Origin of the sequence: Streptomyces sp. NPDC057474 (assembly GCF_042802555.1) — a bacterium.
Lineage (GTDB): Bacteria > Actinomycetota > Actinomycetes > Streptomycetales > Streptomycetaceae > Streptomyces.
This window is the reverse complement of sequence record NZ_JBHVDX010000005.1, coordinates 1-110,073: the sequence shown is the minus strand read 5'-3', so window position 1 is coordinate 110,073 and position 110,073 is coordinate 1. Positions and strand designations below refer to the sequence as shown.

At 67.7% G+C, this 110,073-nt stretch carries 91 protein-coding genes and 4 pseudogenes; 40 read left to right on the top strand and 55 right to left on the bottom strand.

Annotated elements, in window-relative coordinates:
* Together ACFU53_RS02605 and ACFU53_RS02600 are read left to right on the top strand one after the other, a co-directional pair.
* The coding region (locus ACFU53_RS02605; RefSeq protein WP_383985281.1) for a hypothetical protein at positions 1–482 on the top strand (482 nt) is incomplete at its 5' end.
* Positions 483–679: 197 nt separating this feature from the next.
* Positions 680–1,453 (top strand): hypothetical protein, encoded by a 774-nt coding sequence (locus ACFU53_RS02600; protein ID WP_193382799.1) that lies wholly within the window; start codon positions 680–682, stop codon positions 1,451–1,453.
* 145 nt (positions 1,454–1,598) lie between these two features.
* Here the strand turns inward: ACFU53_RS02600 and ACFU53_RS02595 are convergent, their stop codons facing one another.
* The 6 genes from ACFU53_RS02595 to ACFU53_RS02570 form a co-directional block, all read right to left on the bottom strand.
* Positions 1,599–2,801 carry a PD-(D/E)XK nuclease family protein gene (locus tag ACFU53_RS02595; protein WP_383985278.1) on the bottom strand — a complete coding sequence of 401 codons (1,203 nt, stop codon included), beginning with the start codon at positions 2,799–2,801 and terminating at the stop codon, positions 1,599–1,601.
* A gap of 16 nt (positions 2,802–2,817) precedes the next feature.
* A complete protein-coding gene (locus tag ACFU53_RS02590; RefSeq protein WP_099964086.1) occupies positions 2,818–3,051 on the bottom strand; it encodes a hypothetical protein in 234 nt (77 codons plus the stop codon).
* 32 nt (positions 3,052–3,083) lie between these two features.
* A complete protein-coding gene (locus ACFU53_RS02585; RefSeq protein WP_381323807.1) occupies positions 3,084–3,317 on the bottom strand; it encodes a MarR family transcriptional regulator in 234 nt (77 codons plus the stop codon).
* Positions 3,318–3,409: 92 nt separating this feature from the next.
* On the bottom strand, positions 3,410–3,739 hold the full coding sequence (locus ACFU53_RS02580; protein WP_237310516.1) for an esterase: 330 nt from the start codon (positions 3,737–3,739) through the stop codon (positions 3,410–3,412).
* Between the two features lie 91 nt (positions 3,740–3,830).
* Entirely contained in the window at positions 3,831–4,043 is a 213-nt protein-coding gene (locus ACFU53_RS02575) for a hypothetical protein (protein WP_319263171.1), read from the bottom strand.
* Positions 4,044–4,139: 96 nt separating this feature from the next.
* Positions 4,140–4,481, bottom strand: a complete 342-nt coding sequence (locus tag ACFU53_RS02570) for a DUF317 domain-containing protein (RefSeq protein ID WP_046915964.1) — start codon at positions 4,479–4,481, stop codon at positions 4,140–4,142.
* 219 nt (positions 4,482–4,700) lie between these two features.
* On the opposite strand from ACFU53_RS02570, the gene ACFU53_RS02565 reads away from it, so the two are divergent.
* Positions 4,701–4,967, top strand: a complete 267-nt coding sequence (locus tag ACFU53_RS02565) for a hypothetical protein (protein WP_383985273.1) — start codon at positions 4,701–4,703, stop codon at positions 4,965–4,967.
* A gap of 4 nt (positions 4,968–4,971) precedes the next feature.
* Here ACFU53_RS02565 and ACFU53_RS02560 read toward each other — a convergent pair whose 3' ends face one another.
* The 18 genes and pseudogenes from ACFU53_RS02560 to ACFU53_RS02475 all read right to left on the bottom strand — a co-directional run bounded on the left by ACFU53_RS02560 (position 4,972) and on the right by ACFU53_RS02475 (position 20,586).
* Positions 4,972–5,460, bottom strand: a complete 489-nt coding sequence (locus ACFU53_RS02560; RefSeq protein ID WP_319263166.1) for a hypothetical protein — start codon at positions 5,458–5,460, stop codon at positions 4,972–4,974.
* Positions 5,461–5,531: 71 nt separating this feature from the next.
* On the bottom strand, positions 5,532–6,422 hold the full coding sequence (locus tag ACFU53_RS02555; RefSeq protein ID WP_383985287.1) for a DUF317 domain-containing protein: 891 nt from the start codon (positions 6,420–6,422) through the stop codon (positions 5,532–5,534).
* Between the two features lie 174 nt (positions 6,423–6,596).
* Positions 6,597–7,433 carry a winged helix-turn-helix transcriptional regulator gene (locus ACFU53_RS02550; protein ID WP_383985270.1) on the bottom strand — a complete coding sequence of 279 codons (837 nt, stop codon included), beginning with the start codon at positions 7,431–7,433 and terminating at the stop codon, positions 6,597–6,599.
* Positions 7,434–7,481: 48 nt separating this feature from the next.
* On the bottom strand, positions 7,482–8,027 hold the full coding sequence (locus tag ACFU53_RS02545) for a hypothetical protein (protein WP_046915967.1): 546 nt from the start codon (positions 8,025–8,027) through the stop codon (positions 7,482–7,484).
* Between the two features lie 170 nt (positions 8,028–8,197).
* A complete protein-coding gene (locus ACFU53_RS02540; protein WP_383985266.1) occupies positions 8,198–8,866 on the bottom strand; it encodes a hypothetical protein in 669 nt (222 codons plus the stop codon).
* Complete coding sequence (locus ACFU53_RS02535) at positions 8,863–9,351, bottom strand: hypothetical protein (RefSeq protein ID WP_383985263.1); 489 nt, start codon at positions 9,349–9,351, stop codon at positions 8,863–8,865. The genes ACFU53_RS02540 and ACFU53_RS02535 overlap by 4 nt, the downstream gene beginning before the upstream one ends.
* A complete protein-coding gene (locus ACFU53_RS02530) occupies positions 9,348–10,115 on the bottom strand; it encodes a glycosyl hydrolase (RefSeq protein ID WP_383985261.1) in 768 nt (255 codons plus the stop codon). The genes ACFU53_RS02535 and ACFU53_RS02530 overlap by 4 nt, the downstream gene beginning before the upstream one ends.
* Positions 10,112–10,708, bottom strand: coding sequence for a DUF4913 domain-containing protein (locus ACFU53_RS02525; RefSeq protein ID WP_383985258.1), 597 nt, complete (start codon positions 10,706–10,708; stop codon positions 10,112–10,114). The genes ACFU53_RS02530 and ACFU53_RS02525 overlap by 4 nt, the downstream gene beginning before the upstream one ends.
* A 153-nt stretch (positions 10,709–10,861) precedes the next feature.
* Positions 10,862–11,764 (bottom strand): annotated as a pseudogene (locus ACFU53_RS02520) (DNA cytosine methyltransferase); the annotation flags it as partial.
* 121 nt (positions 11,765–11,885) lie between these two features.
* Positions 11,886–12,038: pseudogene (locus tag ACFU53_RS02515) on the bottom strand (DNA methyltransferase); the annotation flags it as partial.
* Positions 12,039–12,060: 22 nt separating this feature from the next.
* Entirely contained in the window at positions 12,061–12,657 is a 597-nt protein-coding gene (locus ACFU53_RS02510) for a hypothetical protein (protein ID WP_383985255.1), read from the bottom strand.
* A 47-nt stretch (positions 12,658–12,704) separates the two neighbouring features.
* Positions 12,705–13,874, bottom strand: a complete 1,170-nt coding sequence (locus ACFU53_RS02505; RefSeq protein WP_383985252.1) for a DnaB-like helicase N-terminal domain-containing protein — start codon at positions 13,872–13,874, stop codon at positions 12,705–12,707.
* Positions 13,871–14,116 carry a hypothetical protein gene (locus ACFU53_RS02500; protein ID WP_383985249.1) on the bottom strand — a complete coding sequence of 82 codons (246 nt, stop codon included), beginning with the start codon at positions 14,114–14,116 and terminating at the stop codon, positions 13,871–13,873. The genes ACFU53_RS02505 and ACFU53_RS02500 overlap by 4 nt, the downstream gene beginning before the upstream one ends.
* Before the next feature lie 259 nt (positions 14,117–14,375).
* Positions 14,376–14,882, bottom strand: coding sequence for a hypothetical protein (locus tag ACFU53_RS02495; RefSeq protein ID WP_383985247.1), 507 nt, complete (start codon positions 14,880–14,882; stop codon positions 14,376–14,378).
* 495 nt (positions 14,883–15,377) lie between these two features.
* Complete coding sequence (locus ACFU53_RS02490; RefSeq protein ID WP_383985244.1) at positions 15,378–17,162, bottom strand: type IV secretory system conjugative DNA transfer family protein; 1,785 nt, start codon at positions 17,160–17,162, stop codon at positions 15,378–15,380.
* A gap of 115 nt (positions 17,163–17,277) precedes the next feature.
* Positions 17,278–17,949 carry a hypothetical protein gene (locus tag ACFU53_RS02485; protein ID WP_383985241.1) on the bottom strand — a complete coding sequence of 224 codons (672 nt, stop codon included), beginning with the start codon at positions 17,947–17,949 and terminating at the stop codon, positions 17,278–17,280.
* Between the two features lie 168 nt (positions 17,950–18,117).
* Positions 18,118–19,395: a hypothetical protein gene (locus tag ACFU53_RS02480; protein WP_383985239.1), complete on the bottom strand. Its 1,278-nt coding sequence runs from the start codon at positions 19,393–19,395 to the stop codon at positions 18,118–18,120.
* A gap of 870 nt (positions 19,396–20,265) precedes the next feature.
* Positions 20,266–20,586 (bottom strand): hypothetical protein, encoded by a 321-nt coding sequence (locus ACFU53_RS02475; RefSeq protein ID WP_383985236.1) that lies wholly within the window; start codon positions 20,584–20,586, stop codon positions 20,266–20,268.
* Between the two features lie 279 nt (positions 20,587–20,865).
* Between ACFU53_RS02475 and ACFU53_RS02470 the strand changes: the two genes are divergently transcribed.
* Positions 20,866–21,876, top strand: a complete 1,011-nt coding sequence (locus ACFU53_RS02470) for a ParB/RepB/Spo0J family partition protein (protein WP_383985233.1) — start codon at positions 20,866–20,868, stop codon at positions 21,874–21,876.
* Positions 21,877–22,154: 278 nt separating this feature from the next.
* Here ACFU53_RS02470 and ACFU53_RS02465 read toward each other — a convergent pair whose 3' ends face one another.
* The 6 genes from ACFU53_RS02465 to ACFU53_RS02440 all read right to left on the bottom strand — a co-directional run bounded on the left by ACFU53_RS02465 (position 22,155) and on the right by ACFU53_RS02440 (position 27,956).
* Positions 22,155–23,039, bottom strand: a complete 885-nt coding sequence (locus tag ACFU53_RS02465) for a DUF4931 domain-containing protein (protein ID WP_383985231.1) — start codon at positions 23,037–23,039, stop codon at positions 22,155–22,157.
* Positions 23,040–23,171: 132 nt separating this feature from the next.
* Entirely contained in the window at positions 23,172–24,185 is a 1,014-nt protein-coding gene (locus ACFU53_RS02460) for a hypothetical protein (RefSeq protein WP_383985229.1), read from the bottom strand.
* A 187-nt stretch (positions 24,186–24,372) separates the two neighbouring features.
* Positions 24,373–25,347 carry an NAD-dependent epimerase/dehydratase family protein gene (locus ACFU53_RS02455; RefSeq protein WP_383985226.1) on the bottom strand — a complete coding sequence of 325 codons (975 nt, stop codon included), beginning with the start codon at positions 25,345–25,347 and terminating at the stop codon, positions 24,373–24,375.
* A complete protein-coding gene (locus tag ACFU53_RS02450; RefSeq protein ID WP_383985223.1) occupies positions 25,344–26,021 on the bottom strand; it encodes a D-glycero-alpha-D-manno-heptose-1,7-bisphosphate 7-phosphatase in 678 nt (225 codons plus the stop codon). The genes ACFU53_RS02455 and ACFU53_RS02450 overlap by 4 nt, the downstream gene beginning before the upstream one ends.
* A 164-nt stretch (positions 26,022–26,185) precedes the next feature.
* Positions 26,186–27,187 carry a glycosyltransferase family 2 protein gene (locus ACFU53_RS02445; protein WP_383985221.1) on the bottom strand — a complete coding sequence of 334 codons (1,002 nt, stop codon included), beginning with the start codon at positions 27,185–27,187 and terminating at the stop codon, positions 26,186–26,188.
* Positions 27,188–27,212: 25 nt separating this feature from the next.
* Positions 27,213–27,956 carry an SIS domain-containing protein gene (locus tag ACFU53_RS02440; protein WP_383985218.1) on the bottom strand — a complete coding sequence of 248 codons (744 nt, stop codon included), beginning with the start codon at positions 27,954–27,956 and terminating at the stop codon, positions 27,213–27,215.
* Positions 27,957–28,547: 591 nt separating this feature from the next.
* Between ACFU53_RS02440 and ACFU53_RS02435 the strand changes: the two genes are divergently transcribed.
* The 12 genes from ACFU53_RS02435 (at position 28,548) to ACFU53_RS02380 (ending at position 43,113) form a co-directional block, all read left to right on the top strand.
* On the top strand, positions 28,548–29,918 hold the full coding sequence (locus tag ACFU53_RS02435; protein ID WP_383985215.1) for a condensation domain-containing protein: 1,371 nt from the start codon (positions 28,548–28,550) through the stop codon (positions 29,916–29,918).
* Between the two features lie 768 nt (positions 29,919–30,686).
* The gene (locus tag ACFU53_RS02430) at positions 30,687–32,033 is read left to right on the top strand and encodes an SUMF1/EgtB/PvdO family nonheme iron enzyme (RefSeq protein WP_383985212.1); all 1,347 of its coding nucleotides are present in this window, start codon (positions 30,687–30,689) and stop codon (positions 32,031–32,033) included.
* Between the two features lie 13 nt (positions 32,034–32,046).
* A complete protein-coding gene (locus ACFU53_RS02425) occupies positions 32,047–32,796 on the top strand; it encodes a class II aldolase/adducin family protein (RefSeq protein ID WP_383985209.1) in 750 nt (249 codons plus the stop codon).
* Positions 32,797–32,827: 31 nt separating this feature from the next.
* The gene (locus ACFU53_RS02420) at positions 32,828–33,913 is read left to right on the top strand and encodes an LLM class flavin-dependent oxidoreductase (protein WP_383985206.1); all 1,086 of its coding nucleotides are present in this window, start codon (positions 32,828–32,830) and stop codon (positions 33,911–33,913) included.
* A 42-nt stretch (positions 33,914–33,955) separates the two neighbouring features.
* Positions 33,956–35,800 carry a non-ribosomal peptide synthetase gene (locus tag ACFU53_RS02415; RefSeq protein WP_383985203.1) on the top strand — a complete coding sequence of 615 codons (1,845 nt, stop codon included), beginning with the start codon at positions 33,956–33,958 and terminating at the stop codon, positions 35,798–35,800.
* On the top strand, positions 35,797–37,518 hold the full coding sequence (locus ACFU53_RS02410; protein ID WP_383985200.1) for a condensation domain-containing protein: 1,722 nt from the start codon (positions 35,797–35,799) through the stop codon (positions 37,516–37,518). Before ACFU53_RS02415 ends, ACFU53_RS02410 begins: the two co-directional genes overlap by 4 nt.
* Entirely contained in the window at positions 37,515–38,738 is a 1,224-nt protein-coding gene (locus ACFU53_RS02405) for a PLP-dependent aminotransferase family protein (protein ID WP_383985198.1), read from the top strand. Before ACFU53_RS02410 ends, ACFU53_RS02405 begins: the two co-directional genes overlap by 4 nt.
* Positions 38,735–39,244, top strand: a complete 510-nt coding sequence (locus ACFU53_RS02400; protein WP_383985195.1) for a pyridoxamine 5'-phosphate oxidase family protein — start codon at positions 38,735–38,737, stop codon at positions 39,242–39,244. The genes ACFU53_RS02405 and ACFU53_RS02400 overlap by 4 nt, the downstream gene beginning before the upstream one ends.
* The gene (locus ACFU53_RS02395; protein ID WP_383985192.1) at positions 39,237–40,517 is read left to right on the top strand and encodes an MFS transporter; all 1,281 of its coding nucleotides are present in this window, start codon (positions 39,237–39,239) and stop codon (positions 40,515–40,517) included. Before ACFU53_RS02400 ends, ACFU53_RS02395 begins: the two co-directional genes overlap by 8 nt.
* On the top strand, positions 40,486–40,701 hold the full coding sequence (locus ACFU53_RS02390; RefSeq protein ID WP_383985190.1) for an MbtH family NRPS accessory protein: 216 nt from the start codon (positions 40,486–40,488) through the stop codon (positions 40,699–40,701). Before ACFU53_RS02395 ends, ACFU53_RS02390 begins: the two co-directional genes overlap by 32 nt.
* Complete coding sequence (locus tag ACFU53_RS02385; RefSeq protein WP_383985187.1) at positions 40,698–41,432, top strand: class I SAM-dependent methyltransferase; 735 nt, start codon at positions 40,698–40,700, stop codon at positions 41,430–41,432. Before ACFU53_RS02390 ends, ACFU53_RS02385 begins: the two co-directional genes overlap by 4 nt.
* Positions 41,433–41,607: 175 nt before the next feature.
* Entirely contained in the window at positions 41,608–43,113 is a 1,506-nt protein-coding gene (locus ACFU53_RS02380; protein ID WP_383985184.1) for an AMP-binding protein, read from the top strand.
* Between the two features lie 34 nt (positions 43,114–43,147).
* On the opposite strand, the gene ACFU53_RS02375 is transcribed toward ACFU53_RS02380, so the two are convergent.
* From ACFU53_RS02375 to ACFU53_RS02325, 11 genes are all read right to left on the bottom strand, one after another.
* Complete coding sequence (locus tag ACFU53_RS02375; protein WP_383985181.1) at positions 43,148–43,444, bottom strand: hypothetical protein; 297 nt, start codon at positions 43,442–43,444, stop codon at positions 43,148–43,150.
* 439 nt (positions 43,445–43,883) lie between these two features.
* Positions 43,884–45,029, bottom strand: a complete 1,146-nt coding sequence (locus ACFU53_RS02370) for a hypothetical protein (protein ID WP_383985178.1) — start codon at positions 45,027–45,029, stop codon at positions 43,884–43,886.
* A gap of 143 nt (positions 45,030–45,172) precedes the next feature.
* A complete protein-coding gene (locus tag ACFU53_RS02365) occupies positions 45,173–45,871 on the bottom strand; it encodes a hypothetical protein (protein ID WP_383985175.1) in 699 nt (232 codons plus the stop codon).
* Between the two features lie 28 nt (positions 45,872–45,899).
* Positions 45,900–46,421 (bottom strand): hypothetical protein, encoded by a 522-nt coding sequence (locus ACFU53_RS02360; RefSeq protein ID WP_383985172.1) that lies wholly within the window; start codon positions 46,419–46,421, stop codon positions 45,900–45,902.
* Positions 46,418–47,989: an ATP-binding protein gene (locus tag ACFU53_RS02355; RefSeq protein WP_383985169.1), complete on the bottom strand. Its 1,572-nt coding sequence runs from the start codon at positions 47,987–47,989 to the stop codon at positions 46,418–46,420. Before ACFU53_RS02355 ends, ACFU53_RS02360 begins: the two co-directional genes overlap by 4 nt.
* Before the next feature lie 27 nt (positions 47,990–48,016).
* Positions 48,017–48,469, bottom strand: coding sequence for a DUF6238 family protein (locus ACFU53_RS02350; protein WP_099964064.1), 453 nt, complete (start codon positions 48,467–48,469; stop codon positions 48,017–48,019).
* 34 nt (positions 48,470–48,503) lie between these two features.
* Positions 48,504–49,976, bottom strand: coding sequence for an SCO6880 family protein (locus ACFU53_RS02345; protein WP_383985164.1), 1,473 nt, complete (start codon positions 49,974–49,976; stop codon positions 48,504–48,506).
* Between the two features lie 145 nt (positions 49,977–50,121).
* Positions 50,122–51,513: an ATP-binding protein gene (locus ACFU53_RS02340; protein ID WP_383985161.1), complete on the bottom strand. Its 1,392-nt coding sequence runs from the start codon at positions 51,511–51,513 to the stop codon at positions 50,122–50,124.
* A gap of 27 nt (positions 51,514–51,540) precedes the next feature.
* Positions 51,541–52,230, bottom strand: coding sequence for a hypothetical protein (locus ACFU53_RS02335; protein ID WP_383985158.1), 690 nt, complete (start codon positions 52,228–52,230; stop codon positions 51,541–51,543).
* Positions 52,230–52,538, bottom strand: coding sequence for a DUF6112 family protein (locus tag ACFU53_RS02330; RefSeq protein ID WP_383985155.1), 309 nt, complete (start codon positions 52,536–52,538; stop codon positions 52,230–52,232). Before ACFU53_RS02330 ends, ACFU53_RS02335 begins: the two co-directional genes overlap by 1 nt.
* An 88-nt stretch (positions 52,539–52,626) precedes the next feature.
* Entirely contained in the window at positions 52,627–53,772 is a 1,146-nt protein-coding gene (locus tag ACFU53_RS02325) for a C40 family peptidase (protein WP_383985152.1), read from the bottom strand.
* 577 nt (positions 53,773–54,349) lie between these two features.
* Here ACFU53_RS02325 and ACFU53_RS02320 point away from each other — a divergent pair.
* The 4 genes from ACFU53_RS02320 to ACFU53_RS02305 all read left to right on the top strand — a co-directional run bounded on the left by ACFU53_RS02320 (position 54,350) and on the right by ACFU53_RS02305 (position 58,690).
* Complete coding sequence (locus ACFU53_RS02320) at positions 54,350–55,108, top strand: DNA-methyltransferase (RefSeq protein ID WP_383985149.1); 759 nt, start codon at positions 54,350–54,352, stop codon at positions 55,106–55,108.
* 110 nt (positions 55,109–55,218) lie between these two features.
* A complete protein-coding gene (locus ACFU53_RS02315) occupies positions 55,219–56,334 on the top strand; it encodes a tyrosine-type recombinase/integrase (protein ID WP_383985146.1) in 1,116 nt (371 codons plus the stop codon).
* Positions 56,331–56,654, top strand: a complete 324-nt coding sequence (locus tag ACFU53_RS02310; RefSeq protein WP_383985143.1) for a helix-turn-helix domain-containing protein — start codon at positions 56,331–56,333, stop codon at positions 56,652–56,654. Before ACFU53_RS02315 ends, ACFU53_RS02310 begins: the two co-directional genes overlap by 4 nt.
* A gap of 773 nt (positions 56,655–57,427) precedes the next feature.
* On the top strand, positions 57,428–58,690 hold the full coding sequence (locus ACFU53_RS02305) for a hypothetical protein (RefSeq protein WP_383985140.1): 1,263 nt from the start codon (positions 57,428–57,430) through the stop codon (positions 58,688–58,690).
* Positions 58,691–58,813: 123 nt separating this feature from the next.
* On the opposite strand, the gene ACFU53_RS02300 is transcribed toward ACFU53_RS02305, so the two are convergent.
* Positions 58,814–59,362, bottom strand: coding sequence for a hypothetical protein (locus tag ACFU53_RS02300; protein WP_383985138.1), 549 nt, complete (start codon positions 59,360–59,362; stop codon positions 58,814–58,816).
* A 174-nt stretch (positions 59,363–59,536) separates the two neighbouring features.
* Positions 59,537–62,863 carry a hypothetical protein gene (locus ACFU53_RS02295; RefSeq protein WP_383985135.1) on the bottom strand — a complete coding sequence of 1,109 codons (3,327 nt, stop codon included), beginning with the start codon at positions 62,861–62,863 and terminating at the stop codon, positions 59,537–59,539.
* A 392-nt stretch (positions 62,864–63,255) separates the two neighbouring features.
* Between ACFU53_RS02295 and ACFU53_RS02290 the strand changes: the two genes are divergently transcribed.
* A complete protein-coding gene (locus ACFU53_RS02290; protein WP_383985132.1) occupies positions 63,256–63,582 on the top strand; it encodes a hypothetical protein in 327 nt (108 codons plus the stop codon).
* 159 nt (positions 63,583–63,741) lie between these two features.
* Here ACFU53_RS02290 and ACFU53_RS02285 read toward each other — a convergent pair whose 3' ends face one another.
* The gene (locus tag ACFU53_RS02285; protein WP_383985290.1) at positions 63,742–63,870 is read right to left on the bottom strand and encodes a hypothetical protein; all 129 of its coding nucleotides are present in this window, start codon (positions 63,868–63,870) and stop codon (positions 63,742–63,744) included.
* Between ACFU53_RS02285 and ACFU53_RS02280 the strand changes: the two are divergent.
* A pseudogene (locus ACFU53_RS02280) lies at positions 63,835–64,752 on the top strand (ISAs1 family transposase); the annotation flags it as partial. The gene ACFU53_RS02285 and the pseudogene ACFU53_RS02280 overlap by 36 nt on opposite strands.
* A gap of 957 nt (positions 64,753–65,709) precedes the next feature.
* On the opposite strand, the gene ACFU53_RS02275 reads toward ACFU53_RS02280, so the two are convergent.
* Positions 65,710–66,642, bottom strand: coding sequence for a DUF5655 domain-containing protein (locus ACFU53_RS02275; RefSeq protein WP_383985129.1), 933 nt, complete (start codon positions 66,640–66,642; stop codon positions 65,710–65,712).
* Between the two features lie 241 nt (positions 66,643–66,883).
* Here ACFU53_RS02275 and ACFU53_RS02270 point away from each other — a divergent pair, with 241 nt between their 5' ends.
* The 10 genes from ACFU53_RS02270 to ACFU53_RS02225 all read left to right on the top strand — a co-directional run bounded on the left by ACFU53_RS02270 (position 66,884) and on the right by ACFU53_RS02225 (position 85,376).
* A complete protein-coding gene (locus ACFU53_RS02270; protein ID WP_383985127.1) occupies positions 66,884–68,143 on the top strand; it encodes a helix-turn-helix domain-containing protein in 1,260 nt (419 codons plus the stop codon).
* Between the two features lie 60 nt (positions 68,144–68,203).
* A complete protein-coding gene (locus ACFU53_RS02265) occupies positions 68,204–68,920 on the top strand; it encodes a hypothetical protein (protein ID WP_383985124.1) in 717 nt (238 codons plus the stop codon).
* Positions 68,921–69,001: 81 nt separating this feature from the next.
* Entirely contained in the window at positions 69,002–69,448 is a 447-nt protein-coding gene (locus tag ACFU53_RS02260) for a hypothetical protein (protein ID WP_383985121.1), read from the top strand.
* Positions 69,445–72,774, top strand: a complete 3,330-nt coding sequence (locus tag ACFU53_RS02255) for a hypothetical protein (RefSeq protein WP_383985118.1) — start codon at positions 69,445–69,447, stop codon at positions 72,772–72,774. Before ACFU53_RS02260 ends, ACFU53_RS02255 begins: the two co-directional genes overlap by 4 nt.
* A 23-nt stretch (positions 72,775–72,797) precedes the next feature.
* Positions 72,798–75,602: an RNaseH domain-containing protein gene (locus ACFU53_RS02250; RefSeq protein ID WP_383985115.1), complete on the top strand. Its 2,805-nt coding sequence runs from the start codon at positions 72,798–72,800 to the stop codon at positions 75,600–75,602.
* A 466-nt stretch (positions 75,603–76,068) separates the two neighbouring features.
* Positions 76,069–79,665 carry a DEAD/DEAH box helicase family protein gene (locus ACFU53_RS02245; RefSeq protein ID WP_383985112.1) on the top strand — a complete coding sequence of 1,199 codons (3,597 nt, stop codon included), beginning with the start codon at positions 76,069–76,071 and terminating at the stop codon, positions 79,663–79,665.
* Positions 79,662–81,107: a restriction endonuclease subunit S gene (locus ACFU53_RS02240; protein ID WP_383985109.1), complete on the top strand. Its 1,446-nt coding sequence runs from the start codon at positions 79,662–79,664 to the stop codon at positions 81,105–81,107. The genes ACFU53_RS02245 and ACFU53_RS02240 overlap by 4 nt, the downstream gene beginning before the upstream one ends.
* Entirely contained in the window at positions 81,104–82,636 is a 1,533-nt protein-coding gene (locus tag ACFU53_RS02235; protein ID WP_383985106.1) for an N-6 DNA methylase, read from the top strand. Before ACFU53_RS02240 ends, ACFU53_RS02235 begins: the two co-directional genes overlap by 4 nt.
* 312 nt (positions 82,637–82,948) lie before the next feature.
* Positions 82,949–84,238 carry an AAA family ATPase gene (locus ACFU53_RS02230; RefSeq protein WP_383985103.1) on the top strand — a complete coding sequence of 430 codons (1,290 nt, stop codon included), beginning with the start codon at positions 82,949–82,951 and terminating at the stop codon, positions 84,236–84,238.
* A gap of 256 nt (positions 84,239–84,494) precedes the next feature.
* Entirely contained in the window at positions 84,495–85,376 is an 882-nt protein-coding gene (locus tag ACFU53_RS02225) for a hypothetical protein (protein ID WP_383985100.1), read from the top strand.
* Between the two features lie 131 nt (positions 85,377–85,507).
* Here the strand turns inward: ACFU53_RS02225 and ACFU53_RS02220 are convergent, their stop codons facing one another.
* Together ACFU53_RS02220 and ACFU53_RS02215 are read right to left on the bottom strand one after the other, a co-directional pair.
* Entirely contained in the window at positions 85,508–85,909 is a 402-nt protein-coding gene (locus ACFU53_RS02220; RefSeq protein ID WP_383985284.1) for a transposase family protein, read from the bottom strand.
* 471 nt (positions 85,910–86,380) lie between these two features.
* Positions 86,381–88,459, bottom strand: a complete 2,079-nt coding sequence (locus tag ACFU53_RS02215; RefSeq protein WP_383985097.1) for an AIPR family protein — start codon at positions 88,457–88,459, stop codon at positions 86,381–86,383.
* Positions 88,460–89,205: 746 nt separating this feature from the next.
* On the opposite strand from ACFU53_RS02215, the gene ACFU53_RS02210 reads away from it, so the two are divergent.
* The gene (locus tag ACFU53_RS02210) at positions 89,206–89,388 is read left to right on the top strand and encodes a hypothetical protein (RefSeq protein WP_383985094.1); all 183 of its coding nucleotides are present in this window, start codon (positions 89,206–89,208) and stop codon (positions 89,386–89,388) included.
* A 321-nt stretch (positions 89,389–89,709) separates the two neighbouring features.
* Here the strand turns inward: ACFU53_RS02210 and ACFU53_RS02205 are convergent, their stop codons facing one another.
* From ACFU53_RS02205 to ACFU53_RS02180, 6 genes and pseudogenes are all read right to left on the bottom strand, one after another.
* Positions 89,710–91,086 carry a hypothetical protein gene (locus ACFU53_RS02205; protein WP_383985091.1) on the bottom strand — a complete coding sequence of 459 codons (1,377 nt, stop codon included), beginning with the start codon at positions 91,084–91,086 and terminating at the stop codon, positions 89,710–89,712.
* Between the two features lie 207 nt (positions 91,087–91,293).
* Complete coding sequence (locus ACFU53_RS02200) at positions 91,294–92,595, bottom strand: hypothetical protein (RefSeq protein ID WP_383985088.1); 1,302 nt, start codon at positions 92,593–92,595, stop codon at positions 91,294–91,296.
* Positions 92,596–93,063: 468 nt separating this feature from the next.
* Positions 93,064–93,204 (bottom strand): annotated as a pseudogene (locus tag ACFU53_RS02195) (L-serine ammonia-lyase); the annotation flags it as partial.
* Between the two features lie 471 nt (positions 93,205–93,675).
* Positions 93,676–95,205: a helix-turn-helix domain-containing protein gene (locus ACFU53_RS02190; protein WP_383985085.1), complete on the bottom strand. Its 1,530-nt coding sequence runs from the start codon at positions 95,203–95,205 to the stop codon at positions 93,676–93,678.
* Between the two features lie 161 nt (positions 95,206–95,366).
* Positions 95,367–95,564, bottom strand: a complete 198-nt coding sequence (locus ACFU53_RS02185; RefSeq protein ID WP_020114176.1) for a DUF4236 domain-containing protein — start codon at positions 95,562–95,564, stop codon at positions 95,367–95,369.
* Between the two features lie 143 nt (positions 95,565–95,707).
* The gene (locus ACFU53_RS02180; protein WP_383985082.1) at positions 95,708–96,430 is read right to left on the bottom strand and encodes a VOC family protein; all 723 of its coding nucleotides are present in this window, start codon (positions 96,428–96,430) and stop codon (positions 95,708–95,710) included.
* Between the two features lie 390 nt (positions 96,431–96,820).
* On the opposite strand from ACFU53_RS02180, the gene acnA reads away from it, so the two are divergent.
* Complete coding sequence (gene acnA, locus ACFU53_RS02175) at positions 96,821–99,538, top strand: aconitate hydratase AcnA (RefSeq protein ID WP_383985079.1); 2,718 nt, start codon at positions 96,821–96,823, stop codon at positions 99,536–99,538.
* A gap of 128 nt (positions 99,539–99,666) precedes the next feature.
* Here acnA and ACFU53_RS02170 read toward each other — a convergent pair whose 3' ends face one another.
* Both ACFU53_RS02170 and ACFU53_RS02165 read right to left on the bottom strand, forming a co-directional pair.
* A complete protein-coding gene (locus ACFU53_RS02170; RefSeq protein ID WP_383985076.1) occupies positions 99,667–100,683 on the bottom strand; it encodes a response regulator transcription factor in 1,017 nt (338 codons plus the stop codon).
* A 59-nt stretch (positions 100,684–100,742) separates the two neighbouring features.
* The gene (locus tag ACFU53_RS02165) at positions 100,743–104,441 is read right to left on the bottom strand and encodes a S8 family serine peptidase (protein ID WP_383985073.1); all 3,699 of its coding nucleotides are present in this window, start codon (positions 104,439–104,441) and stop codon (positions 100,743–100,745) included.
* A gap of 258 nt (positions 104,442–104,699) precedes the next feature.
* Here ACFU53_RS02165 and ACFU53_RS02160 point away from each other — a divergent pair, with 258 nt between their 5' ends.
* The 6 genes from ACFU53_RS02160 to ACFU53_RS02135 all read left to right on the top strand — a co-directional run bounded on the left by ACFU53_RS02160 (position 104,700) and on the right by ACFU53_RS02135 (position 109,965).
* A complete protein-coding gene (locus ACFU53_RS02160; protein WP_383985070.1) occupies positions 104,700–105,428 on the top strand; it encodes a response regulator transcription factor in 729 nt (242 codons plus the stop codon).
* Complete coding sequence (locus tag ACFU53_RS02155) at positions 105,425–106,948, top strand: sensor histidine kinase (protein ID WP_383985067.1); 1,524 nt, start codon at positions 105,425–105,427, stop codon at positions 106,946–106,948. The genes ACFU53_RS02160 and ACFU53_RS02155 overlap by 4 nt, the downstream gene beginning before the upstream one ends.
* 449 nt (positions 106,949–107,397) lie before the next feature.
* On the top strand, positions 107,398–107,736 hold the full coding sequence (locus ACFU53_RS02150) for a hypothetical protein (protein ID WP_383985065.1): 339 nt from the start codon (positions 107,398–107,400) through the stop codon (positions 107,734–107,736).
* A gap of 83 nt (positions 107,737–107,819) precedes the next feature.
* Positions 107,820–108,311 (top strand): hypothetical protein, encoded by a 492-nt coding sequence (locus ACFU53_RS02145; protein ID WP_383985063.1) that lies wholly within the window; start codon positions 107,820–107,822, stop codon positions 108,309–108,311.
* Entirely contained in the window at positions 108,308–108,592 is a 285-nt protein-coding gene (locus ACFU53_RS02140; protein ID WP_383985060.1) for a hypothetical protein, read from the top strand. The genes ACFU53_RS02145 and ACFU53_RS02140 overlap by 4 nt, the downstream gene beginning before the upstream one ends.
* Positions 108,593–108,891: 299 nt before the next feature.
* Positions 108,892–109,965: a lytic polysaccharide monooxygenase gene (locus ACFU53_RS02135; protein ID WP_383985057.1), complete on the top strand. Its 1,074-nt coding sequence runs from the start codon at positions 108,892–108,894 to the stop codon at positions 109,963–109,965.
* Positions 109,966–110,073 lie beyond the last annotated feature (108 nt).

Below are 110,073 nucleotides of genomic sequence, written 5' to 3'. Positions count from 1 at the left end.
CCTGCCGACTGCGCGAAACCCCTGGACAACCGATTCCACCGGCTGTTACGGATGAAGAGAAGGCCCTCGACCGGGAGATGACGCTCGTGCTCAGAACGACCGACCACCACGTAGAGCCGACCCCCGTCCTGCCCGCCGCGCCCGCCGGAAGTGATCCGCTGCTGCAGCAGCAGTACGAGACGCAGCCGCCCAGCGGCCCCGGAGCGACGCGATGCCTCAGCCATCCGCCGGAGCTGTCCCTGCGCGGCATCCCCGTGCTGTGCTCGGCCTGCCGGGCCCGGCGCGACTGGCTGCTCATCAACCACGGCCGCAATGTCTGGGTCCGCTGCCGTTGCGGCAACCAGTGGCTCGAGCCCGAGATCAGCCGCGCCGATTTCGACGCCATGATCGCCATCCCGGACGGGACGACCTACCCCAGCGTCGAGCAGGGCCTGATCGCACTCGGCTTCGACGGCGCCTTCGCAGGCACCTACCTGGCCTAACGCGCCGAACTGCATCCGTCGCAACAGTTCTCGAAATCCCGAAATCAACTGCTGTGACCTGTATGGATGTTGGTTCCGAAAGCTCAGCAGTGCTGACGTTCGTCCCTGAGGAGGGCAGCGCGAGCCGCTTCCCGCCGGAGGGGGCGGCTCGGCGAATCCGGGCTCGCTGTCACTGGCGGGTGGCATTCTCCGTAGCCATGAGCAGAGAAGACAGCGACGAGGCGTACGTACTCGGCATGTGTGACGAGGTTCTCGGGGAAGTCGGCCGACAGGGGCATCGGTTCGATTGGCTGCTTGGAGATCCCGGAGCCACCGGACGGCGAGTGAAGCTGCCAGTCGATTCGTACTGGCCCTGCCACCAACTGGTAGTTGAGTACCGCGAACTCCAGCACGACCAGCCGGTGCCGATCTTCGACAAGCCGGAGATACTGACCATCAGCGGTGTGCACCGCGGCGAACAGCGCGCGTTGTACGACGCCCGTCGAGACACCGAGATTCCCGCGCACGGCCTACGACTCGTGGTGATCCGTCCGGCTGACCTCAATGCTGACGGCAGAGGCCGGTTGCGCAGGACCCGAGTATCTGACCTGGAGGCAGTGCGGAACCTCCTGGCGCGGACCAGCGACGAAGACCGCGTGATCGATGTGTTCAGGTGCTGGCTGATCGCCGAAGGCTGGACCCCAGTCACTCCCACCGACAAGTGGACCGACATCGAAGCCCTGCGTGGTGATGAGCGCTTGATCGGGGAGGCCAAGGGGCGCACGAAGGAGAAGGGCATAGACGTCGACATCGTGTACGGGCAGCTCCTGCGTCGGATGACGGACGGGTCCCCGAACACCCGCTACGCCCTGATCGTGCCGACCTCATCCGTAAAGGCTGCCGAGCGGGTTCCGGCCGCTGTTCGACAACTACTCAGGGTTGATCTGTACGAGGTGGCGGACGACGACACCGTGAGCCACCGGGCCTTGTAGGGCACGGAGGCTCGGGACGGCACACGGAGCGCACGAGGAAACCGCGTTCGGCAGACATGCGGTAGACCGAGAGGGATGTGTCCCGGGCCTCGTGCTTGTGGTCTGCTGACCGGCGAGAGTCCGCCACTGCAGGTGAGCTGCTCCATCAGCCGCTGGCCTCACTGAGAGCCACAGCCTGGTCGATCAGGGTGTGATTACGCTCCCACAGCGCCGTGATTCGCGCGGCTGCTCGATCTGAGTACGCCGCAACGAGATCGTCTTCCTCGCCAGGGGGAGTCAAGTCGAGCTCTTCCCAACGCGGCCACTGATCCCAGAACGGCCGATCTTGCGGGTCGCAGGCGGCTGAGAGGTACTCGTTAACCCTTAGATCCTCGGCACGGATCCCCAGGAAGGGACGCAGATCTCCACCGAAGTCGAAAGGGTCAGGCTCGGCGCGGGTCCCGTAGCCAACGCCGGCCCGAGGGCTGCCGTCGGCAGTACACCATCCTGGCTTGACCAGGAGCACCGCCAACTCGGGGTACGTCCCGAAGTCTCCGCGTATCTTCTTGTGTCCAACTGCCTGGTAGGGAAACGGGCCGACAACCTTCACGGGCTCACTCAGGTCAAGTCGGTTCAGCACCGCCGCGACAGCCGTTGGCAGTTGCTTGAGCACGTCGCGTGCTGCGGCCTTGGCACTGGGCAAGTGCTCGCCGTAGGTGAGCCAGATCCGCGCCGCAGCCTGGTCTGTTGGGGCCATGCCGGTCATCCTTTCCAAGGTGTCCAGAAGATCCCCTGCCGTTTCCCTGCCACGGCGCGTATGGGGGGTGAGCGGGGCAGGGGCCTGTTCAAGAGCGCTCCGGAGCAGGCCAGCGAAGGTGCGCAGACTCATCGGTGTAAAGCGTTCGTCCGCCGGGTCGTCACCGTGGAGCGTGAGGAACACCAGCAGGAGTTCCTGCTGCTGAGCGTGGTCGTCGGCAAGGCGTTTCGTCTGCTCACGGCCTTCGTCCGCGTGCACCTTCAGCTCGACTACGAGCTTGAACGCTGAGGTGGAGATGACGATGTCCGCGCGTGAGCCCGGTTTGACGACCTCCAGGTCCACCCGGACCCGAGCGAGTCCCTCGGCTTCGACGAGGTGCGCCTTGCCCAGCACCCTCAGCATTCCGGTGAGGACGGCGGTTCCGAGGTCGTGCGGCTGGCGGGGGTCGAGCAGCCAGCCGATCAAGAGTTGGTGAGCTCTCTCTTTCCTGCTGGTTTGCAGGACATCCATCACAGTCGAGGGACCAGGCATCCAAGAACGAGCCCTACGCTGCCTTTCCAGGTCTGCCCAGACGGCGGACCACCACTGCTCGTTCAGCCGTTCGTCTCCCACGCGAGTGGCTCCCTGCTCAGCCGCGGTTGCTGTGCTTGGGCAGCTCGCCCCGGAAGTCGCAGCCGGGGCACTCGTCCTCGCCCTGGACATGGCCCTCGTACCAGCCGTGGACGGCTGCGTGGAGGATCGCCTCCTCCACCGAGGCTTCGCCGCTGCGGACCGACGCGATGGCGTTGCCGACAATCAGCCGGAGCACGGCGCTGTCGGGCGAGGGGAACGGCGGTGACGGCATCGGCGAGTCGGTCGTCATGGCCGCAGCCTACGGGCGGGAACGACTGACGGTCAGCCGGATGCGGTGCCGTCGGGAGAGGCGGTGCCGTGCAGGTCGCTGCGGAACCCTCGGCCGACCGGCTGCCAGCCCTGCAACGTGGCGGGCCTCCAGGGCTGGTCCTGCACCCTGATGTCGTCGGGCTCCGGCAGAGTGTCCCGGCTCTTGCGGCTGCGGGCGGCCCGGACGCTGATGCCCACGTGGGCGGCGACCTCCGGATACCTCCAGAGCTGCTGCTCGTCGGCCATCGTGTCCTCATCGTTCGTCGGTGATGAGCGTGGGCGGGCGTACGGCAAGGCCGCCCCTGCCGGTTCGGCGAGGGGCGGCCTTGCGGTTGCGGTCAGACTTCGGCGAGGCGGTTGGAGAGGTCCAGGGCGACGGTGGCGACCGCGAGGGCGGCGCACAGGCCGGTCACCTCGTGGATGGTGGGGCGGACCAGGCGCGGCCAGTCGTCGGGGGCGGCGGGCCAGGAGGCGAGGAGGACCTCGGTGGTGGCCAGGCCGAGGTGGGCGGTGACGTCCCAGCCCGCGTGCGAGGCGGGCTCCCAGTGCAGGCAGATACGGCCGAGCGGGAGTTCAGGGGTGCCCGCCGGGAGCCAGGAGATGTCGAGCGGTCCCTCCGGGAGGGCGGAGACGCGCTGGACCAGTGCGCCGCGCACTCCCGGCGGCATGGGCCGCACGGCGAGGGCGTGCAGCGGGTGGGTGGTGGAAGGGTGGGGTCGCGGTGAGATCGGGGCCTCCTGGACAGGTCCGTACGGAGGGTCAGGCCCAGGCGAGAGCGTTGCGGACCGATGCCGGGAGGTAGCCCTCTTGGCCGTTTTCGGCGATGAACGCCATGCCGTCGCCCACGACGACGTCGGTGCCGACGTAGTGGGCGAAGGGCCAGTCGGGGTTGACGGCCAGGCGGATCGGCAGGTCGGGGTCGAGGTTGTGAAGTTGGCGGAGCAGGTGGCCGACGGTCAGGTGCTGGGGCAACGGGGAGCCTCCGGGATCGAGGGTGAAGCAGTGTGGTGATAGAGCGTCAGGGACGTCGAGGCAGAGTTGGTCGCGCAAGACCGTCTGCTGGGTGGTTCAGCGGCTTGCGATGAGCGCTGCGAGGAACCCGGCCACGGCCTCGGAGGGGGTGTCGGGGCCGAACTCCTCGATCCAGGGCTCGGCGTCGGAGGGGTGGACCCGGACCTGCCAGACGATGCCGCGCTTCCAGGCGGTGGTGTCCTCGGGCAGCCAGCCGACGTAGACGCGGCCGTCCGGGCTGGTGCAGTGCACATTGGCCTCCGGGGTATCGACTATCGCCCAACCGAGCCCGCCGAGCAGTTCGAGTACCGGGCTCGCACAGTGGTCGCTGGAGAGCCAGGCGCGTTCCTCCACGGCGGGGCGGACGACGGCTGGCAGGAGGGTGCTGGAGGCGTTCACGAGTGGGCGTCCCTTCGTTGACCTGCGGGTTTTCCCGACGTCCGTACGTTGACATGCGGTGTGCCGAAGTACGTAGTCGTTTCCGGGAAGGTGGGGTCTGCCGTGGGCGAACTGGCCGCCGAGGGGGGAAGAGGCCTGCGGGCCGGGGAATGGATCGGCGCGACCGGTTGTAGTAACCGGATTGCGGCGCGGGGCCGTACAGAACAGAAGGGGCAGGCCATGGCGGAGTCGAGCAGACACTGGGACGGTGCCGGGCTGGAGCGCAAGATCCGTGGCGCCGGGCGGCCGTGGACGGTGGGCGACATAGCGATGGTGGCCGACGGGCAGTGGGCCGTGGGCATCCAGGCGCGGAGGCAGCGTGGCGGGGAAGCCGTGGTGGAGTGTCGGATCGCGGACGGGCGGCGCGTCGAGCTGACGTTGGTGGAGCTGGCCCGCGCGATGGACTCCCGGTTCGGCGTGGCCCATCGCGACGAAGACTCCCGCTGACCGGTTACCTTCCGGGCCTGGTCGTGGCCACCGTGGGGCGGACAGCGGCCGACGGGGCGGGCTGGTCCGGTGGTTGGCCCAGGGCACGCGGCGCGTGCGCGGAGCGGGCGACAGCGGCCTGGGCCAGGCTGAGCGACGGTGCCCGGTCCGTGGTCACGGCGGCTTCGCGGGCCTCGATCACGTGGCTGATCGCCTGCAGGGCTATGCGGCTCTCGGCCTGCGCGACGCGCAGGTCCACCGCCGAGCTGGTGATCCGCTCCAGGTCGTGGAAGGCCGACACATGACCGGGCTGGGTGAGGGCGTGCAGGCGGTCCTGGTGGACGGCGACCGCGTTGTTCGAGACGACGAGGCTCGAACGGATATGCATCGCCGAGCGCAGGAGCGGATCCTCGACGGGGCGGCGGACCGCGAGGGTTTCCAGCGCCTCGATGGGGCGGCCCCAGGCTTTCTCGATCATCGCGTCGGCCTGGTCGAGTGCGGTGGCGTCGGGCATGGCGGAACTCCCGGTATTCGGAGGTGATGCTTCGGGCAGAGGCGACGTCTCGGAGGGGCTGGGGGCGGGAGTCAGCGGCTGTGCCGGGGGGCCGACGGGCTGGCCGGCGGCCTGGCCGCGGCTGCGTGTGCGAGGTTGCCCGACAGATTCTGTGTCGAAGTCGCGGTGCGACTGCGAGCGGCCACGACGCGGAGGTCGGCTGCTGTCTGCGGGGCGCGTGCGGCGCGGTGTACGGCCTGGGCGACAGCGGTGCGGCGCACGTCGAGTGGGGTCGGAGCACGAAAGATCTGAGGATCGGCGGCTTGGCCGACCGGGGTCAGTGTGACCAGGTGCTCCACCTTGCGGTTGATCTGGTGCCGCTCACGAATCGCCGGGGCTGAGTCCGACATGGCGGCTGCGGTCGCCGCGATCAGGTGGGTCGGGGTGCGGGCTGTGAAGACCGCTTCCGCGCGCGTGCCCCAACCCGGAGGACCGGCCCACAGCCTGACGGTTTCGTCGTCCCAGTCAGAGAGGCGGTTGTCGATCAGAACGCCCGCTTGTCCGTCGGGGGCGATGATCTCGACAGTGCCGCGCTCGGCCGCCCCGTCGCGGGTCCAGCCGACAGTGGTCAGCGGCCGGACGGCACCAGCCCAGTACAACGACGGGCTCGTCAAGAAGCGCGCGTTGCCTTCGGTGGCCTCGGCTTCGGCGTAGTCGCGGGCCAGAGCGCTGGTGAGCCCGGCGACGATCTCGGCCGGGGTGACGTGGTTGAAGGTTGCCGTCCAGCGGGGTGCGGAGACGGCGTCCTCGGCGGCGTTGATCTTCCACAGTTCGAAGTCGTCGCCGAACCAGCCGATCCGTATTCGCTGGTCGGGCGAGGTGACGAGGAGCTGGCAGGGGCCCTCGTCGAGATAGTGGTGCGGCCAGTGACTGACAGGGGCGAAGCCAGCGTCCCCGGTCCCGTTGGAGCCGGCCAGGTACATGGGGCTGACCAGTACCTCTTGATAGGGATGCTGGTCGTAGGGCTGGGTGTTCACGGTCGAGACTCCGAGGTGTAGGAGGGGAACGCGCCCGCGTGCGCAGAGGAACGAACGGCTGGACTGCACGGGGGCGCCGTGGCAACGGCGTGAAGCGGCTGGCTCTCAGTGCCACCCGGATCACCGGCCCCGGGAGGAGGCCGACTGAGCGGCCACGGCCACCGGTACCCGCGGTTGTGGCTGCGGGGCGTGGCTGAACAGGGAGCTGGGCGCGGCGGTGCTCCGCCGCAGGGCCGCTGAGGTACGGATGCCGTCCGCCCCTGGCGGGATGCCCGTGTGGGTGCGCGTGGCCGCCGCGACCCGGACAGGGGCGGGACGTGGTGCGGCGACGGGGTTGCTCCAGTGCTCGATGGCTGCGTAGACCGGGCCGAGTGCCCGTCCGGCGGCGGTCAGGACGTACGGATCGCCGTGGCGCGGTCCGGTGCGGGTGACCAGGCCGTCGAGCTGAAGCCGGATCAGGCGCTGCCGGGTGAAGCTGTTGTCCAGTCCTGCCTGTTCGGCGATGTGGACGAACCGCATGGGGCCGCCCGCGTCGAGGGCCTGGATCACGGCGGTCGAGTTGCGAAGGTGCAGCCGGCGCACGGCGTCCTCGACGCGCTCGGCACCGGCCACCTTGCCGAGCGGCAGGTGCGCGTGGGACCAGTCGGACAGTGCCCGGTGTACTGAGGACAGTGCGTTGCCGAACCCACTGAGCTGGTACGGGGCACCTTGGCGATCACCGGCTTGGGTCACCAGCCCGGCATCGTGTATCTGGGCCAGCCGGTTGCCGACGAACTGCTCGCTGACGAAGGGGAGGCGGGCGGCGACATCACGCACACGCATGGGGCCGCCCTGCTGGGCCAGGGTCTGTGCCGACCAGGTGGTCCACTTCGGCGCTATCAGGGACAGTGCCTTCTCGACGCGTTGGGCGTCGACGAAGCCGATCTGGGAGGTTGCGGGTCGTGCGGGGGCGGACATGGCGGTAACTCCATTATGGCGAAGGGGAATCGGGCGGCGGGGTGCGGATCAGTGGAGGTCGCGCTCGGCACGGAGACGCTGGAGTACCGTGCCGAGGCGGCGGTTGCTGACGTGGATGCCGCGGGCGCGTAGGCCCTGGCGCAGGGCTTCGCGGTTGAGCCGGGGGAGACGGGCGGCGACCTGGCGGGCTACGGCTATGAGGTCCTCATCGCCCGGAGCTGGGCCGGTTCGCCGGGCGGTCGAAGGCCGACGGGCGGCAGGCTGGTCCAGGAGGAGGCGGACGTCCAGCAAGTCCCAGACTGCCTCGGCTTCCGACTGCTCCCGGCGTTCGAGGTCCACGACTTCGGCCGCGTACCGCAGCACCAGTTCGTCGAGGGTGAGTCCGCCGGAGCGGCAGCGCTGCCAGGCCGCGTCGAGATTGCGGCGCGCGGCGCGGGCATGAGCGTTCGTCGTGGCCAGGCCGTCGAGCCGCCGCAGCACGATGGGCAGAACGGGATCTCCCGAACCGCCATGCGCGCTGTGGCGCTGGAGGTCCTCCAATGGGCGGCCGTACCGGTGCTCGACCAGGTGGCGGGTGTAGATCACGGTGGACATGGGGGTCTTCCTTCTGAGGATTTCAGCGGGAGCGGGAGGGCTTGGCGGTCGGGCCGGCGGGGGAACGCGGGTCGCGGGGTGGTCGGTCGTCGCTCAGCGCCAAGGGGCCTCGACGCGGAACTTCTCGGCGACCAGGTGCGCGCCGGGCCGCTTCGCCCTGTCGTGGGGGTTCATTCGGCAGCGTCCATTCGGGCGAGCAGAGAGCGCACCAGAGTGGGCAGGCTGTCGGGGCCCTCGCCGATTCGGACGTGATCGGTTGCCTCGCCGAGGACGTACGCGGCGTCTTCGAGCAGGCCGCTGGAGATCTCCATGCAGGCGTCGGTGATCCGGGAGGCGGCGAGCAGGGACCGCGAGAGCACCTCGACGTAGTCGCCGGGGCTGAGGTCGGCAGCCTCGGCGGCTGTGCGGATGGCGGCCAACTCCAGCGCGCTGAACGCGAAGTCGAACTCGTCGTTCTGGTCCGTTGGCGAGGGCGCGACGAAGGCCGGGTCCGGCGGCTCGGCCGGGATGCCGACGCGCGTGCAGATCTGGTCCACGGAGGCGGTCAGCTCGGCGAGGGACTCGGTGAGCCAGCCGAGCGCGGAAGCGTAGGACGCCAGGGTGAACAGACCGGCGGGGGTGGAAGGCAGCGGCTCTTCGACGACGAACTCTTCGAGCCGGTCGTTCAGTTCGCGGACCACCCGGGGACCGGCGGACAGCGCGCCGAGGACGGGATGCAGGTAGGAGCGGCCGGCGGAGGTGGGGTACTCGGTCGTGAGGACCTCCGAGACGCTCCGCGCGGCGTCGGTGAGTAGCCCGGCCAGTTCGGTGCGGTCGAGGGACGCACGGTTGGCGGTCATCGGATGGAGGCCTTTCGGGAGGCGGCCGGGGCGGCGGGGCTGGCTGCCGCCGGTGTGGTGGCCGGGAGGGACGTGGTCGGGTCGATCGCGTGGGGGGATCGGGACCGGGCCGCCTGGACTCGGGCCTCGGCCGCCGCGTCGGTGCCCTCGTGCCGGTTGGGGCCGGTGCGGTTGGTGCGGAGCTGGGCCGTGCGGTAGACCGCGTAGTCCTCCCGGGCACCGGCCGCGACGAGGTAGATCTCGCGTTTGTGGGTCGAGGTGGGTGGGGCCGGGCGGAACTGGATGACCATCCGGTAGGAGACGGCCGGGTCGACGTAGACCTTGTGGAAGCCCGCGAGGCGGCCGGTCAGCGGCAGGCAGTCGTCGCTGCCGTGGACCAGGTTCTGCAGTTCCAGCAGTGCCAGGTCGCGGACTTCGTCGGGGAGTTGTCGCAGGTCCGCGATGGCGTCCGGGTGGGCGGCGAAGGCGAAGCGGGCGCGGCTCACATCGGCCTCCGGGGGGTCGGGCGCTGACCCGTTCCTGCCGACGGCGCGTTGCCCGTGTCGAGGCCGGCTTTCGGGATCGCGGAGGCACCCGATGATCGGGTGAGGGCGGCGCGGGTCAGCCGGGCGGCGGCCTCACCGCGGTAGTCCGGGGGCTGCGGCAGCGGACTGCTGCGGTCTTCCAGCCAGTGGCGGGCGGCGGCCTCGTCGGCGAAGGCGCCCTCGCGCATCGTGTACGTGTGGGCGTCGGGGTTCCCCTCTTCGAGGAAGACACGAATCGGTGCCTGAGCGGCGCTGGAGTCACGGGTCAGCGTCCAGGTCTCGGACGGGGCGTAGTCCGAGGTCCAGCTGTCGAGGACCTTGTAACGAGTGCCTGACTCCCGGATCTGCTGCTCGATCCAGAGGGTGAGATCGTCGGCGGGCTTCAGGGAGTCCCCCTTGGCCTGGGCGATCTGCTCGGGCGGGCAGCCATGCTCGATCAGCCAGTTCTGGGCGAACGCCAGGCTGGCGTGGTTCGCGGTCTCGAAGGTGAACGTGCGCTCGCGCAGGTCCCGCGTGATCTTGATGGCAACGAGCGCCGGATCACCGGGGACGCCCCAGGTCATCGACCTGTCGTGGGCGACGAGGTAGCTGTGCGTCCCCTCCGGGGTGGTGTGGTGCTCGGCCAGCACGGTCAGGTCTCCGGCCCAGACGCTGCTCTCGGCGAGTTCGGAGGCGGCGTCGGCAGGCTCGAAGTCGGCGAGGTGGAAGTCGGGTTCGGCTATCACCGGGTGGCTCCCGTCAGCTCGGGCGCCGGGGTGGCCAGCACGCGGTGGTTGGGCCGGGTCGGGCTCGTCGTGCATGCGGCGAAGGGGCCGTCGGGGGCACGGAGATGAACCAGGGCCTGGTCGAGGTGGTCGCGGTGCCACGTCGAGGGACCGGTGAGGCCGGCCTCGGCGTCGGTGAGCTGCTGCCACGCGAGCCAGAGCGCGTGCAGCCGGGCGACGGCCTCGGGGTGCTCGTGCCACTGGTCGCACCACGGCCGGGTGGTGCTGATCTCCCGTCCGTAGACGGGCAGGAACAGGTGGTTCACCCAGTCGCTGAGTGCGGCCAGCTCGACGGCGTACGCCTTGCCGCCCAGGGCGAGGATGAACACCGAGGCCGGGACGTTGGCCTTGTCGGCACCGGCAGCGCCTGCGGTGGAGGTGTCCGCGGTGGGCTGAGGGGTGGAGACGGGCTCGGAGCCGAGGCGGTCGAGGATGACGCCGTGCTGGCGTACCTCCGCCATGGTCTTGGCGAGGGTGCTGGCGAGATCGTCGAGGTCGCCGTCGGGAACGCGGAACGGCTCGAGCTCGGGGGTGGCCTTGCTGGGGTCTGACATAGCGGATCCAAGGGAGTGAGCGAGCAGGGCAGGGGCGACGTGCGGCGCGCTCGTCTGGAGGTCACGGCGGTGCTCCCTTCGCAGGTCGGCATGGGCAGGAGGATGCGGAGATTCCGCGATTTGGCGCGGCCGGGGAAACCGGGTAGTGGGGCGCTACGACGCGGTGCAGCGGGGGCAGCCTGGGAAGGGCGGTGCCAGCAACCGCACGGCTCGGGTGGCCTGTTGGGGGACCACGCCGTTGCCGAGTGCGGTGAGCTGAGCCGGTCGGCCGAGTCCCGGAGTGGCGGTCACCCAGCCGGGAGCCAGGCCCTGCATCCACTCCACGAAGTCGGCGCGCAGGCGTCCGGCAGCGTCGGTGGGCGCCGGCGCGGGGCGGGTGAGGTTCTCCCACCGGGCGATGGCGGAGGCGTACGCTCCCCATCGCCCGTCGGTCCCTCCGCTTCCGGGGCTGCCTCCGCCCACAGCGGCAGGACCACCGCCGACAGGGGCGGGCGCCAGCCCTTGCCCGGACGGCGGCCCGGGGTGCCTGTGTCGCTCGCCCTCGGGGTAGGCAGCAGCGACGCTGCCGCGCTCGGCAGCGTCATGTCCCCGTTGCCGTGCCGCTGGTTCGGCGAGCCCTTGATCCCGTCCGACGCCTTCGGCGTGGGCAGCAGCCACTCCACCTCGTCGGCCAGGTTCGGGCCGTGGCCGCCGCTCTTCCTCTTCGACGGGTGCTGGGAGCCGCCGTTCTTGCCGATGTTGCTCGTCGGGGTCTTGAGCAGGGTGCTCGGCGGGCCAGGCGGCGAGGAAGGTGCGCTCGCGACGATGGGGGGCTCCGACGTCGGAGGCACGAAGCACGAGCCACCTCGCGTCGTACCGGAGATCGGCCAGGGAGCCGAGTACGGCACCAAGTGCCCGCACAGGAGGCTGGGTTGGGTCGTCTCCCAGACACCACGGGCAGAATTCCACGTCGCCAGGGGAACCGGCGGGCGAGGTGAGGAGACCTCGGACATTCTCGATTACCACCAAGCATGGGCGGAGGGCTTCGACCGCACGGGCGACGTGCAGCCACAGCCCCGAGCGAGTGTGGGGGTTGAGTCCGGCCCGGCGGCCGGCGACGGAGACGTCTTTGACAGGGGAAGCCGGCTGTCAGGACACACACCCGAGGCACATCGGCCCAGTTGACGGCGGTGATGTCCTGCAGATTGGGCACGTCGGGCCAGTGCCGGGCCAGGATGCGCGCGGCGTCGGGGTTGATCTCGGCGTGCCAGGCCACGGTGCCGCCGAGCGCGGTCTGGACCCCGAGGTCCAGACCGCCGTAACCCGAGCAGAGCGAGCCGATCAACGGCATTCGTGCGGTGGTGGGTTCCATGTCACCGGCCGCGTGCGATTCGGTCCGAGGGGGCTGCCACCGCCGTGGCGACGTTGGGCGGCGGCGAACCCGGAGAACGCGCGGTGGTCGCGGACCGGCTGCGGGCAGCCTGGAGCCGCGCGGACGGGGGAGAGACCGTTGCCGATGCGGCGTACAGGGAATTGGCCCCGTCGTGTAGTGCCGCGCTGGCGGTGGCGAGTGCTTCCTCCATCACCCGTACTGCTGCCTCCCGGGCATCCCTGGCGTCGGGCTGGTCGCGCAAACTTTCGGTCTGGTTCAGGAAGGCGAGCTGGTGGGCCACCGCTCCCAGGGCGGAAGCCGCTTCGCCCGCAGGCTCGACGGCGGCGGCGAAGTTAGTGATCACGCGAGCGGTGTGGGGCGCCTGGTCCTGGTCGACGGCGCGGAAGAGGACCTCGTCGCCCAGAGCGGTCACCAGCTTTCCTAGTTCGGAGATCTGGCGGGCGACGGCGACGACATCGGGTGAGCGGTGGGTGTCTCCCGGCACCGGCAGCTTGCCGCGCTGGGCGTCGAATGCGGAGGCCGTGGCGCGCAGGGCCAGGGCGTCGGAGAGTGGGGTGTTGTCCACGGGGCGTTCCAAGGTGGGGACGGTCGGATGGGCTGGGTTGGTGGGTGGGTGAGGACGGCTCAGCCGTGGGCACGCGAGGGCGGTCGTGCGGCTGATGAAGTGGAGGCAGGGCCTGGGCATTCCGAGGGCCGTGCGGCCGGTTGCGCCGTGCTGCGGGCGAGCGCGGCGTGGACCTGCGCCGTCGGGGGCCCGTCGGTCGGCGGCGCGGGGGGCGGCGCCGGAGCGTGGTGGCCGTTCGCGGTCTGCCAGCGGGCGCGCACGTTGTCGAGCGGCCCGAGCGCGTGCAGGGCGTGGCTGATGAGCCGTCCGGGGGCCAGGGTCTCGTTCTCGGCCAGGGCGCGGATGGCACGGGCGGAGGCAGCAGCCGTACTGGCGACGGAGGAGCGCATGATCTGCTCGCCGAGCCACTCGGCGCTGCCGGCGCCGACGCCGTCGCAGAGGGCTGTTAGCTGTTCGGCGGTCAGCGTGCCGTCGGCGAGCAGACCGCGCCGCTGGGCTTCCCACAGCACGGTTATCCGGTCGATGGGTTCGCCGCGGTGGTGCAGCGCTCCTACGCAGCGGTACAGCTGGCCGTGGGCGGGGTCGGCGTAGTCGCCGGGTCGCAGCCAGCCGACGACCTCGTCCATCGCCTTCGGCTGCTCGACCAGGACCGCCAGCAGGAACTGCTCGTCTTCGGCGACTTGGTCCGCTCGTGCCGGCGGCGGCGCGACGGGAGTGGTGGGGGGCGGTGTGGCCGGGGCGACCGGGCGCGGTTCGGACCCCCAGCGGTGCGCGAGGTCTTCGAGCACCCCGGCCAGGACGTCCGCATGGTGCAGCGTTTTTTCCACCGCACCTTGGAGGGCGTCGGCGCGGGCTGCCTGGTGGAGGCGGATCGCGTGCGCGGTCACGCTGCGGTGGATCGCTCCCTCCAGCACCATCCGGCCGTACACCGGGGCGTGCTCGGGTCGCGGGCAGGCCGAGATCAGGGTGTGGGGATACACGGCGGTCAGCCCTCGGACATGGTTGCTGGCCTCGGCGACGGCGTCCGTCACCCAGGACAGCGGCACGCGTTCTCCGGTCGCCACGGCGGGATGGCTCTCGGTCCGGAGCTTGCGCAAGGCGGCGAACAGCGCCTGGTGGATGGGCCGGTAGAAGTGATCGGGCGCGAGCCAGTCCAGGTGCGCGAGCTGGCCGGGGTCGAGCAGCACCGAGCCGAGCACCGCCTGCTCGGCACTGAGGAGCGGGTTCATCGCTGCCGCCCGGGGCGGGGAGTCGGCGGGTCGTCCTGCTGCGAGCGGAGATCGGCGACGGCTTGGTCGGCGGCGGTCAGCGCGTCGGCGAAGCGGTCCAGCTCGCCGGTGAACGTCGGATCGGTGGCGAGGATCGATCCGGTACCGGTGACCAGCCACCACTGGCCACCGCTTCGGACGACCGGTGACCGGGCGAGGCGTTCGGAATGCGCCGGAAGAGGGGATGGAGTGCGCGAGGACATGAGGGGACTCCTGAGCAGGTAGAGGGGAGGGGCAGGCCGTGAGGTCGAACGTCGGCCCGGACGGGGCTGCCGGAGCGGCAGGACCAGGGCGAGCAGCCGTCCGGATCGCCGTTCTCCAGTTCGGCGTCCGCGAGCGCGTCGAAGATGTCGCCCTGACGTCCGGACCACTCGTAGGCGGTGACCCGGTCGATCGGTGCCTGGTCCAGAGGTCGGCGACTGCGGTGCGGATACGCCTGGCCGAGCAGCGGCGTGCCCTCCGTCAGCGGCGATGGTCGCGGTCGAGAGCCGTCTGCGCGGACGCCGGGAGGGACGACGCGGCGGGCGGTGGGGTGTGCGGTGTGGGGCGGTGGGGTGTCGTGGTGCGTGCGGTGGCGGCTCGGACTAGTGGGGAGGTGTCGTCGGTGTGCCGGAGGGCGTTGGCGGTGTCGGTGAAGCGGCGCCAGGCGTAGTCGGAGCGGTCTGCGGTCCAGGCCGGGGCTCGAGCGACGAGGGCTTCGGCGAGGGCGGCGACGTCGTTCTCGGGTGCGGTGCCGCTTGCGAGGAGGGGGCCGGCGGGGGACCACAGGTCGATACGCCATTCGTCGCCGAGCCGGACGGCGGTGACGAAGCCGTCGTCGGGTGCCGGCTGGTAGGTCCACATGTGGGCGTGGACTGTCCAGCCGGGTCCGGCGAAGACGGGTGGGGCGGGCTCGGGCAGCGGTCCGGGTGTGCCGACCTCGAACAGGTCGAGCAGCGGTCCGTCGTTGAGAGCCGCGTCCCGCGTCATCCGTGGAGACGTCCCGGCGTCCCTTGAGCGCGGCCAGGACGGTGCGCAGGGTGCTGAGGTGTTCCCGGGCGTCGCCGGGGTCGAGCCGGTCCTCGGCGGGCTCGTCCTGGCGTAGCCAGTGCCGCACCGACGTCGCCTGGGACCGCAGCGATTTGATGTCCCTGGCGGAGAGCCGTTCCGGCAGGTGTTCGACGCGGTGGACCAACTGCCAGTAGGGCTTGAGGTGTTCGCTGACAACGTGGCGGGCGATGCGGTCGATCTGGGGGCGGAAGCCGGCCACGGCCCCGGCGCGGACCCGGTCGTCGTGGTGGCGTAGATCGGTGAGCAGGCGCATGTGGGCGTCGCGGGTGTCGATCCGGTCGCGGACGACGGACTCGTAGGCCCGGTTGAGGAGTTCCAGATCCGACAGTTCCCGCGCTCCGGACTCGAGGTGGTGGGCTGCTTCGCGCCGGAGGACGGCGACGCGCTCGGCGGCGGGGACGTCCCAGACTCCGCTCATGCCGCACGCCCGAAGCCGGAGTTGTTCGCCTTCGCGAGTGCGCGGTCGGTGATGGTGGCCGTGGCGGCGGCGGAGGCAGGCGCGATGGTCTTCGCCGACGACTCCTTGTACCAGGGCTTGAGGTCGAGCAGCGCGATGCGTAGGCCGGTGGCCAAGAGGAGTGCCTTGCCCTTGGGCAGCGCACGGATCGCGTCGGGGGCGAGGATCCGCTCGGTGCGCATGGACACGGACGTCGACTTGCCGCTGTCGGAGCGGGAGACGGAGACGGTCCGTACCTCGTGCTCCCCGATCGCGCGGCTCAGCTTGTCGGCGAAGTCGATGTCGTCGATCCCGGAGCCGACGATCTTGACCGTGGCCGCGCTCCACAGTGCGTCCATGCCGGCCTCGCCCCAGCACCGCTGGCCCTGCCGGTAGGACTGCAGGATCGTCATCGGGATCACGCCCCGTGAGCCCAGGTGGCTGTACAGGTCGGGGAGATCGGAGATCTTGCACACGTTGGCTGCCTCGTCGAGGACGCACAGGGCGGGCGGGTCGAGCCGCCCGCCGGAGCGCTCGGCGACGACCACGGCCGCGCGCATCACCGCGTCGGCCGCCGCCGCGATGATCGCCGACGCCGAGCCGCCGCCGTCCTTGCTGAGCAGGTACAACGTGTCGCGGGAGGTGGCGAACGCGGAGGGCTTGAACTCGGGAAGGTGCTTGTCGGGTGTGACCCAGGCGGCGACGTCCGGGTCGAGCAGGCAGCTCGCGTACTGCCGCGCGGTCTCGTAGATGCCGTCCCGCGTTTCCGTGGCCCCGCTGACGGTGCCCTGGAGCTGGGCGGCGACCGCCTCGTGGCCCGCGTCGGTGAGCAGGTCCACCGGAGTGCGGTCGGCGGGGGAGGCGAGCCAGGCCAGGACATCGGTGATCGGGCGCCGGTGGCTGGCGGCGGCCAGGAACAGTGCGCCCAGCGTGTTGCTCGCGGCGGTGGACCAGAAGTCGGCACCGCTGGACTCGTCGACGCTGGCGGCGACGAAGTGTCCGGCCAAACGTTTCGCCCCGGCCAGGTCGCGGGCGTCGGCCAGGATGTCCCACCACATCTCGCGCGGGTGGTGGGCGATCTGCTGCGGGTCGAGCGTCCAGATCGTGCCGACCTTGGCGCGGGCGTCCACTGTCGCGGTGAAGGCGTCGTTCGCTGCCTTGTTCGAGGTCAGCAGTACGGGGCCGGGAGCGGCGAGGATCGCGGGGATCGCCAGCCCGGACGTCTTGCCGGAGCGCGGGGCCATGATCGCGACGATCACGTCCTCCCAGGAGGCGCGGACTTCGGCCCGGCCCGGGGAGTGTGTGCCGACGAGGATTCCGCGGTCCGCGGGAGCGACCTCCTTCGGTTTGAGGCCGGACAGGCTCGGCCGCAGGCTCTTCGCCTTGGCGGCGATCTCCTTGTTCATCAGAGGGGCGAGATCTCGCCTGCGGGCGAGGCCGTTCTTCGCACCGCCGCGCAGCCGCAGCCACACAACCAGGCCGGTGACGGTGAGGCAGACGGAGAGCAGCCCGGGGACGAGCCGCGCGCCGACCAGCAGAGCGGTGGGGCTCAGATGCGGCCACAGCACGTCGGGGTGCAACAGCGAGTTGGTGGCCTCGAACGGCGCCCAGGGGCCGGTGCCGACGAAAGAGTTGGTGAGGTTGCCGGTCAGCCAGGCGAGGGAGCCGAAGGCGATGGCGGCGCCGAGGACGCCGAACAGGAGGTAGAGAAGCGCGTCGGAGCCGGTGGTGGCCGAGGGCGCGCTGGTACGTGGTGCGGACATGGCGGGTCCAAGGGGGAGAACGGACAAGGCGAGGCGGGGCGCGCGGCGCTCTTCTGCTGGTCATCGGGGCAGCTCCTGCTCCGGGAAGGGGGCGGAGGTCGAAGTCAGGCCGAGGTCATCGCGTGCGCGGCGACCGGGGCGGTGAGGCGCTGGTGGGTGGTTCGGATGTCGCGTCGACGGAGGGCGCGGTCCGCTGGGTGCCGGCGTGTGGGGAGGAGGCGCGGGCGGCTCGGCATCGGTCCGCTTCCGGGTTCTGGATGGCGGGCGGCTCGTTGTCCGCGACCGCGTCGTTGCCGAGGACATCGCTTAGCGGCTCCCTGGTCCGCAGTGCGGGCACCTCGTCGCGGTACTTGGGGTCGCTGAGTTGCACAGGGCACGCGCCGATCATGTCCCCGGCGACCACCAGCTGCTCCTGGACGTCCCGCGGCATGCGGGTGGCGGCGGCCAGCCGTGTCCACGTCTCGAAGGTCGGGTTGTGGTGCGGGTTCTCGAAGGTCAGCCGGGCTCGGGTCCAGTCGGCCGCCGCGGCCACGAGCTCGGTCAGCTGGGGGGGCCCAAGCGCTCCGTTGACCTCCTTGATGATTCCGGCGACCTCATGGGGCGTTGCCATCTCGGTGAGCCGGGCTGTCATCCCCGGGACGGAGTACGGGGCGGCCGACGGGTGGGGCAGGTGTCGGGCCTGCAGGGACGCGTCGGGGCCGGACGCCTTGTGGCCGTAGGCAAGCCGGATGTTGTGCTGCATCGCGGCGCCTACGGCGTCGCCGATGCTCGGGTAGAACTCGGGCACTGTTCCTCCTTGGGCGCGGTGCGTGGGTCGGTGCCGGGTGGGTTGGACAGACCCTCGGACCTTGGCCGGTCTGACGGCGGACGCGCTGGCCAGAGCGTCGATGGCTGTCCGCATGAGGTAGGCACACGTCAGACCGCCGAAGGGGGGTACGAGGGGAGAGGATCGGGATCAACGGGTCCGAGGGCTGGAGACCTGCGGCGAACCTACGGCGGTACCGATCTCCGGAGACGGAGTTCCGAGCGCCGAAGACGCCTTGGCCCTGTCCGCCGCGGGCGACGTGGCGAGAGCCGCGCTTCGTGCGTCGGGCGGGGCTGGGGACCGCGTCCGCGCCCCGGCGTGGTCCTGCCGCGAGTCGTTGACACGGTGCAGTTCGCGTCCCGCTCCGACGAGTTCTGATTGCGCCGCGCTGACGAACTCCGCGGCGAAGCCGAACCGGTCGGCGAGCGCGTACGCCTCGTCGTCGAGGTCGGTGATCTGTTCGCCTGCCGTCTCCAGAGCTTCCCGGAGGCGTTCCAGGACGCCGTGCTCGGGATGAAGGAGGTGATCGACCGCTTGGGCAAGGCCTGCACCGTTCTCGGCGGCCCTGATCTGGTCGGTCAGCCGGAGGACTTCGGCTCCGGCGGTGTAGAGCCCGAGAGGGTTGGCCGGGCTGGTCAACCGGCTCGTGTCGAGGTCGGGGTCCAGATCGACGCTGTACCGGGCGGCGCGGAGCATCTCGGCTGCGTGGGACGCGATGGCGACGCGCTCAGCCTGCGGGGTGGTGGTCGCCAAGCGGTGGCGGCGGCCGTACCAGTCCTCGATCTGCTGGAAACCGGCGTGCTTGAGGAGCGTGGTGGACAGGTCGTCGCTGGCGCCCTTCGCCGAGACGCTGCCGCTGGGCTCTGCGCTGATGGTGATGTAGGGGGCAGGCACGTGGGCCTCCTGGGCGCGGGGTGTCGGGCGCGGGGCCGGGGGCAGGTGGCCGAGTTCGGTAGCGATGTGGTGGCACTCGGTCTGGAGACGGAAGGCGTCGCGGTAGGTGTTGTGGAGGCTGCCGTCCTCGCGGGCGAGGGTTGCCACGACGTGCACTTGCCGGGGCTGGTTGCGCACGGCGATCCACCGGCAGGCGTCCGGATCGCCCTCCGGGGCGATGCCGGTGGCCGCCACGATCCGGCGGGCCACCTCGGCCCACTGCGCGTCGGTCGGGTCGGGGTGCCGGGGATCGGAGCGGACCGAGCAGACCCACACCGGCCGCTCGGGAGCTCGGGTCCCGAGGCGCTCGACGGGTGTGTCGAGGGCGTGGGCCAGGTACGCCGGCGCGTCGGTCTGGGCGAGCATCTCGATCGGGGCACCGTGGCCGTCCCCCGCGATCAGGCGGGGGTTGGTGTGGTTGCCGCGCTCGCCTGGCCCGTACAGGTACTCAAGGAGGCCGGCGGTATGGCTGGCACGCTGCAAGTGGGCGATCACGGCGTCTACCTCGAAGGGAGTGGCGAACGGGAGCCCGGGTGGTCGGGCCGTCGAGGAGAGAGGATCCGCGGAATCCGCGATTTGGCCTCGCCGGAGATGGGTGATAGACGACCTGAGGTCATCGCGGTCCGCCGAGGCCGTGATCGCAGACGAAGTCCGCGCAGGGAAGTGAGTGTCGAAGCAGCCGCGCCCAGCGGCCGTCCTGGCGGATGACGGTGGCGACGATGTCGAGTCCGTCGATGGGGTTGTGCAGGACCGCACATCGGCAGCCGCCGGGGCGCGTGTCCGGCTCGCTGCCGGTGCCGTCGAGGACCTTGCGTGTCCGCTCGAACCAGTTCGTCGTCGTTGAGTTCTACGCCGTGGCCTGTTCAGCCAAGGCCAAGCCATACGGCAGGGGGCGGCGCCGATCCCGCAGGCGGTGTGGGTCGGGCAGGCGGCGCGGCCGGTTCAGCAGGCCGGGCGGTTCATCGGGGCGGGCAGGATCGGAACCGGCGAGTTGGGCCCAACCCGATGACGGGGCGAGCTTGCGTCACCGGGTGCCCAGCTGGTTGCGCCGGTGGCGTGTCAGGCCGGCGACGAGATCGATGGTCCGCTTCGACAGCGGGAGACGGACCTGGTGGACAACATCCTGAGGGCCTTCAGCGGGCTGGTTTTTCGTCACAGATTCACCAACTCCCGCCGGGAGCCGTTTTGTTACGGCCGGAATCGGCCGGTCCACCACTGCCCTGGCCGGTCAGCGCGTCGGATAGCGTCCCGCGCCGGTCCGCGAGGTCCAGCCCCGGTCGGCGAGTTTGCGCAGTTGCCCGCGGACCGGCTACGCCTTCGCCGGTGTCGTCTCCCTGCCCAGCGCGACCGCGACATCCCTGGCCATCACCGGAAACCATCCGAACCGGCCACGATCTCCATGATCCGCCGGTACTCCGGGGTGGGGACCTCCACCCCCACGCCCTCGACACGGTCCGGCACCAGCCGCATTCCGTCCGCACCCGGACCAGCCAGCACCCGCTCCGGCTCGATGATGCCGGACGGCAGTCGCCCGCCGTCGGTCGCTTCCGCCCACTGCCCGAAGACGACTTCGGCGGCCTCTAGCCGGGCTACCTCCACCTCGATCTCCGCCAGTTCCTTGCGCAGCAACTCAGCCCGCTCGGTCAGGTACATCCGCTGCTCGATGGTCCACGTCAGCACGTCCACGATGACGATCCCTCCCGCGGCCGACGCTACGCGGCAAGCCGAGGCCCACATCCGGGAACCGCAGAAGACGTCCCTGACAGACGAGCACGTGCTACTGATCTCCGCTCCGACCAGCACGAGAACCCTATCGAGACGGCACGCCAGCACCGCTGACCTGACGGGTCCTCCATGCAAGATCGAGATTAACCACCACGGACCGGGGAAAGGTTCAAGGGGCACCGAGGAAAGCGCTTTCGGGCTAGTGTTGCACAAGCTGTTACACCAGGAGTGAGGTGGCCCTTGCTTGACGTTACTGTCGAAGACACCTGTAGCCGCATCGACGGCGCATCTGCGGACCGGAGTGAACAGCGGCCGTTCACCATCGACGATGAGGGCCCTGTCGTTCTCCTCGGGGTTGACAGGATTCAGTTAGGTGACTCCCCGCGACTGAACGGGGTTGATGAAGCGCATGTACAACTCATCGCCGATGCGGAAGGCATGCTTCCTCCCATAATCGTTCATCGGGCCACTCTCCAGGTGATCGATGGCCGGCATCGTCTAACCGCGGCGATAGCCAGGGGGGACACCTCGATCAGGGCCCGTCTGTTCGACGGAACCGAAGAGGAAGCCTTCATCCATTCCGTCAAGGCCAACAATGCGCATGGGCTGCCCCTGACCGCCTCCGACCGCCGTGCCGCAGTCGCGCGCATCCTGCGGGCGCACCCGGAGTGGTCGGATCGCGCGATTGCCTCCACGGTGGGGGTCTCGGCGCAGACCGTCGGCAAAACGCGCCGTTCCGTGGTAAATTCCGCTCAGTTGGCCGGGCGAGTGGGGCGTGACGGGCGGGTCCGGCCGTTGAGCACGGCAGAGGGACGACGCAAGGCCGCAGAGATCATGACGGCCAGACCGGACATCTCGCTGCGCGAAGTCGCCCGGGAAGTCGGCTTGTCCCTGGGGACCGTAAATGACGTTCGCCGTCGTTTACGAGAGGGCAAAGACCACACCGTGCCCGCAAAGGTGGCGGCCGCGCAAAGAGTGCAGAGCAGTGTCGTCAACAGGGTGTCGGCCGCGTCCGCTCTCTCCGCACCGGACTTGGCGCTCTTCTGGCAGCAACTGAGCAAGGATCCTTCCCTCAACCTGACGCAGTTCGGCCGGAATCTACTCACTCTGTTGCGGGCGCATCGACTGGAGGAGGAAGTCGCCGAGTCGGTTCCCGCGCACTGCGCCGAGAAAATGGCCGCATTGGCGAAGCAGTGTTCCTTCACCTGGGCCGTCATAGCCGAACGCCTGGAACAACGCAACGAGTTGTAGGCGCCGGACTGAGTGGTCCTCCTGGGCGTACGCCACTTTGAATAGCTTGCCCCGCACACCGTCCGCAAGCCCCACAGGGTGGACGGTGCGACGGTGTGCGGGGCAGGTCCGCAGCTTGGTTGCCAGGTTCGATGGGTGTGACCCGCCCCGGGAGTGAGCCGGGACAGACACTCGGCTGCTGCTCTTTGTTCTGCCAGGAGCGCAGGCACCGGTGCTGACCCTGTCTTTGCAGGCGTCACCGACAGCCGGGCTCGTCACCAGGAGCGCCAGGCGGAGGATCAGTCACGCAGCGCTGCCGCCGCGACGGCGGGGTCGACAGGGGTGAACGCCAGACCGGTCGCCAGCTCGGCCGCCCCCGGTATCCGCACCCTGCCCGGGGAACGCAACAGTCCGGCCAAGGTCACCGTGAGATGTCCGCCAGCCTCGGCGGTGCGGTGCAGCCAGAGCTGATACGGCATCGGTCGCGCGAAAACCGCGTCGAGTCCGCGTACGGCACTGCCCAGCGCGTCGGCGAGCCCGTCCCGCTCGGTGTCCGTGAGCTGGTCGATGCCTGCCACATGACGTAGCGGCGACAGACGAAGCGTGTACGGTGCGGGCGGTGCCTGCGGGATGCGGGTAATCCAGTGTGTGTCAGTACGAACGAGCAGCGGCTTCGGCCCCGGTGCGCATACGGCACAGTTCTCGCGGGAGGCGACCCGCTCGGTGCCCAGCAACGGGGGCACCAGAGGCAGGCCGAACAACTGACTGTGCGGGTGCGCGACCGTGGCCCCGGCGTCTTTGCCTCTGTTCTCGAAGACGAGGGCGCATCTCACATCGGTATGACGCACCATGAGCTGGCTCCGCTCGGCCCACATGTCCACCACGGCCCGAACCTGAGGGCGCGTCATGGTGGCGAAATCCAGTGTGTGATCGGGGCTGTGCACCATCACCTCGCAGCGACCGGGCGCTATGGCGGGCCACCGGTTGGGGAAGGCCCAGGTGGTGAACTGGTCCGGGCACTCGGTTCCGCCGGGGCAGAACGGGCAGTTGTCCACCCCGATGTCGGGGCGCGCCGAGCGACTGCCGGATGTAAAGCCGACTCGTGCGGTGACCGGGTCGAATCCGACCCGTGCGGTGACGGGATCGCTTACCGGGCCCATCTGGTCGGAGACCGGATCACTCACCGGGCCCGGGTCGCTTGCTGGGCCCGTTCCGTAGGTGGTTGCCTGCCAGCCTGCTTCGGGGGATCTCCCGATCATCTGTCGCCGTCTCCTGTCGCTGTCTTCTGCCTCCGTCTGCCTCCGTCTGCCTGGTCTTCACAGAGCCAGACCGACGGCCTGGGAGCCCGTCGTGTCCGGACCGAACGTCAGTTCCCTCGCCGTCTGCTCCCGCATCGCCGCCCGCACGGCGTTCTCCTGCCCCTTGCGGACGGCCACGAGCAGAAAGCCGCCCCCGCCCGCCCCCAGCAGCTTTCCGCCCTCCGCTCCTGCGGCGCGGGCTGTGCGGTAGAGCACGTCTATCCGGGGGTTGGTGATGCCGTGGCTCATCCGCACCTTGTTGGTCCAGTGCTCATGAAGAATCGGGCCGATGTCGTCCAGTCGCCCGTGCCGTACGGCTTCGAGCATGTTCGTGGCGAGGGCGCGCATGGCGTCCAGCGACGCCAGGACACCGCTGTCCCCGCGGGCGGTCCGGTTCGCCTGGTCCTCCAGTACAGTGCCCGCATCCCGCGACAACCCGGTGTAGAAGAGCAGCAGCCTCTCGTTGACGTATTCGACGCACTCCCGCGACAAGGGCAGCTCTTCGGGACGAACGCTGAGGTCACGCCCTATGTACAGCGCGCGCAGGCCTCCGTAACTGGCCATGTAGTGGTCATGTTTACCCACGGGACGACCGAGGTCCGTCATCTCCACGGCGGCCGCGTCTTCGGCGAGGGCAGTGCGGTCGACGTGGGGGAGACCGTCCGGCTGGGGCCCGCCGCCGGCACGCGCATGGCGCAGAGCGTGCAACAGGGAGACCGTGAAGGCCCCCGATCCACCGAGGCCGGTGCCAGAGGGCGCGTCCGAGAACGACGCGACCTGGAGCGGACCGGTGACCCCGGCGCGGCGGAAGACCTCGCGCGCGTAAGGGTTCCCCAACTGCGCGGCACCGAGCACCTGTTCCGTTCCCTCCCAGCTCGCCCGCACGCCACCGGAGAACTCGCGCGGGAAGACGGAGACGCCCACGTGACGGTCGATGGCCAGGCTGATCACTAGGCCTCCGTGGTCACGGGCGTAACTCGGCAGATCGGTGCCGCCACCGGCCAGGGACACGCGCAGCGGCGCACGTGCCATGACGGCCATGGGAGCGAGTGGACAGGACGCCGACTGCTCTTGCCCGGACCTCGCCGTTCGAGCCGTGCCGGTGGGTGTCGGGTTGTCGAGTGCCGCGGTCATTGAAAGCTCCCAGCTCCCTTCAGCGTACTTCTGGCGGTGCTCCCGAGAGCTGGCCGTCGCCCGGCCGGGCGGAAGCTCACAGCCCTCATGGCACCGCCTCGACGCGAGGTGACTCCGCGTCACGCATCCAGTCGACGACCGTCGCCACGCCCTCGTCCAACGCGACGCGTGCCCGCCAGCCCAGCTCCCGTCCGGCGCGGTCGACGCGCAGCGCGACATGGCGGACCTCGCCGGGCAGGGCCGGGCCGAACTCCGGCCGGTCGTCCCTGCCGACGGCCTTGGCCACGGATGCGTGTACGTCGAGCACGGAGGTCGGTGTGCCGGTGCCGATGTTGATCAGACCGTGCCCGGTGCGCAAGGCGTTCGTCACGGCCCCGACCACATCGCTCACGTGGACGAAGTCTCGGGTGGTCAGCCCGTCGCCGTTGACCACGCAGGGCAGGCCGTCCAGCATGCGCCCGGCGAAGATGGCGACGACACCGGCTTCGCCGTACGGGTCCTGCCGCGGACCGTAGATGTTGCCAAGGGCGAGCGCTGCGTACTCGAGGCCGTACTGCTCGCGGTAGAGCCTCAGATAGTCCACGGACACCGACTTGGTGAGACCGTAGAAGGACTGGGGCACCCGGGGATCCGACTCGTCGCGTGGTGCCGCGGCCGGCCCCGGGGCGCCGTAGACGGTGCCTCCGCTGGATGCGAAGACGACCTTGCGACAGCCCGAGCGGCGCGCTGCCTCCAGGAGGTTGAGCAGGCCCAGGACGTTGACCGAGGCGTCGAGTTCCGGATCCCGCATGGATACCTTGACGCTCATCTGCGCGGCGAAATGGACCAGTACCTTGGGGGCGAACTGCTCGACGGCGGCGGCTGCTTCCGGGCTGCGGATGTCTGCCTCGACCACCCGCAGATTCGGATGCAGGGCCGTGGCACGCGCCAGGTTCTCCCTCCGTCCGGTGGAGAAGTCATCGATGACGACGAGCTCGTGCTGTTCGTGGCACAACGCGTCGACCACATGGGATCCGATGAACCCGGCCCCTCCGGTGACTATGACCTTCACTGGGCTCATACCTCCAAGTCGGACACGGGCGGCAGATGTACGGAGTTCGAGGGTTCGGGGTGGGCACGTGCACCGTCGCTGACGGCGAGCTGGACCGCGGCCGCGAGATCGTCCTCGATCCGCACCCCGGTCAGGGCCCGATCGGCCCGGACGTCGGGTTCGTGGCGGGCACCGCGACCGGTGCGTACAAGTACGCCTCTGACCCGCGCCCCGACCGCGGCCCCCATGTCTTCCCTGCTGTCGCCCACCAGCCACGCGCGGTGGGTGGGTGCCCCGAACCGCTTCAGCGCGGCCAGTGCCAGGCCGGGGCGGGGCTTGCGGCAGACGCAGTCGTCGGCGGGGGCGTGCGGGCACAGATAGCTGGCCGTGACGGGCGCCCCACCGGCCTGAAGAGCATCGGTGACATGGCGGTGGATCCGCAGGCATTCCTCCGCGTCGAGCAGGCCCCGTCCCACGGGCGACTGGTTGGAGACGAGCACCACGGCAAGGCCGGCCTCGTGAGCTCGGCGCAGGGCGGACGTGGCTCCGGGCAGGAACTCGACATCCTCCGTGCTCAGTACGTAGTCATCCCGATTACGGATGATTGTGCCGTCACGGTCGCACAGCAGCAGTCCCCGCGGCCCCCGGTTCAGGTTCAGATGGACAGGACCTGATACGACGAGTGGTCCGGGTTCTCTGGGCACTCGGCTGCCAACTCCCCTCATGTGGCCTGCCATGGTGTTCTCCTTCGATCGCCGTGGCCGTCGCTGGGCCGTCGCCGGTTCGGGCAAGGCCACGTGAGGGCGGGGACGAGGGCATCAGAAGTGCCGAGCAGCGCGCTGCGGCGGGGCGGGCGCCGCGGCGGTTCTCACAGGACGCGATAGTGATCCACCGCTGTAGCGGGGTCTTCCACGACCTGACGGATGCGCGCCAGGTCACCCTGGGCCAGCAACGTCATGAGGTGCCGGTCCGTTTCCGGCAAGGTGTCGAGAGCACTGTCGGGAAGCCTCGTGACGAAGGAGCGAGCGAGCGACAGTGCCTCGCCCAGGGTGGCGTCGTCGTGCAGATGCAGCGCGCGGAGGGCTTGCCGCACATCACCGCAGCACATGGCCTCCGCGTACGGAGGGATGAGTTCCGGGGCGAGCTCCGCGATGACTTCGAAAGTGTCGACGACCATCCGCATACAGGCAGCGATGTTGTCCGGTTCATCGCGCCGCTGCGTCCCCGACGGCGGGCCCTGTTCGCGGATTCGCCAAAAGTAGACGATTTCTGACAGTACGTCGACTGCTGACGCGGTGATGTGCGCTCGTACCATGACGGGCGCGTCCTCGTACGCTGGCAACTCGAAGACGAATTCCCCCGCGTCCCAGAACGAGCGGCGGAACACCTTGTTCCACACCATGCGGTCCCGTACCAGCGAGGTGTCGCGACGGATGTGCGTGCGGCGCCGGTCATGGGCGAACGTGTCCTGGTATCCGGGATGCGGTCGTACGCCGGCGCTGTGCAGCCGTCGTACGTCTCCGGAGGCGATGTCGGACCCCGTGGCTTCGAGGGACTCGACGAGCGAGGCGTACCCGGTGGTCGACACGACGTCGTCACTGTCGCAGAAAGCGAGATACCGCCCTCGTGCCGCACGCACACCGACGTTGCGGGCGGCACTCAGTCCGGTGTTCGGTTGCCCGAGCACGCGGATACGGGAGTCCTGGCGGGCCCACTGTTCGGCGATGGCGCGGCTTTCATCCGTGGACCCGTCGTCGATGACGACGATCTCCACGTCGGTGACCTTCTGATTCGTCAGCGACTCAAGGCAGGAGGAGATGTAGGGCTCGACGTTGAACATCGGCACGACGACGCTCAATACCGGTGACATGGCGGGCATACCTTTCGACTTTGGATTACTCCCTGACGAGATCAGCGCGCCCGCTCGGCAAGGAGACCGACTCCGGGAACTCACCGCCGCCGCGGGGCGCGGCCGACACCGACGAGTCGTAGCGGTGGGGTCGTCCGCCCTGGAGGATGCGGACAATCGCGTGGTTCAGGGCCAGGTGCAGATCCTCGGCGAGACCGTAGTCCCCGGCGCCCGCCTCCACAATCACGTCGCAGTGCTGGGCGACCGCGCCCGCATTGCCGAGCAGCGCCGCCACGGTCAGTCCGCGCTCATGGGCAGCCTTGGCGGCCTCCAGCAGATTCGGGGAGTCGCCGCTGACACTGAGCAGGATCAGCAGGTCGCCCTTCATTCCGATGGTCCTGATCTGCTCGGCGAACACCTGGCTGAAGTCGATGTCGTTGGCCAGCGCCGTGACATAAGCGGAGTTGCTGGAAAGACACGTTGCTCGCGCGACGCGATACCCCGCGCGTAGGCCACCGGCCGACCAGTCGCACGCCATGTGGTCGGCGGTGGTCGCACTGCCGCCGTTACCGGCGATGAGAACGGACCGGCCGACGGACATCGTCCTGATGACGCAAGCCGCCACCTCCCCGACCGCATCGCTGTCGACGCGCAGCGCACCGTCGGCGAGGTCACGCAAATACTGGGAGACGATCGACGCGTAGCCGGAATACGGCACCGCCGACGCAGCGGGCAAGGAGGGCTCAGGAATCACGACGTCTTCCTCTGCATACAGGGCGGTCGTTGTCATGTGGTGAAGGCGTGCGCGTGCATGAGGGGTCGACAGAGGGAGCCGGTCGGGAGCGGGTCCGGCCGGTTGCGGTGGCCTTTGTGTCGGCCGGTTGCGGCGGATACCGTTCTCCACCCGGATTTCCACCCGAATGTTCAAGTACCGCGACTACCGGTTCTCCACGAAGGGCGGTTACCCGACAATTGCGCGCGTCCCCGGCGCTGCCGGAGTGACTGATGTGCCACGCCGACGCGTCGGGGTGATGTGGGTGTGAGGAGAGGCGAAAAGGTCAGCCTTCCCTTCCATTGTTTCTGGGCATTTCGATGAAGACGGAGAGTCTTTGTTGATGTTGTCGGGATGCCGGGGGCGAGCGTAACTCACGGGATCAGTACGGGCCAGCCATACGGGTGACCTCGATGCGTGGGCGACATCGAGGCATGCCGGGGCCGAGCCGGACACCATGCACTTCCGCCCCCCACCGCCCGCCGGGCCACGGCGTTCACCCCCTGCCGACATCGACTTACGGTCCAAAAGGGGTAAATCGGGGGCGCGGTCCTCTAGTGTGTGGCGCCCGATCAAAAGAACCGGCGACTCGCGAGAACGGACGTCTGGATGAGCGCTGTATCCCCGTACAAGAGGATCAAGTATTCAGGCCGACGTGCCGGAAAAATTCCCCTGACCTGGTCGCAGCGATGGCTCTGGCGGGCCGTTGCCGCACAGGCTCCCAATTACGCGCACCTCAATCTGGCCGCCGGTGTCGAAGTCCCCGCCGGCTGTGATCTGGAGGATGTGATGGCGGTCCTGTCCTTCATCCTTGAACGGCACGAGACGCTCCGCAGCAGATTCTGCGTGGACGAGCACGGGGAACCCGTCCAGATTCTTTCCGCGGCGGGGGAGTTGTCCATGGCGATATGCGAGGCCGGACCATCCGAGACGGCCAGCATGGCTCGACAGCTTGAAGCCGATCTGACCCGTATGCCGTTCACCATTCCTGAACCGGCCGTTCGGGTCGCCGTGGTCACGGAGAACGGAAAACCGAAGTGGGTGATTCTTGGCGTCTTCGAAATGGCGCTGGACTTCTTCGGGTTGCAGCGTGTGCGGGGCGAGCTGGAACTGCTGCTTCGCTCGCGCTCGGAGGGTGAGTCCCAGTCCGTGCTGGCGGAGGTTTCGCATCCGCTCGACAGGGTGAAGTACGAGCAGAGCCCAGAGGGGCTGACGTACTCGGAGAAAGCCGTGATGCGCTGGCGTCGCGAGGTCGAGCGGTTCCCCAGGACTGCCCTCCCACCTCGCCGCACACCGGAAACGCTCCGTTTCCAGGAATGCACCATGCGCTCGAAAGCGGCCGCCGTTGCGGTGTCGACGCTGTCGCGCGCGCACAAGGTGAGCCCGGGGGCGGTTGTTCTTGCCCATGCCTGTACTCTCCTGGGAAACGTCAGTGAGAATTCCCGGATCGGCTTCCTGCTCTTCTCGCACAACCGCTTCAGCGACGACGCCGTTCATCATTCCGGGCGCTTGGCGCAGAGCGTGCCGGTCTCTGTGGAGCTCGGTGGGGTCAAACCTGGTGATCTCGCAAGGGCGGCCCACCGGGCCGCGGTTCGCTCCGCCATGCTGTGTGAATGCGATCCGGATGCCGTCACGGAGATGTTGCGCGACTTCGCCGACCGGAATGGCTTCGAGGTCGATATCTCCTGCGCCTTCAATTTTCCCTTTTCCGAGAACGAAGACTCGGTGTGGCAGGCCGGAAAACCGCAGGATGCCCGTTCGGTCGACGCGCGGGAGTATCTGTCCGAAACGACATTGAGTCCGCTGAGGCAGTTCGAATCGGAGGACATGAGATTCTACCTCACGGCGTTCGACGTGTTCGATGAGATTTCCGTTTCGCTGCGGGTGGACACCGAGGTTCTCTCGTCCGACGAGATCGTCGGGTTCCTGCGCTCGCTGGAGAGTGCACTGATCGACTCGTACCTGAACCCGAATGCCTGATCCGGTCGATCGTCCATGACCGGTCCGGCGTCGGTGTGATCTGCCGTGCCCCTCCACCGCATACGCCGCGCCGGACAGTTCGGCGCGCGCCAGAGCGTTCACCACCCGCTCCCGCACCTGTTCAACTGAGTGAAACGGACAGTTGAACAGGTGTGCGGCCACGCCCATTGCGGCCGCGCGGAGCCGGCGCCTGGGCCGAAGCAGCCCGCCGCGACCTGCGCGACAGCGTCCCCCGCGACCTGCGCGAGAGTGTCCCGCCCTCCCTCGACCAGCAGCCAGGCAGTGGGAGGAAGGTGTTTCGGGCCGGACGATGTTCATCTCGGGCACGGTCTGGTTGAACGCTGAATTCATGCTCTAGAGTCGATCACCGCAAGGCCGCTCGGTGCAGCATTCAGGTGGACCTTTGACCGGGTCCGGCTGCACATCGAGCCTTTGTGAGCCGTCTTTTCGTCGAGGGTATGAGCAGCGTCTGCACTACTCCGGCGCCGCCCGCTTCTGCGGCTGCCTTCGCGATTCCCAGAAAATGGTCGGCCCATTGCCGAGGCCGGCCCCCATTGAACGGCCGTGGACATCAGTCACGGCTGGCAGTTCCCGCTAGCTGCGAAGGAGGTGACGAGACATGACCGCCGAGGACTTCCTGGCATCGCGCGAATCGGGCGAGGCCGCGACGAAGTGGTAGTCGCTGCCCGCAGGTAGGTGAGTGCCGGGTGAACCTCTGTGTTCACCCGGCACTTGTCGAGCAGACCGTGACAATAAATAGGTGAGGCAATGCTGCACGAGCTTGCGGATGGAGCACTCCTGAGGTCCCTCGACGGCCAGGAGTATCGCGACAGGATTTCGGAGATCGAGAAGACGCTGACCAGTGCGGCGACCTCGGATCTGGCCGTTCGAGAATTGCGCGAGTGGGCCGTGGGGCATTCTGACTGGAATGTTCGACGACTGGCTGTGCAGACCCTGGCCGACCGCTTCCTCGACGACCCGGGGGCCCGCGAGTCGATCAGTGAGGCGATCCACGACGACGTCGACTGGGTTGCCTTCACCGCCATCAAAGTCGCAGGTCAGCACCGCATCGCCGAAGCGGTGCCGCATATGATCCGGGTCTCCGGGTGGCCCAGCAACTTCACCCGGCCGGCCTATGCGCGCAAGCCTGTCGGCTGCGGTGCCGCCTTCACCAAGAACGCGCTGATCAATTTCTTCCAGTCGACCGACCACGAAGAGTTGCGCAGACTGGAGAACGATCACTTCGCCGACCTCCATGCCAAGGTGGCGACGGCGAAGCGAGAACCCGATCTGAGCGATGCTGTCCTCATCCCGGCCGGGCCGTTCATCGCGGGCGCCCGGGTGCAGGAGATCGGCCCGTTCCAGATGGACAACACCGACAACCCGCTGCGGGCCGAGGAGTTGCCGGGCTACTACATCGACCGGACCACGGTGACGAACCGCCGCTACGCCGAGTTCCTCGCCGATGTGGGAAGCCGCCGTGAGTTCTCCCACCCGGACGAGCCGGAAGGCAAGGACTACACCCCGGCCCACTGGCACGACCCGCGCTTCAACGATCCCGACAACCCGGTGGTCGGAGTCGACTGGTACGACGCCTACGCCTTCGCCCGGTGGGCCGGCGGACGGCTGCCCTCGGAGAACGAGTGGGAGAAGGCGGCGCGCGGCACGGACGGGCGCGTCTATCCCTGGGGCGACACCTGGGACAAGGCAAAGGCGCGCAGCGTCTTCACCGCGTACGGCAAGGACGACATCAAGGATCTGGCGGAGCTTGAGGAGCTGCTGGTCTCCACGACAGTGAGCTGGCCGGAGAACCCGGTGGCCCCCGCCGATTCCTACCCGGAGGGTGCCAGTCCGTACGGTCTGCTGAACATGGCGGGGAACGTCTGGGAGCTGACCCGGACGAACTTCTTCAGCCGGGAGGACATGGCTCCCTTCTTCCGCGGCCGGTCCCATCGGGAGTTCATGAACCGCCCAGAGGCCTTCCACGTGCTACGTGGCGGTACCTGGACCTCGCCCCCCGTGTGCCTGTCCACCTACTACCGCGGCAAGGACCTGCTGACGGACCGTCACAACGAGGTGGGTTTCCGCTGTGTCTACGACGTCCCCGCCACGTGACGCAAGGAGTGTCATGCCTACTTCCACACCGCTCGTCGCCGCCCCGGACGTGGCGCTCACCCCAGCTCAGGAGCAGGTGCGCCTGTCCCTGGTGGAGGCGATCCGCCTCCTCGCGGTCCTCGGCTACAGCGAAGGCATCGCCGGACATGTGAGCGTCAGGGACCCGGAGGACGACAACGCCTACTGGGTCAACCCGTTCGGTCTGGACTTCCACCATGTGACCCCCGACGACCTGCTGCTCGTCGGCGCCGAAGGGGCCGTGCTGCGCGGCACCGGCGACCTGAACCCCTCGGTGGACCCGCTCCACGGCGAACTGCACCGCAGCCGCCCGGATCTGGCCGCCTTCGCGCACACGCACTCCATGTACGGCAAGACCTGGTCCTCCCTCGGCCGTCGGCTCGACCCCATCACCCAGGACGCCTGCGTGCTGTACCAGCGGCACGGCATCTACGGGCAGTTCCTGGGTCTCGTCAACGCCCGCCAGGAAGGCAGGGAAGTCGTCAAGGCGATGGGCGACGGCACCGCAGTCATCATGCAGAACCACGGTTTCCTCACGGGTGGCCGCAGCATCGGCGAAGCGTTGTGGCTCTTCGTCGTCATGGAACGCGCCGCCCAGTCCCAGCTCATGGCCGAGGCATCGGCGTCCGCACCGCTGCTGATCCCGCACGAGGTCGCTGTGGAGACGGGCATCGCCCTGGCCAAGCTGGAGTTCGCGGACAAGCAGTACCGGAATCTGTACGAGACTACGTGCCGACGGCACTGACGGCGTCCGATCGCGAGAGGGAGTCAACAGGATGAAGCTGGGCATCAACTTCCTGCCCACGGTGGGGCCGGCGGAGATGACGGCCGACCGGTTCTACGACGAGTGTCTGGAGTTGGGTGCGCAGGCGGACGAACTCGGGTTCAGTCACGTCAAGATGGTCGAGCACCACTTTCACGAGTGGGGCGGCTACAGTCCCGACCCCGTCGCCCTCCTGTCGGCGATGGCCCGGACCACACGCCATGTGCGGCTGGTGACCGGGGCGGTGACTCCGGCGTTCACCCATCCGATCAAGCTGGCCTCGTCCCTGCTCGTACTGGACAATCTCTCGCACGGTCGGCTGGACGCCGGTTTCGGACGCGCTTTCCTGCCGTCGGAGTTTGCCGCGTTCGGCGTGGACATGGACGACAGCCGGGCGCTCCTAGAGGAGAACGTCGAAGCGATCCAACGCCTGTGGACGGACTCCCATTTCCGCTGGGAGGGCCGCTTCCACCGCTTCGGGCCGCTTCCCCCGATCCTGCCCAGGCCGGTCGAGCGGCCCGGTCCGCCCGTCTTCATCGCGGCCACGACATCCCCCGAGACCTTCACTTGGGCCGGACGCCACGGCCACAACCTCATGATCATCCCAGTGGTGGCGAGCCACGAGAAGCTGACCGGTCTGCTGGAGACCTACCGGCGGGCCAGGACCGAGCACGGCCACTCCCGGAGCCACCGGCTGCACGTCAGCTACCACGCCTATGTGGCGGAGAGCCACGCCGAGGCCGTCGAACGAGCCGAGGAGCACTACGCCGCGTACCGCGACAAGCAGGTCGAGGCGTACAGCAGTTGGCGGGGCACCGCCTCCGCGCAGTACCCGGGGTATGAGCGCATGGAGGCGTCCGCCCGCGGCACCACCCTCGCTGACCTGATGGCGAAGGACAACGTCGTGGTGGGCGGGGTGAGCGAGGTAGGAGCCACGCTGCGCCGGATCCACGACCTGTACCCGGGGGCCGAGATCAGCCTCCACTGCCGGTACGGATCGATCACCCACGAGGAGGCGCTGCGCACCGTACGGCTGCTGGGTGAGAAGGTCCTGCCCGATCTGGCTCCGCTCGGCCCCGAAGAAGCCGGCCAGGACTGATCACGACGACAGGCGGTCCCAGAGACAATGACCCACAGTCCGGTGACGTCACCTCAGCCGGCCACCACGCACGGCCGCGTCGAACTCATGGCGCGCACCCATCCGCGTGCCACTGCCCTGATCAGCGGGGAGACGTCGCTCAGTTACGCCGAACTCGACGCACAGGCCACCGACCTGGCCCGGATCCTGTCCGAGAGGGGCGCCGGTCCGGGCGTCCCGCTGGCGGTGCGCATGCCACGCTGCGTCGACCAGGTCGTGGCGACCCTCGCTGTCTGGAAGTGCGGCGGCACCTGCGTGCCCGTCGACCCGCTGCTCCCCGCACAGCGCGTCGCACGGCTGCTGGCCCTGTCCGGGGCGCGCCTGTCGATCGGCCCCGGCCGGGTCATCACCCAGGAGGAGGCGGCGGCTGGCCGCGTCCACCGCTGGTTCGCCGACGCCCCCGAGGCGGAACGGATCGCCTACATCTTTTTCACCTCCGGCTCCAGCGGTGAACCCAAAGCCGTCGGCATCCCGCACTCCGGCATCGTCAACGAAGCGGTGTGGACGGCCCGGACCTACGGCTTCGCCCCCGGTGACACGGTGGGCAGCTGGCTGTCGTCGCCCGGATTCGCCATCACCCGCTGGGAGCTGTGGTCGCCTCTCACGGCCGGGGCGGCGGTCGCCGTCGCCGATGAGGGCGTCGAATGGGACGCCGAGGCGGTCCGGACCTGGCTCCTTCGGGCAGGCGTGACCTGGAGCGTCGCGGTGACCCGCCTCGGTGAGCGGCTGATGGCACTGCCCTGGCCCGCCGACACCGCCCTGCGGGTGCTGATCACCGGTGGCGAGCAACTGCGGGTCTGGCCCGACGAACTGCCCTTCCAGGTGGTCAACTCCTATGGCATCACCGAGACTTCGGGAGTCCGCCTGGTGGTCCCCCTGACTGCGCGCGGGCCCGCGGACGAACTCCCCCCGATCGGCGAGGTGATCGACGGCACGCGTGCCTACGTCCTCGACGACGCTCGGCGCCCCGTGGCGGACGGCGAGACGGGTGAGCTGTACATCGGCGGCATCGGGCTCGCCCGGGGCTATCTGGGGCGCCCGGGACTCACCGCGGAGAAGTTCCTGCCGGACCCGTTCGAGGGCGCCGGCTGCCGGATGTACCGCACCGGCGACCTCGTACGCCGTGGCGCGGACGGCCTGATCCGGTACGTCGGACGGGACGACGGCGAGTCGAAGACACGCGGCGTCCGCCTCAATCCCGCCGAGGTGGAGTCGGCGATGCTGGAACACCCCGCGATCGAGGCGGCCGCGGTGAGCGTGCGGGCCGACGCGGTCACCGGGTATGTGGTCTTCGGCGCCAGCACCGCCCCCCTCGCGCACGAGCTGCGGGCGTTCCTGGCCGAGCGGCTGCATCCGACGGCCGTGCCCACGTCCTTCGTCCCCCTCGCCAGCCTGCCGAGGCTGCTGAGCGGCAAGACGGACCGCGCGGCACTGGCCGAACCCTCGCCGGACAACGTCCTCGCCGACGCCTACACACCGCCGTCTGGCGCCGGCGAAACGGCCGTGGCCGAGGCGTTCGGTACTCTGCTGGGCCTGGGACGGGTGGGCCGCGACGACGACTTCTTCGCCTTGGGCGGTGATTCGCTCGGCGTGTTACGGCTCAGCACCGAACTCACCGGACGATACGCCGTGGAGGTGCCGGCCACCGTGTTGTTCGAGGAGCGCACCCCCCGCCGTATCGCCGCCGCCCTCCGGCTGCCCGGCGCCGGCCACCCGGCCCCGCCGCACCCGCCGTCACCACCCGGACCGGCGCCGGACGCCACCGCCGCCCCGGACTGGCTCGACACGCTCAGCGACGACGAGGTCGAGGACCTGCTAGCGGTCCTCGACCGGACGGAGGGCCCATGACAACGGGGAACACCGCACCGCCGGGTGCGCGTCGACGGGAACTCGCCCGGCGCACGAACGGCGCGCCCGCCCACGACGCGTCGCTGATCCTGCCGCTCAGCACCGCACAGCGCGGGCTGTGGCTGCGCGAACAGTTGGTCGCCGGCAGCCCCTCGTACATCGAGACCGTGGCGATCGACCTCGCCGGCCCGTCGGACACCAAGGCCCTGCACGCCGCGCTCGACACCGTGGTCCAGGCCCAGGACTCCCTGCGGACCGCTTTCGTCGTAGGTCGGTCCGGGCCGGTGCAAGTCGTGCGGCCGTCGTCCGCCGTCCACGTGCCGCTGGACGAGGTACCCCACCCGGGGGACCCGGACACGCTCGACGGACTGCTCGACACGGTGCAGAGCGACGGACTGCTGGAGCCCTTAGACCTGGCGCGGGCACCCCTGCTGCGCGCCCGGCTGTACCGGGCCTCGCCGGAGCGCGCCACGCTCGTCCTCGCCCTGCACCACCTGGTTTGGGACGGCGGGTCGATGCCCGTGCTGGTGGACCAGCTGGCGCGGGCGTACGCCCGCGCCGACGGCCGGGCGGTCGCACCGCGGCCCGCGGACGAGCCCGGACCGTCGTATGCCGATCTCGTGCGGAGGATGCGGGCCCAGCAGGCGAGCCCGGACTTCCGGGCAGCCGCGGACCGCTGGGCGCGCCGGTTCGCGGACGTGTCCGCGGGCGTGTTCCCGTGGTCCGGGCAGGCCGACGGGGTGCCGCCCGCTCGCGGCGCGCGCCGCAGCGGTGTGATCCGGCGCGAGATCCTCCCGCCGCTGTGGCAGCGGCTGCGCGCCCAGGCGGCGGAGGCGGGATGCACGACGTTCATGACCGGGATCGCCTGTCTGACCGCCGCCCTGCGCCCGGGGCCCGCGCCGAGCCCGGTCCTGCTCTCCGCGCCCATGTCCGTACGCCCCCAGGAGGCGGCCCGGCAGATCGGCTACCTGACCAGCACGGTGCCGGTCCTGGTGACCCCGCCCGAGGGCGCGATGCGCCGGGAGTTCCTGGAGGAGGTGCGGCGCAGCTGTGTGGAGTCGTGGACGCACCGGCACGTACCGCTGGAACACATCGTCGCGGCGGCCGGGACCCGCCGGGCCGGGACCTCGCCGTATGAGAGTGTCCTGTTCAACTGCTACAGCTCGCCCGAACCCGTGCAGGACGACACCGGTCTGACCTGGACGGCACACTGGCTGCCCAGCCGCAGCCCGCGCTGCGACCTGATGGTCTCCTGGGACGAGACGGGCGGGAGAATCCTGGCCCGTTTCGAGTACGACGCGGACCGCATCATGCCCGAGGACGCGGACCGCATCGCGGATGCCGTCATACGAGCGGCCGAGGACCTTGCCAGCGGCGCGCAGGTGCGCTACGACGAGCTGCCGCGTGTCACGGTCCGGGCCACGGCCGTCCCGGAGCCCGCTCCCGCCGGTCCGGCCGCCGTGGACGTGCCCGCCCGGATACGCCAGGAGGCCGAGCAGGTCTGGCGCGACATCCTCGCCATCGACACGACCGAGCCCTTGGACGACGAGGACGACTTCTTCGCGCTGGGCGGGCGCTCCCTGGAGGCGGTCCGTATCGCCGCGCGGCTGAGCACCGGCCTCGAACGGCGCGTCACACCCCAGCTGGTTGTCGAGGCCGAGTCCTTCGGTGACTTCCTCACGCTGGTCGCCGCGACAGAGACGGAGAAAGCCCAGTGAAACCCGATCAGCAGCGGGGCGGAGTCGTACCCCTGGCGGCGAGGACGTCGCGCCTGCGGTCCTCCGCGATTGGATCGGTTCTCCGGCTCGCGGAGTCCCCCGGGATCATCGCGCTGGCCGCGGGCAGCCCCGCCAGGGAGCTGTTCCCGAACGCCGCCGTCCAGGAAGTGACGGACCGGCTGCTCAGGGACGATCCGGATGCCTTGCAGTACGGCGACACGGCCGGCCTGGCCCCCCTGCGTGAGTGGATAGCCACCCGCAGTGGCACCCGCCTGGGTACCGACCCCCGGCCGGACCACGTGACCTTGACGCACGGGTCGCAGCAGGCGCTCGACCTGATCTGCAAGACGCTGATCGACCCCGGGGACGTCGTCGTCGTGGACCGGCCGTCGTACCTCGGAGCCCTCCAGGTGTTCCGCCTGTTCGAGGCGGACGTGGCATCGATCCCGCTGGCCGACGACGAGCGACTCGACGCGCTGAGCACCGCGTTGCGCGGCGGGCTGCGGCCGCGGTTCCTGTACGTGGTACCCGACTTCGCGAATCCGACCGGCGCGACCCTCTCTCTGCTTCAGCGGCGCCGTCTGGTCGAACTCGCGGACCGCTACGGCTTCTTCATCGTCGAGGACGACCCCTACGGAGAACTCCGCTACGACCCGTACGACCGCCCTGGGCTCCCCGCACTCGCCTCCCTGTCCGACCGGGTGCTGCGGCTGGAGAGCTTCTCGAAGGTGCTGTTCCCCGCCGCCCGGCTCGGCCATGTGACCGCGCCGGCCGAACTGGCACCGGTCATCGGGATGTTCAAGCAGGCAGCCGATCTGGGCAACTCGGGCTTCATCGAACGTGTCGTCCTGGAACTCGTCACCCGGCCGGGTTTCACCGACGACCTCGTCCAGGCCGCCCGACTGCTCTACGCACAGCGACGGGACGCCCTGGTCGCGGGGCTGCGCCGGTACTTCGGCGACAAGCTCGACTTCGCCGTGCCCGGTGGCGGCTTCTTTGTCTGGGCACGGTTCCCGGACGCGACGAACGCCGACGACCTGCTCACCCGTGCACTCACGCACCGGGTCTCCTACGTGCCCGGCACCGACTTCTACGCCGCCGCACCGGATCGCGCCACGCTGCGGCTGTCGTTCTCCGCGGTCGGCCCGGACCAGCTGACGGAGGCCGCGCACCGCCTGTACCTGACGTGGGCGGAGCGGCAGGACGGAGTGGTCCGGTGAAGCGGGCGTGGAAGATAACCCGACGGGGAAACTCGTTCGGCCCGCTGACCGGCGCGCCCTTCGACGTCCCCGCCTTCCTGGCGCAGCCGCTGGTGGCCCGCCTCGCCACGGACGGCCCGGTCGTACGGCCGGTCTGGTACCTGTGGGAGGACGAATCGTTCTGGGTGTTCACGGGTCCCTGGTCCCGGCTGCCCGACCGTCTGTCCCGCAATCCGGTGTTCGAGCTCGTGGTCGACATCTGTGATCCTGGCACCGGCCTCACCCGGCAGGTGGTCGCATCCGGGCAGGGCCGGACGGTCGCGTTCGACACCGAGAGGGCCCGCCGCAAACTTGTACGGTACCTGGGACCGGACGAGTCACGGTGGGACGCCCGGTTCACCCTCGGCGAGTCCACGGCGGCGAGCGGCGCGCTGTGGGCACGGCTGGTGCCGGACGTGCTGCGGGTCGCCGACCTGTCCTTCACACCTTCAGCGGCCATGACGGGTGGGGTAGTGGCACATGACTGAGAATTCCGTGGTCACCGAGGAGCCGGTCAACCGCTCCTACCGGGAGGTGCTGCGCCATCGGCGACTCGCGGCGCTGCTCGCTGGCGACCTGCTGACGCACATCGGCATGGGCGCGTTGATCGTGGCCCTGCCCATCCAGACGCTGCAGATCCACGGGGCACTCTCCCCGGCCCTCGCGATCGCGATGGTCGAGACCGCGCCGTTCGTCCTGTCCACCGTGCTGGCGTTCGCGCTGGGACTGAGCCGGCTGCGGCTGCCGCCCCGGGCGTTGCTGCTGGCCGACTGCGCGTTGCGGCCCGCCATCTTCATCACGCTGGCCGTGCTCTCCTTCACGGCTGAGCTGACGCTGTCCGTTCTGGTCGGCGGGCTGCTCATCGGATCCCTCTTCCGGCTGGCCGGGTCGAGCAGCCGTCGTCTCCTGGCCACCGGCATGGTGGAGAAGGAGGACCTCTTCGCCGTCAACGGCTTGCTCGGCGTCAACAGCAACTTCGCCCTGTACGTCGTGGGGCCCGTGGTCGGCGGCCTGCTGGCCGGGGTCTGGGGGGCCGGGGCGGTACTGCTCTTCGACGCGCTCGGCTGCCTGGTGCTGCTGGCCGTCGTGGCGCTCTGGGTGCCGGCCCAACTGCCGGAGGAGTCGGAGAGCGGCGCCGGTTCCGTGGCGGGCTGGCAGATCCTGCGCAGCCGGCCGCTGATGGCGAGACTCTTCGTCGTCGTCTTCTTCTTCAACTTCTTCTACATGCCGGTGGAAGTGGCGCTTCCGCTGCTGGTGCGCGGGCCGCTGGACTCGGGCAGCACCGGCCTGGGGCTCATCTGGGGCGCCTTCGGGGCGGGCGCGTTCCTGGGCGGCCTGGCCACCAACTACCTGCGACGGGTTCCCGAACGTGTGCTGCTGGTCGCCATCATCGCGCTGTGGGGGCTCTGCCCGCTGGCCCTGTCCGCCGCGGGGAACCTGCCCGTCGCCATGACGGTGTTCGCGCTGGGCGGGCTGGTGTGGGCGCCGTTCAACCCCGTGGTGTACAGCTTCATCCAGTCCGAACTCCGCCCCGACGAGCAGCAGCCCGTGGTCACCCTCTGGGTGGCGGGCTCCACCCTCGCGGCCCCGCTGGGCCTGGCGGCGGGCGGCCCCATGGTCGACGCCGTCGGCAGCCGCGGCGGCCTCGTCCTGTCCGGCGTACTGACGCTGGCGCTCATTCCACTGGCCGGAGTCGGCCTGCTGGCCGTCCGGGGAAAGAAGGCCGGAAGTGCCGCAGAAGACCGTCACGACCACCTATGACGTCGTGGTCGACGACGAGGATCACCACTCGATCTGGGAGAACGGCAGACCGCTGCCCGACGGGTGGCGCACACAGGGGTTCAGTGGAGCCAGGGAAGACTGCGTGCGCCACATCGACGAGGTATGGACCCAGCTGCGTTCTCCCGAAGATCTCACGCACCTCAGAAAGGGGACACCGCAGTGAAGGCATTCGACAGCGCTCCGGCATGGGACCGCATGGAAGGCTACGACTCGACGCCTTGGGCCGCCGCCGACGATACGGAGGAAGCCTGCGCGTTCCTCACCAAGATCGCCGATGGCGGCCGGGCACTCGAACTGGGCGTGGGGACGGGCCGCGTGGCCCTGCCCCTGGCCAGGTCGGGGATAGCGGTCGCGGCTGTCGAGTCGTCCCCGAAGATGCTGGAGCAACTGCGCGCCAAACCGGGCGGCGACGAACTGGAAGTCGTCCTCGGGGACTTCGCCGATGTGCCCGTCGAGGGCGAATTCAGTCTGGTCTACTGCGTGTTCAACACCTTCTTCCTCCTCCTCACCCAGGACGAACAGCTGCGCTGCTTCAAGAACGTGGCAGCCAAGCTCAAGCCCGGAGGCGCCTTCGTGCTCCAGACCCTGGTGCTGAGCGCCGACCACTACGGCGCCGACGAATGGACCGAGACCATGCACCTCGGTTCGGACGAGGTGGTTCTCCTGGCGAGCGTCCATGACGCGGACGAGCAACGGGTCAACCGGCAGCAGATCGTCCTGAGGGAATCCGGGCCGCGCTTCTTCCCGATGTCCTTCCGTTACGCCTGGCCCTCCGAGCTCGACCTCATGGCGCAGCTGGCCGGCCTGAAGCTGGAAGAGCGCCGGAAGGGGTGGAACGACGACCAGCCCTTCCATTACCCCGGGCACGTCACGGTGTACCGCAAGCACGCATAGGAATGCGAAGGGTGCGCCTCCCCGGAGGATCGACCGATGGTCGGCGGGTCAGGCCGGGCCGACCAGGTCGACATCGAACCGGGAAGGCGCGTCCGTACTCCGAAGAACCGGAATCGCCGTGCCCGCGGACGGCCACCGCGATCCGGGCCACGGCTCAACTGGAGAGGCAGACAGGATGATCCTGGCCGCGAACGAATTCCTGAGACATGCCGACCGGTCGCCTGACGCCGTCGCTCTCCTCAGCTCGCAGCGGACATGGACCTACCGCGAACTCGCCGAAAGCGCCCTGCACTTGGCGGAACGGCTCACCCGTCTGACACCACCGGGCTCGCTGATTGTGCTCGATGCGTCCGAGCTTTCGGCCGGTGTACTTGCGCTGCTCGCCGCAGGCCTGAGCCGCCGCGCGCTGCTTCCCCTGGACCAGAGCTACCCCCAGGCCCGCTGTGCCGCTGTGCTCGGCGATGCCCGCCCGGTACTGGCTCTGCGCGACAACGGGTCGGGGGGCGGGCTCACCGTCGACGCCCTTCCACACACCTCGCAGGCACCGCCGCGCACCGGACTCGAAGACGTCGCATACGTCTTGTACACCTCTGGTTCGACCGGTGACCCCAAAGGCGTCGCGGTCTCTCACGAGGCGCTCGGGGCGCGCCTCGGCGGTCTCGCCCAGGCTCCTGGGCTCGGTGCCGGCGAGAGCATGCTGGCACTGACCGCGCTCTCCTTCGACATCTCACTGGCCGAACTCCTGCTGCCGTTGCAGGTCGGCGGCACGGTGGTGGCCGCGCCGGCGAAGGCCCGCATGGATCCGGACCTCTTCGCGGAGGTCGTCGGCAGACACCGGCCGGACGTGCTTCAGGCAACGCCGAGCTTTTGGCGCCTGGTGGTGGCCGCGCGCTGGAAGGGACTGACGAGCAGCCGCATCTGGTGCGGCGGTGAGGCTCTGACGGCACCCCTGGCGCAGCGCCTATTGCCGCTGGCCGCCGAAGTCTGGAACCTCTACGGCCCGACGGAGGCCACCATATGGGCGAGTGCCCAACGGGTCATCGACCCGGGGGACATAGGCCTGGGCCAGCCGTTACCGGGCACGGGCCTGCATCTCACCCCGCTGAAAGCCCATGAGCCGGCGGAGCCGGACGCCGAAACGGCCGCCGAAGAGCGGGCCGACGGCAGCATCGAGGGCGAGATCCTCATCCACGGGGCGGGTCTGGCGGAGGGGTACCTGGACCGGGAGGAACTGACGGCTGACCGGTTCGTCCGCTTCGATCTCCCGGAGGGCAACCGCCGTTGCTACCGGACGGGCGACCTCGGCCGGCTCCACCGGGACGGCAGACTGGAGTTCCTCGGCCGACTCGACCAGCAGGTGAAGATCCGCGGGCACCGGATCGAACTCGGCGACATCGAGGCCGCATTCGAATCTCACCCGGCGGCACGTGAGGCCGTTGCCGTGCTCCTGCCCGGAGACGAGGCGGCTGGCCGCGCCGCAGAGGTCGGCTTGGCCGTCGTCCTCGCGCCGGGCAGGCACACCACCGCACGGGAACTCCGCAAGTGGGCGGCGGAGAGAATCCCACGCGCGTGGACGCCTGGGCGGATGACGGTGATGGACCGCCTGCCAAGGACCCCCGCGGGCAAGACGGATCGGCTCGCCCTACGGGAACGGCTTTTCGCGGCGGATGCCCGCCCCTAGTGGTAGGAACCCAAGTCCTTTGTAGGTGAACCAATCACTGACTGTGCCCGGTCTTCCTTTCGACCTGGTGCCCGAGGGCCCGTCCGCCGACACCACATGGCGTGTCGAGAACGAGGCTCTCGCCATGACCGCGGGTCCGCGAACCGACCTGTTCCTCGACCCGGCACGCAAGGACCCCGCCGAGGGTGCCGACCTTGTCGAGCGCCTCGCTGCGGTGCGTGGTGATGGGCAGTGTGTAGATGTCCAGGCCCGGGTTGTGCCGCCAGCCGTGCTCTTCCAGGATGAGCGGGCCGCCGAGAGCAGAGGAACCGTCGGCGGTGGCGGCGACCACGCCGAGCTGCGGATGCTCGGCGAACGCGACGTCCGGCTCGACGCGCGGGGCCGGTCGAGGGCGGGCGCTGGTGCGGGGGTCAGCGAGGAGTCGAACGCGGCGTCTACGTCGACCCGGTAGCCGGCCTTGCGTAGTAGCGCGACGGCCCGGGTGGTGCGGCCCTGCCCATCATTCTGCTGGTTGGCCAGCGCGTACAGGTTGGGGTGGTCGGGGACGGGGTGGAAGTTGAATCCCTTCAACATCCATGTGCTCGCCGCCAGTTGCTTGGGATTGACGGCGACGATGCCGAAGGCGGGGTGGCGGCCGACCGCGATGTCGGGAAGCGGGTCGTGCTCGGGGGCGGGCATGGCGGGTCCATCCGATGGGCGCAGGGGAAGTGGGGCGGTCGAGTGCGGGGACGGTTGATGCGGGACTTGGCGGGCTCCAAGCTGGGCAGCGGTCAGCGACCGGGCGCGGATGAGGGCCGGGCGGGAGGCAGGGAGGGAGGTGCGGCTGAAGTTGACGGCGGCGCGGCTGGGGTCGTGCGCCGTGCGGTCGGCGAGACCGCGAGAGCGGCGGCGACCCGGGACGCTGCTGGTTCCTCCGGGGCAAGCTGGTCCACTCGGGCCTGGAGCCTGCCCGGGTGGTCGGTGTGCCGGTCGGCCAGCACGCCGCGCATGGACCGAATGTCCAATGCGTAGGAGTCGAGCTTCTTGGCGATGTAACGCAGCCGGTTCGCGTAGTGGGGATCGGCGGGTTCGCCCAGGCCTTCCCACCAGTCGGCCGTCGTGTTGAGGGACTCCACGATGCGCTGGAGAACGCCGTCACCGGGAGCGGTCAGCTCGCTCAGTGCGGCGACGACTTCGCCCGTGTGCGCCGCCGACCGGATGGACTGGGTCAGGTGGCCGAGCCGGTCGCCGAAGTTGAGCCCCTGATGGCCAGGGGGCGGCAGGCTGGGGTCGAGGAGGCTGGGATCGCACGAGACGTCGAAGCCCTCGGCCTGAAGCATGTCGACGGCCCGGGTCACCGTCTGTCGCTGCTCGGCCGGGTCGGTCATGGCGGAGGGCAGCCGGTGGAAGCGCTCGCGGAACAGCACGACGGGGACGAAGCCCGCACGGTGGAGCACCGCGTCGGCGCCGCTCTCGTGGGCAGGTCGCCGTGTTTCCGGGCGGGGCGGCAGGCCGAGCTGGTCCAGGAGAGTGTCGATGGCGGTGAGCAGGCGGGGGATGCTGCCGCCGTGTCGGGCGTGGGGACCGTCGGGCTCCGAGTCGTAGATCACTTCGAGGAGAGTGGAGCCGTCGGGATGCCCGCGAGTCACCAACCAGCTCCCCGGATACCCGGGCGGGTGGTCGGTGGGCGGTTCCTGGGGCGGAGAGATGGTCAGGGCGCTGCCGTCGGGGAGTTCGGCGTGGACGATGTGGTCGCTGAGGCCGTACTCGACGGTGCAGGACAGTCCGCGTTGCCGAAGCGGCGTGGTCAGGTGGCTGTACGGGTGGTCATGCTCCGACGTGCCAGCGGTGGCTTCCTGGATGAAGGGTTCGCTGGTGCGCGCCGTGATGTGTGTGCCCTCCTGCTGAAGGGTGACCAGGGTCTGATCGGGGCGCATGTGGGCTTCTCCGTGGCCGGCCGTCCCCAGCGGTCGACGGCGGCGGGAAGCCGCAGCCGGGCGGGGACTGCAGAGGTGGTGGCGTTTGTCGAGGATCCGGCGATCGGACGGTTTGGCCTCGCCGGAGGTCGGTGCTAGAGGTGTCAGCGCGAGCGCCGCGCGACAGGGGGGTCGGACGTTGCCGAGGCGGGCGGCGAAGCGGCAGAGGCACCGTGCTGGCCGGTAGCGGATCGGGCCAGGGCCGCCTGGACACGCCCGGTGTGCGCGGACCGGTCATCGCCGATCCGGTCGGTCAGGTGATCGGCAACCCTGGCCAACGCCGCTCCGCTGTAGCTGAGTTCGTCGGCGGAGTGCCAGCCTTCGGAGTTGCGGATCTCGCGGGCTCGTTCCTCGTAGAGCTCCCGCGACCCGGGCATCGACCCCTCCATGAGCGCGATGACCTGATCCCACTCGCGGCGGATCTCGCCCGCTCGCTCCAGTACGGACTCGATCCCCCGCAGGCGCAGCAGGTCGGCGCTGATCGGGCCGTCCACGTAGTCGGCCGGTTGCGCGGCGGCCCGGACACCGGCGAGGACTTCGGGGCCGTGGGCCAGGAAGGTCTCGACGTGCTCCCAGGCGGCGGCGTCCCGGGCCACCTTGCCGTCGGCGTACCCGGTTTCGTCGACGGGCCAGCCGTCCTCGTCGCAGTACGAGTCGGAGACCGCATCCCACTGGTCCGAAGCCTGCCTGATGCCGTCAGCGGCGGAGGCCAGGGCTTGGACCCGCGCTCGCCATGCCGCCCGTTCGTCGGCGTCTTGCGGCTGGCAGTCAGGGGCGGCGGAGGAGTCGGGAGAGGCAGGCATGGTCGTTACTCGTTTCTGTACGGGTGCCTCACCGCGAACGCGGCAGCGAGCGCGTGACGGAAGGTGGGATCGGAGCCGGAGCGTCGTTCCGCTGGCCGGGGGAGGTTCTCCGTGCCGACGCCGCTGGCGAGAGACGGGCTGCTGCTGCCGCTTGGTGCGCCCGGGAGCGGATCTCGTGGTCGACGTTCTCCGCGACGAGATGCAGCTCCTCGCCGAGGTCGGTCAACCGGGAGGCGATGGCGTCCAACTCGGACGCACTGCTTCGGGCACCATGGACGCGACACCACTCGGAGGCGGTTTCGAGCATCTGGTGCAGGCGGGCCACCGCGCCGAAGTCCTCCGTGACGGCCTCGCGGAACAGGTCGGTGAACTCCTCGGTCCGGGCTGCGGCGAGGCGGTCGTTCCCGTCAGTTGCCGGTGAGCCGCCGTCCGGACTCGTGGCCGGGCCGGTCGTTGGGTGGTGCTGGAGCGGGGCGGCGTCCTCGACCGCACCGAACCGGAGACCGGGGACGAGCCCGGACCGGGAACCCGAGACCCCATGGGGGCTCACTGCCGCGCCTCCCTGCCCGGTCCAGGAACGGAAGATCCGTCAGTTGCGGTGAACTCGCGGACCTCTGCATGCATCCGGGCGTCCGTGTCGAACAGTTCGCGCTCGGCCGGATGCAGGATGTGCTGCGTGATGAAGCTCCGACCTGCGACTTTCCACAGGCCCCGGCCCTTGGTCAGGGCTGACACGGCCTGGGTTTCGACACCGGTCAGGCCGAGCAGCGACGCGGCGGCGGCGAGCTGGTCGGGCTCTTGGCGGTAGATGATGCGGGTGCTGCAGTCGGCGAGGAGACCCTCGGCCAGTACCCGGCCGCGTGAGCCGGCGTCGCCCGCGCTCAGCAGATCGCTGAGGCGGTGGATGACCATCAGGTTGGCGATGCCGAGCCCTCGGCTGAGCTTCCACTGGCTCTGCATGCGCTCCAGCAGGCCGACGTGCCTCATCACGCGCCATGCCTCGTCGTAGATCACCCAGCGTCGCCCGCCGTCCGGGTCGGCGAGCGCGGCCTCCATCCAGGCGCTCGCGCAGGTCATCGCGAGGACCAGATCGGTGTCGTCGCCCGAGCCGCCGAGGCGGGAGAGGTCGATGGACAGCATCGGGGTGGTCGGGTCGAAGGTCACGGTCGAGGGTGCGTCGAACATGCCGCTCAGGTCACCGTGGACCAGACGGCGCAGGGCATGCGCGAGGTCCTGCGCGGCGGGCCCCATGTGCCCGGTCTGGTTGCCGAGGGCCCGGTTGAGGCGCTCAGGTGAGCCGAGGGTGTGCGCGATCTCGCCGAGCAGGGGCACGTTGCCGCCTGCCTCGGCTTCGGTGACGACCAGGTCCAGCGCGAGATCGAGGGCCGTGTGTTCCATCGGCTGGAGATCGCGCTTCAGCACGGTGCGCGCGAGGCCGGCCAGGAGAAGGAGACGGCGCTTGCGGACCTCGGTCGACCAGTCGTCCTCGCTCACCGAGGCGGGCCGGGCCGGGGCATCCAGGGGGTTCAGCCTGCCCGGAAGCCCCGGGCCCAGGGCGATGCTGTAGCCGCCGAGAGCCTGCGCGACGGCCGTCCACTCACCCTTGGGATCGCAGGGCACGTAGACCCGGTAACCGTGGGCGATCGCCCGGGTGGCGATGGACTTGGCCAGCGCGGACTTGCCCATGCCGATGATCCCGGCCAGGACCGCGTTGGGATTGGTGAAGCCCTCGATCCGGCCGCTGCTGTACAGCGAGAACGGGTCGTAGCAGAACGCGGCCTCCGCGTGGACGTCGCGGCCGATGAAGATGCCCTCCGCGCCCAATCCGCCCTCGGCGAGGAAGGGATAGGCCCCGGACACGGTGGCGGTGGTCATCCGGTGGGCGGGCAGGCGGAGCTTGCCACCGCGTGCCGAGGAGGAGCCGGGGCGTCCGGACGGCGGATAGGTCGGCCGCAGCTCCGGGTCGACGGTCTCCTCGTCGCGGCGCTTGGGCGGGGCTCCGGCGAGGCGGGCCTGGCGCCGGGCCTCGGCGAAACCGGCGCGGGCGGCGCGCTGCTCGGCCCGCGACGACTTGCGGGGAACGAACAAGGGGGAGGCGCTGGCGCGAGTACGGGGCATGAACGATTCTCCAGACGAAAGGCAGGGTCAGTGGCGGACGAGCCCGGTGAACGGAGCGTGGAGGTCGGCCGGGGTGGTACGGCGTCGGACCAGGTGCGCCGTGCGCTGGTGGCGCTGGCAGATGGTCAGCTCCGGTGCGCCTTCCGGCAGGCCGGCCTGGCACGCCTCGCGGTCGGGGACCTCACCGGAGCCGGGCCGGGGGGCCGCGTGATAGGCGGCGTGGACGTGGTCGGCGGCCTGCCAGACCCGGGTGCGGGCGGCGCTCAGCTGGTCGCCCTCGATCGGCGTGAGCCGGCCCGTGCGGGCGGCGTGAGCGTCGAGCAGGCCGTGCAGCGAGACGAGGTGGGCGTGCAGGGCGTCCAGTTCGGCGCGGGTGGTGACGAGAGGACCGCCTGGCACGTTGAGCGCGCGGTGGAAGTCGAGCGCGGCGGTGGCGAAGGGCACGAAGTCCTGCGCGGTCGGGCTGGCGGTGCGGGACATGGCGGTGCTCTTTCGGAAGGGAGGAGGGCCGGCATCAGACGGCGAGGGCGAGCGGCACGGCGGCGGCGGTGAACGCTTCGGCCTGCTGCCAGGTGAGCGGCCTGAGGTCGAGCTGGGCGCCGACCGCCGCGGTCTCCACGACGGCACAGGCGGAACGAAGCTCTTCCTCGGAGTCGGCCGAGACGGTCAGCAGGCCGGTCAGGGCGACATCCGCGTGGCCCGCGATGAGCTGGCGCTCACGGGACTTGATGTCCTGGTACTCGATCGAGTCCGCTTCGGAGTCGACCGCGCCGCGCCGCGCCCGCTCGGCTGCGTCCGCGATCACGCTGGCCTTCCTGCGCTGGACATCACGCAGGGCGGCGTCCAGCCCCTTCGGCTCGTACGACAGCGACAGGGTCCGCCGCACCCCGGCGGTGAACAGCAGCTGGTGCAGGAAGCCCGCCGACGTCTCGGTGCGGGGCCAGTTCTCCACCCAGTACGTGCAGTGGACGGCGGAGTCGGTAGCGATGTGGTCCGACTTCTCGACGACCACGACCGGGCCGGCCGCGGCCGCGTCGGCCTCGGGGCGCCCGGAGGAGGACCAACGGTCCAGTGCGGAAAGGGCCTTGGGGGCGTACGCCGTTCGTACGACTGCCGCGATCTCGCGGGCGGTGAGCCAGCCGGTGGGGTTGAGCCCGGCGGTGCGCGCGGCCTGGTCGAAGGTCGAGGTCAACTGCGCCAGGACGCTGAAGGACCCGGTCAGACCGCCACCGGCCTGGTTTATCAGGCGCCTGGCGGCCTTGGCGTCCAGCGAGATGGCGACGTACGCCTCGTGCGGAGCAGCGGCCGGGCCGGCGCTCTGGATCAGCTCGCTGTAGACCTGGCCGGCCACCGGGGCGTCGGGCCGGCCGTGCTCCTCCCAGTACCGGCGGAGGGCGTCGCCGGAGTCCGGCACGGTGCGCTCGATCACCTGGATCCGGGCGACCTGGCCGGTGCGGGCCAGTGCGGCGAGGGCACGGCCCCAGCCGTTGACGTTGGCGTTCTGGGTGCCCGGGTCGAGCAGCGCGTAGGCGTGGGAGGACACCTTGACGACGGCGGTCAGCGTGCCGGTGTGGGGGTTGTGGACCGCGCCGTACCGGCGGTCGGGTGCGGTGACCACGCGCAGGCTGGCGGCGGTTCCGGGCAGGTGGAGGAGTCCTTCGCGCACTGGGCGGCGGGAGGGCCGGACGAGCCAGATCAACTGGCCCCGCATCCGACGGAGCACGTACCGAGTGACGATCGGCGCCCAGTCGGCCAGGGCCCGGCCTCGGTGGCGGACGAAGACGAGCAGGGCGATGGCGGCCCACAGCGGGATGAGTTCGAGAGCGCCGACCACGCCACGGGCGAGGATCACGGCGAGCAGGAGCAGGCCGGTGAGGCTCACGACGATCAGCTGCGGGGCGGTCAGGCCGAGCAGGATGCCGCGCCTGCTGCGGTGCGGGAACTTCACGGTGGCCGTGGTGGCTCCGGCCTGGGGGTTGTCAGACATGGCGGTTCCAGACGGTGAAAGCGGGCGGAAAGGGGCGGAAGGCGCGGCGCGCTCTTCTGGAGGTCATGACCGGACTCTTTTTCGGGGTGTTCGAGGGGAAGGGGGGCGGGCTGGAGGGAAGCAGCCCGCCCCCGGTGGTGGTGGGTCAGGACCCGGACGGCGGCTGGTCGGGGTAGACCCAGCTCGCCGGCGTCGGGGAGCCGGTCGCCGACGGACCGGTGGAGGGCGGCGGTGGCGCGGCGGGACCAGCGGGCGGAACGGCACCTACGCGGGTCAAGCTGCCGCCCGGAATCGACGCGCCAGCGGGCTGAGGGGCGGAGGGAGCGCCCTCGGAGCCCCCTGCTTCGCTGTCGGCAGGCCGTGTGATCAGCGCGGGGATGCCGGGGCGCTGGATCAGGGCGCGGCCCTTGTCGCCGGAGGCGTTCGGGTCCTCGCCGTACCGGAAGCGGGTCTGCGGCTTCGGGGGTCCGGCGTCGATGCCCTCCTTGCTCAGGTTGCCGCCGGTGGGGTTGATGCCGGAGGCGACACCGTCGCTGCCCGCGCCGGGGACGTTGCTCGGCCCCTGCGGAGCGGGAGTGCCGGTGCTGGCCTGCATCGCGAGGCTGCCCGCGGTCTTCGCGGCGCCTGCGGCGACCGCCATGCCGGCGACGCCGGTACGGTGCAGGTCGTCGTGTCCGCGGCCGTCACTCGCCCAGTGGACGAACTTGTAGGTGGCGTACGGGCAGAGCAGGACCAGGACCATCACGACGATGCCGGCCATCGCGTCGGAGAGGGCGGCCATGCCGTCCGTGGCGTCGGACTTGCCCATGGCCGAGACGCCGATCAGGAAGACCACGGTCATCAGCAGTTTTGACACGACCAGGGTGGCGGTGGCTTCGATCCACCCCCGTCGCCAGCGCTTGGCGACCTCCCAGCCACCACCGGCTCCGGCGAAGACTGCGAGGGCGACCATGATCAGGACGCCGACCTTGCGGGCGACCATCACGCCCCAGTACATGAACGCGCCGATCGCGCAGCCGAAGGCGACCAGGGATGGGATGGTCCAGCCGAGGGCGTACATCGGCCCCAGCTGGTTGACCTTGATGACGCGGCGGATCGCGTCGTCCACCGAGCTGTTGGCCGCTTGGAACAGGCCGTCGGACAGGGCGTCGACCACCGTGATGGCGACGGAGGTGAAGGCGACGGCGCAGAAGGAGAAAAGGACGCCGGTCATCGTGCCGATCGCGGCTTGGGCGAGTGCGCGTTCGTCCCGTCGCCAGGCCGCGAGCATCAACTGGATGCAGAACGTGCCGACGGTCAAGGCGAGACCGATGGGCAACAACAGCTCGTAGTTGTCCCGGAACCAACCGGCGTTGAGATCGATGGCAGTGGTCTCGTTGACGGCCCGGGCGGCGAGATCGGCCGCGCTGGCGGCCAGCTCACCCGCTGACTTCGCGATCCACGCCCCGATGCCGTCGGTGACGGTCCCGGCGGGGTTGGTGGCGAAGTCGACGGCGCCGCAGACCTTGTCCATCAGCGGAAAGTCGCAGACTCCCATGGAGGTACCTCCTTTCTGGGTTGGGGGTCAGGGAGCGACGGCCGACAGGACACCGGCCAGGGCGCAGGGCTGGGAGGGGCGGCACTGGACCGCGAGGGTGGTGACGCGGCTCTCGGCGCCGCCGTGCGACGAGCCGTTCCAGGCGATCGACTGTTTGCCGGAGACCGTCACGGCGTAGACGTACGCGGTGGTGATCGCCCCGGGGTCCGCCTGCAGGGCCTGGGTGAACGAGTCGGGGAAGTGCGCCTCGTTCACCTTGGCGGTGGCGAACTGGCCGTTGGCGGCCATCTCCTTCCACAGCACGCGCGAGGGGACGAGCGCGTCGACCGAGGCGGTGTCGACGTACTTCTTCTCGCTGGTCAGCCACCCGCGCAGGGCGGTCAGCAGCTCGCGCTGGGAGTAGGCGCGGGTGTCGTAGGACCACAGCGCCGCGGCTGCCGCCTTGCCGAAGGCGATCGGGTCGTGCGTGGACGGGGGAACGGGCAGGTCACCGCGGCGCCCGTGCGGTCGTGACGAAGCGGAAGCAGAACCGGTCGGGGAGGACAGGGAAGCCGAACTCACCTGCGTCGTAGGAACCTTGGATGAGGTCCTGCTGTCGCGGGTGACATAGGCGGCCAGGCCGGCGAGGGCGACGAGCACCACCAGGACAGCGGTGCCGAGCAGCGCCCGGCGGCGCACGCGAGAAGCGCCGCCGGGGTTCGTGGAGCGGGGAGACATCAGCGGACCTGGCTTCCCAGCGTGCTGAAGAACGCCACCACACCGTTCGCGGCACCCAGCAGGAGGGCCGCGCCGGCGCTGACCAGCACGCCCTTCTTGCCGTTGGCCTCGGCCTGGTGGCCGCCGGAGTGGTGGCCCCAGGCCCACACGCCCGCACTGACGGCGAGCGCGCCGACCACGGCGATGATCCCGAAGAGGTTGATCGAGCCCATCACCTGCTTGAGGACCGACAGACCCGGCAGCCCGCCCTCGTTCGGCTTGATCCCGGGGTCGTAGGCGAGCTGGACGACCGAGTCGACGAGGTACATAGTTGTGAACTCCAGTTCGATTTAGTGCACGCCAAAGCCCGAGGGGGCGAAGCGCCAGTGCAGGAGGGGGGAGGGGGAGAAGCGCCGGTCAGACGACTCGGCGGGCCGCGAGAATCCGCGGCTTCCAGGACGCGAGGGTCGCGAGGCGGACCACGTCCCCGGTGCGCGGGGCGTGCACGATCAAGCCCTGGCCGACGACCATCCCGACGTGCTCCGGGACTTCGGCGGTCCCTTCGGTGAAGACGAGGTCACCGGGCCGGAGAGCGTCGACCGATACCGGCTCGCCCTCCCTGACCTGCGTGTACGTCGTCCGCGTAAGGGTGACCCCGGCGGCCCTGTACGCCTGCTGCATCAACGAGGAGCAGTCGCAGTGGCCCATGGGGTCGCTCCCGTGGGAGTCGGTGCAGCTCCCGCCCCACTGGTACGGGGTGCCGAGCTGGCCGAGCGCCCAGCGGATCGCCGTCTGGACCTTGAGCGGAGCGTCTGCCGGAATCTTGTACCCGGTCGGCAACGCGCCGGGCGGGATGGTTCCGAAGTCGGTGCCGTCACCGCCGGCCGTACAGCCGCCCGCGGTACTCGACGCAGCACTGGCCGTGCTGTCCGAGCCGGACGGCGAAGGGCTCGGCGACGTGCCGCTGGCCTTCGACAGCAGCGGCTCGATCGCCTGCTGCAAGGCGGTGGCCAAGGGCTCCCACTTCGCGTAAGCCTCGGGGAAGACGGACCTCTGCACCGCCTGGGCAGCCTGGGTGACGGACAGGGACTGCCAGCCCGAGACCTTTTCCAGCGCCTCGTAGAACTTCGTCGAGGCGTGCACCGGGTCGAGGATCTCGTTCGCGGTGCCCCACCCCTGCGACGGCCGCTGCTGGAACAGGCCCAGTGAGTCGCGGTCGCCGTAGGTGAGGTTCCGCAGGCCACTCTCCTGCAGGGCGGTCGCCAGGGCCACGATCTGGCCCCGGGCCGGGATGTTCATCGCGACGCCGGTGGCCTGGATGGTCTTGGCGTTGGGGATCTGCTCGGCCGGGTCTCCCAGGCCCGGCACGGAGACCGTGCCCTTGCTGCCGCCGTCCAGGATCGCCTTCACCTGAGCGGCAACGGCCGAGGTATCCACAGCCTGTGGGCCGCCGGTCGAGCAGGAGGCCGAAGCAGTCCCGGCCCCGACGGCGAGGACCGGAACAGCCAGCAGAAGCGGACCGGAGGCGAAGAGACCGACGACCGCTCCGGTGGTCTTCTTCATCGACGCCGCCGTTCGCCGGGGCTGAGAATCCGGCCGGGCAGCGGAACTGGGTCAGGGCGTGGGAGTATCAGGGCGTGCTGCATCGCAGCGGCTCCTCGCGGTTCGTAGGAGGCGCGGTGCCGACTTCTCGTGCAAAGCCGCCGGCACCGCGCCGATGTGAATCCGCCTCTCAGGACGGGCCCGGTTCAGGGGGGTTGGTAGCTCCCGGACGCCGGGTTCAGGTCATGCGCGGCAGCCAGCCGCACTCTTAATCTCAGGTGGTGCACCGGGTCTCCTCACGGCTTCGAGAACAGGGATTCAACGTGCCTTCCGCTCCGCGTTTTTGGACGCGGAAACATGGATCGGCACAGGTCAGCAGGGGGGAGCCGGACTCCGCCTCGGTGACGTGGCGAGACAGTAGACCGGGATTCCGGCCGCACCAAACGACCGCCGAACCGGGCCCGAACCACGGCACAGGCTCGTTAGGTGCGGCCGGAAGTTGCGGCTAACCTCCGGCGCAACCCCGCTCCGACCGCCTGCTGTTGACCGCCCTCCGGAGCTGGCCCAGTCCCGCCGTGCACTGAAAGAGGCCCCGCACATGAGCTACACGCTGCACCGAGGCGACGCCCTCACCGTGTTGAAGACCCTCCCGGACGAGAGCGTCAACGCCGTCATCACCGACCCCCCGTACAACTCCGGCGGACGCACCAGCTCGGACCGCACCGGCCGCACCGCCCGCGCCAAGTACGTCACGGCCGGATCGGCGCACGACCTGCAGAACTTCCCCGGCGAGAACCGCGACCAGCGGAGCTATCGAAGCTGGCTGACCGCACTGCTCACCGAGGCGTACCGGGCCGCGACCGAGCACTCCATCGCCATGGTCTTCTCCGACTGGCGTCAGGAGCCCACCACGTCCGACGCCCTGCAGATGGCGGGCTGGACCTGGAGCGGCACGATCCCCTGGATCAAGCCCGCCAGCCGGCCCCGCAAGGGCGGGTTCAAGCAGTCGGCCGAGTTCATTGTCTGGGGCGTCAAGGGCAGCCTCGAAAAGGACCGGGATCTCTACCTGCCCGGCCACTTCATCGCCTCCCAGCCCCGCAAGGACCGTGTCCACATCACCCAGAAGCCGGTCGAGATCATGCAGCAGCTCGTGCAGATCTGCCCCGAAGGCGGCACCGTCCTCGACCCGTTCACGGGCAGCGGCTCCACGGGCGTCGCCGCCCTCCGCGAGAGCCGACAGTTTGTCGGAGTCGAGCTGTCCGCGCACTACGCCGACGTTGCCGAAGCTCGGATATTGGAAACGATGCAACAGACCGCACGGCGCGAGGACTTCATTCTCGCTGGTCCCGAGGCATAGTGACGCCCTAAGCGAGACGAGTCTGGAGCATTCGGTCAGGAGACTTACCGCTCACGCAGCGGAGTGCAACAATGTTGCGTTGTATGCATCATCCGGGGTGGGTGGTGAGCATGATCGAGGCTCCGGGCTCGGCGCTGCTGGTGTTGGCGGACGGTGTCGTGCCGCTGGACCCGGAATCGATGGCGTTCCGGGCGATGCTGGAGGGCTGGGCCTGTCAACAGCGGGCGCGGTTCCTTGACGAGCGGGAGACCATCGAGCCGCGGCTGGCCTTGGTGCGGCGGATGGTGGCGTTCACCGGGCTGTACCCATGGGAGTGGACGCCTGCGGAGGCGGAGGCATTCATCGGCGATCTCCGCTCGGGGCCGCGGCCGATCATGGTGTCCACGGCGCGGAGTTACGAGATCACGCTGCAGCTGTTCTGCGCGTACCTGACCGACGTCCGCTACCAGTGGGGCCGGGTCTGCTCGGAGCGGTTCGGGACGGCGCCGCAGCAGGTGTTCCACGAGTGGAACAGCGTGAAGCACATCGCGGACTACGAAGGCGACCCGCGGCGACGGCCGTTGGACTACGACGAGGTCCAGGCCCTGTTCGATTCGGCGGACGGCCGGGTGGAACAGATCCGGGCCCGGCGCGTCAAAGGCGCCCTGCCGGCGATGCGGGATGCGGCCCTGCTCAAGACGGTGTACGCGTTCGGGCTGCGGCGCCAGGAGACGGTGGGCACGGACTGCGTCGATTTACGCCGTTGCCCGAAGACTCCGCAGTTCGGTCAGTTCGGCGCGTTGAACGTGCGGTTCGGCAAGTCGAGCCGGGGTGGTCCGCCCAAACGGCGCACAGTGTTGCTGGTGCCGGAGATGGACTGGATCGTGCCGGTCCTTCAGCAGTGGACGGACGAAGTACGGCCATTGCTGGCCGGCCGGAGTCATCCGGCGTTGTGGGTGACCGAGCGGTGCGGGCGACTGCACCGCCGCTCGGTGAACGAGGCGTTCGAGAAGGTGGCCGGCCTGGCGGGGCTTCCTGCCGAGCTCGACCCGCACTGCCTGCGCTACTCGTACATCACGCACCTGGTGGAGTTCGACTACCCGCAGCGCTTCATCCAGGAGCAGGTCGGTCATCTGTATGCCTCCACCACGGCTTTGTACACCGGGGTGAGCGATGAGTACCGGACACGTCTGCTGCTGCGGGCGCTGGCGGAACACCGAGACGAGTTGTGGGGTGAGCAGGGATGATTCGGAGGATGGGCTGCGGCTGGAAGCTGCGGCATGTGATGGCGGAGCGGGGCATGTTCCAGACCTCGGACCTGGTGCCGCTGCTGGCTGAGCGGGGTGTGGTCCTCTCACGCGAGCAGGTCTACCGACTGGTGACGCAGGTCCCGCAGCGACTGAGCATGGACACCCTGGCCGCATTGTGTGACGTGCTGGAGTGCACCCCGGACGATCTCATCGAGATCAAAGTCGTCGACCGGCAGCTGCCCAAGGCCGCGGGCGAGAAGGCGAACGAGGTGCCCCCAGTGCGGCGTTCGGTGGTCCGCCGCCCCGGCCAGCCATGAGCCCGTCCAGGACGCCGAAGGTATGCGCGCGCTGCGGACGCCTGGGGCGGATCGACGCGCGTCGGCCGGAGGGCGGCATCTGCCACCGCTGCTACCGGCATGACGCACAGGTCGTCAAGGAGTGCGCCCATTGCGGCCGTGTCCGCATACCCGCCGCCCGCACAGCCGAAGGACAGCCACTGTGCGAACGCTGCTGGCAGCCGCCAGAACGAGCCTGTGCAGCCTGTGGTGCCCGTGCGCCGACCAAGGCGTTCACCGAGGCTGGACCACTGTGCCCGCAGTGCTACCGCAGACAGCGTCAGCCGCGGGCGGTGTGCGACCGGTGCGGCGACCTCGCTCGCATTGCCCGGCGCGGCACCGACGAGGACGACCAGGTGTGCTATCGCTGCTACCGGCGCCCCACCGTCCTGACGTCCTGCGCCGTCTGCGGCAGGACCAAGGAATGCCTGCAGCTGGGGGACGGGCGCCAAGTCTGCGTGAACTGCAGACCGCTGCCTCGCCGTGCCTGCGCCGCCTGCGGCACGGAACGCATCGTGGCTGCCAACTGGCCTATGGGACCAGTGTGTTCCGCCTGCTATCGCAGAATCCGCACCGCACGGGTGCCCTGCCCTGGCTGCGGACAGGTTAGACCGCTGATAGCTCGAACACCCGACGGGCAGCCACGCTGCGGACCCTGCGTCGGGCTGGCCCTGCCGCCTCCATGCCGGTCCTGCGGCAGCCGCGACACCCCCTACGCCCGGAGCACCTGCGCGCGCTGCATCGCCCGCCAACAGTTGGGTGACCTGCTCACCGGCCCGGACGGCACTGTTCCTGATCAGCTGCTGCCTGTGCTGTACTCCGTGGGGTCCGCCGACGCCCCTGCCCGGATCATCAGCTGGCTGCAGAGCAGCACCAGCGCCCGACTTCTCGCCGAGCTTGCCGCGGCTGGCAAGCACGTGACCCACGCCCTCCTCGACACCCTCCCTGCTGGCCACGATGAGTGCTACGTGCGCGCCCTCTTGGTCCACACCGCCGTGCTCGACCCCCGGGAGGAAGGACTCGAACGGATCACCCCATGGCTGGAGCGGATTCTCTGCGACCGGCCAGCAGCCCACGCCCGCCTTGTTCATCCGTACACCCACTGGGTTCTGTTGCGTCAGGCGCGCCACCGGGCATCCAAAGGGCTTACTACGGCCAGCAGTTGGGGGCGCATCCGCGGCCGTGTCACCCTCATCCTGTCGTTCCTGGACTGGCTCGACGAACAACAACTCACGCTGGCCACCGTCACGCAGAACAACCTCGACCACTGGTTGACCTCCGGCCCCCGGCGACGGCACGACATCCGGTCGTTCCTGACCTGGGCCCACCAGCGCGGCCTGACCAACAAGCACCACATCCGACCGTCCCCCGAGGCGCCCGACACCCTGATCCTCACCGAGGACCAGCGCTGGCAGGAACTGCGCCGATGCCTAAACGACAACAACCTGCCCCTACGTGTCCGTGTGGGCAGAATACTTACCCTGCTCTATGGCATGCCCGCCAGCAGCGTGCGGCTCCTGGAGACGAATGACATCCGGCATGACGACGAGGGCACCCGCCTGAACTTTGGCCGCCAGCCTTTGTTCATTCCGCCACGTCCTGCAGCCCTGATGATCGAACTCGCCGCGCAGAGCCGCCAGCCAGTCCCGACAACCGTTGGCCCGCCTGCGAGACCTTGGCTCTTCCCGGGGACACTTCCCGGGCAGCCGCTCAGCACTGCTGGCTACAGCCTGCTCATGCGACGTCACGGCTTCCACACCATCCCCGCCCGGAGCGCTGCGCTGATCGCGCTCGCGGATCAGCTGCCATCCCCAGTCCTCGCCGAACTCCTCAACATCCATGTTCACACAGCGCGGAAATGGGCGGCCTATACACAGCCCGACTGGGCTGCCTACCTTGCGGAACGAGCCAGCCCATCAGTCGACAGGACCCTGATGCCAGAAGACAGCACACCAAGGAACAGCTGCGAAAGGCTTCCTATGCGGCTCGTTTCTACCCGCCGATCGCCAATCAACTGACTGTGACGTGAAGAAAGAAAGCCGTGGTGAACCCAGGGACAGAGGTCGCAGCAAGCCTCTGCGGACCGGTATCGCGCTGATGTCCTGGGGAATAGTGGCTGCCGACCCGGCGTGGACTTCACGTCACTCAGGTCGGACAGGCGGGGCTGGTTTCCTCGTGGAGTCCCAGTACCGGCGCCCGAACTGGTCCTCGATCTTGTGGATGGTCTCCTTCTTGGGACGAGCCCGCCAGATTGAGATGAGGTGATCTTCGACCGGATCGTCCGGGTAATCTGCCACCCCGCTCAAATTCTGGCCTTCATCGCGGCCCCGGGTATGGACGCGAATGCGATACCAGCCAGGGCCCTCGTGGGCCAGGTTGCCGGCCTCACGCAGGGTCTCCCCTCCGGGTACTTGGAGAAACAAATACCCCTTTGCACTGTGATAACTGACCTCAACTGCCGACTCCCATTGCGCAAAATCTGTGTGCGGTTCATTATCGTGCAGTTCGATGTTCAGGCGCAGGTATCCGGTGTGTGTGCCACTCAGAATGACCAGGTATCCGCGCCCGGCGCCGACAAGCGAGTTCCCCTCAAAAATTCGGGCGATCTCCCCGGGATCGAATGATTCTCCATACTCGCAGAGATAGTACTGCCTGTATTCCACTCTGAGGCGCTCTGTCGTCCAGGTCATACCTGCCATGATGGGCCATGCCAGGCTGCCTGGTCCAGAAGATACTGCCCGTGGATGTTGTCTGCGCCTACCTCCATGCACCTCTTACTGCTAGGAGAGGCGGGAACGGCGCTCGGCTCCCCTCGGTTGAACTGAGGGGAGCCGAGCTGGCCCGCTTGCCGGGCGGGGATTGGGCTAGTTTCGCACTATCGTGCCCAGGAAGAGAGATTGCTGGTCATCGCTCTTGGTGTCGTCCACGCCCGCGTTGGGGCCGTAGTAGCGAAGTTCGCTTCCTTGCCAGTCCTGGATGGGAATTCCGACGGAAACACCGGCGGACAGATGTTGCCATTTACCTGCCCCCCAGCCGAACTGGTAGATCGTGTGTCGAAACGGGTAATAATTGACCCATTTGTTGGATTCGGGGTTCGTCTGCTTGATCATCTCGTTGTTGAAGAAGACGTTTTGCGGCCCTGATGCACCGGACCACTTGACCGCCTTCTTTCCTGCGCCCCACCAGATGGGGTACCAGGTGGCATTGTCCGGATCGTCTCCGGTTTCGTCTCCACAGTTGCTCAGGCAGTTTCCGCTGCGGTGGGCGAAGGGCACCACGATGCGATTGAGTTCGAACAGGTTGTTACGCTCCCAGCCGCCGTGCATGTTCAGATCGGAATCGAAACTGTTGCCGATCACTACATTCCGGGAGGCAGACCACTGCAGGGTGAAGTGCCGTAGGTTACGGGAGGTGTTTCCGGCGAACAGTGAGTCCCAGACCCGTGAGCCGCGGAAGTATCCGTTGCCGCCCTTGCCCTTGTTCCAGGAGCCGTCCAGGTGGTTGTCGACGATGCTCAGTTGTGCGGCCTCTTCGGTCACGATCGGATGTGAGCCCACCATGTCGGCGCGGACGCCGCGCACGTACGAGTTCAGCGCCCACTTGAAGACGATCCCGTGCATGGCGTAAGCCGGGGCCATGTTGCCGTAGTTGTTCACCGCGTCGGCCTTGTCGAGGCCGGGCATCTCCTGGGTGAAGGAGAAGTTCTCGAAGCCGACGTCCTCCACGGGGTCCACCAGCGGCGCGGCCTTCGAGTCGTAGCTCTTGCCGTCGATGGCGGCGGAACCGTCGGAGGTGGAGTTGACGGGTACGTCGAACTCGAGGGGGTTGAGGAGCTTGATGGCCTTCTCGGTCGTGGAGACCTGGACAATCTTGAAGATCTGCTGCCGCATGTGCATGTTCAGCAGCGGATGCTCCGTCGGTGTGGCGTGCTGTTCTTCGTAGAACTTCTGGCTGTTGGCCGCCCGGATGTTGACCCACTGGTACTTCTGCCAGTTGGTCATGTTGACCTTGCTGTCGAGGTAGACCCAGGTGTCGCCGGCGCGTGCGGCGAATTTGCTGTCGCCGGGCTTGCCGCCGAGTTTGGCGCCGGTCTTCCAGTGCACGTTGACTGTGCCTTCGAAGAGATCCTTACGGTTGGCCGGGGCGGCGGCGTAGTCGCCGAGGTAATCCGGGTGCACCTCCCGGGACTGGACCCGGAACAGGCCGCGGCCGGGCCAGATCCAGCCGCCGGTGCCGTTCGGCCCGGAGGTCATGGCGTCCTTGTCCCACATGGTGCCGTCCGCCAGGATCGTGTCGTAGCGGGTGTTCTCGTCCGGACGGAACACAAAGCGGGTTCCCGTCTGCGGATCGGACCCGGCACCGTGCAGGATCAGGAAGTCGGCGTCGACGGAGATCTGCCGCGAGACGTTGATGATGCCCGCCGGCAGGGAGATCCGGCTCAGGGAGAACTCCGAGGCAGTGGGCGAGCAGTTCCTCTTGATGTCGTCGATTGCTTGCTGGATGCCGCTGGTGTCATCGGCGCCGTCGCCCGGCACGACCCCATACGCGCTTGTCATTCTCGCCGGCGTGACATCACACGTTTCATCCTGGCTGACCGAACCCTCACCGGGCAGAGCCAATCCCATCCGGTAGCCGGCGTAGCGCCAGTCCGGCAGTCCCGCCACCGGCGCTCTCCGGTTGCCGGGGCTGACGTCGAGATTCGTCAGCGCGGCACCAGGCGCTCCACTGGCGTCCGGAGCCGGCGAGACCACAGGCGACGTCTGAGCCGGCGGACTCTCCGGGACCCCGTCCTCCGTCCCGGTGACCTTCACCCAGAAGCCGTCGTCCTCAAGATCGAGGATACGATTCTTCTTGTAGAAGTCGATGAGGAATCCACCGGCTGAACGGTTGTCCCGTTCGAGAACGGGGCGTGCCGACCAGTTGTTCTCCTCGATGTTTGTCTCCCAGTCCTGCTTCGGCCGCCACTCGTACTGCGCGGCGCCTTCGTAGGTGGAGGCAAACGGGAACTCGTCGCACTCAAGGCCCTTGCTCGCGTAGGCCGGATCCTGCTCGATGCAGGCCGGACTTTTGACAGTGCGGTTCTTGTCCGCGCGGGTTGAGTCCTTCAGTCGGTGCAGCGGGCGGTCAAGGGAGCAGCCCGGGACGCTCTTCGTGGCGTTCTTGGGGAACGTCACCTGCGGATCCTGGCACGCTTCCTTGATGTGTTTCGCGACGGCGGCTTCGTTGCCGTTCAGGCTGTACTCGAGCGGGATCTTGTACGGCAGTGTGACCCCACCGCCCGTCGTCGAATCCGGACCCTGATAGTTGTCCAGATAGGGTGCGTTGTCCCACCGTGCGCCCAGGTCCGGAAGCGATCCTCTACGTGTCTGTTGATACCCGGGCTGCGTACCGCTCAGGATCAGCATGAACGTGCCGTAGAAGTAGGAAACGGGTTCGTGATCAGGCCCAGAGTGTCCTTCCCCCGCGTTGGCGCGGGCTGCGTAGTTGGCATAGAAGCCGATCCCTGCTGATCCGAAGGTTCGGCTCATCGGAAAGTTCGATAGGGATCTGTTGCGGGTTTCCCACGAAATACCCGCAGGCGCGGTTTCATCCTGCAGACTGGGCGTCACCACGAAAGCGGCAGGATTGAGTTCACCAATTGCGCCACCGCCGAAGAAATCCCACTCGATCTCGACCATACGTTGAATGCCGGACGGGACGGTGATCCGTTGCACTGCAGTGAAGTAACCGAAGCCTACCGGTGTAGGAACCCCCTGACGGCTGACCTCCACGTAGATGGTTGCCACATTGCAGGCAGCGAAGCGCGACTTCACCCACGTGACATCGTCACCGCCCGGCAATGGAACGGTGCCTGCATTGGCGAGGCATTCTTCCTTGGTCATACTTCGCATGGCTGCACTGTCGTAGTCCCTGGCCGGTTCCCCAGCCGCCTCAGCCCGAAGTGCCCTGCCCGTCGATCCATCAGAACCTTCCGAGTTCTTTGCCGACGTGACTGCAGCACCGAAAACGGTGCGGGGATCCTTGGACTTGAATGCTTTTGGGTCCTTCAAGCCGAGCACGTCAGGAGCCACGCCGTCCAAAAGGCGCTGCGCGGTCTTCTTCTTTTCGGCTTCGCTGTCGATACTCGGAGCGAGGTAGAAGCGAAGCTGGCCGGGTGAGGGTGCAGAAGCGTCCGCTGGTGCGGCGCTCATACACTGAATCACCAGCCCGATAACTGTGACTAGAACTGATGCCAGCCACACCCGTCTCAAAGAGTGCCGAGGCTGTACTGATAAATTCACGATCCCCCTGCTTACTTTGTGGGCAGCTTTCTTTTGTTTCGTGAGCCGACGCAGCCGAAAAGCGGTCTTGAGTACGACTGTCTCGAGACTACGAAGGTGCTCGAACATGTGTCCACTGACTTTTCGTGGACCGTTGAGGGAAGTTGTCTCAACATGCAGTTCTCTCCTGCTTGTCACCGGACCCGATCCACCTCAGGGCTTCGGCGTAGTCAAATGCCGTCCGGTTCGTGTTGATTTGCCGCGCCTCGCGGTGTTCCAGGAGCGGAGGATGCAGCCGGGTCCTGGCCAGGGACCATGCCTGCATGGACATCGTCGTTGAGATCCATGTGCCCCTTGGGGAGGCCCCGGGCACTCCGGAGGGTTCCTATGCCTTCCCCTGGATCGACCAGGTCGAGGACTTCCTGGCTGAACAGGAGGTAGCGGAAGTGCATGACGAAGGAGAGGAGTACGGCGAGGCGTACGTCTTCTTCATCAGCGGGGCCGCTGAGGCGGATCTTCTGGCCGTCGCGTCCCGCGTGGCCAGAGTTCCGGGCATCCCGAGCGGAGTGTTCGCGATGGTCACGAACGATGAGGCGGAAGAGATCGGTCTCGGGCGACGTGTGGAACTGCCGCTCGATGGTCCTCGATAAGACCGACGGTCCGGCGGGGACCGGTTCGGTTGCGCAGCACCGGCTGGTGACGCTCCGCCAGCTCGACGGCTCCCGGCAAGCCGGACAGGCACGGACTTCCAAGATCATGGAGTTCTCGACGCCCCATGACCTGCCTGGAAGACCGTGCCTGCCGACGCATCATCGCCGATCCCGCCTGCCCTTGACCAGCTCAGTGCGCATCCAGAGGTGGTGCCGGGGGAAGTCCCCGGCCTTCTGCAACGGCTTGCCGAGGTGCCCGACCCGCGCGATCCGCGCGGGGTGCGGCATGCCCTGACCGTCGTGCTCGCGCTGACCGCGTGCGCGGTGCTGGCCGGGGCGAACTCCCTGCTGGCGGTCGGCGAATGGATCGTCGACACCCCTCCCCAGCTGCTCGAACCCCTCGGCGTGCGGCCGGACCCACTGTGCCCGAAGCGGAACCTGCCGGCGGAAACGACCGTACGCAGACTGCTGGCCCGCATCGACGGTGACGCACTTGACCGGGCCGTGGGCTGCTGGCTCGCCGACCGCCGCGCCCCTACCGCATTCCCATTGCGAGGACTTGCCGTCGACGGAAAGAGCCTGCGCGGCGCCGCGAGGGCCAAGGGCCGCAGGATCCACCTGCTGGCCGCGCTGGACCACACCACCAGCCTCGTGCTGGCTCAGCTGGACGTAGGTGAGAAGACCGGCGAGATCACCTGCTTCCGGCCGCTGCTGGAGACGGTCGCCGACCTGGCCGGCGTGGTCGTCACCAGCGACGCGCTGCACACCCAGCGCGAGCATGCCATCTACCTCCTCGGGCGCCGAGCCCACTACATCGTGATCGTCAAGGGCAATCAGAAGAGGCTCCGCAAGCAGCTCCAAGCCCTTCCCTGGAAGGACATCCCGCTCCAGGGCCGCACGCGCGACGTCGGTCACGGACGGTCCGAGATCCGCCGGATCAAGGTCGCCACCGTGAACAACCTGCTGTTCCCCGGAGCCAGCCAGGCGCTCCAGATCAAGCGCCGCCGCACCGACCGCAAGACGGGCAGAACCACCGTCAAAACCGTCTACGCCGTCACCAGCCTGGCCACTGAGCAGTCCACCCCCGCCCAGCTGGCCAAGCTGGTCCGGGACCACTGGAAGGTGGAGGCCCTGCACCACGTCCGCGACACGACTTTCGCCGAGGACGCCTCCCAACTGCGGACCGGCAATGCACCACGCGCGATGGCGACCTGGCGCAACTTGGCCATCGGCGCCCTCAAGCTGTCCGGCACCACCAACATCGCCGCCGCACTCCGCGCCAACGCCCGCGACCCCAACCGTCCGCTCGCCCTACTCGGCCTCACATGATCACGAACCGGACGTCATGTGACTATGCCGAAGCCCTGCGATCCACCTGGCGGCCGGGAGTAGCAGTGGCGATCTCGTCAGGTACGTGCCTCACGATCGGGTGCGGTACCTGGCGTGGCAGCGGCCCACCTCGTCAAGAGTTCGCCATGCGGCGGGTGGTGTGGACGATGGAGATGTCAAGGGAGCTTGGCGAGAAAACGCTGGCCTCCAACCTGTCCCTGCTCGGTCGTGCCGTGCAATGTGACAGCCCATCGGCTGTCGTCCTTCACCGGCTGGCTCAACGCCCGGTGCCTGAGGCGGGGTGAGCGCAGCTTCCAGTCGCAGGTATGCAGATGGACCGTTCGTGTCAGCATGTTGCGCGCCTGGCTCGGACAATTGCTCCTGCTCGTGCTGCCGGAACGCGGGCGTGCTTCCGCGGCCAGCAGTGGACGCCCGTGGCACGGTTGGCCCCGGCGGAGCATGTGTGAGGTGGGTGCCGGGCGGTTCCGCCCACAACAGACGTGACTCCCGACCCGGAACATGGTTCCTCCGTTGCGCGGGAGGTAGAGATCATCTGGTAAGGGGGACCTGCTACCAACAGAGGGGACCTATGAGTCACTTACCAATACCGCAGCCAGGAATACCCGCACTTCACCGGTAGAACGGCGGCTCCAAGCAGAGCTGACCCAGGGTGACTTCGCCCTGGCAGGACCGGAGGCATGAGCCTGAGAGCGGCCAGGCCAGGGCCGACGGGCTGCAGACGTCAAAGGGCGGCTGGTGCATCGAGAAGCCGATTCACCAGCCGCCCTTCTTCTTGCGTCAGGCCGCCTCGAACGCCCTCCGGATCAGCGGTCCCGCCTTCTCCAGGTCAGCGGCAGAGGTGATCCGGACTTCCAGGTCACCAGTGCCAAGGTGGCCGATACCGCGCATATCGCGCGAGAAGCCCCCCTCCAGCTCGACCGTGTCCGGGTCGACCTTGAGGTAGACCAGGATCGCCTCGTGCTTCGGGCGGAAGATGACGGAGGCGACGTTCACCATCCGGCGGTAGGCGATGTAGTGCCGAAGCTGAGCCACCTCGACCTCGCCCCAGGCGGTGAGGGCCTCGTCCAGCTCGGCGTAAAGGTCCTGCAGACAGCCAGGAATCGCACCCGCGGTCGCGGACGTCTTCCCGCCTTCGCTGGCGGCACCAGCCGTGACCCCCCGCTCGCGGCTCTGGCGCCGATCCGAGATCGGTCTCGTAGATCCGGGCGTGGACTCGATCAGTAGCAGGCTCAACAGCCCGCCATCGAAGACGCGGTAGCGCACCAGGTCGATCCGCTCGCGCAGACGGTGCACCGCGACTCGTTCGTGGTGCGAGAAGCCGGCGGCGACACAGACCATCCGAGGGTTCCGCCAGTCGATCGACTCGGCGACCTCGGAGCCCAGCTTCTCCTTGACCAGTGCCTCGAACTCGTGACGCGCGGAGTCCAACCACGACAGGTAGGAGACAGCCTGCGACAGGACCCCGCTGTCGGCGCCCTTCTTGTACTCGATCAGCGCAGGCGTGCCGTTCTCGTCCAGTCCGAGGGAGTCGATCCGGCCCCGGTGCCAACGCCCCGTCGGGTACTCCGACGCCAGGAAGCGGATGCCGAGCATGGCCTCCATCCCCGCCTCGACCCGCCGCTGCAGCTCCACCTCCAGCGCCACCGTCGAACCCCGCAGCTCGACGTCCTGGCTATCGGCATTCAGCCGGAACAGCTTCAGGTCGGTCACCAGCGTCCCCCTCCTGCGATCACTACAGGAGGATCAATCGATACCGGTACCGCACTATTCCGGCCGCAAGATCGCAGCCACCAAAGACCGACAGACCCAAGGATGACGGAGCGGTCGGGCGGCACGCGCCGTTCAGGTGACGGCTCGCCGGTGTCAGTGCTGATCCATGCCGACGGCAAGGCCGACAGCGGGCGCAGAGGCACTGTTGCAATGAAGTCTTCAGTCTGGTTCTTATGGAGTCATGCCCGCGCCCCTTCGCAGAATCGACCCGAGTCGCCTGGCGGCCCGGCGCGAAGAGCTGGGGCTGACACGAGCGGAGCTGGCGGCTCGGACTGGGGTGTCGGAAAGGATGATCTTCTTCTACGAGGAGGGCAGGCACTCGCCCACTCCGGCCCGGTTGGACCAGCTGGCCAAGGCCTTGGGGTGCGACTCTGGAGCGCTCACCGGAGCTCAGCGCGGTGCGGAAACGTTGATCGATCTTCGTTATGCCGCTGGACTGCCCGTCGACCGAGTCGCCGAACTGCTGCGGGCATCATCCGCCGGACGTGAGCTGTGCGTGTCCGCAGCCAAGGTGGCGGCTCTGGAGAGCGGGCGCCAGGTGCGTGGCCGGGGGTGGAAGGATGCACAGACGACCGGCAGGTTGCTCGCTCCTCTCGCGAGAGTCTACGGCGTGCCCGTGCGTATGGTCCTGGACGCCTGGATGCGCACACGTACAGGTGAGCCGGCGCCGCAGGTCCCGGGCAAGCGGCAGCAGGCCCCCTCGCAGGCTGCGCTGAAGACCTGGGAGTTGTTGAACGAGCGGCAGCGCATCTACCTGGGAGAAATCATGCGGGATGACCGTATGACGGAGACCGAGATGTGGATGCGACGGGTGCAGCGTCTGCCAGTGCCCCGAGCGGCCGTGTGGCGCAAGTTGCCGTTGACCCTCAAGGCCGCACCGTCACTGGTGGGTTATACCCGCCTGCAGGAGCGCCTTCGGCGTGGTGGAGTGCACGATCCTGGCGCTGGTCAGACCGTGCATGCACTTGAGCGGCGGGGGCTGCTGATCATCACGGAGGACGCCGTCGAGCATCCCGGCGTTGGTTATGTGGAACGGGTACTGGTGGAGATTACTCGCCGGGGCCGAGCAGCTGCCCGCGCCGGGCTGGGCGAGCCTCGAGAATCCGACCACGCGGTGCATCTGCTGTCGGAGTGGCTGTGGGGCGTTTTGGCACGGGTTGCGGCGGCGGAGCCGGCCGGGTTGGAGGACGACCGGTTGGCGGGCCGGTCCCTCTTCTTCATCGGCGTGGGCTACAAGGGGAAAGCGGGCGGTCAGCCGAGCCGGGGCTTCGTTGAATCCGTGCCGGTGATGGCGGCAGGGGGCACGCACGTTGCCGAGTACCGATGGCGATTGACCAGGCTCGGTAAGCAGCATGTCGCGGAGTATCTCGATCACTATCGGGAGCTCTATCCGCAGGTCGATACCACAGGGCTCGGCTCTTTTCCGGTCGACTCACTCTAGAAGCTGGCATTCCTTCCATCTCGGGGTGATTGTCAGTGGCGCGGTCTACGCTGCGGATTTGTGACGAGCCCCACGCACGACGATGCTCAGACACTTGACGAAGTCAGGGTCCGCTACCTGGTCACCCGGGCCGCCCTGCGGGCGGCGAAGGCCATGACGTTGCCCGGCTTGAAGCCGGAGCAGCGTCTGGCGACCCTGATGGAGTGCCACGGCACGATGCTGGCGGCTCGCGGCCCCAGCAGCCCGCTGCCATTCGCCGAGTTCCGGAAGGCACTCAGAGGCGAGCTGGCTGGGCTGCTGCCGGACGGCGTAAATGCCTTGGATCTGGGCGGGTTGCTGCTCGTCGACCCGGACGGGCAGGTGACCGAGGATGCCTTCGACCTCGATCTAGAGCAGCGGATTCTGCTGCATACCTTACGGAAGCTCGACAAGGACGCGGGTGCGATCAGCGATCGGGAGCTCCAGTCGGAGATCGAGCAGGAGACGGCGTACGCGCTTCTACGAAAGCAGGGTACGCAGAACGCATACGAGGCAGGCCGGTCCGACCTCATCCGGCATCCGGCGGGTGCAGTCGATCAACTGCGCAAGCTGAAATTGCCGATGGGGGTCGTCGACTTCTACGAGGAGATCCCCTACGGGTCCGTCCACAACGGCTGGTGGTTTCCCTGCCCGATCTGCCGTTGGCCGATGCGCCTCACGCTCCGCAAGAACGCTGGCAACATCGTGGGGTCGGCTCGCTGCTGGCACGCCCCCCACGCAGACATGGGTGCCGTGTAGCTGTTCCGTCCGACGTCGGACGAGAAAGCGCCGGAGTTGCTGCCAGAGCCGTCTCCGGCGCGCCCGAGCGGGAGGGAGGCGGTGCTGTATACGGACACCGAGACCTTGCCCGAGGCGCTGCCTGCGGAGGGCCACAAGGCGCTCGCCCGCGGAATCTGGAGGTACACCACCGTGCCGGGACTTCCGGAGCTGGCCCTGTTCGACCGGTTGAAGGAGCGCGGGCTGAAGGTGGACCTGTGGCCGGGGCTGGACGCCTACGACCTCCTGGTGGAGGTCGCGCTGAAGCGACGCAAAAAGGTGTCGTTCAAGGTCGACGTCAAGGACTACACGTCGGTGACGACGCTCGCGAAGCTCATCCACGCGCAGGAGGGCGACAAGGGCGGAGCCGAGTGGCTGGTCGTGCCGGACTACCGGGCCCGCCAGGTCCCGCTGCTCTCTGGGGTGTGCGAGAGATACGGGATGAGGGCGGTCACCGCCTCCGAGTTCGGTGAACTGGTGTGCAAGGAGGCAGGGGTGAGCTGGACATGAGCGAGACGTCTGCCAGGGAGACTGCGGTACTGGCGGCACTGGCACTGGCCGCCCACTACTTTCCCGAAGCGGTGGACGGGGACGAACGCGGCGCTGCCCCCTTCGAGCAGGCGGCGTTCCTGGTCTCCGGCAAGTACCAGGCGTGGGAACGTTGGGACAGCCTCACCCATGAGGAGAAGCAGCGGATCACGGCGGTGTACGCCATCGCCCCCGCCGAGATCTCGGGTCTCCGGGCCTTCTCGACCACGGCCCGGTCCATGCTCGCGCCCCTACACGGAGACGACCCCGACGGCCCGGGGACGATGCTTCCCTTTGAGCTCGTCGGTGACAATCCGTTTACGGCCAGCGCCGCCTTCCCACGGGTAGGCGGCGACCTGCCGGGATACGTCGACCGTCTCACGGCCCGCTTCCGCCGGCCCAGCAGCCGTCCCAAGCCTCCGGACTTCGCAGGGCCGGGGACATGGGCCACGCAGGAGATGTTCGTGAACGGGGAGGGACAGATCCAGGGACGGCTCACCATCCCCACCTACCCCCAGTTCACCGCCCCGCTCGGCCACGATCGGCTCCCGCACATCTCCTCTGTGCCCTACCTGCCCGACGTTCGGATCCCCACGCCCGAACTCCTTGACCTGGCCCGGCATATCGACCTGCGCTACACGCCGGAGAAGCGCTACCTGCACCAGGTCCTGCAGCAGCTCTTCGAGGTGCTGCAGACCACCGACAGCCTGTCCCCCCGCGAGGCGCTGACGCTGACCGCTGGCCGGACAGAGATCTTCAACGCCCCGACAGGCACCGGCAAGAGCGTCCTGGTCCGGGTCATGGCCGCATGGTTCGCAGCAAACCAGCGACGCGTCGCCATCGTGCTACCCGACATCAAGGCGTGCCTGGCAGCGACCTGGAATGTGCGCGGAGACCTCGACCACCTGCAAAAAACTGGGGTCATCGAACACGCGGCAGGCTGCGCCCACCTGATGTCCTCGTCTGGGATGCACGATCGCGCCCTCAAGCACGCCTCCCTCATCAACGAAGACCCCAATCTACCCGGCGAGTGGGGTGAGCGAGGCGAGCGTGATCTTGACCAATTGGCCTACGGGTGCGCACAGAAGACCTTCCTGGAGGCCACCGGCGACTACCCGCCCGGGCGCGAACCGTGCCTGAACCTGCGCCGTCAGGGGGTGGGCTCCGCAGCCTGCCCCTGGATCCCGACGTGCGGGAAGTTCGCCCCCGTCTACGACGCCTGCGCCGCGAACGTCGTCATCATGAACCACTACGCGTTCATGCAGGGAAACCTGCGCATCGGCGTGAACCTGGACGGCCGGGCAGTCCGAAGCATGACGGCGGCCGAGTTCGCGCTGCGGACCTGCCACGCCGTGCTCGTCGACGAAGTGGACCAGTTCCAGTCCCGGGCCATCGACAACTGCGCCGGCGAGGTGGTCCTGCACTCTCGGCGGCACTGGTCCGCAGCGCCGCAGGAGATGGACACCGACGCGAAGCGGCTGCACATCGACGACGAGCACAACCTGCTCCCCGCAGTCAGCCACGTGCGGCTGATGGCGGAGTTCCTCCTCCTGAGCATCTGCAAGAACGCCCTCAGCCTGCACGCCACGGAGGACGAGCGAGCCCAGGCCCGCATTCCGGACCAGACCAGCACCCGCTGGCACCTGGCCCGTGGGCGAGACCGCGCACTCATCCGCCTGCTCTGGCCCGAGACGGAGATTGCGGAAGAGGCGGACATTCCGCCGGACTTCTTCCAGCGGCTCAACGCCCTCATGCCGGCCCGATATCGGGGCCTCGATCCGCTCACCTCCCAACCGAGTCTGCTCGAACCCGACTGGGACGACGTGCGGCGTTCCCTCGGTGCCCTCGTGGCGCCACGCGGCGAGCACCTGCTCGACATGGTGAAGCTGGAGCTGCACACGCTTCTCGAGGATTCCATCAAGGACGTTCAACGGCGCGCCAAGGCCATCAACCTCCTGGTGACACGGACCGCCATGACCGAGCTGGACGAAGCTCTGTCCGAACTGCAGGACAAGGCCCAGGATTACCGCTCCTCCGGCCTGCGGTCGGCGCAGAAGATCGTGGAACTCCTGCGGGCCACGGCAGTCTCCTCGGTGATTCCGCTGGGCATGCTCGGCCGTTCCATTACCGGCTACCGCATCACTGGGCTCGACGACAAGGAGAAGAACGCCAGCCTTGTCGCCCAGACCATCACCGGTGACCCGCACACGTACACCGCCGAGCTCGGCGGTGTCGTCTCGCTCCTCCTGGCCGCTGTGGAGCGGCCGGTGATGGGCTTCTCGGCCACCGCATACTTCCCCCAAGCCGTGCGCGAACACGTCCACGCCCCCGTCCGATGGTGGATGACCGACGCGCAGGCCAAGTCCATCCGGGCCAGGAAGCACCGTATCGAGTACGGAGAGGGCCACCCCCTGTTCGGGGAGCCCATCAAGGTGTCAGGCACCCACCCCAGCCGAAAAAAGGACGCCCTGATCGAACTGGGCAGCAACCTTTACGACCAGAAGATCCACCGCGAACTCGAACGAACAGCGTCCCAGGACCCCGACCGCGCCCACGTGCTCGTGGTGGCTAACTCTTACCAGCAGTGCGCCTGGCTCGCGCGTGGCATCGCGCAAGCCGGTCACTACGGCGGCGGATTGTGCGTCGCGGTGCGGGCGGAGGACCGCCACCGTGCCGACCCCGACCTGCCCAAGGAGAACGTCGCTGTACGCCTCACTGCCGAGGAGTTCGAGGACTTCCCCAAGCACGGCAAGATCCTGGTCGTGCCCCTGTCGCTGATTGCCAGGGGGCTCAACATCGTCGTCGGCATCCGCTCCGCCGTCCGCTCCGTCTACCTCTGTGTACGTCCCCTGGCGCTCCTCAGCGAGCCTGCCGAGATGTACGCCAGCATCAACGCCGCCGGTCTGCGGGCCCTGCTGGCCGGCGGTAGCTCGAACCCGTCAAAGGCACTTGCCGTCGGTCGTGACGCTGCCTGGGAACGCCTGTCCCTTCTCCTGCGGACGGCCCCGCAGTTCACGACCATGCACAAGTCCCTCCAGGAGGAGGTCGTTGCGGGCATGATCGTCGATCTCATCCAGCTGGCCGGCCGGGCTCGCCGTGGAGGCACCGAAGCGGTCCTTCACATGGTCGACTACGCCTTCCACGAGGACACCTGGAACGCCGACCTGGAAACAGTCCTGCACCGCATCTACCGCCAGTGGAGGCCCGAGGTGCGCCAACGGATGAACGAGTTGTACGGAGAGGCGCTCAACGCGTTCCTCTCCTACGCCGGCATCGAACCCCACGAGTCCGGCTTCCCGGGCGCCTGAAAAGAACGAAGAGAAGAGGACGCGTGACCCAGCAGGACCGCGAGCCCGGGATGTACCTGAACACCCTCGCCTACCGCTGCACACCCAAGCTCGTCGGCGACGCCGCGGTGTACGTTCGGCACTTCGACAGCGAGACCGAGAAGCTGTGGAGCGACTTCAGCAGGCAATGCGCCCGTCGCTACGGCGATGACGCGGCGCAGGCCCCGTACTCCATCGCTACCACCGTGCTCAGCACCCTGAGCGGCGGCTACGTCTACTTCGACCCCGATTTCCGTGGCCCGTTCCTCGCCTCGCGCGAACCGCTCGACAGCGATCTGCTCTGTCAGGTGTTCACCCTCACCCATGCGCTGGCGCTCGGCGAGAAGATCGACACCATCGATCTCACCATGGCTCCTGAGCTCGCCAAACGAATCGCCGCATCAACAGAACATCAATACGCGCTCGCCGACCACCTCAAGCCGGTCGACGGCACGCAGCCCAATGCCCCCGGATGGGTCTACCGGACCGTTGCCTGGGACCTCTCCCGCCGCATGGCCGCCAAGCTCTGGGCGATCTCCGACAGCAGGAAGATCGCACTGCGCCCCGACACCACCGGCGGTCTGGTCGCCCTGGAAGAGCCCTGGCAGAACGAGCAGGGCGGCCGGTACGCCCTCTCCCGCACCGCGCTGCGGCTCAAGACCCTTCCGAACATCGCCAGTCCCGTGCTCCTGGTGTCGTCGAGGGTGACCCGCATCTCCTCCTCGCTGATCTTCTCGAAAACGGCCCTGGCTGTGCAGCCCGGCTCTGGGCACCCGCTCCTTGAAGTGTCGCTCAACGGCCGCGGCGCCGCCCGAACCGTGAACCGGCTCGCGCTGGAGGCGCTAGGGCGTCTGGAGATGGACTACTCGATCCTGAGGACGATCGACCAGAGATCCCGCAGAGAACAGGAGCTCCTCAAGACGGCCCGCGAGGAGAAGAAGCCAGCGGCCTTCCCCCGCGAACACCCCGGCCAGGTGTGGCCGGTCCTCCCCAAGAGCTATTCCTTCCCCATCGGCACCGGCACCGGGATGCAGCACCTACGCCTTCTCTACGGCCACGTCGCCGAGGCGTTCGGCGACGTGGCCGTACCTCTGACGATGCGGGAGGCGCCCATGACGCTTCCCCACCGGCCGACCGACCCCGAGCGCGTCACCAAGAAGGAGCTCGAACGCCGCAAGGAGGAGCGAGAGAAGAGCGAGAGCAAGGAGCCGCTCCGGGCGCGAGGCAGCGCCGTGCCCACGCCGGAGTCCGTTTTCTCCGCAGTCGAGGCCGCCGGCTTCAAGAAGCTGCGCATCGCTTGCCTTTGGTACCGCGACGAGACCCGGCTACGGATGCTCGACACCCTCTGCAAGACCTACGGCATCGACCCCACGGGGCTCGACCCGCACGACGGCCAGGAGTTCAGCCTTCACGGCGACCAGATCACCGCGGTGCTCCACCTGGCCACCGACTTCCTCAAGCCCGGTGGACCGGACGGCAGGCGAGAAGCCCTGGCACAGACCGGCGCTTCGCTGGTCTCCCGAGACGGAATCCTCGTCGGCGCCTGGTGCGAGACGGAGAAGCCCGAGTCCGTTGACGAGCAGAACGGCACGGACGCCGACAGCCGCGACGGCAAGCTCCTGACACGATCGCTCCTTGCCAGTCTCGGCGTTCCCACCCAGTACATCCTGGGCAAGAACGACAAGGGCATCGTCATGCCGAAAGCGAAGGACCACCCGGCCGAAATGGCCCTCCTCGACCTTTACCGCTCGCTCGGAATCATCGACGACCGCATCGCCAACGCGCTGGAACCCGGAACCTCCGACTACCCCGTTCACCGAGTCGCCCAAGTCGGTGTCCATGTACGGCAGCAGAACCGGCGAAAGGGGGAGAACGGGCCCCCCAAGGTCGTGATCACCGCATCAGCACTCATCCCGCCAGCCCATGTCGGCGGAGCATGGAGCATGCTCGGTTGGAGCTCCACCCGACCCCAGTGGCAGCCCTACCGCAGCGCCCAGCCTGCCTTCCACGCCACGGCCTACCCCCAGGAGAACGGGGACAAGAAGACTCACCGGCAGCGCTGGGACGACGCAGCCGAGGCGGTCGAATTGGCCCTCGGAGACCTCGCCGAGGAGCTGGACGGTGTCCCCTACACCGTCACCGTGGACGGGCTGGCCTGCCGCCGCATGTGGGAGGGGCTGCAGAACATGAATCAGGGAGCCTCCCGGACTCCGCGCTTCAGCCGCTACTGGCTCCCAGGCAGCTCCCTGAGTAGCGACGAGAGGCCGCGTGCCGTGATCCGCATCAACATCGCGGACGAGGAGGTCCCGCCGCCTGTCAGCACCACGCGTGTGCTGAAGGGAAAGGCTGGCACCACGACAGACGGCGAAACAACCCGGATGCTGTACCAAGTCGAGGTGGACTTCGGCGCACCCGTCTGGATCCTGTGCAACGTGCCGCGCGCGTACGACGGCGACGGCGCTGGCCGACTGGGCTCGAAGTACACCCGATGGGACGCCAAGAGGTCCGTCCACTCGGAGAAGAAGGAGGAACGCCGCAAGGGCGAGATGCCCCAGAACTGGTACTCCATGACCGCGACTGAGATCTACCCGCTGGCCTGCGCCGAAGGTGTCTCGGCGGAAGCCCTTGCCGTGGCCACCGCAAAACTCTGCCACCAGACCCTCTTCTGGTCAGACCGGGCCCGCTTCCCCGTGCCCTTGCACGCCGCCAGGCAGATGGACCTCGACCACCCGCAATACCGGCGCACCGCTCCTCCTGAGGAGAAGCCCGCCGCCGAGCCAGGTTCTGACGGCGAGGCCCCCGAGCTGTAGTGGCCGGGGAACAGCGGACCGTAGAGGCGCCGCTCCTTGCAAGAGCGGGGCCTCTGACCCACTTGCGGCACGACCTGGCCGCCCGGTCGTGATCGGACTCATTCGATGTACGGGTACTTCCGTTGAGGAAGTGGCCGATCTACTGGCGCATGGAGATGCGGATGTCGAGGCCTTCGAGGTTTCCGCCAGGCCATAACACACCCTGATAGCTTCGTCGTTGATTTCGGCTTCCCCCCGACCGGCTTACCGATGTAGGTATCCTCGAAGTCGATCACCTCGCTTCCCGACTCGGTGGGCCGAGCTTGACCGCCGAGCGGACATTGAGTGGGTGATCCCGAGCACTGCTGGCTGGCCTCTGGGAGGAACAAAGCGGCTGCCTACCGACGTGCTGTCTGGCGTTCGGTACCCTGGTGACCGCGAAGATGATGGCAACACGCTGGACGGTTGAGCGGATGTGGAGGGCTTCGTGAGCCAGGGGCGTGGCCCGATCGACACGCGGGTCCGGGAGCTGGCAGCTCGATCCGCAAACTTCGGCTTCTTGCTGCCTCACGAGCCCCTCTTGGTGCTGTACGGAGCGAGCGCGGAGGTGAATCTCTTCACCGACCCGAGTGTCACGCTGCTCAAGGGCCGTCAGTTCGGGGACACACTCGCGACTGCTCTGACGCGACGCTCTGGCATTACTGTTGTTAAGGACGATCAGGCAAGCAGGGTGCACGCCCTGGCTCGGGCCGGCTTTCTGGACGAGCCGGTACGGCAGACGTTCGATGCCCTTCGGCGTCCTGTGCCCGAAGCCGTTGACACGGACTTCGCACTAGAACGAGAAGCGCTGCGCGCAGTCAGGCAGTGCTTCCAGCTTGGAGTCTGGTTCCACCGTCTCCTGACCGGGGACCGGGAGCAGATCCCCTTCCTCCCGCCAGAGGCACCCGACTGGGTCCGAAGCGCGGACCCGGTAGACCCCGCCGCCCGTGCCGAGGTGGAGGCGCTCCGGAGCGAACTGGAGGCTGCCCGAGTCCGCCTGGAGCTTTCCCGGGTGAGCTATTCGGACCGGGATCGCAGCCATGAGGAGGCCCTGGAGAAGGCTCGTGAGAGCGCTTCTGTCGAGTTGGCGCGCGCCAGGACCGCCCTTCCTGAGGTGTCGACGCTAATTACCTCGCTGGCTACGGAGGTATCGCACCTTCAGCGTGGATTCGACGAAGCTCTGCCACCGCGAAAACCGACTGCCAGGCAGAGGGACCTACTGGTCTCCAACGCTCGCCGCGCAGCCCAGGAGCCGCTGAGCGAAGCGCGAATTCGCGATCGAATCGACGAGATGCTGCGCGAAGCAGGTTGGTCCGTTCAGGACGGGAAGGGGAGCCAAGACCTCTACTTGGAACGAGGCGTTGCCGTCCGTGAGGTGACCACGGCGGCTGGTCGTGCAGACTACTTGCTCTATGTCGACACCAAACTTGTCGGTGTGATTGAGGCCAAGCACGAGGGCGCTGATCTCACGACCGCCGAGAGGCAAGCTGACCGCTATGCGGAGGGGCTGACAGCCCGACAAGATTTGCAGGCTTGGCGGACGCCACTCCCCTATCGCTATGTGAGTGATGGTGGTCTGGTTAGGTTCCGCAACGACCTGGACCCAGATTCACGTACCCGGGACGTCTACTCTTTCCACCAGCCCGAAACCATCGCTCGGTGGATTCGTGAGGCTGAAGCCGATGCGGCAGCGCCCACCTATCGAGCCCGCATCAGGGAACGCCTCCCGAAGCTCGACCCTTCTGAAGTGGATGCTGGGCGTCTCAGGCCAGCACAATTTGAAGCTGTCCAGGGGCTGGAGGAGTCGCTGCGTCGCGGAGACCAGCGATCCCTAATCCAGATGGCAACAGGAGCTGGCAAGACTTTTGCGGCGGTCACTGCTACCTACCGTCTTTTGAAGTACGCCAAAGCGCAACGGATTCTCTTCCTCGTCGATCGCAACAACCTTGGGACTCAGGCCCTCGCGGAGTTCACCAATTACACAACTCCGGACGATGGACGGAAGTTTACTGAGCTTTACAACGTAGACCAGCTCACTGGCTCGACGGTTCTGGACTCGTCCAAAGTCGTGATCTCCACTATTCAGCGACTCTCCAGGCTCGTCGCTGGACAAGAGCCCGGCGATCCCGACGACTACAGTGAACCCTCGGCATTTGAGGAAGAAGAACGAGGTGCAACGGCGCCTGCCGCTGATGTCACCTACAATGGCAAGCTCTCGCCGGAGTCATTTGACCTAGTGGTCATCGATGAGTGCCATAGGTCCATTTATGGCCGATGGCGGTCGGTCCTCGAATATTTCGATGCACATCTTGTCGGACTCACCGCGACGCCTGTTGCCCAAACATTTGGCTTCTTTCATCAGAACTTGATCAGTGAGTACACCTACGAACAAGCGGTGGCAGATGGGGTGGCGGTCGACTACACGACCTACCGCATCAGGACAGCAATTACCGAGCAGGGATCTGTAATCCCCGTCGAAACCCATGTCCCGATCAAGAACCGGCGGACCCGACGACGTCAGTATGAAGAGCTGGATGACGACTTCTCGTACGGCGCGAACCAGGTTGGCGGCAAGGTCATCAGCAAAGGCCAACTACGGACGGTTCTTGCGGCATTTCGTGACAATCTGACCATGTTCTTCCCTGAGCGCGCCAACGTGCCCGACGACATGCGTATGGTGCCGAAAACGCTTATATTCGCCCGTGATGATAACCATGCCGACGAAATCGTCGAAATGGTGCGTGATATATTCGGCCGGGGCAACAGTTTTTGCAAAAAGATTACGGGAAAGGCGTCCCAGCCGGATCAGCTGCTCTCTGAGTTCCGCAACGCCCCCGAGCTGCGCATTGCCGTCACCGTGGACATGATTGCCACCGGCACCGACGTCCGGGCCATCGAGTGCGTATTCTTCCTGCGAGATGTCAAGAGCTGGGCTTACTTCGAGCAGATGCGCGGTCGTGGGTCGCGAGTGATCGACTCGACCGAATTGCGAGCAGTGACGCCGGACATTCGAGAGAAGACCAGGTTCGTCGTCATTGATGCCATCGGCGTCACCGAGAGTCACAAGCGCGAAACGCCCGTGGTCGAGAAGGATGACGCCAAGCGCACATCACTTCGCAAGCTACTTGGCAAGACTGCGGGCGGCACGATCGACGAGGACGAAGCGGAAGAGCTAGGGCTGAGATTGTCGCGATTGTCGCGCACACTCACTGCTGACGATCACGAGGAGATCGCACGCCTAGCTGGCGAGTCGCTGGATGCGATCGTCGGCAGAATCGCGAAGGCAGTCGATGTAGATCACGTAGACCAGGTCCGGCAGGCAGACGGCGCCAAGGGCGTGCATTGGATGGTCCAGAAGGCTGTGCGGCCTTTGGCGTCTAACAAGGACCTGCGTGATCTGCTGATCTACATCCGCACCGACCAGCGAATCGTCTACGACGAGGTGAACCCGGATGCCCTCTTGTCCGTCGGGCCGGTGGAGATGGCGCGCCGAACAGTGACGAGTTGGCGTGAGTACCTTGCCGAGCACCACGACGAGATCACTTCCCTCCAGATCGCGCTGACTGGCCGCGGAGGGCGTGAAGTTCGCCCCCGGGAGGCTTACCAGCGGCTCAAGGACTTGGCCTCGCGTATTGCACGGCCGCCTCACCAGTGGACCGTGGCACGCCTGTGGCAGGCGTACGAACAGCTAGGGGCAGCGTCAAGTGAGCCAGGCGTCAAGCATGGGCCACCGGACCTTGTTTCTCTGATCCGCTATGAACTTGGGCTCGATTCCGAGGTTCGGCCCTACCGATCAACAGTGGAGAGTCGGTTCGCCAACTGGGTGGCTCGCCAGAAGCAGGCGGGGGTGGTCTTCAGTCAGGACGAACTGTGGTGGCTGGAGCGGATCGTCGACACGATGGCCACTAGCGTCAGGTTCGATGTGGCCGACCTGGACCACGTACCCTTCACGGAGCGTGGTGGAACCGATGGTTTCCTCCGCGTCTTCGGCGACGACCGTGCCGAGGCTGTCCTCGACGAACTAGATCAGGAACTCACCGCATGAGCGAACTGCCGTCCGGATGGGCGCGGTGCACGCTGCAGGACTTCTCGGAAGTGCGGCTTGGCCGCCAGCGCTCGCCCAAGAACCACAATGGCAGCAATATGCGACCCTACCTGCGCGCGGCCAATGTGGGATGGCAAGGGCTGCTTCTCAACGATGTGAAGTTCATGCACTTCACTGAGGACGAAGTAGATACCTACAGGCTCGAGCGTGGAGATATCGTCCTGAGCGAAGCATCCGGCAGTGCCGGCGAGGTTGGGAAGCCAGCGCTCTGGAACGATGAGATCGATGACTGCTGTTTCCAGAACACGCTGATTCGAGTCAGAACCCACGCCGCCAATCCGCGCTTCCTTCTGCATTACTTGCGGTATGAGGCGCTCAGGGGAGCCTTCGCGCAAGATTCGCGCGGTGTAGGAATCCACCATATCGGCTCTGCGCGGCTAGCCCAGTGGAACATCGACCTTCCTCCGCTGGCCGAGCAACAGCGCATTGTGGAAGCGCTCGAAGATCACCTCTCGCGCCTGGACTTCGTCGAATCCTCCCTACGGAATGTCACCGCCCGCCTGTCAACGCTGCGGGACAAGATCACTGGCATTGCCACGACTGGAGGAGCGGTCGCGGAGAGCAGGGTCGCGGCCAAGATCCATGAGGTAGGGATCGATGACGGCCCGTTGCCACTGCTTCCGGTTGGCTGGCGTTGGTCGCGGTTGGGGGAAATCGCGCATGTCGTCGGCGGTGTAACCAAGGACAGCAAGAAGCAGAACGACCCTGAGTTCATCAGCGTCCCCTACTTGCGCGTCGCAAACGTGCAGCGCGGTCGCCTCAACTTGGCTGACGTGTCGATGATTCGGGTTGCACCAAAGAAGGCCGAGCAACTCCTTCTCAAGCATGGCGATGTTCTTCTCAACGAGGGTGGAGACCGCGATAAGCTCGGCAGGGGGTGGATCTGGGAAGAGCAGATCCCCGGTTGCATTCACCAGAACCATGTTTTCCGGGCCAGAGTTGTCCAGAGCATTCTTCACCCGAAGCTCTTGGCGTGGCACGCAAATGGGTTTGGGAAGCGGTGGTGTGAACTCAACGGAAAGCAGAGCGTAAACCTGGCATCGATCAGTCTCAGTAAGATTAAGTTGCTTCCGGTCGCGCTTCCACCGCCAGACATTCAGCAGGATCTCGTCAGCCACATTGAGTCACGGCTAAGCGTGGCCGACGCTGCACTTGAGACAGTGGAGGCTGGCCTGCTCCGAGCAGCAGCCCTCCGCAGGGCTGTCTTGCGTAGGGCTTTCTCCGGAAAGCTGGTGGAGCAAGACCCCGCAGACGAGCCCGCGACGGTACTGCTGGACCGTATCCGCTCAACTCGGCCGGCAAGAGCGCCCCGATTGCAGACGCGTAAGCCCAGCACAGCAACTAAGCGTGAGAGCCAGGCAGTACAGGAGACTCTGTTGTGACCCCACAAACCGCCTCGTCTCGCGTCAGTGTCGACGCCCAGGCCCTGGTCAACAAGCTCTGGAGCTACTGCAACGTCCTGAGGGATGACGGTGTTTCTGTGCTCGACTATGTCGAGCAGCTGACCTATCTCCTATTCCTCAAAATGGCTCACGAACAGAAAAATCGCCGCTTCAATCAGGTCGACATCCTTGACGGCCTTGATGCCTGGCAGATCTTGCTTGATGCCGAGGGGCAAGAGCTCGAAGAACAGTACAGCGAGATTCTCGGCACGCTCGGGCGTAGCGGAGGCACACTGGGCCGAATCTTCCAGAAGGCGCAGAATCGAATTCAGGATCCTGCCAAGCTGAAGCGTTTGATCCGAGAGTTGATCGGCAAGGAAAACTGGTCCGGAACGGGCGTCGACATCAAGGGTGATGCGTACGAAGAGCTGCTCGCGAAGAGCTCGGAAGACGTCAAGTCCGGCGCAGGGCAGTACTTCACCCCGCGGGACCTCATCCGCGCCATGGTCGACTGCGTTCAGCCGACCCCAGACGACACGATCATGGATCCAGCTTGCGGCACTGGAGGCTTCCTGCTGAATGCATTTGAGTACATTCAGCATCACCACGAGATGGGCCTCACGCTTGAGCAGCGGGAACGGCTCAGCACGGGTGCATTTCGGGGAAATGAGTTGGTTGATGGTACAGCACGCCTCGCCGCCATGAACCTGCTACTGCACGGCATTGGTCAGCCGAATGGCGAATCGTTGATCGACGTGGGTGACGCTTTGGCAAAGCCGCCCACCCGTCACGCATCACTCGTCCTCGCTAATCCTCCATTTGGCAAGAAGTCATCGATCACGATTATCGGCGAGGACGACGAGTTTGAGCGTAAGGATCTCGCGTACCATCGTCGGGACTTCTGGGTAACCACGACCAATAAGCAGCTCAACTTCATGCAGCACATTTACACCTTGCTGCAGACTGGTGGCCGAGCGGCCGTGGTAGTCCCGGACAACGTGCTGTTTGAGGGCGGCGTCGGGGAGACCATTCGCAGACGCCTGCTGCAGCAGTGTGACGTGCACACCCTGCTGAGGCTTCCTGCGGGAATTTTCTACGCTGGCGGGGTGAAGGCGAATGTTCTGTTCTTTGAAAAGCTTCCGCCTCGTGCCGATGGAAAGCCGCACACACAGAAACTCTGGGTGTATGACTTCCGGACCAATCAGCACTTCACGCTCAAACAGAATCGGCTGTCCAGGGAGCACCTAGACGACTTTGTTGCTTGCTACGCTCCCGGCAAGGATCGCAGCGAGCGGACTGAAACGGATGCTTTCAAGGCATACGACGTTGATTACCTCCTGAACCGTGAGAGGGTCAACCTCCTTCTCCTTGCGGATCTCAAGGACAAGTCAATTGACGACGCCGATGATCTGATCGAACCTCATGTCTTGGCCGAGGAGATTGCAGGAGAGCTGGAAGCGGCATTGTCCGAACTAATTAACCTCACCGAAGCATTGCGGCCTATGGGGATTTCGCAGGATGGGCTGTAGTCACAGCCTTGTGACTCGTTAATTGTGTAAGAGACCGGGATCCACGGGGGAGGGGATGTGCAGCTGCTAGAAATCTACTTGCCTAGTTACCGAGGCCTGCAAGACTTCACGCTTGACCTGTCCGAAGGTCACGACACGTACGTCCTGGTTGGGCGCAACGGTCGTGGGAAGTCGCGAGTACTTCAGGCTCTTGCTGAGGTGTTCGGAAGCCTCTGGCGTGGTCAGCGCGCACCATTTGGGTATCGGGTCAAGTACAGGCGAGGCGGACGGCTCGTGGAAGTGGACCAACGAGCAGTCAGATCCCTGCCCAAGATGACGGTAACCAATGGAGATTCAACCAGTTCAGTTGTTCATAAAGCGGACTGGGGAATCCATCTCCCAGACCACCTCTTTGGCTATCAAGCCGCCAGAGAATCTGGATGGCGTGAGGAATTTGATAGACATAGAGATGCGGACATGGCGTCTGCGCGAGGTGACAGTGCTGCCAGTTTGGGTGAATCTCTTGGCCGCGGCATAAGACCGCTCTTCCTCTGCGATGTCACCCATCTTCCGTTGATCCTGTTGTCGCTCCTCTCGAACTGGTCGGAGAAATTCGCGCAGCATGCAGAGAGAGATGTGCGAATCTCCGGATTTACTTCCGCCGATATCACTATTCGGAGGCCGTCCTGGTACAAGCGTGCTCGGGATATTGATCGCCCTTACTGGGGTCTGGAAGGTGACGCCCCAGATCTTTTCGACGCGATTGCCACGCAGGGGAGATTCGGGGCCATCCCCGATGCGACTGCCCGCAGCACATACACGGATTTCCGAATCACTATAGCCACGCCAGACGATCTCAAGAGCTTTCGGCGGCTGTTTGCTTCAGATGTTGCGATGTTCGCAATGTTCGAAAGACTCCAGGCTGCGGAATTGCTGACAGCCAGTGTGCGTTTGACTATGGTTGAGGGACATCAGATCGCATCAGAGGAACTGAGCGCAGGCGAGCAGCAGATTCTCACGATCATGGGAATGCTAAGGCTGCAGCGCGGCGAAGAGTCCCTCTTCCTTCTCGATGAGCCAGCTTCGCACTTTCACCCAGGCTGGAGCCAGCGCTGGTACTCGACCGTCCAGGCGATGCTGGAGGACGGACAGAATTCACAGTTCGTAGCGGCTACCCATGATCCGGCACTAGTTTCAAACATTCCTCGTGAACAGATCCGCATGCTCCGCGGGTCCGTAGCCGGTGTCATTCGGGCCGAGATGCCAACCGTCGACCCTCGGGGACGTGGCATCGGAGGCTTGCTGACCACAGAACTGTACGGCCTGGATACCCAATTGGACGACCACACCCAACGACTCATTGACGAACAATATGAGCTCGCGCGAACTCCGGTGTTGAACGAAGAGGACAACCGTCGGCTACGGGGCATCAACAATGAGCTTGAGTCCCTCGGGTTCGATACGATTCGCCGCGACTCCGTAGTGTCTCTGTTCCTGGCCGAACTCGATCTACGACGCAAAGAGCTTCTGAATAGGGCTGGGAGCGCAGATCCTCCTTCGGAAGAGGAGTTTACTCTTTTGGTGAGAAGGCTCTTTGATGAGAAGTTCAGCCGAGGTCTGTGACGACGTGCGCTATGTAGACATGAGCCGTTTGATAGTACCCGCTGCCTGGTCTCGCCACGCATCCACCCTCAAACAACGGGTTGCGGATTGCGGAACGGACAAGGTCGAGCTCACGAAACTGTTCAAGAAGTCCCCATATTGGACAAAGCTACGCCCAAAGCTCATCGACTTGGCTGGCCGCAAATGCTGGTATTGCGAAGGTGAAGTCTCTAATAGTCGACTCGCGGTTGATCATTTCAGGCCGAAGAGTGGGGTCGTGGGAGAAACCCATCTCGGCTACTACTGGCTAGCGTACGAAGTCAGTAACTTCCGGCTTATATGTGAATTTTGCAACTCGTCAACCGATGATGATCCAACGGGAAAACGGGTCACCAAGATTCACCACTTTCCCCTGCTCAACCCAGCCTCTAGACTCCGCGCACCAGGTGTCAGTGTTGACAGCATTGAAAGAGAGATTCCGGTACTTCTTGATCCAGTTCTGCAGAGAGACTGCGACTTGCTGGATTTTGATAGGTCGGGGGCTGTGCGTCGAAATGATAACCGCCCGCGCTCTTCCCTTGAGAGGGCCGTTGGCGTGTGTAGGGCCGAGGAATCAATTCGCATCTACGGCCTGGACCGGTCGGGATTGAACGAGCGCCGATCTCGGGTAATGAGGGACGTTGTTTTTAAAGCGGGAGTGCTTGATGCGCCCGTTGTATTTGAAGGTGCTCTAGAGATGCTCCGTGAACTCATAGAGCCCGAGGCCCGTCATAGCAGTGCCGCACTCTCGGCTTTGCGTGGCTGCCGAGATCTAGATGCTGTGGTAGAAAATTTTTCTGAGGAGCTAGGAATTGGATCGACTGTTGGCGGCATTGGCCGACCAGAAGCTCACACCGTTTCCGACCTGATCAGTACTGGTTTTCTGAAATCAGGTGTCGAACTAGTCGGCGTTGCGGATTTCGGCGAGGTGGTCGCGCTGCTACTTCCTGACGGTGGGCTCGAACTAGGTGCACGATCATATGCCACCCCAACCTCCGCTGCCCGTGCGGCCACAGGAAATGCGGACGTTGATGGATGGGACTTCTGGCATGTCGCCGTCGCCAGCGGTCCAATTTCGCTATCGCAGATTCGGCGTGAATCTAATGGGGACGTTGATTGAGTTGCTTTTGGAGCCGTGCTGGCCAGTCGGCGTGTCGGGGATTGGCAGGGGCGCGTCGGTTCATCCTCTACCGTAATGGGCTCGTGCATGGTTGGCGGTGACACGTCGAGGGGTGCGAACTGGCCCCGTGTTCAGACTCGTTCGTTGGCGGCAAGGGTGAGCGTCTGCTGGTGAGAGAGCAGTGCGGCGACTGCTTGGATGGTGTCGCTCATGTGCTCACGCCGACCGTGGTGGCGGGCGAGGGCTCGCCAGTTCTTGAGACGGGCGATGCTGTGTTCGACGCGGATGCGGCGCGAGGAATGGGCCTTGCGTCGTTGCTCGTGGATCTCCTCGTACCGGTCCGGGGCGTTCTTCTTGAACTTGCGATGCGGTGGCGTCACCACGCGCCCACCGGTCTGGGCGCCCAGGCCCTGGTAGCCGGCATCCGCGAGGATCTCCACCGCAGCGCCGTCGGACAGGAGTCTGACCAGCCCCAACTTGCGGGCGTGTGTGATGTCCGTGCAGCTCGTGGGCTCAGCCGGGCTGCAGTACAGCTCCGCGTCCGTAAGCCTTCGAACAGCCCAAACTGCGCGCCCTGCTGGCCGACGACGTGCGAGGCGTCATCTCATGGTGATGCCCTGAGCGTCCAGGCCCCTGGTTCGACGCCCTTGTTGCCAGTCTCGGATAATCCACGACCACGCCCCTGGCGGCCTCTCCATCACGGAGCGAAACCTGGCCGAGGCTATCGACCAGTGGTCACTCACACCCTCGCTCGGGCATGGGACAAAGCCGACGCCCGCAACCGAGGCGTCCGCCGCGCTACCGCCGCGGTCTTCCGCCGGTACATGTTGAAGCTGGTAGGGGAGCCGTATGACTCCACCGTCACCTATCTCGAAGCCCACTATCTCGTTGACTGACGAATACGGGAGCCCGGACCGCCCTGAGCGGCCTGGGCCTTGGTGGGCTCGGATGACAGTTCGGACAGCCTCAGTTGACCTCATATCCTGCGAGGTTAGGCAGCATGATCATTCTTCTTCTTCGTCTACTTCCTGGCGCAACCGGTCGGCGATGTTCACTAGGGAACCGCGCTGCGGAACGAACCAGCGCCGTGTGCCCTGAAGCGCTTTGCTCGGGTGGCCAGCCTCCACGAGCATTTTCTGGGCCAGGCCGGTCGGTGAGTATGCGACACCGTCCACCGCCCACACCAGACAGTTGCGGCGTTGCCGGGTCCAGGTCGCACGCGCCCGGCGCGGATCCGCAGTGAGCCAGGGGGTGAGCTGTTGCTGTTCGCGGCCGGGGACTGGCCGGAACTCCAAGAGTGTCCCTTCCTCCAGCGCGTTATTCTCGAAGATCACGGTGACTGCGTTGGCTTGCCGTGCGTGCCGCTCACGCTCGGACGCGCGGTACTCCGCTGAGAGGGGCGGAGGTTGATTATCGCCCTGCAGGGTCGCCAGCGCTGAACCGGCGACGTCAGAATATCGCTCAGCGTTGCGGAAGATGCTGCTCACCTGGCTCTTGGGTCCGTAACCCGTGTCGATCCAGTGGATTAAGGTGGCTACGGCGGCGTCCACGAGTACGGCGACGCACGCCGGTACCGTTGGCCATTCGGACTCCGGAATCTCCTGCCAGTCTTGGGGCAGGCGCTGGAAGACCACGTGGGCGATGAGCAGTCGCCCGAGATCGGCGAGTGTGCCGGCGCGCCCCTCCCACTGCGGGCGTTGTGCGTCGATCTGCCGCTCGACCTCGCGGAGCACCAGGATGGTGCGCCAGGTTCTCACCGCGTCGGTACGGTGCATCGGAAAAAGTCGGTGGTGCTGCTTCGGATCCCAAAGAAGGTCGATGTCCACGTTGGCTTGGAAGGACAATTCCGGAGAGGCGTGAGCGCAGGCGAGCGCGGACGCGGCCTCCCTGAGGGTGCAACCGGCGTCCTTGGACTGTGGTGGCTCCTCGCCGCGGCGTAGGACATATTTTTTCCGCAGTCGAAGCAGGAAGTCGTCGCGGAGCTGCTGCTGGACTTTCTCCAGGGCGATGAAGTCTTGGGGCTCCACCCTGTTCTGGGTGTTGGTCGTTCGGGTGACGTCGTGGTCGAAGCCCTCGGGGCAGTCCGTCAAGGAGATGATGCGGATGCCGATCCGTGCGCGTGTGACGACGTCCGGGGTTCGCTGGTGCGCCTCGTGGACGGAGGCGACCGTCTGAGCGCCGTTGACAATGCTCGCTCCCTCCATTTCCAGGTCCCCCCGAGGGCCCATGATCACCTTGTCGCACAGCACCGTGATCCCGTTGTTGAAGTACCAGAAGTGCTCGGGCCTTCTACGAAGGGTCTCCACAAGGGTGCGATTGACCGTGGTGACGCCGAGGGGATTGCGGATGTTTCGCTGGAAGAGCCGGTGGTGGTTGTCCTCGTACCAGCGGGCGACCTCCGCGCCTCCGATCGTGCCGTGGTATGCCAGGATGGGCTCCTTGATCGGACTGACATCGACGGCGGAGGCCGAGGCCTTCAGCTTGATCTGGGGTTCGGCGATTCCGGAGCGCAGGATGCGGATGAAGTCCAGCAGCCGAAGGGCGCGCAGGCGCACCGAGTCCTCGTACTCTGCACAGAACCGGTCGAGTACCTCCTTGGCCTCGGCTCCCATCGGCTGGGTCCCTGCCCAGGCCGGCAGCAGGGTGATCTGTACCCGCGGATTGCTGAGTGCCCGTTCCAGATCGGGGATGAGTGGCGTCAACTTAGCGTTGAAGCACTGGTAATCCCGCGAGATCAGTAGTTCCAGACCGTTCTTCAGGTCGAGGGCAGCGCTCTTGGAGAAGGTGGCTGTGCCATCGCTACTCCACTTCGCCTGCACCACCCAGACCTGGGGTTCTTCCGAGGTGAGATCGACCGCCACGGCGTCGATGCCCTGGTCGCCGAACGAGTCGACGACGAACTCGGCGCAGCGCTCCAGCGGATATCCAGTGAACTCGCGGATCGCCAGAGCAGCCAGGGAACGGGAAAGAAAAGAGCTCCGCCGGGTTCGCTCCCCAAACTGAGATAAATCGTCAACGGCGATGATCCCAGTGAACTGCTCATCGAGGGCGTGTTCGAGCTGCTGGGCGTGCAGAGCGGTCACTGTGCTCCTGTCGGCGGCTGGTGGCCGTGCTGGGACGGTGGCGGGGGTATGCCCCACGCCTCATCAGCGATTCAGGTTGCTTGCCTAAGAGCCTGCACGTCAAGCGCTTCCCCGCATTGCGTAGTCACGAGGGGACTGAGAGCGGCATCCGCCCAGACCTCCTCATCCTCAACGACTTCGCTATTCGCCAGATGACCGCCCACAGGCCGACGACCTCTACGAACTCATCTGCGAGCGGCAAGGCCGGTCCGTGATCATCACCAGCAACCGGGCGTCCAGACTGGTTGACAGATTCGAGATCGGGTGTGGCTCTTCTGCAGTGAGCTGGTGATGCCGTGCGCCGTTGCCGTTCGTGGTCGGACGACGGATCGTCGTGTCCCAGGACGCGGTCTTGGAGGCGGCGATGGTGTCGTGGCTGGAGGAACTCGATCGGCGAGAGGCCGTCGCGCGGGGGAGATCGCCGAACTCCCGCACGGGACCGAGGAGCTGGGCAGGCGTCGTGCTAAGCGGGAGGAGGTATCGTCCCGGCTGGAGATCACGCGGGAGATGACCGAGATCCTGTCCGGTGAGGACACGGTCACCGTAGACGGGGCTCAAGCGGACGCCGGCGGGACGGGAGTTGAGGAGTACCGGTCTCCTGCGGGCTCGCCGGTCGGGGTGCGGCTGGTGCCGCAGTGGATGCCTGGGCGAGGTGCTGCCGGGTTCGTACCGGGATTGTCGAGGTTCTCCAGGACACGGTGCATCCGATGCGGGCGCATCACCTGTGTGCCGCGCTGGGTTTGCCGACGGACAAGAGCAAGGTGGAAGGCTTCCGGTCGAAGCTGAAGCGGCTGGTCGAGCGGGGCATCGCGACTCCCGGAGATAACGCGGACGGCGAGGAGGTCCAGCAGTGGGGCCCGCCGGTGGCCGGACGCCTTTGGGCGACGTAACACGAGGTAGCACAGACCAACCAGCCGCACATGCTCTGATCAGGAAAAACGTCACTCAGCAGCATGACCAGGCACCACGTAACACGAACGCTCACGGTCTCGTCATGCGTAGGTCTCGCTACCTTCCAGCGGGCGCTGGAGGATGGTTTCCTCGACGGGTTGACTTCGTCGTCGGGCGGTGTGTCTTCAATCGGTCTGGGATCGGCAGAGAGTCTGCGAGCCAACGACAGCATTTGGTGGGGGTAGATCAATGACCGCAGTAGTCGTCGGCACTGAGTCGAGGGACGAGCGGGGTTGCGGCTCGTTTAAGTATTCGGGCAGCTACGTGTCCGACGTTTCTTCGGTGCCCCGAACGATGCGGCGCAGTTCCTTCTCCACCTCGTAGCGGTTGAGGCGTTTGGAGCGCGCGAATTGGGTGACCGCGGCCTGTACCTCGCACGCCGCCGCGAACCACAGCAGCCGCTGCCGTTCGCGTTCCTCGTTGCCGTGCAGCTGCTGCAGTTTTCGGTGCTCGTTGTCGGCGACCTGCTGGAGCGCGATTAGCGAGTCAAGGAGTCTTGATCCGTCTTCTAATCCGGGCTGTTGGAAACGGTCCGCTTCTGAAGACGCGGTTGAGCGGTATGCCCGTTTGCTCTCCGCTTCAATGGCTGGCGCCGCGGGTTGGGTCGGCAATAGCGAGAGCGGCGCAGGATCCTGGTCGGCTTGCGGTGTCGACTGTGTCGGCGGATATACAGAGAGGGTGGGGCGGCAGGTAGGACGGTTGTGGCTGGCTCTGGTTGGAGCAGCGTTGTGTTTCCTGGCTGGAGGAAGTTGGGTGGTGTCGCTGAGCAGGTCGTTGTAGCGCTCCTGATCTGCATCGGTGACCCAGAAGCGGTGGAGCTTTGCGGCGGTGCGGAACTGGATCGGCACGATGCTACCGGCGGCGGTCCGGCGGACCAGGTCGTCGAAGAGGACGTCCTTGGGCGTCGGAGTGGCGTGGGCTTTGCCGCAGCGGCGTACCCCATGGGGGCAGGGGTGGACGGCGTGGATATCGCAGCGCCAGAAGTCCAGTTTGCGGAAGCCGGAAATGACGCGGAGGTCGCCGGTCTTGGCGATGACGTAGGCGGGGAGGTTGTTGCTGCGGGTCCAGTGGGCGTCGTGCCGCTGGGCGTAGTCGGAGCGGTCCGTGTGCCAGGCGGGAGTGATCCCGTTCTTTTCTGCCTTGGCTGCGCGGGCGCGGACACCGCGGAGTCCATCACTGCCAACAGAGGACAGTTGGACTTCCCAGCCGATTCGGCGTCCGTCGGCTCCTTCGACGAGGGTGTCGGTCTGTATCCAGCTACGGCCGACGCGGGTGCGCACTTCGCTGTCGCTGTGGAAGCCGCCCTCCTCGGCGGCGCGCAGGATCCGTTCCTGGTAGGCCTTGTGCTCGTCACTCATCGGGACGGTGTGGCGGGCTTCGTCTTCACGTCTCTCGTGCACCGCTTCGCGGCGCCCGTTGGCGCGCAAGCGCAGGTGCATCCATGCTTCCACGCCCGCTTCGCGGCATACGCCTCCGCACTGGAGGTCCCGCTGGTGCACGGGTACGGCTCGTTGCCCGTAGTACCGGTCTGTCTTGTAGATCGTCTCCCACAGATCAGGAAGTTCCGGATGATCGAGGTTGTCCATGGTCAGGTCGAGCAGGATCTGGAACTTCGTGTGCCAGACGATGTTGGCCACCCAATACCACCTTTTCTTTGTGAAAGGCCGTGAGAACTACGGTAGCGACGACTACTGACAACGAGGGATGGAGCAGGCACGGCAATGGTCGTAAATCGGCCGCCGCACCGGGCCGGGCATCCGCGGAGACCGTGCTGTCGGCTTCCCCGTCAGCGTCCTGGCGGTTTGCTGGGCACGGATAGCGCAGCTGTGAAGCCAACGTCGGTGTCAGTGACCAGGCTTCGGGGGGAGCACTCGCTCAAGGAAGTCCAGCCGAACCTGGCGAGGCAGCCGGCTATCCAAGCCGAGGGCTGTGCGGATGGAGTCGGCGCTGACGTCACGTGGGATGTCCAGCCGACGCTCGGCATCTCCGATGATCTCGCCAATGATGTGGTGGGCGGCTTGTGGATGATGCCCGATAAGCCAGTCCAGCGTCTTCGCCACAGGTGTTGCGATGCCGTAGAAGGGCGAATCCGTACCGCCGGTGGCTCTGTGCACTTCCTGGCCGTAGGCGAACTCGTCGAGGATGGCGTGTCGGAGGGTGGCGGCCAGATCGTAGGGATCGATGATGCTGGCGGTGTCTGCGGCGACACTCCAAGCGAGTTCATCGGCGACCTCTTGAACGGAAGCCTGGGTGCGGTGGCGCAGGGCCCAACGCTTGCGCCAGTCGGGCCGCTCCCACAGGACGCCGAGAAACCGACGGGCCAATCGCTGACGCAACTCAGAGGCACCCACGGGCAGACCCGTTTCGTCACTGGAGCTGAGTGTGGCGGCGACACTTTCGGGTGAACGGTGGCGTTGTTCAGCCCAGTCGCCGGCCACAGGGCGGGACCAGAGGTTACGGCCGTTGACGGTGGCCTGAGGCGGAGGAACGTCGCTTTCACCGCGGGAGATGTAGGCGCGCAGGGTGGAAGCAGCGATGCCGCCGATCTCGGCCATCTCGGGCACCCCGATGAGCTGATCTGCGGCGAGCTCGGGAGCGGATACACGAACAACGCACCGGGACAGGGGTAGAGCGTCACCGGGACGTCGCGAGGCCCACAAGGCCAGGTGGTCGTTCCACTGGTCGGGGAGAGGGGCTTCGAGATCGAGATTGGCCACCTTCAGGAGGCGCCCTCCGTCGGGATGTGCGTTGTCGTCGAGGAGGTCGTCGGCGGTGATAGTGGTGGCGGCTTTGACCAAGCGCCGGTCATAGTGCTCGCTGGCGGCGTCCCAGACCTGCTCGGGCCGGTACCAATTGGTTCCGTCCCACCAATAACCGCCCTGGCGGAACAGGAGCTGCGGGCCCCACCAGTTGCTGTGCCAGGGGGAGGCGTCCTTGTCACGGATCACGAGCACCGTGCGGCCGTGCTCGGGATGGTGGCGGACGACCCAGGTCAGGTCATGGCGGATCGGATCGGTGGTGAAAGCCAGCCATGCACCCTCCGCGGTTCTGTCCCTGTCCCAGCGGCCCCAGGTGCCGCCCTCTTCGTGACGGCCGATGGCCTCTACTGCGGCGGGATCTTCGATGGGGATGTGGGCGTCGTCCACGAATGGCAGACCCGGTACGGGATGGTCGGTGTGCAGGCCGTTCCCGACGGGCTGTAGGCGATGCATAGTGCTGTACCCCTTAAGTCGAGAGTGCTGTAGAGGCTTACAGCACTCTCGATCCCTTAGGTACAGCGGTTTGAAACGTCGGACGCAAAAGATTTCACCCGGCGCCCGATCGATCGGCGTCATGGCCCTCGAACTGGCGATCACGAGGGAGGCGGCCGCGTCGTCGAAACCGTGGAACCAGGCGGCCAGAGTGGGGCGCGTTCCGCGTTGGGAGGCGGAGGAGCGCGAGGGGTGAGGAAGCGCAACGCTCTGCTCCCAAGCCTCGGAGCCGTCGCCGGTTCGGGGACATTCTGGGGACTTTCAAGTCTGTCCCAGAGCCCTTTCGGGGACATTCCGCCGAGTGACCAGGAAAGGCCCCGACAGTACTGAAAGACAAGAACGCGCTGCTTAGAGCCTGCCCGCTCAGCACTCGATAATGTTCACCGCCAGCCCGCCCCGCGCCGTCTCCTTGTACTTGACGGACATGTCCGCGCTGGTGTCCTTCATGGCGTTGCCAGCCTTGACGTAGGCGTCCGCCCTCCCATCCCGCCGGCAGGCTCGACGACGGCAGCGCGCATTTCACTGCTCGTCTTGACGTGCTCCCGGGCAGGGTCGTCGCGGATGCAGGCGGCGGGCGCCTCGGTCAGCAGGTCGCCGACCCGGACGTGGGGGTCAGCCGGATGATCGAAGGAGTGCCGGTGCGCGTGGTGGTCCGGGCTGGAACTGGCCGTAGCGGTGTAGTGCGCTTGATGCGCGTGCGCGGAGAGGGCTGAACTCCGAATCTCAGGAACGCCAGTGGCACCGTCGGTGCGGACAAGCGAGGCCCCTGTGGCGAGCACTCTCCGTGAAGGCTGACGGGTGATCAGATATCTCTGACGCATCGTCACCAATTTAAGATCATCTTGCACTCACGTTGCACAAGGTGATGAAAAACAGCGATGATCAATGGAGGGTCGCGCAAGTGTGTAACCACAGGTCAGCAGACATCTAGGAGTGTCGTGCCCCTCATCTCCCAGGGGCACGACACTCCGCCGATCAGATGTCCCGGAAGATCTCGATCTGCGCCCCCACCGTGTTCAGGCGCTCCGCGAGGTCCTCGTAACCGCGGTTGATGACATAGACGTTGCGCAGGACGGACGTGCCGTCGGCGGCCATCATCGCCAGGAGGACGACGACGGCGGGGCGCAGTGCGGGCGGGCACATCATCTCGGCGGCGCGCCAGCGGGTGGGGCCCTCGACGAGGACGCGGTGGGGGTCCAGCAACTGGAGGCGTCCGCCGAGGCGGTTGAGGTCGGTCAGATAGATCGCGCGGTTGTCGTAGACCCAGTCGTGGATGAGGGTCTGGCCCTGCGCGGCGGCGGCGATGGCCGCGAAGAACGGCACGTTGTCGATGTTCAGGCCGGGGAACGGCATGGGGTGGATCTTGTCGATCGGCGCCTGGAGTTTGGAGGGGCGGACGGTGAGGTCCACGAGGCGCGTACGGCCGTTGTCGGCGAAGTACTCCGGTGAGCGGTCGTGGTCGAGGCCCATCTCCTCCAGGACCGCCAGCTCGATCTCCAGGAACTCGATCGGCACGCGGCGCACGGTCAGTTCGGACTCGGTGACGACCGCGGCGGCGAGCAGGCTCATCGCCTCCACCGGGTCCTCGGAGGGCGAGTAGTCGACGTCCACGTCGAGGTGCGGCACGCCGTGCACGGTGAGCGTGGTGGTGCCGATGCCCTCCACCCGTACGCCGAGCGCCTCCAGGAAGAAGCAGAGGTCCTGGACCATGTAGTTGGACGACGCGTTGCGGATGACGGTCACGCCGGCGTGGCGGGCGGCGGCGAGCAGCGCGTTCTCGGTCACGGTGTCGCCGCGCTCGGTCAGCACGATCGGCCTGCCGGGGGTGACGGACCGGTCCACCTCGGCGTGGTACAGCCCCTCGGTGGCCGTGACGTCGAGGCCGAACCGGCGCAGCGCGATCATGTGTGGCTCGATCGTCCGCGTCCCGAGGTCGCAACCGCCCGCGTACGGCAGCTTGAAGTGGTCCATGCGGTGCAGCAGCGGGCCGAGGAACATGATGATCGAGCGGGTGCGGCGGGCGGCCTCCGCGTCGATCGCGGCGAGGTCCAGTTCCGCCGGCGGCACGATCTCCAGGTCGACACCGCCGTTGATCCACCGGGTGCGTACGCCGATGGAGCCGAGCACCTCCAGAAGGCGGTACACCTCCTCGATGCGGGCCACCCTGCGCAGTACTGTGCGCCCCTTGTTCAACAAGGAGGCGCACAGCAGCGCGACACACGCGTTCTTGCTGGTCTTCACGTCGATCGAGCCGGACAGTCGGCGTCCGCCGACCACCCGCAGATGCATCGGACCCGCGTATCCCAGCGAGACGATCTCACTGTCCAGGGCTTCACCGATTCGGGCGATCATCTCAAGGCTGATGTTTTGATTACCGCGCTCGATACGATTCACCGCGCTCTGACTCGTACCGAGCGCCTCCGCCAACTGCGACTGCGTCCAGCCACGGTGCTGCCTTGCGTCACGGATGAGCTTGCCGATGCGCTCGAGGTAGTCGTCTGCCATGGGGTCGAGGTTATCTCAGATATGAGATGGCGCCTCTTGGGGGGTCCGTTGGGGTTGTGACGAGGGCCCGTTCAGGTGACGAGGTGTCAGCTGCGTGGCGAGCCACCGTTGTCAGCCGTGCGGCGGGCCACCGTCGTCAGCGGTGGGCGGGCCGCCGAAGCTCAGTGGCGCCTGGCGTTGCGTGTGCGGCGCCATCCGAAGGGGCCGGGCAGATCCATCGAGGTCGTACGGCGTCCGGTGCTGCTGTGGGTGTGCCGCGGGCCGTTGTGGCCCCCGGTGGTGATGGACCAGGAACGCTTGTTGATGTTCAGTCGCACACCCGGCAGGATGCGGAAACTCTTGCGGAACGTGAGCGGCATGTGTGCCTCCTTCCCGATGTACGCCGGGTACCCCGCTCCGCGGTTCGCATCCCTGTCTTTTGTCGACAACTGAGGGTTGCGCGAGGGGTATTGGCTCCGAGGGCCCCGGGGTGACCGGTTGCATCGCGCCCGGACCGGTCGTGTCAGCGCGGCGGCAGTACGCAGAACTCATGGCCGTCGGGGTCGGCCATGACCACCCGGTCGACCTCACCCTGGCCGATGTCGATGCGCGTCGCGCCGAGCGAGGCGAGGCGGTCGACCTCCGCCTGCTGATCGCCGTCGACCGGTGGCGCGAGGTCGAAGTGCAGCCGGTACTTCCCGGCCTTCGGCGCCAGCGGCGGACCGCCCCACGTGATCTTCGGACCGCCGTGCGGCGAGCGGATCGCGGTCTCCTCGTCCTGGTCCCAGACCAGCGGCCAGCCCAGCGCCCGGCTCCAGAAGTACCCGACCTCCTGCGAGCCGTCACTCGCGAGGGCTCCGATGAATCCGCAGTCGGCGAGGAAGTTGTTGCCCGGCTCGATGACGCAGAACTCGTTGCCCTCGGGGTCGGCGAGGACCACATGGCCCTCCTCCGGGCGTTGGCCGATGTCGATGTGCCGGCCGCCGAGTTCGAGCGCCCTCGCCACGACCTGCTGCTGATCGTCGAGGGACTTGCTGGTCAGGTCGAAGTGCATCTGGTTCGGGACGGTCTTCTTCTCCTGGCTCGGCAGGAAGCGGAGCCGGAACCCGGTGTCGTCGTTCGGCACGAGCGCGATGCCGTCGTAGGGGTCGTCGGCCGTCTCCCAGTCCAGGACGCCGGCCCAGAAGCGTGCGAGACCGGCGGGGTCGTTCGCGTCGAAGCAGAGCGCGTGGAGGTGAGAAGTCATGCCTGGGGATCTCCGATCCGCTGACTCACAGCCGCGGCCGGGGCTCGTCCAGCCGCGGACGGGGCTCGTCCCCCTGCCCATGAGGGCCACAATGCTAGGAAGCCCGGGAACCGCCGTGCAACGCAAATAAAAAAGCCCCGATGCCGTGCCCGGTCGCTCGGCGATCGCTCGGAGATTGGCGCACGCCACATCGGGCCGGGCATGACCAGCCCGCGCCCATGTACTACTGTTATCTCGACATCGAGATATCTGCCGAGGCGCACCTCGGCCGCACGTCACAGTCAGTCTGGCGGTAAGGGCTACCTAACTTAGCCTTACCTTAGCGGATCGGCCAAGGGGGCGTGGCGGCAGGATGCGGTGGTACGCGCACATGGAATGAAGGAGACTGTCGTGTCGGCGAACAGCTTCGACGCCCGCAGCACGCTGCAGGTGGGCGACGAGTCGTACGAGATCTTCCGGCTGGACAAGGTGGAGGGCTCGGCTCGCCTGCCCTACAGCCTCAAGGTCCTGCTGGAGAACCTGCTCCGCACGGAGGACGGCGCGAACATCACCGCCGACCACATCCGTGCCCTCGGCGGCTGGGACTCGCAGGCCCAGCCCAGCCAGGAGATCCAGTTCACGCCGGCGCGCGTGATCATGCAGGACTTCACGGGTGTGCCCTGTGTGGTGGACCTCGCGACCATGCGTGAGGCCGTCAAGGCGCTCGGCGGCGACCCGGCGAAGGTCAACCCGCTCTCCCCGGCCGAGATGGTCATCGACCACTCCGTCATCGCCGACAAGTTCGGCACGAACGAGGCCTTCGCGCAGAACGTCGAGCTGGAGTACGGCCGCAACAAGGAGCGCTACCAGTTCCTGCGCTGGGGCCAGACCGCGTTCGACGACTTCAAGGTCGTCCCGCCCGGCACCGGCATCGTCCACCAGGTGAACATCGAGCACCTCGCTCGCACCGTCATGGTCCGTAACGGCCAGGCGTACCCCGACACCCTCGTCGGCACCGACTCGCACACCACCATGGTCAACGGCCTCGGTGTGCTCGGCTGGGGCGTCGGCGGCATCGAGGCCGAGGCCGCGATGCTCGGCCAGCCGGTCTCCATGCTCATCCCGCGCGTCGTCGGCTTCAAGCTCACCGGTGAGCTGACGCCCGGCACCACCGCCACCGACCTCGTGCTGACCATCACCGAGATGCTCCGCAAGCACGGTGTCGTCGGCAAGTTCGTCGAGTTCTACGGCGAGGGCGTGGCCGCCACCTCGCTCGCCAACCGCGCCACCATCGGCAACATGTCGCCGGAGTTCGGCTCCACCGCGGCGATGTTCCCGATCGACGGCGAGACCATCAAGTACCTGAAGCTCACGGGCCGCTCCAAGCAGCAGCTCGCGCTCGTCGAGGCGTACGCCAAGGAGCAGGGCCTCTGGCTCGACCCGGCCGCCGAGCCCGACTTCTCCGAGAAGCTGGAGCTGGACCTCTCCACGGTCGTCCCCTCCATCGCCGGCCCGAAGCGCCCGCAGGACCGCATCGTCCTCGCGAACGCCGCCGAGCAGTTCAAGTCGGACGTCCTCAACTACGTCGACTCCGTGGACGAGTCCGGCAAGGAGTCCTTCCCGGCCTCCGACTCGCCGGCCGTCGCCCCGAACGGCGCCCCGTCCAACCCGGTCCTGGTGACCGCCCCCGACGGCTCGACGTACGAGATCGACCACGGCGCGGTGACGGTCGCGGCCATCACCTCCTGCACCAACACCTCGAACCCGTACGTCATGGTCGCCGCCGCGCTCGTCGCGAAGAAGGCCGTGGAGAAGGGTCTGACCCGCAAGCCGTGGGTCAAGACCACCCTCGCCCCGGGCTCCAAGGTCGTCACCGACTACTTCGACAAGGCGGGCCTGACCCCCTACCTCGACAAGGTCGGCTTCAACCTCGTCGGCTACGGCTGCACCACCTGCATCGGCAACTCCGGCCCGCTGCCGGAGGAGGTCTCCAAGGCCGTCAACGACCACGACCTCGCGGTCACCTCGGTCCTCTCCGGCAACCGGAACTTCGAGGGCCGGATCAACCCCGACGTCAAGATGAACTACCTGGCCTCCCCGCCGCTGGTCGTCGCGTACGCCCTCGCGGGCTCCATGAAGGTGGACATCACGCGCGACGCCCTCGGCACGGACCAGGAGGGCAAGCCGGTCTACCTGGAGGACATCTGGCCCTCCGAGGCCGAGGTCAACGACGTCGTGGCGAACGCCATCGGCGAGGACATGTTCTCCAAGTCCTACGCCGACGTCTTCGCGGGCGACGCCCAGTGGCAGGCCCTGTCGATCCCCGAGGGCAACACCTTCGAGTGGGACCCGCAGTCGACGTACGTCCGCAAGCCCCCGTACTTCGAGGGCATGACGATGGAGACCACCCCGGTCTCGGACATCGCCGGCGCCCGCGTCCTCGCCAAGCTGGGCGACTCGGTCACCACCGACCACATCTCCCCGGCCGGCGCGATCAAGGCCGACACCCCCGGAGGCAAGTACCTCACGGAGCACGGTGTCGAGCGTCGTGACTTCAACAGCTACGGCTCGCGCCGAGGCAACCACGAGGTCATGATCCGCGGTACGTTCGCCAACATCCGCCTGCGCAACCAGATCGCGCCGGGCACCGAGGGCGGCTACACCCGCGACTTCACGCAGGACGGCGGGCCGGTCTCCTTCATCTACGACGCCTCGCGCAACTACATCGAGCAGGGCATCCCGCTGGTCATCCTGGCCGGCAAGGAGTACGGCTCCGGTTCGTCCCGTGACTGGGCGGCCAAGGGCACGGCCCTCCTCGGCGTCAAGGCCGTCATCGCCGAGTCGTACGAGCGCATCCACCGCTCGAACCTCATCGGCATGGGCGTCCTCCCGCTGCAGTTCCCCGAGGGCGCCTCGGCCCAGTCCCTCGGTCTGACCGGCGAGGAGACCTTCTCCTTCACCGGCGTCGAGGAGCTGAACAACGGCACCACCCCGCGCACGGTCAAGGTCACCACCGACAGCGGCGTCGAGTTCGACGCGGTCGTCCGCATCGACACCCCCGGTGAGGCCGACTACTACCGCAACGGCGGCATCATGCAGTACGTGCTGCGCAGCCTGATCCGCAAGTAGACGGGCACCGCAAGTAAGCGGTCCCGTACGGCAGTTGAGGGCCGCACTCCCGGAGACGGGGGTGCGGCCCTTCGCCGTGCCGCGTGCGAAGCGTGTCGCCTGCGGAAGGTGCCTCGGGCGTGCGGGCGCTACACCCAGCCCCGCTGGGCGGCCCTTACCCCCAGCTGGAACCTGCTCGCCGCCCCCAGCCGCTCCTGGAGCTCGCTCACCCGGCGCCGCAGGGTCCGAAGGCTCACCCCCAGATGGCGGGCCACCGCCTCGTCCTTCATGCCGGCCGCCAGCAGCCGGACCAACGCCCGCTCGCCTTCGAGGAGTTCACCGTCGACGGTGGGCTGGCCGAGTGGTGTCGCCTGCTGCCAGGCCATCTCGAAGAGCTTCTGCAGGGCTTCGGTCACCGCCGAGTGCCACACCACGACGGCGCAGTAGCCGCCCGCCGCCGAGGCGGTCAGTGGCAGCATCGCCCGGCACCCGTCGACCACCAGCAGCTTGAGGGGCACGGACGGCAACACTCGGGCCTGCTCACCGAGTTCCACCATCTTCCAGGTGCGGGACAGTACCTTCGGGTCCTCCAGGGCCGTCGCCGCGTACACCCCGCGAGAGACGATCCCGCGGCGCAGCAGGTCGGCTTGCAGATCCACCTGCGGTGCGGGCGGGGCGAGATACGGCGGCGTGTCGAAAAGGCACACCTCCCGCTCGGCGCGTGCGTACATCTCCTCCAGACGTGCCGCGATGGCGCCCTCGCCGGAGGCCACCTCGATCAGCCGGGAGGGTTCCTCCCGCAGTAGCCCGGCCTCGTACGCGGTGCCCATCTCCTCGGCGGTGGCGGCGAGCAGTTCGGACTCCGTCTCGCGCCGCCGGATCAGCCCGCGCACCGCCACCCGTGGGTCGACCGCCCGTAACCCGCCCATCGAGTCCGGGGGCTGGAGCAGCCCGAGTCCGAGCAGCTGGTTGCATACCTCGCGCACCCGGGCGGGGGAGGTGCCGGCCAGCAGGGCCCAGCCGGCCGCACCGGCGTCGGGTTGATGGAGGATCGTCTGGTACACCCGCTCCTCTAAGGCGGACACCCCCACCGCGGCCCAAGGGCTCGCGGCAGGGGTGCGGCCTGCCGTGTTCTGTCCGGCCGTGTCAAATGCCGTGTTCACCATGGCTCGGCACGGTAGACGATCTTTGTTAAGGCTGGTGTCGTACCGGTCCGGGCCGCCGTCTACTTCAGGCCGAAGGCCCGCAGGACGGTCTGGTCGACCGCGTTGCCCTCCCGGTCGGCGGCCCGTACGCGCAGGGACACGAACTCGGCGCCCTTCGGGTGCTTGAGTTCCGCCTTGCCGCCCCGGACCTTCACCTCCTTCCAGGAGGTGCCGTCGTCGTACGACACCCAGGCATTCAGCTCACGGGCCGTGATGCCCGACTTCTGGTCCCGGACGGAGAGTTCGAGCTTCGACTTCCGCTTGGACTCCGCCTGGTTGAGCAGGTCGAGCTTGTCCAGGTCGTAGTCGACGGAGAGCAGCGGCAGCGCGGTCTGCTGGTTCGTGTGCGCCGACGCGAAGGACCATTCGGTGTGGGTGCTGGTGGAGTACGCGGCCCACTCGGCCGTGCGCCGCGCGTCGAGCACGAAGCGGTACGAGGACTTCGCCGCCGGGACGTCGAAGGTGCCGTAGCCGCCGAGCGCACTGTTGCCGACCAGCTTCCCGTCCGCGTACAGCGTGCCCTTCGCGGTGTCCTGGACGCTGTCCACACTCGCGTAGTGACCCGGTGTCGCGTCGCTCAACTCCGGGACCCTGAGGGCGAGTTTGTCGCCGGTGCGCTGGGAGAGACCGTACCGCTCGCTGCTCGCCGGGCGGACGACCTGCCGCAGCCACTCCTCGGTGGGCGCCTTGCCCGCCTTGGCGAAGGTCCGCAAGTCGTTCCACTGGCCCCTGTTGGTCTGCCAGTTCGGGGAGACGGTGTTCCAGATGCGGGTGTCGGGATCCACGTTGTAGTACTCGGTGCGTGTCGTGCCGAGGGGGACGTACTGGCTGGTCTCGATGGCGGCACCCTGCCAGGGACGGTACCGGTAGACGGCGTCATTGCCGACGTCACCGGTCCGGCTCCCGTGGTAACGGACTTTCTGCTTCACGGTGTTGGAGCTGTTCAGCGAGTACGTCTGGTTCTCCGAGATGGCGCCGGTCTGCGGGAACATCACGTTGTAGACGTACGGGCTGACCGCGGTGCCGTCCAGTTTCAGCGTGACCTTCTTCCCGCTCTTCAGCAGCGCGCCGAGCTTCGCGCCGTTCTCGCCGGTGGCGACCATCAGCGGGATCGTCGTGCTGTCCACCCAGGAGATCCAGTACCCGGGCTTCTCCTGGTACGCGATGACGTAACCGGCCCCGGCCTTGGTCGCGTTGGCCAGCGCCTCGTCCGCCGTCTTCCCGGCGGCCAGCCGGACGACCGCCACCTTGCCCTTGACGTCGAGCCCCTGGAAGTCGGCCGCGGTGCCACTGCCGGCGTCCACCGCCCGCACCGTGCGCTTACCGCTGAACTTCACCGGAAGGCTGTCGCTCACCTGCGAGTAGTCGAGGGGCAGCGCGTACTTCTCGGGGCTGCTGACGCTCGCCGTCAGTTCCTTCTCGTACAGACGGAACTTGGAGGTGAACTCGAACATGCCCTCGGTGACCTTCTCGGTCGGGGCGACATAGATGCGGTCGGTCCACCAGTTCTGGGCGTAGGTCGCCCCGAAGGCGGTCCCGGGCCCTTCCCGGTGCCAGTTGGTGCTGAAGCTCTGGAACTCGGAGTTCTCCTTGGTCCTCGGCTTGATCTCGACGGCCTTGCGGGCGTCGAAGACGACCTCGGTGTCCTTGTCGACCTTGATCTCCGGATCACCGACGACGGAGGTGGCGACCTCCAGTCCCGCCGCGTCCCGCTCCGGGATCCAGGTCGCCATGGAGTACGTACCGGCCGGCACCTTGAAGGTGTAGCCGCGGCCGATGAACCCGTGCGAGTCCGGATACGCGCCGTTCAGCTCCTGCAGCACGAAGATCGACGCCGAGGTCGACGGCTGGCCGGAGCGGTTGACCAGCGAGACCTTCAGGTCGTACGTCCTCGGCAGTTTCTCGAAGCCGACGGCCGTGGTGACCCGGACGCCGTCGGCGCTCGCGGTGATGTGGCCCGTGTACCGGCCCTCGGCCTCCTCGGCCGGGTCGACCGTGACCGTGACCGTGACGGTGCCCTTCGCCGGGACGGTGACGACGTCCGCGCCCAGGGCGGCCTCGGTGAGCGACGACGCCAGCTTCAACTCCACAGCTTTGTCCGTGGTGTTGGTGTACGTGATGTCCTTGCTCACGGCCTCGGCGTTGTCGTCGTCCTCGTACGTGCCGAAGCTGAGCGTCGGGGTGGCGAAGACGCCCTGCCCGACGGCCCGTACGGCGTCGACGCGGCCGTCGCCCTGCTCGAACACGGAGGCGTCGGGGCTGGTCTTGGCGGTGGTGGCCAGGGCCTGCTTGATCTGCTGTCCCGTCCAGTCGGGATGCGCCTGCGCGACCAGTGCCGCGGCGCCCGAGACATGCGGGGTCGCCATCGACGTGCCGCTCACCTTCGTGTACCTGTCGCCGACAGGCGTGCTCCCCGGCATGTCGGTGCCCAGGGAACGGGCCGCCGTGATCCCCACACCGGGCGCGGTGATCTCCGGCTTGACCGCCGAGTCGCCGAGCCGTGGGCCGCGGCTGGAGAACGAAGCCAGCTTGTCGGACTCGTCGACCGCACCCACGGTCAGCGCGGAGTCCGCGATGCCCGGGGTGCCGAGGGTCCGCTCGGCCGGGCCGGCATTACCGGCCGCGATCACGAAGAGAGTGCCGGTGGACGCGGACAGCTCGTCCACGGTCTCACTCAGCACGTCGGAGGGGCCGGACGCGTCACCGCCCAGCGACATCGAGACGATCTTCGCACCGGAGCGCGCGGCCCAGTCCATGCCGTCGAGGATCCAGGAGGTCTGACCGCGGCCGTTGTTCGCCAGTACCTTGCCGACGAGCAGCTCCGCACCGGGCGCCACGCCCTTGAACCTGCCGTCCGAGGCCGCGCCCGAACCGGCGACCGTGGACGCCACATGGGTTCCGTGGCCGTGGCCGTCCCGCACCGTCTGGTCCGGCACGAAGCTCTTCGTCTCCGTGAGCTTCCCCGCCAGGTCCGGGTGGTCGGTGTCCACGCCCGTGTCCAGGACAGCGACCTTGACGCCCTTGCCGTCGTAGCCCGACTGCCACACCTCGGGCGCGCCGATCTGCGGGACGCTCGTGTCGAGGGACACCTTCACCTGGGCGTCCAGCCAGATCTTCTCGACGCCGTCGCCGAGTTGCCGCGCGGCCTTCGAGGTGGGTTCGGTGCCGAGCGCGGGGGCGATGTCCGCCCAGAAGGCGGTGGACTTCTTCGCACTCAGCGCGGCGCCGTCGATCCCCGGGAGTGCGAGTGTGCGGCGTGCGCCGTCAGGGGTCGCACTGCCCTTGGTGTACGTCGCGATCACCGGGGTGGTGCCGGTGGCGGCGTCCGTGTACCCCTGCTTCACCAGCTGGGTGATGTTGAAGAGCGCGGGATCGAGGCGGCCCGCCTGTACCAGCGGGAGCGCGTCCGCCGGCAGCACGCTGACCTCGCCGTCGCGTTCGGTGGACAGGAAGGTGGCGGCCTCCCGTCCCTTGCCGCGCCGGACGTCGACGGCGTTCTTGCCGTCCGGACCGGCGGTGAGCGACACCGTGTCGCCGGTGAGGAGGGTGACGGTCTGTGTGGTCCCGGCGCGGGCTCCCGCACCGGCTCCCGCAACGGTCCTCGTGGTCGGGTCGGTCTTGGTGGCCGATCCGTCGGGACCGGCCGCCGCGGGCGTGACCGCCGCCACGAGCAGTCCGGTCGTTCCGGCCACGGCCCAGAGGGCGTGGAGTCTTCGCATGGGTGGACGTCCTCCCCAGAACACTGACAACGCTTCCGGCCTGGTGGGCGGAAGCCAGTGATCAGAGTGGGCGTGGCGCCGAGCGGGGCTCAAGGGGTTCCTGTGGCCGGTCCGTGCCAACGCCCTCTTCGGCCAGGGCAGTTGGCGAGTTCCGTACGTCCCTGTAGGGGGCTCCGTCCATGCCCGCCGAGTGGGCCGCACGGCTCCAACTCAGCCGGAACACAGGGTTCCCCCAGGCAACCGCGACACGATCAGGACATGGCTGGCATCTCCGCGACCCGAAACGGCCGAGTCCGTGTCCTCATCGTCGACGACGAACCCGGGCTCACCGAACTGCTGTCCGTGGCCGTCACGGAGGCGGGCTGGCGCGCCTACCCGGCGGCCGACGGGTACAGCGCGCTGCGGGTCGCGCGCGGCTGCGCCCCGCACGCCGTCGTCCTCGACGGGATGCTGCCCGACCTCGACGGCCTCCAGGTGCTTCGGCGGCTGCGCTACGAGAACCCGAAGCTCCCCGTCCTCATGCTCACCGCCCGGGACGGCCTGGAACACCGTATCGACGGACTCTCGGCGGGCGCCGACGACTACGTGACCAAGCCGTTCTCCCTGGAGGAGGTAGTCCTGCGGCTGCGCGGCCTGCTCCGCCGGTCCGGTGTCGAGGAAACCAGGTCGTCGGACGACCGCGCCCTCGTGCTCGGTGATCTCGTGTTCAGCACGGAGACGCGCGAGGTGCACCGCGACGGTACGCCGATCCAGCTGGCCGCCAAGGAATTCGAACTGCTCGGCCTGCTGCTCGGCCACCCGCGCCAGGTGCTGAGCAAGGCCCAGATCCTGGACCACGTGTGGAGCAGTTCCTTCGACGGCGGCGGCAACCTGGTGGAGGTCTACATCTCCAGCCTCCGCCGCAAGATCGACAAGGGCAGGGCGCCGATGATCCACACGGTGCGCGGACTCGGATATGCGATCCGGGCGGGGGAGGACGGAAGATGAACGGTCAGCTCAGGAGCAGGTCACTGCGCACGCGCCTGCTCTTCTTCATCTCCGCCACGCTGGTGGCGGTGTGCGCCGCGATGACGCTGGCCACGGTCTTCGCGCAGCGCGCCTCGCTGCTCGGCGCCCTCGACGAGCGGGTCACCAACGCGGCCGAGCGCAGCCTGGGCGGGGCGAACGTCGGGCCACGCAACCACACCGACCTGGGATTCCTCAGGGAGCAGGGCCAAGCCGTCGGTACGCTCGCGGCGCGGCTCGACGGCGAGGGGAACATCACCTCCGCCGAGGTCGTCGGTGCGAGCGGCGACCCCGAGACCCTCAGCGCCGAACAGCGGGCCGCCCTCGACGGCATCGCGGCCGACGGCTCCACGTACACCCGGACCGTGCCCGGCCTCGGCACCTATCGGATCACCGCCCTCAGTGCGGACGGGCTGCACGTCCTGACGGGCCTGCCCATGGGCGACGTCCAGGACATGATCGGCGGCCTGGTGGTGGTCGAGGCGGTGGTGGCGGGCGTCGGACTCACCGTGGCGGCCTGCGTCTGCGCGGTCGTCATCCGGCGCCAGCTCCGTCCCCTCGGCCGGGTCGCCGCGACCGCCGTCGAGGTCTCCCGCTCCCCGCTGGACCGGGGCGAGGTCACCGGCCTGACCCGGGTGCCCGACCGCGACACGGATCCCGGCAGCGAGGCCGGCCAGGTCGGCGCCGCCCTCAACCGCATGATCGACCACGTCGAGGCCTCCCTCGCCCAGCGGCAGCGCAGCGAGGAACGCATGCGCCGTTTCCTCGCCGACGCCAGCCACGAACTCCGTACGCCGCTGGCGTCCATCGCCGGGTACGCGGAGCTGATGAACCGGGGCACCGACCGGATCGAGCCGACGCTGGCGTGGCGGCGCGTGTCCGCCGAGTCGGCCCGGATGACGGGCTTGGTCGAGGACTTGCTGCTTCTCGCCCGCCTCGACGAGGGCCGCCCCCTGGAGTCTGCCGAGGTGGACCTCGCGGCCCTCGTGGCGGAGGCGGTGTGGGACGCGCGGGCGGCGGGCGAGGACCACAACTGGCAGCTCGCGCTGCTCCTGGACGCCCCGGCCCTGGTCACCGGCGACGAGGCGCGCCTCCACCAGGTGGTGGCCAACCTGTTGGCCAACGCCCGTGTGCACACACCTGCGGGCACGACGGTCACGGCATCCGTGGAGAGCACCGCCGACGGCTGCGTGATCCGCGTACGCGACGACGGCCCCGGCATCCCGCCGACCCTTCTCCCCTCGGTCTTCGAACGCTTCACCCGCGCCGACGCCTCCCGCGCCCGCGCCAACGCCCACGCGGGTGGCTCCGGCCTCGGCCTCGCCATCGTCGCCGCGATCGTCTCCGCCCACGGCGGCCGTCTCGACGTCACCAGCGAGCCGGGCCACACCGAGTTCACCATCGCACTCCCGCCGACCGGCACGACGGAACTCCCGACCATCGACACGGTCTCGGCGCCTTCCGTCCCCTCCGCCCAGTCGGTTCCGTCGATCTCTGTGTGACCGCCGGGCCAACCCGACCCGATGGTGGGGGAAGAGAACTTCGGTCCGCTGTTGCGGCGGCTGCTGGACCGCAGGGGCCTGGATCCGGCGGCCCTGTCCCGGCTCGCCTCCGTGCCCGAGCCCGAGCTGACGGCCGTACTCCACGGTACGGTGCCGAGCCCGCCTCTCCTACGGCGGTACGGCGGCTCGCGCCCGCCCTCGGCCTCCACACGGCGGACGTCTTCGCGATCGCGGGCATCGACGTCCCCGACGACCTTGCTCCGCTGGACGCGAAGGCCGGAAGAAACGATCCCCATCTCCTCCGGGACGTCGTCTTCCTCCCGCCGGAACAAAGGAACGCTCTGCGGCGACTCGCGGCGTCCCTGCCCCAGGAGGAGCGCACCCAGCCTGTCCCGGAAAAACCCCGGGGCCAGCAGTTCCCTCCGGGGCCCGGCGCCCTCCTCATGCGCATGATCCGGAACCGGAACCTCGGCTGGTCGGCCGCCGCCCACGTGTTCCTGGTGGTCACGGGCCGATACTGGTCCGCCGCCACCTACGGTCAAGTGGGCCGTGGCGGCAAGCCACTGACCCCCGACCTCCTGGCGGACTACGCCGCGCTGCTCGACGTCCCCGCCGCCGACCTCGCCGCCCTCACCGAGGTCCCCCTGCCCACCGCCTCCCCGACCCCGAGGCGCGACGTCACCGGAATCGCCGAACTCATCCGGGAGTTACGCCGCCTCACCACGAGCCGGCTCCAGCAGGTCGGCGACACCGCGGAACCCATGCGGAGGCAACTGCCGGGCGGGTGAGCCGGAGTGGCGCGAGCCGCGTCACGAACATCGCCCGACGGCACCCTGGTGGCGGGGAGGCCGGAGGGCGAAGACTCGCACTCATGGATGCACCGATGCGCCGCCGTGGCCAACTGCCGTTCGTCGACGAGCACACGATCCTCATCGAGGCGGATGCCGAGGAGGTCTGGTGGGCCCTGGCCGAGGCGCTCGACTGGGCCTTCTCCCGTCCCGGGGCGGTCCGTTACGCGAAGCTCGTGGGCTGCGCCGACCACACGGCGTCCGGACCACGCCCGCCCGTCGAGGGCTCGACGACATTCCCCGGCTTCCGGGCGGTGACCGCGATCCCGGCCCGGGAACTGACGCTCCTGGGCCGCCACCGCTTCTCCTCGTACACCTGGACCTTCCGTCTCGACGCGGCAGGGCCGGGCCGTATCCGGCTCCGCGCCGAGACCCGCGCCACCTTCCCGGGCCCGGCCGGCGGCCTCTACCGCCTGCTCGCCCTGGGCACCGGCATGCACGTGAAGCTCACCCGCCGTCTGCTCACCACCGTCCGCCGGCAGGCCGAACGTCCCTGGAGAAAATCATCGGCATGACGACCCGTTTCCGCATCGACCGAATCCTCGGCGACCGTCCCTTCGCCGAGATCGGCGATCCCACCCTCGCCGTCGAGGGCGACGAGGAGCGCCGCCTGCTGGTGGTGGCGGGCGCGTGCGGGGCGCTGGCGGGCATGCAGGAGTTCGGCACTGTGCGCAAGCGTTGTCACCTGATGGTTGCCACGGTGCCCGTCGTACCGACCGCTCTGACCGTGGCGGCACCCGGCCGACCGTTGATCGGCACCAGCGACGGGCGGGTCCTGGTCTGTTCGACCGGATGACCACGGCGTCATCGCAGGGGCCGCACCCACCCGGGACGCTGTTGGGAATCGACCACCAGCGTCCCACCCGGGTGCGACCACTGCGCGTCGGTACGCGTCAGCCGTTTACAAGCGCGGCGCTCCGCGCTAGCTTCCGGAGTAGGTGGGGGTGGGAGCGCTCCCATACGGACATGGCGGACCGGAACCCGTCATTCCCGGACCCGCTCCCACCCCGCACCACCCATCCGCACACAGGCACCTCCACATCGGCACGCGCACGTTCCCCAACCTCCAAGCCGTACACGCAAGGAGAGTTTGTCATGCACGTGACAATCGCACGATTAAGGCTGCCCCGGCACCACAGAGCACTCCTGCTCGTGCTGCTCGCCCTCGTGACCACGATCCCGGCGCTCGGCCTGGTCGTCACGGCCGGCAGCGGCAAGGCGGAGGCGCACGGTACTCCGATGAAGCCCGGCAGCCGCACCTTCCTGTGCTGGCAGGACGGGCTGACCGACACCGGCGAGATCAAACCGATCAACCCGGCCTGTCGTTCCGCACAGCAGGTCAGCGGGACGACCCCGTTCTACAACTGGTTCTCGGTGCTCCGCTCGGACGGCGCCGGCCGCACCCGCGGCTTCGTCCCGGACGGCCAGCTGTGCAGCGGCGGCAACACCAACTTCACCGGGTTCAACACCCCCAGCGCCGACTGGCCGTTGACCCATCTGACCTCCGGCGCGTCCGTCGACTTCTCGTACAACGCGTGGGCGGCGCACCCGGGTTGGTTCTACGTCTACATCACCAAGGACGGCTTCGACCCGACGAAGACACTCACCTGGAACGACATGGAGGCGCAGCCGTTCCTGAGCGTCGACCACCCGCCGCTGAACGGCAGCCCGGGCACGGTCGAGGCCAACTACTCCTGGCGGGGCCAGCTGCCCGCGAACAAGTCGGGCCGCCACCTCATCTACATGGTCTGGCAGCGCTCCGACAGCCAGGAGACCTTCTACTCCTGCTCCGACATCGTCTTCGACGGCGGCAACGGTGAGGTGACCGGCATCAAGGAGCCCGGCAACCCCACCGACCCGGTACCGGGCGAGTGCGCCGCGACCCGTCGTACGACGGGCAGTTGGACCGGCGGCTACCAGTCCGAGGTCGTCGTCACCAACACCGGTGACGTGCCGATGCTCGGCTGGATGGTCAACTGGACCCTGCCGGCCGGGCAGAGGGTCGACAGCCTCTGGAGCGGCAGCGCGACCTACAGCGGACAGGACGTGATGGTGCACAACGCCAACTGGAACGGGGAGCTGGATCCCGGCGAAACCGCCACGTTCGGCTATGTGGTGCAGGGCTCGGGAGGTGATCCCGCGACGACACTGCCCTGCCGGGTGGGCTGAGCCGGCCCGATCCGCGGAACGGGCCCGCTCCGCAGAACCAGCCCTGTGCGGGGGCGGGCGTTGCGCTCGGGGCGGACCGGGTGGGCGGGCGGTGCGTGCCCTGTCTCA

Bases quoted from the DNA above. Each gene is read 5' to 3' on its own strand.
- ACFU53_RS02345 (WP_383985164.1), bottom strand. From the start codon at position 49,976: ATGTCTGACAACCCCCAGGCCGGAGCCACCACGGCCACCGTGAAGTTC.
- ACFU53_RS02365 (WP_383985175.1), bottom strand. From the start codon at position 45,871: ATGCCTGCCTCTCCCGACTCCTCCGCCGCCCCTGACTGCCAGCCGCAA.
- ACFU53_RS02585 (WP_381323807.1), bottom strand. From the start codon at position 3,317: ATGGCCGACGAGCAGCAGCTCTGGAGGTATCCGGAGGTCGCCGCCCAC.
- ACFU53_RS02550 (WP_383985270.1), bottom strand. From the start codon at position 7,433: ATGTCCGCCCCCGCACGACCCGCAACCTCCCAGATCGGCTTCGTCGAC.
- ACFU53_RS02290 (WP_383985132.1), top strand. From the start codon at position 63,256: ATGGACATCGTCGTTGAGATCCATGTGCCCCTTGGGGAGGCCCCGGGC.
- ACFU53_RS02435 (WP_383985215.1), top strand. From the start codon at position 28,548: ATGAGCGCTGTATCCCCGTACAAGAGGATCAAGTATTCAGGCCGACGT.
- ACFU53_RS02340 (WP_383985161.1), bottom strand. From the start codon at position 51,513: ATGGGAGTCTGCGACTTTCCGCTGATGGACAAGGTCTGCGGCGCCGTC.
- ACFU53_RS02285 (WP_383985290.1), bottom strand. From the start codon at position 63,870: ATGCCGCACCCCGCGCGGATCGCGCGGGTCGGGCACCTCGGCAAGCCG.
- ACFU53_RS02395 (WP_383985192.1), top strand. From the start codon at position 39,237: ATGACTGAGAATTCCGTGGTCACCGAGGAGCCGGTCAACCGCTCCTAC.
- ACFU53_RS02300 (WP_383985138.1), bottom strand. From the start codon at position 59,362: ATGACCTGGACGACAGAGCGCCTCAGAGTGGAATACAGGCAGTACTAT.
- ACFU53_RS02155 (WP_383985067.1), top strand. From the start codon at position 105,425: ATGAACGGTCAGCTCAGGAGCAGGTCACTGCGCACGCGCCTGCTCTTC.
- ACFU53_RS02355 (WP_383985169.1), bottom strand. From the start codon at position 47,989: ATGCCCCGTACTCGCGCCAGCGCCTCCCCCTTGTTCGTTCCCCGCAAG.
- ACFU53_RS02420 (WP_383985206.1), top strand. From the start codon at position 32,828: ATGAAGCTGGGCATCAACTTCCTGCCCACGGTGGGGCCGGCGGAGATG.
- ACFU53_RS02350 (WP_099964064.1), bottom strand. From the start codon at position 48,469: ATGTCCCGCACCGCCAGCCCGACCGCGCAGGACTTCGTGCCCTTCGCC.
- ACFU53_RS02500 (WP_383985249.1), bottom strand. From the start codon at position 14,116: ATGTCCTCGCGCACTCCATCCCCTCTTCCGGCGCATTCCGAACGCCTC.
- ACFU53_RS02170 (WP_383985076.1), bottom strand. From the start codon at position 100,683: ATGGTGAACACGGCATTTGACACGGCCGGACAGAACACGGCAGGCCGC.
- ACFU53_RS02145 (WP_383985063.1), top strand. From the start codon at position 107,820: ATGGATGCACCGATGCGCCGCCGTGGCCAACTGCCGTTCGTCGACGAG.
- ACFU53_RS02330 (WP_383985155.1), bottom strand. From the start codon at position 52,538: ATGTACCTCGTCGACTCGGTCGTCCAGCTCGCCTACGACCCCGGGATC.
- ACFU53_RS02325 (WP_383985152.1), bottom strand. From the start codon at position 53,772: ATGAAGAAGACCACCGGAGCGGTCGTCGGTCTCTTCGCCTCCGGTCCG.
- ACFU53_RS02185 (WP_020114176.1), bottom strand. From the start codon at position 95,564: ATGCCGCTCACGTTCCGCAAGAGTTTCCGCATCCTGCCGGGTGTGCGA.
- ACFU53_RS02545 (WP_046915967.1), bottom strand. From the start codon at position 8,027: ATGTCCACCGTGATCTACACCCGCCACCTGGTCGAGCACCGGTACGGC.
- ACFU53_RS02525 (WP_383985258.1), bottom strand. From the start codon at position 10,708: ATGTCAGACCCCAGCAAGGCCACCCCCGAGCTCGAGCCGTTCCGCGTT.
- ACFU53_RS02240 (WP_383985109.1), top strand. From the start codon at position 79,662: ATGAGCGAACTGCCGTCCGGATGGGCGCGGTGCACGCTGCAGGACTTC.
- ACFU53_RS02440 (WP_383985218.1), bottom strand. From the start codon at position 27,956: ATGACAACGACCGCCCTGTATGCAGAGGAAGACGTCGTGATTCCTGAG.
- ACFU53_RS02315 (WP_383985146.1), top strand. From the start codon at position 55,219: ATGATCGAGGCTCCGGGCTCGGCGCTGCTGGTGTTGGCGGACGGTGTC.
- ACFU53_RS02320 (WP_383985149.1), top strand. From the start codon at position 54,350: ATGAGCTACACGCTGCACCGAGGCGACGCCCTCACCGTGTTGAAGACC.
- ACFU53_RS02135 (WP_383985057.1), top strand. From the start codon at position 108,892: ATGCACGTGACAATCGCACGATTAAGGCTGCCCCGGCACCACAGAGCA.
- ACFU53_RS02600 (WP_193382799.1), top strand. From the start codon at position 680: ATGAGCAGAGAAGACAGCGACGAGGCGTACGTACTCGGCATGTGTGAC.
- ACFU53_RS02505 (WP_383985252.1), bottom strand. From the start codon at position 13,874: ATGAACCCGCTCCTCAGTGCCGAGCAGGCGGTGCTCGGCTCGGTGCTG.
- ACFU53_RS02310 (WP_383985143.1), top strand. From the start codon at position 56,331: ATGATTCGGAGGATGGGCTGCGGCTGGAAGCTGCGGCATGTGATGGCG.
- ACFU53_RS02495 (WP_383985247.1), bottom strand. From the start codon at position 14,882: ATGACGCGGGACGCGGCTCTCAACGACGGACCGCTGCTCGACCTGTTC.
- ACFU53_RS02540 (WP_383985266.1), bottom strand. From the start codon at position 8,866: ATGACCGCCAACCGTGCGTCCCTCGACCGCACCGAACTGGCCGGGCTA.
- ACFU53_RS02580 (WP_237310516.1), bottom strand. From the start codon at position 3,739: ATGCCGCCGGGAGTGCGCGGCGCACTGGTCCAGCGCGTCTCCGCCCTC.
- ACFU53_RS02555 (WP_383985287.1), bottom strand. From the start codon at position 6,422: ATGTACCTGGCCGGCTCCAACGGGACCGGGGACGCTGGCTTCGCCCCT.
- ACFU53_RS02370 (WP_383985178.1), bottom strand. From the start codon at position 45,029: ATGCGCCCCGATCAGACCCTGGTCACCCTTCAGCAGGAGGGCACACAC.
- ACFU53_RS02380 (WP_383985184.1), top strand. From the start codon at position 41,608: ATGATCCTGGCCGCGAACGAATTCCTGAGACATGCCGACCGGTCGCCT.
- ACFU53_RS02335 (WP_383985158.1), bottom strand. From the start codon at position 52,230: ATGTCTCCCCGCTCCACGAACCCCGGCGGCGCTTCTCGCGTGCGCCGC.
- ACFU53_RS02590 (WP_099964086.1), bottom strand. From the start codon at position 3,051: ATGACGACCGACTCGCCGATGCCGTCACCGCCGTTCCCCTCGCCCGAC.
- ACFU53_RS02140 (WP_383985060.1), top strand. From the start codon at position 108,308: ATGACGACCCGTTTCCGCATCGACCGAATCCTCGGCGACCGTCCCTTC.
- ACFU53_RS02210 (WP_383985094.1), top strand. From the start codon at position 89,206: ATGCGGGCGCATCACCTGTGTGCCGCGCTGGGTTTGCCGACGGACAAG.
- ACFU53_RS02460 (WP_383985229.1), bottom strand. From the start codon at position 24,185: ATGGCACGTGCGCCGCTGCGCGTGTCCCTGGCCGGTGGCGGCACCGAT.
- ACFU53_RS02425 (WP_383985209.1), top strand. From the start codon at position 32,047: ATGCCTACTTCCACACCGCTCGTCGCCGCCCCGGACGTGGCGCTCACC.
- ACFU53_RS02430 (WP_383985212.1), top strand. From the start codon at position 30,687: ATGCTGCACGAGCTTGCGGATGGAGCACTCCTGAGGTCCCTCGACGGC.
- ACFU53_RS02445 (WP_383985221.1), bottom strand. From the start codon at position 27,187: ATGTCACCGGTATTGAGCGTCGTCGTGCCGATGTTCAACGTCGAGCCC.
- ACFU53_RS02295 (WP_383985135.1), bottom strand. From the start codon at position 62,863: ATGAGCGCCGCACCAGCGGACGCTTCTGCACCCTCACCCGGCCAGCTT.
- ACFU53_RS02190 (WP_383985085.1), bottom strand. From the start codon at position 95,205: ATGGCAGACGACTACCTCGAGCGCATCGGCAAGCTCATCCGTGACGCA.
- ACFU53_RS02180 (WP_383985082.1), bottom strand. From the start codon at position 96,430: ATGACTTCTCACCTCCACGCGCTCTGCTTCGACGCGAACGACCCCGCC.
- ACFU53_RS02565 (WP_383985273.1), top strand. From the start codon at position 4,701: ATGGCGGAGTCGAGCAGACACTGGGACGGTGCCGGGCTGGAGCGCAAG.
- ACFU53_RS02490 (WP_383985244.1), bottom strand. From the start codon at position 17,162: ATGTCCGCACCACGTACCAGCGCGCCCTCGGCCACCACCGGCTCCGAC.
- ACFU53_RS02165 (WP_383985073.1), bottom strand. From the start codon at position 104,441: ATGCGAAGACTCCACGCCCTCTGGGCCGTGGCCGGAACGACCGGACTG.
- ACFU53_RS02455 (WP_383985226.1), bottom strand. From the start codon at position 25,347: ATGAGCCCAGTGAAGGTCATAGTCACCGGAGGGGCCGGGTTCATCGGA.
- ACFU53_RS02150 (WP_383985065.1), top strand. From the start codon at position 107,398: ATGATCCGGAACCGGAACCTCGGCTGGTCGGCCGCCGCCCACGTGTTC.
- ACFU53_RS02560 (WP_319263166.1), bottom strand. From the start codon at position 5,460: ATGCCCGACGCCACCGCACTCGACCAGGCCGACGCGATGATCGAGAAA.
- ACFU53_RS02270 (WP_383985127.1), top strand. From the start codon at position 66,884: ATGCCCGCGCCCCTTCGCAGAATCGACCCGAGTCGCCTGGCGGCCCGG.
- ACFU53_RS02410 (WP_383985200.1), top strand. From the start codon at position 35,797: ATGACAACGGGGAACACCGCACCGCCGGGTGCGCGTCGACGGGAACTC.
- ACFU53_RS02230 (WP_383985103.1), top strand. From the start codon at position 82,949: ATGACGGTAACCAATGGAGATTCAACCAGTTCAGTTGTTCATAAAGCG.
- ACFU53_RS02255 (WP_383985118.1), top strand. From the start codon at position 69,445: ATGAGCGAGACGTCTGCCAGGGAGACTGCGGTACTGGCGGCACTGGCA.
- ACFU53_RS02160 (WP_383985070.1), top strand. From the start codon at position 104,700: ATGGCTGGCATCTCCGCGACCCGAAACGGCCGAGTCCGTGTCCTCATC.